We start from the raw sequence: 113999 nt of genomic DNA on the forward strand, positions 1-113999 counted from the left end.
GTTACGGCGGCAACAGCGGTAGGGAAACGCCCGGTCCCATCCCGAACCCGGAAGCTAAGCCTACCAGCGCCAATGATACTGCCCACACGGGTGGAAAAGTAGGACACCGCCGAACACCCATTAAGAATCACCCCCCACGTTCGCGTGGGGGGTGATTCTCATTTGTCGACTTCGTCGAATTGAATTCACGTCGTCGCATGGTGTCGAATGTCGCCGTATCCTCAGTCGGGGCGGTGAATGGAACAGGGAAGGCAGACGTGGCTCAGGACACGCAACGCGGAGGCGACGACAACCGGCCTCGGCGTACTCCCAGCGCCGGCGCACCCCGACGAGGAGCGAATGACTCCCGTCGCGGTTCAGCACCCGGTTCCGGATTCGGAGACCGTCGCGGCGCCCCGCGCACCGGTGGCCCCGATCGTCCGCGGCGACCGGCGTCGCCCTCCGATGACCCCCGCTCGGACAAGAACGCACCACCCATTCCGCCCGACGTCGAGGCCAAGCAACTTGCCCCCGACGTCCGCGGTGAATTGATGACCCTCGACAAGGCCACTGCCGATTACGTCGCCAAGCATCTGGTGGCCGCCGGCGACCTTCTCGACGAGGACCCCGAACTGGCGCTCAAGCACGCCCAGGCAGCGCGGACCCGCTCGGGCCGCATCGCTGCCGTCCGCGAAGCCGTCGGCATCGCCGCCTATCACTGCGGGGATTGGGCGCAGGCGCTCTCGGAGTTTCGGACCGCGCGACGCATGGGCAGCAAGTCTCCACTGCTGGCGCTGATCGCCGACTGCGAGCGTGGGGTAGGCCGACCGCAACGCGCCATCGATCTGTCCCACACCCCGGAGGCCGAGGAGCTCACCGGGGACGATGCCGACGAATTGCGCATCGTCGTCGCGGGCGCCCGGTCGGATCTCCGTCAGCACGAGCAGGCCCTGGCCGTGCTGTCCTCGCCCCCGCTGGACCCGGAGCGCACGGGCCTGACGGCGACCCGACTGTTCTACGCCTACGCCGACACCCTCCTCGCGCTCGGCCGCGCCGACGAGGCGCTGCAGTGGTTCCTCCACGCCGAGGCCGCCGACGTCGACGGTGTCACCGATGCCGACGAGAGAATTACGGAGCTCAGCTGACGTGACGACACTTGTCCAGGAACACGACTGTCTGCTGCTGGACCTCGACGGCACCGTCTTCCGGGGACAACAGCCCACCGAGGGTTCCGTCGAGACGTTGAAGGGCATCGGACCCCGCACGCTGTTCGTGACGAACAACGCGTCGCGCGGCTCCGACGACGTCGCCCAGAATCTCGTGGCGATGGGCTTCGACGCCAAGGCCGAGGATGTCGTCACCAGCGCGCAGAGCGCCGCGCGACTGTTGGCGACCCAAATGGATTCCGGCTCACGGGTTCTCGTCATCGGAACCGAGGCTCTTGCCGACGAGGTCCACAAGGTTGGCCTCGAGCCCGTTCGCAAGTTCGCCGACGAGCCGGCCGCAGTGGTACAGGGCCATTCGCCGCAGACCGGGTGGGCCGACCTCGCCGAGGCCGCGCTCGCCATCCGCGACGGCGCTCTGTGGGTGGCGGCCAACGTGGACCGCACCCTGCCGTCCGAGGTCGGTTTGTTGCCGGGCAACGGGTCGATGGTCGCGGCGCTGGAGACCGCGACCGACCAGCGGCCGCAGGTGGCCGGCAAGCCGCAACCGCCACTGCTGCTCGACGCGCTCGCCCGTGGCGACTTCGAACACCCGTTGGTGATCGGTGACCGGCTCGACACCGACATCGCCGGCGCCAATGCCGCCGGCCTGCCCAGCCTGCTGGTGCTGACCGGCGTCAGCTCGGTCACCGACATGATCTACGCCGACGCCGCCGAGCGACCCAACTACCTGGCGGCAGATCTACGGTCGCTCAACGCCGACAGCGGCACGCTGCGGGTTGCCCCGCATCCGTCGTGGCGCGTCGAGGTCGGCCCGCAGGACGTCACCGTGTACTCGACCGGCCACGATGCGGAGGATCCGCTGAGCATCGTGCGCGCAGTGGCCAGCACCGTGTGGGGGTCGAGCGTCGACGGGGTGCGGTTCGCCATCCTGGGCGGCGACCACACGGCACAGGAGGCGCTGCAGCGCTGCTCGCTGGCGGGACCGTCCGATCAGATAGCGTGAACGGCGAGATGACGACCGATCCCGAACAGATTCGCGCCAGGGTCGCGGCGCTGCTTGCCGAGCTTCCCGATCCGGCTGCCGACGATGCCGAACACGTCGACGTCGACGGCATCGCGGCGCGCCTGGAAGAGGCTCACGACCTGCTGGTTCGGGCGCTGGAATCCGTCGAGAGGTAAGCATCAGGTGACTCGGCGCGCTCGCGTTGATGCCGAGCTGGTCCGGCGTGGCCTGGCACGGTCCCGCCAGCAGGCGGCGGAGATGATCGATGCCGGTCGGGTGCGCATCGACGGCATGCCCGCCGCCAAGCCTGCCACCGCCGTCACCGCCGACGCCAAGTTGACCGTCACCGGAGCCGACGAGCGCACGTGGGTGTCGCGGGGCGCCCACAAGCTCATCGGCGCCCTCGACGCCTTCGGTGTCACGGTGGCCGACCGGCGCTGTCTGGACGCCGGCGCGTCGACCGGCGGCTTCACCCAGGTGCTGCTGGACCGCGGCGCCACCGAGGTGGTCGCCGCCGACGTCGGCTACGGCCAGCTGGCCTGGCCGTTGCGCTCCGATGATCGCGTCGTGGTGATGGAGCGGACGAATGTCCGCACGCTGACTGCCGAGGCCATCGGCGGGCCGGTGGATCTGATCGTCGCCGACCTGTCGTTCATATCCCTGGCGACGGTGCTGCCCGCGCTGGTGTCCTGCGCGTCGGACGGCGCCGATATCGTTCCCATGGTGAAGCCACAATTCGAGGTCGGCAAGGCACGGGTGGGACCCGGCGGTGTCGTGTCGGATCCCGCGATCAGGGCCGACGCGGTCCTCTCGGTCGCCCGGCGGGCCGCCGAGTTGGGGTGGCATGCCGTCGACGTCACGTCGAGCCCGCTCCCCGGGCCGTCGGGCAACGTCGAATTCTTCCTGCGCCTGCGCGCGCAGACCGACCGTCCACTCCTGGGCGAGTACCTGGAGCACGCCGTACGACGAGCGATCGAAGAAGGGCCACAATGACCGGCGAACGCCAGGTGCTGCTCGTCGTCCACACCGGCCGTGACGAGGCCACCGAGACCGCTCGCCGAGTGGAGAAGGTGCTCAGCGAGAACGGGATCGGGCTACGCGTGCTGGCCGCCGAGCAGGTCGACCACCAGCCGTTGCACAGCCCGGCCGAAATCGTGAACACGATCGGTCCCGAGATTCAGGTCGTCGACGCCGACGAGCGCGCGGCGGAGGGCTGCGAGATGGTGCTCGTGCTCGGCGGGGACGGCACGTTCCTGCGCGCCGCCGAACTCGCCCGCAACGTCGAGATCCCGGTGCTCGGGGTCAACCTCGGCCGCATCGGCTTCCTCGCCGAGGCCGAGGCCGGTGCCATCGACACCGTGCTGAATCAGGTGATCACCCGCAACTACAGCGTCGAGAATCGCATGACCCTCGACATCGTCGTGCGCGTCGACGGCAAGATCACGCAGCGCGGATGGGCGCTCAACGAGGCCAGTCTGGAGAAGGGGCCCCGATTGGGCGTTCTCGGCGTCGTCCTGGAGGTCGACGGCAGGCCCGTGTCGACCTTCGGATGCGACGGCGTGCTGGTGTCCACTCCGACCGGGTCGACCGCGTATGCCTTCTCCGCCGGCGGACCCATTCTGTGGCCCGATCTCGAGTCGATCCTGGTCGTCCCCAACAACGCGCATGCGTTGTTCGCCCGGCCCATGGTGACAAGCCCGGACGCGTCGATCGCGATCGAGGTCGAGGCCTCCGGATACGACGCGATGGTGTTCTGCGACGGTCGGCGCAAGATGGAGGTGCCCGCGGGCGGACGCCTGGAGGTGACCCGCTGCGGCACCCCGCTGAAGTGGATTCGGTTGGACAGCGCACCGTTCACCGACCGACTGGTACGCAAGTTCCAGTTACCGGTCACCGGCTGGCGGGGGCACAGTGCTCGCTGAGATCAGAATCACCGAACTCGGCGCCATCAGGGCCGCGACCGCCGAATTCGACCGTGGCCTCACCGTGTTGACGGGGGAGACCGGCGCCGGCAAGACGATGGTCGTCACGGGCCTGCATCTGTTGGGCGGCGCCCGGGCCGACGCCAGTCGCGTCCGGACCGGCTCGGAACGCGCCGTCGTGGAGGGCCGCTTCACGACCACCGAACTGCAGGGCACGGTCGCCGAGCGGATCGACGAGATCTTGGATTCCTCCGGTGCGGACCGCGACGACGACGGCAGCGTCATCGCCGCCCGGTCGGTCAGTCGCGACGGTCCGTCGCGCGCCTATCTGGGCGGTCGCAGCGTGCCGGCCAAGTCGTTGAGCACCTTCACCACCGAAGTCCTTGCGCTGCATGGGCAGAACGACCAGCTGCGACTCATGCGCTCCGACGAGCAGCGTGCGGCGCTCGACCGGTTCGCCGACGTCGACGCCCCCCTGGCGCGGTACCGAGCACATCGCGACGAGTGGCTGACCCTGCGCCGGGATCTGGCCGACCGCCGAGGTCGGGCGCGCGAGCTGGCGTTGGAGGCCGACCGGTTGCAGTTCGGGCTCGGTGAGATCGACGCCGTCGCCCCGCAACTCGGCGAGGACGACGCGCTGGTGGCCGACATCCGCAGGCTTTCGGAGTTGGACGCGTTGCGCGACGCCGCGCAAGTCGCTCGCGTCGCGCTGTCCGGCGAGCTGGACGACCCCACCCAGGGGGTGTCGGCGGTCGACGGGATCGGCCAGGCCAAGTCGGCGCTTCAGGCGACCGACGACGCCGCGTTGCGCGCGCTCGGCGACCGGCTCGGCGAGGCGCTGGCCGTCGTCGGTGACGTCGCGGGGGAGCTCGGTGACTATCTTGCCGAATTACCCAGCGATGCAAGTACTTTGGAAGGCAAGCTGGCCCGTCAGGGTGAGCTGCGCAACCTCACCCGCAAGTACGCCGCCGACGTCGACGGCGTGCTGGCCTGGGCGGAGGACGCGCGCGGCCGGCTGGCTCAGCTCGACGTGTCCGAGGAGGGGCTGGCCGCGCTGCAGCAGCGTGTGGACGCTCTGGAGGCCAAGGTCGTGGCCGCGTCCGCCGAGGTCACCAAGGTGCGAACCAAGGCTGCCAAGGCGATGGCCAAGGCGGTGACCGCCGAGCTGGCCGGGCTGGCGATGTCGGGGGCGGGATTCAGCATCGCGCTCGGCCCGCTGCTGGCCAGGGCCGACGACTCGGCGCCCCTGACGCTGCCGACCGGCGAGGTGGTCCACGCGGGCCACGACGGCGTCGACGCCGTCGAGTTCGGCTTCATGCCGCATTCCGGATCCGACGCGTTGCCGTTGGCCAAGAGCGCCTCAGGTGGCGAGCTGTCTCGCGTCATGCTGGCCCTCGAAGTGGTGCTGGCCGCATCGGCCGAGGGCACCACCATGGTGTTCGACGAGGTCGACGCCGGCGTCGGCGGCCGGGCGGCGGTGCAGATCGGGCGGCGGTTGGCCAAACTGGCCCGCACGCACCAGGTCATCGTGGTGACCCACCTGCCACAGGTGGCCGCGTACGCCGACGTCCACCTCGTCGTCGACAGCGGTTCCGGCAAGGGCAAGTCGAGCGAGGTGCGCCGGCTGGAGGACGACGACCGGGTTGGCGAGCTGGCCCGAATGCTGGCCGGTTTGGGGGAGTCCGACAGTGGCCGCGCGCACGCGCGCGAGCTGCTGGAGGGGGCGCAGAAGGAAGCAGCGGCGGCGGAGTGACCCGAGGGGGCGATGCTCGATCGTGTTGCAGATGTGACAGAACGTAACTTCTGAGGCTGGTGGTACGGCGCGCCTCCACCTCAACTTGAGGGTTCGCCGACAGAATCCCCCCATGAAGATGTCAGCGCTCCTCTCCCGTAATGCCGGCTCACGACCCGGCGTGACCGGCACGGCCCGCGTCGACCGCGACATCGACCGCTTGCTCCGACGCGTCGGCCCCGGCGACGTCGTCGTCATGGACGCCCTCGACCTCGACCGCATCACCGCCGACGCCCTCGTCCACGCCAACATCGCCGGCGTGGTCAACGCGTCGCCGTCGATCTCCGGCCGCTACCCCAATCTCGGCCCGGAGGTGCTCGTCGCCAACGGGGTCGTCCTGATCGACGAGGCGGGCCCGGAGATCTTCAAGAAGATCAAGGACGGCAGCAAGGTCCGGTTGCACAACGGCGGGGTCTACTCCGGCGACCGACGCCTCGCGCTGGGCACCGAGCGCACCGACGAAGAGATCCACGACCTCATGCACGAGGCCAAGAGCGGTCTGGTCTCGCACCTCGAAGCCTTCGCCGGCAACACCATCGAATTCATCCGCAGCGAGAGCCCGTTGCTGATCGACGGCATGGGCATCCCCGACATCGACGTCGACCTGCACCGCAGGCACGTCGTCATCGTCGCCGACGAGGCCGACGCCGCCGACGACCTCAAGGCGCTCAAGCCGTTCATCAAGGAATACCAACCCGTTCTGGTCGGCGTGGGCTCCGGCGCCGACGTGCTACGCCGGGCCGGACACCGGCCCGCGTTGATCGTCGGCGATCCCGAGGAGATGAGCGTCGAGGTGCTGCGGTCCGGCGCACAGGTAGTGCTGCCCGCCGACGCCGACGGACACGCCAAGGGGCTCGAGCGCATCCAGGATCTGGGCGTTGGGGCCATGACGTTCCCCGCCGCCGGGTCGGCCGCCGACCTCGCCATGCTGCTGTGCGACCACCACGGCGCCTCGCTGATCGTGACCGCAGGCCACAACGCCAGCATCGAGGAGTTCTTCGACCGCTCGCGGCAGCAGAGCAACCCCTCGATGTTCCTGACCCGCCTCAAGGTTGGCGAGAAGCTGGTCGACGCCAAGGCCGTCGCGACGCTCTACCGCAGCCGTGTCTCCGGCGGTGCCATCGCCCTGCTGGTGCTCGCCATGCTGATCGCCGTCATCGCCGCCCTGTGGGTGTCGCGCGCCGACACCGTCGTCATCGAATGGGTCACCCAGTACTGGAACCAGTTCTCCCTGTGGGTGCAGGGCCTGGTCACCTGACCCACCGGTTAGCCACTTCTCGGAGGTTTCGTGATTTCCCTGCGCTCGCACGCCATCTCGCTCGCGGCGGTCTTCCTCGCGTTGGCGATCGGCGTGGCCCTGGGGTCGGGCTTGTTGTCCAACACGCTGCTGGCGGGCCTCAAGGACGACAAGGCCCAGATGCAGAACCAGATCAACGGGCTCACCGATGAGAAGAACGCTCTCAACCAAAAGCTTGGTGCGGCTAATGACTTCGACGCCCAAATGTCACCGCGGATCATCCGGGACGCCTTGAAGGGCAAGTCGGTGATGGTGTTCCGGACCCCCGATGCCGTCGACGACGACGTCACCGCACTCTCGCGGCTGGTGGGAGAAGCCGGCGGCGTGGTCGCCGGGACGATCGGTCTGACCCAGGAGTTCGTCGACGCCAACTCCTCGGAGAAGTTGCTGTCGGTGGTCAATTCGCCGATCGTGCCCGCCGGCCGCCAGCTCAGCACCACGTCGATCGACCAGGGGTCGCAGGCCGGAGACCTGCTCGGCATCGCGCTGCTGACCGGGAAGGACCCCGCCGCACCTGCCGTCGACGACGCGCAGCGCGACGCCGTGCTGACCGCCCTTCGCGACACCGGCTTCCTGACCTACGGCACCGAGCGCATCGGCCCCGCGGACACCGCCCTGATCGTCACCGGTGGCGGGCTGGCCGACGACGCAGGCAACCAGGGCTCGACGGTCGCCCGCTTCGCGGCCGGTCTGGCTCCCCACGGGGTCGGCACGCTGCTGGCCGGCCGGGACGGCTCGGCCACCGGAACGGGCGCCGTCTCGGTCGTCCGATCCGACACCGGTCTCGCCGCAGCGATCGCCACCGTCGACGACGTCGAGCGGTCCTCGGGCCGCATCACCGCGGTCCTGGGACTACAGGAGATGGCCAACGGCGGCCGCCCCGGGCAGTACGGCACGGGCCGTGGCGCGTCGTCGCTGACCCTGGCCCAGTAGCAGGGGTGTGACCGGCGCGTCCGTCCCCACTCGTCGCCGTCGGTGTTAGGGTGAGTTTCCGTGGGTCGGCAGGCCCCAAGCCACTCGCCACGGAGGTCGCCACTTGCTCAGCCGAACGAATTCGCCACGTAGGCACCCACAGACCACGACCAAGCATCTCTTCGTCAGCGGCGGGGTCGCGTCGTCGCTCGGCAAGGGTCTCACCGCCAGTAGCCTCGGCCAGTTGCTCACCGCGCGTGGCATCCAGGTGACGATGCAGAAGCTCGACCCGTACCTCAACGTCGACCCCGGCACGATGAACCCGTTCCAGCACGGTGAGGTCTTCGTCACCGAGGACGGTGCCGAGACCGACCTCGACGTCGGGCACTACGAGCGGTTCCTGGATCGCAACCTGTCGGGATCGGCGAATGTGACCACCGGGCAGGTGTATTCGACGGTGATCGCCAAGGAGCGGCGCGGTGAATACCTCGGCGACACCGTGCAGGTCATTCCGCACATCACCGACGAGATCAAGCGCCGCATCCTCGCGATGGCCGAACCCGACGAAGACGGTGACCGTCCCGACGTCGTCATCACCGAGATCGGTGGCACGGTCGGGGACATCGAGTCGCTGCCGTTCCTCGAGGCCGCCCGGCAGGTCCGCCACGAAGTGGGTCGCGAGAACGTGTTCTTCCTGCACGTGTCGCTGGTGCCGTACCTCGCGCCGTCGGGTGAGCTCAAGACCAAGCCGACGCAGCACTCGGTGGCCGCGCTGCGCAGCATCGGCATCAGCCCCGACGCCCTGATCCTGCGCTGCGACCGCGACGTGCCCGAGCCGTTGAAGAACAAGATCGCGCTGATGTGCGACGTCGACGTGGACGGCGTCATCTCCACCCCCGACGCGCCCTCGATCTACGACATCCCCAAGGTCCTACACCGTGAGGAACTCGACGCCTACGTGGTGCGTCGGCTCAACCTGCCGTTCCGAGACGTCGACTGGACCGAGTGGGACGATCTGCTGCGGCGCGTGCACGAGCCCCAGGAAACCGTGCGAATCGCTTTGGTGGGCAAGTACATCGACCTCTCCGACGCCTACCTGTCGGTCGCGGAGGCACTCCGGGCCGGAGGGTTCCGCCATCATGCCAAGGTCGAGATCCAGTGGGTCGCCTCCGACGACTGCGAGACCGACCCCAGCGCCGCGCTCGCGCTGGGCGACGTCCACGGGGTGCTGATCCCCGGCGGCTTCGGCATCCGCGGCATCGAGGGCAAGCTGGGGGCGATCAAGTTCGCCCGCAAGCACGGCATCCCGGTGCTGGGTCTGTGCCTCGGGCTGCAGTGCATCGTGATCGAGGCGGCCCGCTCGGTCGGCATCGACGACGCCAACTCCGCGGAGTTCGACCCCGAGACGCCAGACCCGGTGGTCTCCACGATGGCCGACCAGCAGGACATCGTGGCGGGGGAGGCCGACCTGGGCGGCACCATGCGCCTCGGCGCCTATCCCGCGGTGCTGCAGGAGGATTCGATCGTCGCCAGGGCCTACGAGTCGACGAAGGTCTCCGAGCGGCACCGGCACCGCTACGAGGTCAACAACGCCTACCGCGACCGCATCGCCGAGAGTGGGCTGCGGTTCTCGGGCACCTCGCCGGACGGCCACCTCGTCGAGTTCGTCGAGTACGACTCGGCCGTGCACCCGTTCATCGTCGGCACCCAGGCACACCCCGAGCTCAAGAGCCGGCCCACCCGCCCGCACCCGTTGTTCGTGGCCTTCGTCGGCGCGGCACTGGAGTACAAGGCCGCCGAACGCCTGCCGGTGGAACTGGCCACCCAGCGGGCCAACGGCGCCGAGCTGTCCGAGCCCGCCCGCCGTGGCTGACCACGAGTTCACCACCGTCGAGTCCGAGACGCTGTACGTCGGCAAGATCTTCGCGCTGCGCGCCGACGAGGTCGCCATGCCCGGTGGGCGGACGGCCCGGCGCGAGGTGGTCGAACACTTCGGCGCCGTCGGCATCGTCGCACTGGACGACGGCGGCAACGTCGCGCTCATCCACCAGTACCGGCACCCCGTTGGGCGACGGCTCTGGGAGCTGCCCGCCGGGCTCCTCGACATCGGGGGCGAAGCGCCGCACCTCACCGCGGCCCGCGAACTCGAGGAGGAGGCGGGCCTGGCGGCCACGGAGTGGGCCGTCCTCGTCGACGTCATCTCGGCGGCGGGCTTCAGTGACGAATCCGTCCGCCTCTACCTCGCCACCGGTCTGACCGACGTCGGCCGTCCCGAGGCGCACGACGAGGAAGCCGACTTGGAGCTGCGGTGGTTCTCGCTCGCCGACGCCGTCGACATGGTGCTCACTGGTGAGATCGTCAATTCCCTTGCGGTGGCTGGCATCCTGGCCGCCAGCACCGTCACCCGCGACGGTCGCCAGCCGCGCCCGGTCGACGCGCCGTGGCCTGACAGGCCGACCCGCTTCGCCGCCCGGCGGGCCAACGGGTGACCACCGCGGTAGGGGCCCTCGACGGTCAGCTGCAGGGGTACCTCGACCACCTGACCATCGAACGCGGGGTGGCCGCCAACACGCTGAGCTCCTACCGGCGAGATCTGCGCCGCTATCTGGCCCACCTCACCGCGCGGGGCGTCGACGATCTGGCCGACGTGACCGAGGAACACGTCACCGACTTCCTGGTGTCGCTGCGCGTGGGTGACGCCGACCTGGGCATCACGCCGCTGTCGGCGGTGTCGGCCGCCCGCACCCTCATCGCCGTGCGCGGCTTTCACCGCTTCGCCGTCGCCGAGGGGCTGACCACCGACGACGTCGCCCGCGGGGTGAAGCCGCCGACCCCCACCCGTCGCCTGCCCAAGAGCATCAGCGTCGACGACGTCGTCGCGCTGCTCGAGGGTGCGGGCGGCGACGGTGAGACCGACGGGCCGCTGGCGCTGCGCAACCGCGCCCTGCTCGAGGTGCTGTACTCCACCGGAGCCCGCATCTCCGAGGCCGTCGGTCTCGACGTGGACGACGTGGACGTCCAGTCGCGATCGGTGCTGCTGCGCGGCAAGGGCGGCAAACAGCGGTTGGTGCCCATCGGCAGGCCCGCCGTCAGCGCCCTCGACGCCTACTTGGTGCGCGGCCGCCCCGACCTGGCACGGCGCGGTAAGGGCGCCGCGGGCGCCATCTTCCTCAACTCCCGCGGCGGTCGCCTGTCCCGCCAAAGCGCCTGGCAGGTGTTGCAGGACGCCGCGGAACGGGCCGGCATCTCCGCGTCGGTGTCGCCCCACACGCTGCGGCACTCCTTCGCCACGCATCTGCTGGAGGGCGGCGCCGACGTCCGCGTCGTGCAGGAGTTGCTCGGCCACGCCTCGGTCACCACGACGCAGATCTACACGCTCGTCACGGTGTCCGCGCTGCGGGAGGTCTGGGCCGGCGCGCACCCCCGAGCCCGCTGACCGTGGCTCGACACGGTCGTCGGTATTCGCATCTGCCGAGGCGTCGCACGACAAGCTCGTCTAGCCGGCCGCGCGGGTCTGACGTACGCAGCGTTCCCATCCCGTTAAACTCCAAGCGATGTTCGCCAAGCCCGAGGGATGCCTGACCGGCGGCGGTCCCGCGTGACCGACGACGCTGGTACCACCGACGGCGCGGGCGTCTCGGAGGCGACGGTTGGCACCGAGACGGTCGGACTGACGGGCCGCCCGCCCCGGCCGATCCCCGAGCCCAAGCCGCGGAGCATGCACGGCCCGGCCAAGGTCATCGCGATGTGCAACCAGAAGGGCGGCGTCGGCAAGACGACGTCGACCATCAACCTGGGGGCCAGCCTCGCCGAATACGGCCGTCGGGTGTTGCTGGTCGACCTCGATCCGCAGGGTGCGCTCTCGGCAGGTCTCGGCGTGCCGCACTACGAACTGGACCAGACCGTCCACAACCTGCTGATCGAGCCGCGGGTGTCGGTGGAGGACGTCCTGATCAAGACCCGCGTCAAGGGTCTGGACCTGCTGCCAAGCAACATCGACCTGTCCGCGGCGGAGATCCAGCTGGTCAACGAGGTGGGCCGGGAGCACTCCCTGTCCCGGGCGCTGCATCCGGTGCTGGACCGCTACGACTACGTGCTGATCGACTGCCAGCCGTCGCTGGGCCTGCTGACCGTCAACGGGTTGGCCTGCGCGGACAGCGTCATCATCCCCACCGAGTGCGAGTACTTCTCGCTGCGCGGACTGGCGTTGCTCACCGACACGGTGACCAAGGTCAAGGAACGCCTCAACCCGAAGCTGGACATCGGCGGCATCCTGATCACTCGGTATGACCCGCGCACCGTCAACTCCCGTGAGGTGATGGCGAGGGTGCTGCAGCAGTTCGGCGATTTGGTGTTCGACACCGTCATCACCAGGACCGTCCGCTTCCCGGAAACCAGCGTCGCCGGTGAGCCCATCACCACCTGGGCGCCCAAATCGACTGGCGCACAGTCCTACCGGTCGCTGGCGCGTGAGGTCATCGACCGGTTCGGCGCGTGAGCTCGCCGGTTCCGGAGGAGTCACCGCAGGCAGGATTTCAGGTCCGGCTGAGCAACTTCGAGGGACCGTTCGACCTGCTGTTGCAGCTGATCTTCGCCCACCGGATGGACGTGACGGAGGTCGCGCTGCACCGGGTGACCGACGACTTCATCGCCTACACCAAGCACGTCGGCCCCCAACTGGAGCTCGACGAGACCACGGCGTTCCTCGTGATTGCCGCCACCCTCCTCGACCTCAAGGCAGCCCGGCTACTGCCCGCCGGCGAGGTGGACGACGAGGAGGACTTGGCGCTGCTCGAAGTCCGCGACCTGCTGTTCGCGCGGTTGCTGCAGTACCGGGCATTCAAGCACGTGGCGGTGATGTTCGGCGAGCTCGAAGCCGCGGCGCTGCGCAGCTACCCACGACTGGTGTCGCTGGAAGATCGGTTCTCCGACCTGTTGCCCGAGGTCATGCTGGGTGTGGATGCCGAGAGCTTCGCCCACATCGCCGCGACGGCCTTCACGCCGCGCCCCGTGCCGACGGTCGGCCTCAGCCACCTGCACGTCCAGGGTGTGTCGGTACCCGAGCAGGCTCGATTGTTGCTGGGGATGCTCGAAGAACGCGGTATCGGCGCGTGGGCGTCGTTCACCGACCTCGTCGCCGACTGCGGCGCAACCATCGAGATCGTCGGGCGGTTCATGGCGCTGTTGGAGTTGTTCCGGGCCAACGCGGTAACATTCGACCAGCCAGAACCGCTTGGAGTGCTGCAGATTTCGTGGACCGGGGATCGCCCGACCAGCGAATACCTGTCGACGGCGGTGGAAGAGTGAGAAAACGCAGATGACCGACGACCACCCCAAACCCGACCATGCCTCCGATCTGGGGGTCGACCTCGCGCTGGAACCTCAGCTCCAGGACGCCGAATTGGGTGCCGTCCTCGAGGCGTTGTTGCTCGTGGTCGACGCGCCGGTCACCGTCGACGCGCTGGCCACGGCCGTCGAGCAGCCCGCCGACCGGGTGGCGGCGGCGCTGCGCGCGATGGCCGACGAGCTGACCGCGCGCGAGAGTGGCATCGACCTTCGCGAGGCCGGTGGCGGCTGGCGGATGTACACCCGGGCGCAGTACGCGCCGTTCGTCGAGCGGCTGCTGTTGGACGGCACCCGGTCGAAGCTGACCCGCGCCGCGCTGGAGACGCTGGCCGTGGTGGCCTACCGCCAACCGGTCAGTCGGGTGCGGGTGAGCGCCGTGCGCGGCGTCAACTGCGACGCGGTGATGCGCACGCTGTTGGCCCGCGGGCTGATCACCGAATCCGGCACCGACTCCGACACCGGCGCAACCACTTTCGCGACCACCGAGCTCTTCCTCGAGCGGTTGGGACTCTCGACGCTGGCCGAGCTGCCCGACATCGCTCCGCTCCTGCCCGACGTCGACGTCATCGACGACATCACCGAGTCCTTGGCCGACGAACCCCGGTTCGTGAAACTCGGTGTGGTGCCCTCCAATCAATCGGTGGCCTTCGACGTGGACAAGGACTGACATGAGCGAGGAAGACGAAGGCACGCGACTGCAGAAGGTGCTGTCTCAGGCGGGAGTTGCCTCTCGCCGCGTCGCCGAACGCATGATCCGCGACGGCCGGGTGGAGGTCGACGGTCACATCGTGACCGAGATGGGCACCCGGGTCGACGCCGACAACGCCGACATCCGCGTCGACGGCGTGAAGATCCGGCGCGACGACACCATGGTCTACCTCGCGATCAACAAGGAACGCGGGATGCATTCGACGATGTCGGACGACCAGGGCAGGCCCTGCGTCGGCGACCTGGTCGAGTACCGGGTGCGCGGCCACAAGAAGCTCTTCCACGTCGGCCGCCTCGACGCCGACACCGAGGGGCTGCTGATCCTGACCAACGACGGGGAACTGGCGCACCGGCTGATGCACCCGTCCTACGAAGTGCCCAAGACCTACCTGGCCACCGTCGTCGGGTCGGTGCCGCGCGGTCTGGGCAAGAAGCTCAAGGAGGGCATCGAGCTCGACGACGGCCCCATCCACGTGGACGACTTCGCGATGGTGGACGCGGTGCCCGGCAAGTCGCTGGTCTCGGTGACGTTGCACGAGGGGCGAAAGCGCATCGTGCGACGAATGTTGGCCGCGGTCGGCTTTCCCGTCACCGACCTGGTGCGCACCGACATCGGCACGGTCAGCCTCGGCGAGCAGAAGCCGGGCAGCATCCGGGTTCTCACCAGCAAAGAGGTCGGCGAACTCTACAAGGCGGTGGGAATGTGAGTGCCCCTTTGACCATCGCAGTCGACGGTCCGGCCGGCACCGGAAAGTCTTCAGTGTCACGGGGTTTGGCGAGGGCCCTTGGCGCGCGCTACCTCAACACCGGTGCGATGTACCGGATCGTGACGCTGGCCGTGTTGCGCGCGGGAGTGGCTCCCGACGACGCCGTGGCCGTGGCCGAGTTGGCCGCTGGTGTCGACCTGGCCGTCGGTTTCGACCCCGATGAAGACCTGTACTTCCTTGGCGGAGAAGACGTCTCGCTCGAGATTCGCGGCGACGCGGTGACCAAGGCCGTCTCGGCGGTCTCCGCCGTCCCCGAGGTGCGCACTCGGCTCGTCGAGCGGCAACGCGAACTGGCCGACGGCACCGTCGCCGTGGTGGTCGAGGGCCGCGACATCGGCACCGTGGTCCTGCCGGACGCCGATCTCAAGGTCTACCTGACGGCGTCGCCGGAGGAGCGGGCCCGCCGCCGCAACGACCAGAACGTCGAATCCGGTCAGCCCGGCGACTACGACGCCGTGCTGGCCGACGTCTTGCGTCGCGACCACCTCGACTCGACCCGCGCCGTGTCGCCCTTGCGGGCGGCCGACGACGCGATCGTCGTCGACAGCAGTGACATGTCCCAATCCGAAACCGTGGCAAGGCTTCTCGACCTGGTCGAGCATCTCGACGAGCGCATGCGCGAAGAACAGAAGGCCCGACGATGAGCGACGACGACGTAGCGGACGGCACCTGGTCCGACGAGAGTGACTGGGAGCTGCCCCCCGAGGGTGTCGAGTTCGGGGACTTGGAGGCCGAGTTCGCCCCACCGCCGGTCGTCGCGGTCGTCGGACGGCCCAACGTCGGCAAGTCCACGTTGGTCAACCGCATCCTGGGTCGGCGCGAGGCCGTGGTGCAGGACATCCCCGGCGTCACCCGCGACCGGGTGTCCTATGACGCGAACTGGTTGGGTCGCCGATTCATGGTGCAGGACACGGGCGGCTGGGAACCCGACGCCAAGGGTCTGCAGCAGCTGGTGGCCGAGCAGGCCACGGTCGCCATGCGCACCGCCGACGCCATCATTCTGGTGGTCGACGCGGTGACCGGCGCGACCAGTGCCGACGAGGCCGCGGCCAAGCGCCTGCAGAAGTCGGGCAAACCGGTGTTCCTGGCTGCGAACAAGGTCGACAACGAGAAGATGGAGTCCGAGGCGGCGCTGCTGTGGTCCCTCGGACTGGGGCAGCCGCACCCGGTCAGCGCGATGCACGGCCGCGGTGTGGCCGACCTGCTCGACGCCGTATTCGAGGTGCTGCCCGAGGTCTCCGAGATGGGCTCGACCACCGGTGGCCCACGCCGCGTGGCACTGGTCGGCAAGCCGAATGTCGGCAAGAGCTCACTGATCAACCGGCTCGCCAACGAGGAGCGGTCGGTGGTGCACGACGTCGCGGGCACCACCGTCGACCCCGTCGACTCGCTGATCGAGCTGGGCGGCAAGCTCTGGCGCTTCGTCGACACGGCGGGTCTGCGGCGCAAGGTCGGCCAAGCCAGCGGGCACGAGTTCTACGCCTCGGTGCGCACTCACGGTGCGATCGACTCGGCCGAGGTCGTCATCGTCCTCATCGACTCCTCGCAGCCGTTGACCGAGCAGGACCAACGGGTGCTCTCGATGGTCATCGAGGCCGGTCGCGCGGTGGTGCTGGCGTTCAACAAGTGGGACTTGATGGACGAGGACCGGCGTTTCCTTCTCGATCGCGAGATCGACCTGTCCTTGGAGCAGGTGCAGTGGGCGCAGCGGGTCAACATCTCCGCCAAGACCGGCCGTGCGGTGCAGAAGCTCGTGCCGGCCCTGGAGAGCGCGCTCGCGTCGTGGGACAAGCGCATCACCACCGGACAGCTCAACACGTTCCTCAAGGAGCTCGTCGCCGCGACGCCGCCGCCCGTGCGAGGTGGCAAGCAGCCCAAGATCCTCTTCGCCACCCAGGCGACGGCCCGGCCCCCGACCTTCGTGCTGTTCACTTCGGGCTTCCTGGAGGCGGGCTATCGCCGTTTCATCGAGCGCAAGCTGCGCGAGAAGTTTGGCTTCGAGGGCAGCCCCATCAAGATCAACGTGCGGGTTCGGGAGAAGCGGTCGGCAGGCGGCAAGAAGCGCTGACGGGCGGCCGTTCTCGGCCCGATAGGGTTTGACCGGTGTCCGTCGCCCACATGATTCTGATCGCTCTGGCAGGGGTGGGAGCTGGCGCGATCAACGCGGTCGTCGGCTCGGGCACCCTGATCACGTTCCCGACGTTGGTGGCGCTGGGCTTTCCGCCCGTCACGGCGACGATGTCGAACGCAGTCGGTCTGGTGGCCGGCGGTGTCTCGGGGACCTGGGGTTACCGTCGCGAGCTCCGCGGACAGTGGAAGCGGCTGCGGTGGCAGATCCCGGGATCCCTCCTGGGGGCGATCCTGGGGTCGTGGCTGCTGCTGCACCTACCGGAGAAGGTGTTCGTCGCGGTCGTGCCCGTGCTGCTCATCGGCGCCCTGCTGCTGGTGGTGTTTGGCCCGAAGATTCAGGCCTGGGCCAATAAGCGGTCCGGGGAGGAAGGCGCACCGATATCCAGGGGCCGAATGGTTCTGTTGGTGTTGGGGACGTTTGCCGTCGGCGTCTACGGCGGATACTTCACCGCCGCCCAGGGCATCTTGCTCATCGGCATCATGGGGGCGCTGCTGCCCGAGTCGATGCAGCGGATGAACGCGGCGAAGAACCTGCTGTCGCTGTTGGTCAACGTGGTGGCCGCCGCGGCGTACACCCTGGTGGCATTCGACCGAATCAGCTGGGTGGCGGCGGGGCTCATCGCCGTCGGCTCCTTGGCGGGCGGCTTCCTCGGGGCGCACTACGGGCGGCGTCTGTCGCCCCTCGCCTTGCGAATCATCATCGTGATCGTCGGGCTGATTGGGTTGTGGCGCCTGCTGGCGGTCTAGACGTCCGAGCTCTCGCGCCAGAGGTCGATGCCGGAGTCCGACGCGTACTCGTCGATCTTGGCGAGCTCGTCGTCGGTGAAGTCCAGGTTGTCCAGGGCCCCGAGGTTCTCGTCGAGCTGTTCGACGCTGGAGGCGCCGATCAGCGTCGACGCGACCGCGGGGTCGCGCAGCACCCAGGCCAGTGCGAGCTGCGCCAGGGACTGACCGCGGTCCTTGGCAATGGCCGCGAGCCCACGCAGCTGTCCGAGGACCTCGTCGGTGACCAGGTCGTCGTCGAAGGTGGGACGCGCCGTGGCACGGTCGACGTCGGCTGCGGCCCGCTCGAGGTAGCGATCGGTCAGCAGGCCCTGGCCGAGCGCGGTGAACGCGATGGCGCCCATGCCCGCCTTGGTCAACTCGTCGGTCAGGCCGCCCTCGATCCACCGGTTCAACAGAGAATAGGAGGGCTGGTGGATGACCAGGGGGGTGCCGAGGCGCTGCGCGATGGCCGACGCCTCGGCGGTCTTGGCCGCCGAGTAGGACGAAATGCCAACGTAGCGAGCCTTACCCGCGCGCACCGCCGTGTCGAGGGCGCCGATCGTCTCCTCCAGCGGCGTCACCGGGTCGATGCGGTGGGAGTAGAAGACGTCGACGTAGTCCAGGCTCATCCGCTCGAGCGATTCGTCGAGGCTGGCCAATAGATAGGCGCGGCTGCCGAGCTGACCGTACGGGCCGGGCCACATGTCCCAGCCGGCCTTGGTGGAGATGATCATCTCGTTGCGATACGGCTTGAAGTCGCGGCGCATCATCCGGCCGAAGTTCTCCTCGGCGGACCCATAGGGCGGGCCATAGTTGTTGGCCAGGTCGAAGTGGGTGATCCCGCGGTCGAAGGCGTGACGCAGTACCTCGCGGATGACGTCGAAGGGCCGGTTGTCCCCGAAGTTGTACCAGAGGCCCAGCGAGATGGCCGGGAGCAGCAGGCCCGACGTCCCGACGCGGCGGTAGGGCATGGAGTCGTAGCGACTCTTGGCCGCCACCCATGGGTCATGGGTGAAGGGAACATCGGTGATGGCGAGGTCGTCGGACATGACTCGATCCTAGGCGCGTCGGATCAGAATTCTTCGCGATGTGCCTCTTGTTCGAGGACGGCGTCGAGGTCCTTGAGCCGGTCCATGTTCGCCACCACCCGCTGCGTGCGGTTGTTCTTCGCGAGCATGTCGCGGTGCTCGTTGACGAAGTTCCAATAGCCAGCGGTGAAGGGGCACGCGTCGTCGCCGAGGCGCTTCTTGGGGTCGTAGGCGCAGTCGCCGCAATGGTTGCTCATCTTGTTGATGTAGGCCCCGCCGGAGGCGTACGGCTTGGTGGCCAGGAGGCCGCCGTCGGCGTGTTGACTCATGCCGACGACGTTGGTCGGCATGACCCAGCGGAAGCCGTCGACGTAGGCGGTGGCGAACCACTCGGTGAGTTCGGCCGGCTGGTACCCACGCTGCAGGGCGTGATTGCCCAGGATCATCAGACGTTGGATGTGGTGGTTCCACCCGCGGTCTCGAACGCCCATCAACGCGTGCCGCAGGCACTCCGCGGTGACGGCGTCGGCGTCGAGGTTCGCCCACCAGTCGGGCAGTTTCCGTTGTGCGCCAAGGGCATTGTTCTTGGTGTACTTCGGACCGAAGTGCCAATACAGGTGCCACATGTACTCACGCCAGCCCAGGATCTGGCGGATGAAGCCCTCGACGGCAGCCAGTGGCGCCTGACCGTCGCGGTAGGCCTTTTCGGCCGCCTCGACCGCTTCGAGCGGATGCAAGACGCCGAGGTTGAGCGGCACCGACAGCAGCGAGTGCGACATCGCCCAGTCGTCGCCCATCATGGCGTCCTCGTAGCGGCCGAACTCCGGGAGTCGGTGTTCGAGGAACCGCTGCAGGGCGCGCTTGGCCTCGGTGGGGGTGACCGCGAACAGTCGAGGGCCGTCGACGCCGACGGTGTCGAGGTCCATCGCGTCGAGGTCGTGACGCACGCGCTCGTCGATGTCGTCTTCGCGGGGTTGGTATGGCTTGGGCAGGCCGAGGGTCTTCTGCTTCTTGGGTGGGGATTCGCGGTTGTCCTCGTCGTAGTTCCATCGGCTGCCCACGGGCTCGCGCCCGTCCATCAGGACGTCGAACCGGCGGCGCTGATCGCGGTAGAAGTCCTCCATGCGAAAGCGGGTACGGTCACCTGCCCACTGCTGAAAGTCCTTGCGAGGCAGGGCAAATGTCGGGGTGGGCAAGACCTCGGTGACGAGTCCCTGCTTCTGCAGGCGATGCACGAACCGCTCGGCGGCGTGCGAGGTCGGTTCGTGGACGAGCACCGGGCGGCCGTACTGCTCGAGCGCGTCGGTGTAGGTGTCGGACGTGACGAGGGTTGCCCGGTCGCCGAGGTCGCGCTCGGCGTGCCGAAGCCCCGAGACGACCAGGTGCAGCTTCTGCCGGTGGTAGCGGCGCTTGCGCAGTGCGGCGGTGGCCTCGACCAGAAGCACCTCGCGATGTGCGTGCTCACCGCCGTGCACCGCCGGGCCCAGTTGGTCGGCGAAGAGCCATAGGGGAGTGTCGTCACGCGTCGTCGGAGCCACGGGGATCAAGTACCCGCGGGGGGCCTGGGTGATGCGGTTGGGAGTCCACCGCCCTGCTCCTGTAACATTTCGTCGGCTGCCGGTGATCCCGGCAGCGTCGCGGGCTGTGGCGCAGCTTGGTAGCGCACTTGACTGGGGGTCAAGGGGTCGCAGGTTCAAATCCTGTCAGCCCGACCGCGTGAACCCGCTCCGACTGGTGTCGGGGCGGGTTTCGTTCACAGGCGTTTAAGTGCGTGGACGTTGGACGACAAGACTTCGTCGGACAGTTGGGGGTCGACTTCGGCTACGGCGCGAGCGATGAGCTGGGCTCCCACCATCTGGCTGAAGAGCGCGATGGCCAGCTCGCGGGCCTTGCGTGAGTCGAGCTTCGTCCCCCTCTGGCGTGCGCTGGTCTTGAGCAGATCGGTGAATGCGTCGATGTAGCCCTGCAGCCCACGTCGATACTCCTGTTGGGCCTTGACTCCATGACGCCCGGCGTCGGCGGCCAGGGCAGCCGACGCGCATCCGTGTTCGGGATGGTCGCGGTGGTCGGTGCTGAGATAGGCATCGACGATGGCGTGGAGGGCAGCGCGAGCGGAGCGGGCGTGATCGTCGACCAGTGCGGCGACGGTGTCGAGCGAATCGGTGAACCCCTGGTGGAGAACCTCCAAAGCGAGATCCTCCTTGGAGGTGAAGTGGTTGTAGAAGCCGCCGTGGGTCATGCCGGCGGCCTTCATCAGGTCGTCGATGCCCACGCCGTCGATACCACGCGCCTTGAATCCTTCCCCGGCGGCCGCGACGATGCGTCCGCGGTTGCGCTCCTTCTGTTCACGTGAGATACGAGGCATCGATTCTCCCTTCGCCGGCGGCCCCCGGGGCCCGCCGGGGAATGCCCGACGTTCGATGGCGGCCATCATCAAAATAGCGCACGCCTTCTCCTTGACATCTATTGATGACGTATGACATTTTAAGATCATCAATGACGTTCGTCATTGATGCGACGGATGGAAGATCGTGAACTTTGGAACCATCGGTGCCGGGACCATCGCCCAGGCCGTTGCCCGTCACCTGGTAGCGGCCGGTCACCGGGTGGTGGTGAGCAACAGCCGTGGGCCGTCCACCCTGAACGAGGTGGTCTCGACCCTGGGGCCACTGGCGTCGGCGGGAACGGTCGCCCAGGCAGCGCGCGCCGACATGGTGTTCCTCACGGTGCCGTGGTGGAACGTCGAGGCGGCTTTGGGCGGATTGCCGTCCTGGGACGGCCGCATACTCGTCGACGCCACCAACCAGTTCGCAAAGGCGGATCCCCTCGAGGTCGCCGATCTCGGCGAGTCGACCGGTAGCGAGTGGGTCGCCTCGCTTGCTCCGGGTGCCCGAATCGTGAAGGGGTTCAACACCTTGCATGCCCGCTACATCATCCCCGATCCACGGCACGAGGCCGGTCGTCAACTCTTGTTCTACGCGGGTGACGACGCCCCGGCCAAGGCAACCTTCCAGCAGGTGTTCGAGGGGTTGGGTTTCGCACCGGTTGACGTCGGGCCGCTCCGTGACGGCGGTCGGCTCATGCAGGTCGGTGGCGGCCCCCTCTCCGCACTCCACGCCCTCAGGCAGGACTGATCGCCTGTGGTGACCAACGAGCCCACTCGGAACGGAGAATCATCGTGAAAGCTCTCGCCTATGAGCGCGCACACCCCCTGGAGGAGTTCGCCATCGAACTCGTCGAGGTCGCAGAACCCCTGGTGCGCGACACCGACGTGCTGGTCGAGGTTCGCGCGATCGGGGTGAACCCCGGTGAGGCGTCGATCCGCTCAGCACGCAGCGCCGAGCCAGGCGGTCGCGTCATCCTTGGCTGGGAGTTCTCCGGGGTGATCGTCGAAACCGGCTCCGCGACAACCGGGTTCGCCGTCGGCGACCGGGTGATGGGCACCGGTGACGTCATGCGCGACGGCTGTTGGACGCAACGGCTGGCCGTAGACAACCGGATCATCGCTACGATCCCCGACGGGTTGTCCTTCACCGACGCGGCGTCGCTGCCCATCGGAGCGCTGACCGCCTGGGAGGCCATCTTCCGCGACCGGTCGGCCCTTCCGCCCGATGTGGATCGGGTGATGATCATCGGGGGTGCCGGGGGAGTGGGTTCGCTGGCAACCCAACTTCTCAAGACCAAGACCGATGCGTTCGTCATCAGCACCGCCTCACGTCAGGAATCGCGCGATTGGTGCCGCACCATGGGCGCGGACCTGGTGATCGACCACACCGCAGATCTGGGCGACCAACTACGGCAAGCCGGCATCGCACAGGTCGACATGGTGTTCTCCACCGCCGCCACGGCCGACAACCTGAACCAGATCGCCTCGGTGATCCGCCCTTTCGGCCACGTGTCGACCGTCGACGTCGGAACGCCGGTCGACCTGGCTCCCCTAATCGGAAAGTCTGCGTCCCTTCACACCGAGATGGTCTTCAACCAACTCGTCAACGGCGCCGACCCCACCAGTCAGGGCGACATCCTCGAGACCGTCAGCAACTTCGCAGGCAGCGGTCGGGTGCGACCCATCGTGACGACTCTGCTCGCCGGTCTGACGGCCGACTCCATGAAGACCGCCCACACCTTGCTCGAGAGCCACCGCACCGTCGGCAAGATCGTCATCGAAGTCTGACGACTACCGAGGGCCGCGACCGTCTGGGTTCGCGATGAGTGTTCGGACGTCGCCTGGCACGTGCACACCCCGCGTTCGAAGGTCGCCGTCGCGTGGGCGGTGTCCGACGGCCAACAGGTTCCCTCGGCGGTTTGCGAATGCGAACTCCACACCCCACCGCTCGCGGCCCCTGAAGCTAGGGGCGCCGGTAGGTACCGGTGAGTGTGCCGCATGCGGTGGCTGTCGCGCGAAGGTCTCGTAGGAGTTCAGTGCGGCCGGTCGTGTCTGGCCGCAGTGGCGTCGACAGCCCGAAGACGTGAAAGCGGTAGTGGTGCACGCCATGTCCTGGAATGGGTCTCGGTCCGGAGTAGCGCCGCCCGAGCGGGGTCTTGAGGAAGACGACGTCCGAGGCATCCGGGCCGAGCGCCCCCTCGTCGAGGTGGACGACGCTGCCGCCGAGCACGGCGACGGTGTGCCACAGCGGACGGGGAAGCGGTACGTCGTCGTCCTCGATGATCAACACCACCGTGCTCGTGGCGTCGGGTAGGCCGGTCCACGCCAGCGCGGGCGACACGTCGTCACCAACGCCGCGGCCCGCATGCCGTCGGGGGATGGGCGCGCCGTCGGCGAACGAGGGACTGGTCACGACCAGACCCAGGGGGGTCTCGATCTGCGCGAGACGACTCCGCTGGGCCGAAGACCTGACGGGACGCATCAGGCGACCCAAGAGCTCAGGCACCGTTGCCCGTCCCGATGGCGGCGATCGTCGGTGAACGCAGTTGATCGGCCATTTCGGCTGGGAGATAGCCGTTCTCGGCCAGTCGGGGAAGGACACCTCCAGAAGAGAGGATCTCGAGGATGAGATCGGGCAGCACGGGTACGTCGCCTCCGGCGCCGGTGGTGTCGTTGCGCCATCTTCCGGTGCGGATGTCGAAGGTGCCGGTGTCGCCGTCGTCGAACGCGGCCGTGACGTCGGGGATCGTCATCGCCGGCAGGCCGGTGTTGACGGCGTTGCGGAAGAACAGGGAGTTGAATTCCTCGGCGACCAACGCGGCGACGCCAAGTTCGGCGAACAGCGCTGCGACAGGCCGTGACGATCCGACGCCGAAATTCCGTCCTGCGATGACGACGTCCCCGGGTCGGACCTGATCGGTCCAACCGGGCCGGACTTGGTAGAAGACCATCTTGGCCGCCTCGGGGAGATCCAGTTTCATGGCGTCGGGTGGGTACATTGCGTCGGTGTTGAGGTCGTCGCCGAATACCCACACCCGACCGGTGACTTCGAGATTCGTCATGATGCCGTTGCCGTTCGCGCGTCGGTGATGTAGCCGGCCACGGCCGAGGCGGCGACCGTGGCGGGGGACGCCATGTAGATCTCCGCATCGGTCGACCCCATCCGGCCGGTGAAGTTCCTGGTGCTCGACGTCAGGCAGACCTCACCCGGACCCACGACGCCCATATGATAGCCGAAGCAGGCTCCGCAGGTGGCGTTGGTGACCACTGCTCCGGCGTCGGCGATGTCTTGCAGATAGCCCAGGCGCATCGCGTCGCGGTAGACCTGCTGGCTGGCTGGTGTGACGATTAGTCGGACTCCGGTGGCCACGCGTCGGCCCCGCAGGACCTCGGCGGCGATGCGAAGGTCGTCGAGTTGGCCGTTCGCACACGACCCGATGAAGGCCTGGTCGATGTTGCGCGGCTCCACGTCGGTGACGGGAACACCGTTGCGCGACACGGTGCCCGGGCGGGCGACGTAGGGCACCAACGTCGAGAGGTCGACGTGGCGGACCGCGACGTAGGTGGCGTCGGGGTCGGCGTAGGTGGGTTCGTAGTCGGTGACACCGAGCGTCTCGAAGTGCTCGGTCAGGACGTCGTCGCATGCGAAGGTGGAGAAGTCCGCGGATACCTCGGCGCCCTGGGTGGCGATCGTGCGCCGGTCGTGCAGCGGAATCGACGCCAGACCTGGGCCGCCGTATTCGAGGTTCTGATTGGTGGCGTCGCCGTAGGCGTTGGCGATGTGCAAGAAGACGTCCTTGCCGCTGACTCCGGGTGGCATCGACCCGCCGAACTCATACCGGATCGTCGGAGCGGCCTGGAACCAGGTGGATCCGGTGCACAGGATGGAGTAGACCTCCGCGGGGCCAAGACCCCGCGCGGCGGTGTTGTACGCGCCGCCGGCGCAGGTGTGACTGTCGGTGCAGGCCAGTACTTCTCCGGGTCGGGCAAGACCGTTCTCGGCGATCACCTGGTGGCAGATGCCGTGCCTGCCGACGTCGTAGAACCGCTCGATGCCGAACTCGGCCGCGAATTGCCGAGCCTTGGGACCACCGGCCGCATCCTTGATGGTCGGAGCCGGAACCGCGTGGTCCATGACGATCGCGACCTTCGCCGGATCGTGTATCCGCAAGGGACGCAGCCACATCGTGGCGAACTGCAGATCGATGAGGACCGTCATGTCCACGTCGACGGTGACGGTGTCACCAACCTTCACTTCGCTCGTGCCCGCCTTGCGGGCCAGTATCCGTTCGATCATCGTCATGCCCATGGTGTGGTCTCCTGGTCGGGTGTGGGGAGTCGAAATCGCTCGCCGAGGGCGAACCACTCGGCCATGCCCACCAGGTCGAAGAAGCCCTCGGGGGTGGTCGGCACGAAGTCCTCGGCGCTCGCCCCGTTCACACCACACAGGCCGGTGAGCGCGCCGAGGGCCGCCGGTGCGAGCGCGGCCGACGGGTGGATGGCCACCGCGTATCCGAGGCGTTCCAGCCGCTCGGCAGACTGATGCGGCGTCAGACCGCCGATCACCAGGTTGAGCAGCAGCGGTGCCTGGACCTCGGCGGCGATTCGCTCGATCTCCTGGTCGCCCAGCGGGGCTTCGACGAAGATCAGGTCGGCGCCCTCTGCGGCGTAGCGGTTGGCCCGCCGAATGGCCTCGTTTAGCCCCAGCGGGCCGCGAGCGTCGGTTCGGGCGATCAGCAGCATCGCGTCGTCGCGACGGGCTTCCAGCGCGGCTGACAGGGTGCGGGCGAACTCGTCGGCGGTGACGAGTTCCTTGTCGGGTAAGTGGCCGCATCGCTTGGGGAAGGCCTGATCCTCGAGTTGCAGCGCGGCCACGCCGGCGTCCTCGTAGTCCCGAACCGTGCGGATCACGTTGATCGGTGCGCCGTAACCGGTGTCGGCGTCGGCGAGCAACGGCACGTCGCCGAGCACGCGGACGACCATTCGCGCACGGTCGACCATCTCCGTCTGGGTCACCAGCCCGATGTCGGGTAATCCATAGCCCGAGGCCGCGACCCCGGCGCCGGTGAGGTAGGCCGCGGTGTGTCCGGTCCGCTTGGCCAGGTGTGCCGAGATGCCGTCGTACACACCGGGGGCCACGATCAGCCGGTGTTGATCGAGCAGATCGCGTAGCCGCTGGCGCGCCGTCGTCGTCATCGGTCCAGTGCCCCGTCGACGGGGTCGCCGAGCAGCTCGATCAACGATGCCACGTCGTCGGCGTCGGGAAGGTCGAGGACTGCCCGCTCGATCTCGGCAGCCCGTGCGTGCGGCATCACCCGCGTGGTGAGGCTGCGGAACTTCTGCACGACTTCGTCATTGGTCACCGGGTCGAGGGGGTTGCCGTGCGGGGCGATCACCGAGGCGCTGAGCCGGGTGCCGTCGGCGAGGGTCAGGACGAGGTGGGTCTGGAACCGTTCCGTCATGGGCAGGGCGTCGATGGCGGGGTCGAGTTCGACGTGGGTGCGCTCGACCAATTCCCACACGTCGTCGGCGTCGAGCCGTGCGGGTGTGAACTGCTCGGGTAGCGCGACGCCGTCGAGAAGGGTGACTGCCGCTACGTAACCGATGTTCATCTGGGCGCCGACGGCGGTCAGAGGGCGCTGCGGAGTCCACCAGCCGTGGTGGTAGACCACGTCGCCGACCCGGACGTCGACGCGATCGACGGCGTGTCCGTCGAGGCGCTCGCGCAACGTTCGCGCTGCTTCCACCACGCCGTGGAGGCCTCCCATGACTGCCCAGGACTTGACCATGATCTGCGTTGTCTCCCAGCGGGTTCCGAGGTCTCGGCTCGGAGCGTCGACGTCAGGGTGGTGGCCTTCACCGAAGACCGAGAGGTATCCCCCATAGGGGCGCTCGAGCACCTGGTCGATTCCGGTGAATCCGGCGTCGGCGAGTGCGGCGGAGTAGAAGCCGTTGCGGGCGGCGAATCCATGTTGCATCCGCTTGCCCATGGACTCGTACTGAGCGGACATCAGACCCGATGCCTGAGTGGCCGCGAATCCGATGGCGTCCTCGACGACCGCCGGGCTCGAGCCGCGAAGCCGCCCGCACGCCACCGCCGCGGCGATGCCGCCGAAGACGGCTCCGGAATGCCAGCCGCGGGAGAGCATCGCCGCACCGCCGAGGGCGAGACCAATTCGTGGGCCGGTCTCGAATCCAGTGACCGCGGCCAGCAGGAGGTCGTGGCCGTTCACGGGGTGGCCGAGGTGGGCGACGGTGGCCAACATCGAGGGGACGACGACCGCCGCGGAGTGCAGCGGCGCCAGCGGATGGAAGTCGTCCAGTTCGAAGCCCTGGATGAAAGTGCTGTTGAGTAGCGCTGCGCCGGCCGGTGTGGTGGTGCGGCCGGTACCGATCACCGGCGCGTCGCCGTGACCCTCGATGCCCAGCACGGCGGAGGTGGCGATGCGGGACCACGGCAGTTGGGCGCCCACCAATGCACATCCGATGCCGTCCAGCAGGAGGTGGACTGCCCGCTGGTACACCGGGTCGGGAATGTCGTCCCGGCTCACGGCGTGCGCCCAGGTGGCGAGTCGGCCGGTCGGTCCGTCGGGTGCGCTCGGTGCCGCCACCACGACGGGTGCCGCGCCAGTGTCGGCGAATGTGCTCATGCCACATTGCAGCCCGCATTCGCGAACCACCGCCAGTCAACTTGCGGATTCGGCAAGTACTCTGTCGGTGTGGCCACGACGGCGCTGCGCGGACTGCACCTGCTGGAGATGCTTGCCGGCATGAAGCAGCCGGCGACGTTGCGTGACATCGCCACTCGCGCTGGACTTTCCGAGTCCTATGCGTTCCGACTGCTGAGCGCACTGGAAGCCGACGGGTTCCTGCATCACCTTGGTCGGTCCGGTTATCGACTGGGCAGTCGATCGATCGCGCTGGCCACCGTCATCGGTCCACGACCGGCGATGATGCGCCTGATGTACCCGGTGCTGGCACGCCTGGTGGCCGACGGCGGCGAGGCGGCCGTCGTGCATCTGCGCGCCGGCGACTTCCGTGTGCTCGTGCTCGGGGTGCCGTCGCCCACGGGTCCCGTCGTCGATCCGGCAGGCATGCTGGGGGAGAGGTCACCACTCACCGCGGGCGCCAGCGGCCGCGTGATCCTGGCGCATCTGTCCGAAGCGGAGCGAGCCGGGTTCACGGGGGTCGACCCCGACGCCATGACCGTCATCCGCGAGCAGGGCTACGAGATGTCGTTTGGGGAGAACCACGTCGGCGTCAACGGCATCTCGGTGCCGATGCAGGCCGATCTCGACGACCCTGCCGCACCGGGGGCGGTGCTGGGCGCCCTCACCGTCGCCGGTCCGGCATCGCGCATGACCCCGGAGGCCATGTCCCGGCTACTGGGGCCGCTGCGTCGCGCGAGCCGGGACCTCAGTCCTCGGCTGGCGGCCCTGCTCGGACCCAACCCGGGGGCGACCGTGGGCGCGCTCGACCTGTAGCGGGGATCGTCGCGCCGAGCCGCTGGCCGGACTACGACGGCGTCGCCGGCGCATTTCGCGGGCTGAGGATCATCACCGGTATCGCGCGATCCGTGCGGGCTTGGTACGTGGCGTAGCCACCGTAATGTCGGTTGGCGGCGTCCCACGCGCGATGGCGCTCGGGCCCGGTGGTTTCGCGCGCGACGCAGTCGATTCGCCCGCGGTGCGGCACGAGCAACGAACAGTGGGGGTTGGCCTTGAGGTTGTGGTACCACGCCGGGTTGCGCGCTTGGCCGGTGGCCGACGCTATGAGGATCCAGTCGTCGCCATCCGGAGTGGCGACCAAGGGAACCTCGCGCAGATGCCCGGTCTTGGCCCCGGTCGAGCGCAACAAGACCGCGTGTGGGCCGAACTTCGAGCCGAAGGCGGTGCTCAATCGGCCTCCGGTCCAGCGCATCAGCCGGGCGTCGACGGGGGTCATCACGTGCAGGTTGGTCCATCCGCCTACGCGGGTGCGAAGGAAGGAGTCCACGATTCGGTCGTATGCGGCTGCGAGCACGGACCCCTTGGTCAGCACGTCGTGGCGGCTTCGAACTCGGGTGGCACTGCCGCGCCGAGGAGTGTGATCAGCTCGGCCACCAGCCCGTCGAGACGATCGCCAACGGCGCTGACGTCGGCATTGGCGTAGCTGTCGAACAGTGTGCTGGGTTGGTCGATTGCGAGGTTGGTGGTGCCTGCGGGGTCGTCGTAGATGAGCACGCGTAACGGTGCGTGCAACATGACCGAGGGATCGCTGCGGAACATCTGTTCGGCGATGGTGTGGTTGCCCATCGTGTATTGGGTTGCCTTCCAGAACGATTGGGAACCGGCCATCAGCGCGGTGAGGTCCAGGCGGTGATAGACCATGAACCCACGAGGGGCGTTGACCTCCGCGAGCTCGAGCGAGGCCTGCCAGGTGGCCAACTGGTAGAAGCGGGCGAGATCTGCTGCTGGAACCAGGGTTTCGAAGAGATGCCGTGCCGCGTCGTAGGAATGGGGCAGAGGTACCACGATTCTGCGCACGGTATGTTCGACGGCGGAGGGGTGCGTCACGGGTGTCGGTCCTGTCGGTCGGTGGTGACTAGGTCGACGTGGTGGACGTCGAGGGTGATCGCGGGCATGTTCAGGTTGACCGTGTCGTCGGGGTTGCGACGGAACACCCTGCGGCGGGTGGGCAGGCGCAGGCCGTCGAACGTGGCGTGGCGGCTGCTGTACTGCCCGACCAGGGTGCTGCCGTTGACCTCGGTGACGTAGTCCATGCGACGCTGCTCGCCGAAGGCGTCGAAGTAGAACACCTGGTGTGGGCTGTGGGTGGCGACCGAGGACGGGAAGTCCACGGCCAGCCGTCGCCAGGTCTGGCCGGCCTCGTGCCAGGGCGAGAGTTCTGTGGTGCGAAACCCGGGTTGGGTGAACAGGAAGGGTGCGGTGAAGTAGTTCCAGCAGGCATATCCCAGGAAGTAGCCGAGATGTGCTGCGTCCCAGACGCTGTTGCGCAGCATTCCGTGGAAGCTGGACCGTGCGGGGCGCAGCGCGTCGACGAGGCGCCCGTCCTCGGCGCTGATGGTAACGGTGTCGGTCGCGCCGTCGAAGGTGAGGTGGTGGTCGGGATGCGTGAACGGGTCGAAGCTGATGTGTTGGCGGCGGGTGTCCACGGTGACGATCTGATGAAACGAGCTCGCAGCCGGCCAGCCCTTGACGCCCCAGATCGGTCCGCCGACGGTGAGGTCGACGCGCAAGGCGTGCACGGTGTTCCACAGTTCGCGACCGCCGGCGGCGTCCACGGCGAGGTCGAGGAGGTCGTCGCTCATGGCGCAGCCTTCGGCGCCGTGGTGTCCCAGAACGGCCCGGTCAGACCGACGGAGGCGAAGTAGGACGCGGCGGCGGCGGGCTCGCGACGCTGGTATCCGCGGTCCAGTCGGCCCTCGTACCAGTGACCTGCCAGGCGCCACAGCGTGGGGACGTCGAAGCGGAAGCCGGGCTCGTCGGGGTAGTGGTCGACGAGGTAGGCGTCCAGGCAGGCGTCGTCGCAGAAGATGCGCTGACGTCGACATGCGTGCACGACGTCCTGCCAGACACGGGCCATGGGGGTGGCGAAATGCACGACCTGGTCGCCGGTGGGCGGTGCCACGCGAGTGACGTTCCAGGCGTGGGGGGTTCGACACCGAGGACACCGGGTGGCGACGAGCGTCTCGGGTTCGGCGGGGACCAGGTGTGGGATGGCGAACGCGTCCCAGGCGCATCCACCCCACCAGATGGTGGCCCGGCCCATGACCGAGAAGCCGAAGTCGACGGTGGCGAAGGGGTGGGCCAGCACGATGTGGTCGGCGTCGTCCAGGACGAGGTCTCGGCTGGCGTGCAGGGCGCGGAGCCCGGCGGCGGTCTGAGAAGCGGTGAGGTGCAGGGTGCTGGCGAGCTGCTCGGCGGTCTCGACGCGGCCAAGGGTGGCCAGTTGATCGAACACGAGCAACCTGAGGTCTTCTACTTGCTCGGCGGACGGGTCGGTTGGCATGTCAGATCCTAGGGGTGGCGTTGGTGGCTGCGTCACCGATCAGTACGGGCGCGTCGACGTCGATGCGAAGGTCGAATGCGTCCTGCAGGGTCATCGAGCGAGCCTTTCGCGTGCGGTGGTCTCCAACACCGCCTCCACGGTCGCCCGTAGCGGCGTCGTGGGGCGACCCAGAAGCCGACTGAGGGTGTGATCGGTGAAATCCAATGCGCCGTGGGCGATGTCGCGGTCGATGTCGGCTGCCGCGGTGACCTCGGCGGCGGTGTGACCGGCGGTGATCAGTTGGGCGCGGCGATCTGCGGTGCTGAGATCACGATAGGCGACGGGTCTGCCGAGAATTTGCCCGATGAGTTCGGCCAGTTCGCTGTACGTCCAGCTCGTGTCGCCGGCGAGTTCGTAGGTGCGGTCGTGGTGGTCGGTCGGGTTGACCAGGATGCCGGCGGTGGCCTCGGCGTAGTCCTCGAGGGCGGCACTGGCGACGCGACCGTTCGCGGCATTGCCGGTGAAGGACCCGGTGGCGGCCGCTTCGGCGACCGTCGGGGCGTAGTTTTCGTGGTACCAGTTGTTGCGCAGTAGCGCATGGCGCAACCCGGAGGTGCGGACGAGTCGTTCGGTCTCCAAATGCTCTGGGCCGAAGGCTAACTCGGTGCTGTCCACCCGTGGCGCACTGGTGTAGGCGAGGAAGTCGACTCCACTTCGCTGTGCGGCATCGACGACGGTGCGGTGCTGGGCGACTCGCTGCCCAAAGGCAGTGCCGGAGACAAGCAGAACCGTCATGGCGCCGCTGAGGGCCGACAGCACGGTGTCGGGGCGGTCGTAGTCGGCATAGCGGACGTCGTCGAAGACGTCGGCTGCCGCGGCGGCAGGTCGCCGCGCGGCACCGACGATCCGTTGCCCCGGATCGAGGCGACGGATGTGACCGGCCACCGCGGTGGCCAGTCGACCGGTGGCACCGGTGATGACGATCATGGGCTTTCCTCTCCGGGCCGAAGGCGACCGGGCAGCCCGCCTCGACATCGTCACTTTGTAGCACGCTAAGACATATGTCAATAATCTACGAATATGTCTCAAGCGTCCATCCTACGCGCGAAGATCCGGGTTGACAGGGTTGTGCCGCCGTCGGTAAGACATATATGTACTAGTTATGGTTACGTCGCAATTGCGGCCAAGAGATGCGGGGTTACGCGGTGAAGTCCATTCAATTCAGTGCCTACGGAGACCCTGGTTCGGTGTCGTTGGTCGACGCCGAACCACGAGCGGTCACCTCCAACGAGCTGCGCGTCGAGATAGAAGCGGCCCCGCTCAACCCGTCGGACTTCCTCGTGCTGGACGGCCACTACGGCATCCGGCCCGAATTGCCCTCCCCGGTCGGCGCCGAAGGCGTTGGCATCGTGCGCGAAGTTGGTGGCGGGGTGACACGCGCCGCGGTGGGACAGCGCGTTTTGGTGCTGCCGTCGGACACGATGGGGACCTGGCAGGACGAGATCGTGGTCGACGAGCGGCACGTGGTGGCCGTGCATCGCGACGCAGATCCGCTCCAACTGGCCACCGTCCCGATCAACGCGGCCACCGCGTACCTGCTCGTCGACTTCGCCGAAGCCGAACCGTCCGGGTCGTGGGTCGTTCAGACCGCGGCCAACTCCGGGCTCGGTGCCTTCGTGCGAACGCTGGCAGCCCGCGCGGGCCTCCGACTGATCGACGTCGTCCGCAGCAGCGCTGCAGCGGACGCGCTGCGGGCGGCCGGAGCGCAGTACGTCGTGGTTGCCGACGACACCCTCGGTGTTCAGCTCTACGGCGTTCTCGGAGAGGAACAGGTCGCGGTGATACTCGACGGAGTCGGTGGCCCACTCGTCGACGCCTTGCTGCCCCACATCGCCGACGACGGCCAGATCGTCAGCTTCGCTGCGCTCAGCGGCAAGCCCGTCGTCGTTCCCGCCGGTGTACTCAACTTCAAAGGACTTCACATTCACGGCTTTTGGTTGAACCACTGGCTGCGCACCGCCCCCGCCGAAGAAATCGACCGGGTCTACACCGAGCTCGTCGACCTGGTTGCCGACGGTGAGCTGAGCACCCCGGTGGAAGCAGCCTACGCATTGAGCGATCACGTCGCCGCCATGGAGCGTGCACGCACCTACGGGCGTGCGGGCAAAGTGCTCTTCGCCGCAACCGCAGACGAAGTGACGCGATGAGAGCGGTAGTCGTACAGCGCCCAGGCACCACCAATCCACTCGAGGTCGTGGACGTCCCCGATCCCGGGGACCCCCAACCAGGGGAGGTCAGGGTTCGCCTGCACGGCAGCTCACTGAACTTCCACGACGGTCTGGTGATCGGGGACCCCAATACCGCGGTGGGGCACGTGCCGCTGGCGGACGGCGGCGGCGTCGTCGAGGCAGTCGGTGCCGGCGTCACCGACCTGGCCGAAGGTGACGCCGTGTTCGCCGCCTTCACCCCGGAGTGGGCCGACGGTGCCCCCACCCGCGACGCCTTCGCCGCCACCCCGGGCATCGGACCGCCGGGGTATGCCCAGGACGTCGTCGTCGTCCCGGCCAGTCACTTCACCCTTGCGCCCCATGGCTGGTCAGCCCACGAAGCTGCCACGCTCACGGTGGCCGGTCTGACGGCGTGGCGATCCGTGATCGTCGAGGGACGGGTCAAGCCGGGTGACGTGGTGTTGGTCCTCGGAACCGGCGGGGTGGCCACGTTCGCCGTGCAGTTCGCGAAGATGGCCGGCGCCACGGTCGTCACCACGTCCTCCTCGGAGGCAAAGCTGGAACGTGCCAAGGCGCTCGGCGCCGACCACCTCGTCAACTACCGGGAGGTAACCGACTGGGGACGTCACGTCGCCGATCTCACGGGCGGCGCGGACCTCGTGGTGGAACTCGGGGGATCGGGGACGTTGCCGCAGTCCATCGATGCTGCCCGGGTGGGTGCGCAGATCTCGTTGATCGGCGTGTTGGACGGCGCCTCGGGTGCCATTCACACCGGGTCGCTGACCATGAAACAACTCCGGTTGCACGGCATCGTGGTGGGCAGTCGGCGCCACCAGCAGGACATGGTGCGCGCACTGCAGGACAACGACATCCGTCCGGTGGTGGACCGCACCTTCGGGCTCGGCGACTTGCCGACTGCCCTGGAATACTTCCGGACGGCACGACACGTCGGCAAGGTGACGCTGTCGTGGTAAGCGTCGTCGTCGTCGGGACACTCGACACCAAGGGCGTGGAACACCGGCATCTCGCCGAGCAGATTCGCCGACTCGGGGCTCGAGCGATTCTCGTCGACGTCGGAGTCGGCGAGCCGGCAGTCGACGCCGACGTCGACAACCTCACCGTCGCCGCGGCAGCAGGTACCACTGTCGAGGAGTTGTCGGCGCGCGGCGACCGGGGTGACGCCGTGGACACGATGGCCCGCGGCGCGGGGATCGTCCTTCGGTCGCTGCACGACCAAAAACGCCTCGACGGCGTCGTCGCCCTCGGCGGGGGTGGCGGGACCACCCTGGCCGGAGCCGCCTTCGCCGTTCTGCCCGTAGGCGTTCCGAAGCTGATCGTCTCCACCGTCGCCGCGGGTGACATGCGGCCCCACGTCCACGGCCAAGACATCACCTTCACCTATGCCGTCCTCGACATCGCCGGCCTCAACCCCGTCACCCGGTCCATCGTCGACAACGCCGCTGGAGCCATCGTGGGGATGGCCGGCATCGCTGCGGCCCGCGACGACGAACCGCGTGGCCCCGGCGCGGGCGGTCGACCCATGATCGCCATCACGTCCTTCGGTGTGACCACCCACGCCGTGGAAAGCGCACGGGCTGCTGTCGAAACGGCCGGGTACGAACCGCTGGTCTTTCACGCCGTCGGCTCTGGTGGCGAGTCGCTCGAGGCTCTGATCCGCGCCGGATCCCTCGCGGGCGTCCTGGATCTCACGACCACCGAGCTCGCCGACGACCTCGTCGGCGGCGTGATGTCGGCGGGCCCCAGCCGCCTGACCGCCGCTGCGGACACCGCGACACCGCAGGTCGTCTCCGTGGGGGCGCTCGACATCGTCAACCTCGGTCCGTTGGATCGCATCGCTCCCGAGCATCGCGGTCGCCGTCTCGTAGCCCACAACGCTCAGATGACCCTGATGCGCACCAACACCGGTGAGGCCGCCGAACTGGGACGACGACTGGCTGCCAAACTCAACCGCGGCCGTGGCCCGACGGCACTCTTCTTGCCTCTGGCCGGAACGTCGGCACTGTCGACCGCCGACGGGCCCCTGTACGACGCCGATGCCGACGAGGCGCTCTTCGACGCAATCCGCACCCACCTCGACGACTCCGTCGCCCTGGTCGAACTGGCCGTCGACGTCAACGACGACCGCTTCGCCAACGCCATGGTCGAAGAACTGCTCTCCTACCTGACGTTCACCCCGGAGGAAACCTCGTGAGCCACAACGCCGACGAAGTGCTTGCCTCATTCCGCCAGCAGAACCGCGACGGACGTCAGCTGATCGGCGCCGGGGCGGGCACCGGGCTGTCCGCGCGCTCGGCACACGCCGGTGGGGTGGACTTCCTGGTGGTGTACAACTCCGGGCGGTACCGCATGGCGGGACGCGGCTCGCTGGCCGGCTTCCTGGCATATGGCGACGCAAACGCGATCGTCCTGGACATGGCCGGTGAGGTCATCCCGGTCGCGGCGGGCCTGCCGGTGTTCGCCGGCGTCAACGGCACCGACCCATTCCGCCGGATGCCGACATTCCTCGACGAGGTGAAGGCAGCCGGTTACGTTGGGGTGCAGAACTTTCCAACGGTTGGCGCCTTCGACGGCAGCTTTCGGGCCAACCTCGAAGCCACCGGCATGGGATATGACGTCGAGGTGGCGATGATGCGCGCGGCCGCCGAGCGCGACCTCGTCACCGCGCCCTATGTCTTCAGCGAGGAAGAAGCCGAGGCGATGGTCACCGACGGCCACGCCCACATCGTCGTCGCCCACATGGGACTGACGACCTCCGGCTCGGTCGGCGCCTCGGTCGCCGCGTCGCTCGAGGACACCGCAGCGGCATGCCAACGAATCCTCGACACGGCGCGGCGCCTCAACCCCGACGTCCTGGTCCTGGCCCACGGCGGCCCCATCGCCACCAGCACCGACTGGAAATACGTCAAGGAACACACCGAGGGACTGAACGGATTCCTGGGGGCCTCGAGCATGGAACGACTTCCCGTCGAACGGGGCATCGCCGACACCGTCGCCGCGTTCAAGGCAATCTGAGCCCCAAATGACCTATACGAGAAAACCTTTCATGGCCGATCTTCCCCCGGGTCTCCCTTCAGGGCACGCTTCCGGCCGAGGACAGGATCACCGCAGTCGACTTCGTCAACCGCGTCAACTGGCTCTTCGAAGTGTGGGACGTCGACGCCATGGTGGAGTCGTTCCTGCCCGTTTCGACGACCTATCACTTCGAGGGAACGGTGCACGGTCACGACGGACTGCGCGCCTTCTTCCGCGACGACTATCCCTACCTCGTCCCGGAGTCGCCCGCCATGCCACCAATCACATCGTGGACGCCGACGGACCCGACGGGGTCGTGGTCCGCTACCAGAACCTGCTCGTGCGCTACGGAAGCCCTCACGGCGAGCCAGGGGTGCTACCCGAACCGGGTGTCGTGAACGGCGAAACCGGGTTGCCGGGCATCTGGATCTACTCGCCCATGCTGGACCGCCTGCGCCGGACGGCGCGGGGCTGGCGGATCTTCGAGCGGTACGTGGGGCATTCGGTCGTCGACGCGCGGCTCTCGGGGTCGACGTCGCAGTAGCGATTGACCCTTCCGCCACACAAGCTGGGTATGGTGAACTGTATCCAACCCGTCGAGAGGAGAACGCCGTGGTCTGCGGCCAGCGTGAGTTCCTGAGTCTCAAACGGTCTGTCCGACTGGATATTCGGAATGAGTGAGTCTGGTACGCCGCCCCTGGATGGCGCCATCGACGTGCACGCACACTTCGTGACGCCGTCGCTGCGGACGGCGATGATCGACGCAGGCCACGACCGTCCCGACGGTATGCCGTCAGTGCCGGAGTGGGACCCCGCCACTGCGCTGACGGTGATGGACCGCATCGGCATCCGCGCCGCGGTGCTGTCGGTGTCCTCGCCCGGTGTGCTGCTCGACGATGACGTCGACCGTGCCGTGCGGCTGGCGCGTACGGTCAACGACGAGGGTGCGGCCCTCGTCGCGGCGCACCCGGGCCGGTTCGGACTGTTTGCCTCGTTGCCTCTGCCCGACGTCGATGCGGCGGTCGTCGAGGCCCGCAGGGCGTTCGACCGCCTCGGGGTCGAAGGCATCGCCTTGCACACGAACTATGCGGGAATCTATCTGGGAGATCCGGACTTCGAGCCGTTGATGGCAGAACTGGACGAGCGATCCGCGGTGGTGCACATACACCCCACCTCGCCCGCCTGTTGGCAGCAGACCTCCCTGAACCGACCTCGACCGATGCTCGAGTTCCTGTTCGAGTCCACGAGGGCAGTCGCCGCACTCATCCTCAACGGGGTTCTCGACCGATATCCGCGAGTCAGGTTCATCGTGTCCCACGCCGGCGCGGCGCTGCCGGTGGTGGCCGACCGTATCGCGGGTTTCGCAGTCATGGAGTCTCCGTCGGCACCCGTGGACGTGCTGGGCGCTTTGCAGCGACTGCACTACGACGTGGCAGGGTTTGCCCTGCCACGGGCACTCCCGGCGTTGCTCAATCTCGTTGGTGCAGAACGGCTGTTGTACGGCAGCGACTATCCGTTCACCGCAGACTGGGTCGTCGAGGGCCTGGCGGGGGCGCTGCGCGGCACCGACGTCCTCACCGACGGGCAGCGCGACTCGCTGACCAATCGTCGAGCCGACGAACTGTTCCCCCGTCTACGCCGCGCCGACTGAGTGTGGCGAGCCCCACCGACCACACCGCACTTCGGGTGACTAGCCGCAAGACAGCAAGATGACGATCGACGCGTGGCGCCCGCCACGTGACTGACAAGGAGTAAACCCATGCGGTACAAAACCTTCGGAACGCACACCGGACTTCGTGTCTCGGAGTTGGCGCTCGGCACGGCCAATTTCGGCACCGGTTGGGGATCGGGAGCCGAGTTCGACGACGCAAAGACGATGTACGCCGACTACGTCGACGCCGGCGGCGTCTTCCTCGACACGGCCGACGTCTACCAGTTCGGCCAGTCCGAGACCTTCCTGGCCGATTTGATCGGAGCCGACCGCGACCAATTCGTCCTGGCCAGCAAGTTCACCCAGGGCGCTACTGCCGCGCCCGGTGTGTCCCGTACCGGCAACAGCCGCAAGGTGATGACCAGGGCGCTCGAAGACACACTGCGCCGGCTGCGCACCGACTACCTCGACCTCTACTGGGTGCACTGGCCCGACTTCGTCACCCCCGTCGACGAAATCGTCGAGACCATAGCCATTCTGGTCAACTCCGGGAAGATCCTGCACGCCGGACTGTCCAACTTTCCCGCGTGGCGCAGCGCGTATGCCGCCGGTCTGGCCGCCGAACGCGGCCAGTCGGCCAACATCATCGGCGTCCAGACCGAGTACAGCCTGGTCGAACGTAGCGCCGACCGGGAGATCCTTCCAATGGCCGAGGGACTTGGCCTTGGTGCCGTGCTGTACTCCCCGCTGGGAGGGGGCCTGCTCACCGGCAAGTACCGCAGCAGCGACGAAGGACGCCTCACCAGCCTGGGCGTGGTCATCCAGCGGGAGGACAGCGACCAGAAGACCGCGGTCGTCGACGCGGTGCTCAAGGTGGCGGCCGAGATCGGTTCCACCCCAGCACGGGTGGCCATGGCATGGGAACTCGAGCGCAGTCGCCGGTTCGCCACCACGGTGATACCCATCATCGGACCGCGGACGCCAGCACAGCTCGACGAGTACCTCAGCGCACTGGACGTCACCCTCGAGGATAGCCACTACCAACTCCTCACCGATGTCAGCGCCCCGGTGCTTGGCGCGCCCCATGACGACGCGGCAGGTCAGGCCGATGCGAGCCGGGGCCGAGTGGGTGCCGACTTCGTCCTCGGTTCACCGGTGGCCTAAGGAGTCATCGGCGTCAACGGGCGGTGTCGGTCAAGGAGACGGTCTCGTTGGGCCGCAACGGGGTGCGCCACGCCGTGTCGTGAACGGTCAGCGGGGAGGCCACGTGGTGCACCGGTCGGCGTGGGATGACTCTTCGCCGCAGAACGTGCATTGGATCGCCATCCGATTGGCACGCGTGCGGTAGGCGTTGCCCCAGCGCAATGGCATGGCCCCTCCTTGGCGTACTTGGACGCGGATGCGACCCCGCGACTGTTGCGGGACGACTTTCTCGAGGATGGTCGCCCGTGGGAGCGAAGCCGTTGACCGGCGCTTTCGCGCCGCGAGGTGCACGTCGTGGGGTGGTGCCATGCGGTCCGATGGTGTAAGAAGTAAACATGATTAGCCTCAGTCAAGAGCTGCAGCTCATGGAGGACGCCGACCGCCGTGCCCGGAGCTACACCGCGGGCATCGGCACGCGGCCGGTGTTCCCGACGGCCGACGCGCTGGCACACCTCGTCACGTTCGACGAGGACCTGCCGGACCACGGTCGTGATGCAGCCGAGACGCTCAAACTGCTCGACGATTACGGCAGCCCGGCGACGGTGGAGACGAACGGGGGCCGGTACTTCGGCTTCGTCACCGGCGCTGCGCTTCCCGCCGCAGCGGCGGCGGATCGACTGGTACTCGCCTGGGACAACGCCGGATTGGCCCACGTGACCTCGCCGACGGCGGCCAAGGTCGAAGCCGTCGCGTCGCGGTGGGTACTCGACGCGCTCGAGTTGCCCGATACGGCGGCCGTCGGATTCACCACCAGTGCCGGAGCCGGCACGCTGATCGCCCTGGCGTCGGCGCGACGCGCACTCCTGCAGCGCCACGGCTGGGACGTCGACGAGCACGGGCTGGCCGGGGCTCCCGTCATCCGTGTGGTCGCCTCGGAGCTGGCGCACGTCGTCGTCACCAAGGCGCTGCGAGTCCTCGGCTTCGGCACGGCGCAGGTCGTGCTCGCGCCCACCGACGTGTTCGGACGCGTCGACCCCGCCCGGCTGCCGCCCCTGGACGACAAGACCATCGTCGTGCTGCAGGCCGGTGAGGTGAACACGGGCGAATTCGACCCGTTCGACGAGATCATTCCGGCCGCCCGAGCCGCTGGCGCGTGGGTGCACGTCGACGGTGCCTTCGGGCTATGGGCGCGCGCCTCTGCCGTGCACAGGCATCTGACCGACGGCGTGGAGGGGGCCGACAGTTGGACCGTCGACGGTCACAAGTGGCTCAACACCCCCTATGACAGCGCCATGGTGATCCTGGCCGACCGCGACCAGTTGGCCGAGACGATGACCAGTGACGCGGCGTACTCCAGCACGTCGGCGGATTCGCAGAAGAACGTGACCCTGGAGTTCTCCCGGCGACCTCGAGGCATCGCCATCTGGGCGGCGTTGCGCACTCTGGGGCGCGACGGCGTCGCGGACCTGGTCGAGCGGACCGTGGCGATGGCAGCCGACATCTCGCGCAAGTTGCAGGAGTCGGGCTTCACGGTGGTCAACCGGGGCGTGATCAACCAGGTCATCGCCCGCGCCGACACCCCCGAGCAGACGGCACGCATCGTGGCCGCGGCGCAGGCCTCGGGCCGGACCTGGTTCGGCACCAGCGTCTGGCGGGGCGAGCCCGTCATGCGCATCTCGGTGTCGTCCTGGCGCACCACGGCCGCCGACGTCGACGACCTGGTCGACCTGCTGAGCAAGCTACGAATCGACCATGCATAGTTGCGACATAGCCAAAGAAGTTACGGGTAGGCTGTCACCATGAATGCAGTCTCGTGGCGGGCGACGTCCGACTTCGCGATGGACGCGGCGCCCGGGGAATTGGGTTTGGTGCACGACCTGATGAACACGGTGTCGGGTGGAAAGCCCAACCGGGTCGACCTCCTCGCCGACCTCGATTCGGCACGGGCCTGGCTCGAGACCAGCCTGAACAGCCTCGCCGCGGCGACCAAAAGCCCGCGCGTCGAGATCGAGCTTCTCGCAGACGACCTCGACGGCCTTCGCGCCCTTCGCGCCGATCTGCGGCATGTCGCGGCGATGAATCATGACGGTGCCGATCCCCATTCCGACGGACCGCTGCAGTCGGCCACCGCGGGGCTCCAACTCAACGGTGACGGAACCGTGGTGCTGCGACCGCGCGGCAGTGGTGCCCGTCAGTTGACGTCACTGGTTCTCTCGGTGATCTTGCGTGCCCAGCTTGCCGACACCTGGAGACGCGTCAAGGTGTGTCGAAATCCCAAGTGCGCAGCGGTCTTCTACGACCGGTCACGCAACAACAGCGGAGTCTGGCACGACGTACGCGTGTGCGGGAACGCGGCCAACCTGCGCGCTTCCCGCGCACGCCGCCAAGCGATGACCAAGAAGCCGTGATCGATCACCGAAGAGATGTGAGATCAGCCGCAAGGATCGGTGGTGACGCGTCCACGTCATCAGACGAGCCGGTGACATCCCGACGCGCGGACCCGTCGAAAGGGGCTGGTCGCGGCCTTGCGGACCTCCGTCACGGAGCGATGTCGGTGGGTCGGTGTAGACAAGCGGGTGGAAGCCCCGCCGCGCGCTCTTGGCTGAACGCAACTACGCGGCGGGGCTTCACTCTGGGGTGCACCCCATCGAGCGATCGTGCGCCGATGAAGTAGCGGGACCCACCAATTGTTGTGCCCGCCCCACGCCGATCCGAACCCTGCCGGGACCAGATACCGCACGACGAGCCGATTGGGGCTTGACGTCGCATAATCTGTTCATGGTCGACCGTGTGACATCCCGAACGGGTACGACGTCGGTCACCGTCTCCGCCACCTTGTCGCAGGACGCGTTGCGAGACGCCGTGAGGGACACCGTGAGCGCCGAGCTGGCGTCCACCGGCGAATACCTGGCCACCTTCGACTTCGGACCGCCACGCCGCTCCCACACCGAAGGCATGCGCTCATACGACGTCATGTTCCGCACCGGACCCAACGGCACTGCTGCCACCGGCCCCCACCTACCTGACGAGCCGCCACAAATCAGCGCCTAGCGGCGTCATGAGCGAAATGCGTTGCCCGCCAGTGGTGATATCCGCCGCGGCAACCTGTCGTCCCAGCCCATGACGCTCCGATTTGGCACCGTCCCCCGCAGCTAGGTGCACCGTTACCTCCCTAGGGGTGTAGTGAACTACCCCCCGGCGGTGGTCGACTGAGCCCCTGGCCGACCGGGAAGGAGCGTCACGCACCGACATTCAGCGACACAGGCCCCTCCGAAGGGTTTCGGCCCCCCGAGAGACGGCCATGAGTCACCAAGCGTCGCAACGTTTCCGAGCCCTCACAGTCTCGGTCGTGGACGACTCGTCGTGTCGACAACTTGCGGGGTACGCCCCGTGCAGCACGGGAGGTAAGCCGAAATGCCCAGTTGGATATGGATAGTGATTGCGATCGTCGTCGTAATCCTCCTCGTGACGGTGTTCGTCGTCGCCACTCGAGGTCGACGAGATTCCGACCGGCTCAAACAGCGATTCGGACCCGAGTACGACCGGACGGTCTACGAGGCCGGCGACGAGAAGCTCGCCGAGAAGGAACTCATGTCCCGCGAGCGCAAGCGGGACAAGCTCGACATCCGGCCCCTGAGCCCCGCGGCGTTGGACGGCTTCGCCCACCGGTGGCGGGCGGTGCAGACCGCGTTCGTGGACCATCCGTCGAGCGCGGTGGGGGAAGCCGATCTGCTCGTCACGGAGGTGATGCGGGAGCGTGGCTACCCGGTGGACGACTTCGACCGCCAGGCCGCCGACATCTCGGTCGACCATCCCACGGTGGTGGCGAACTATCGCGCGGCACACGACATCCATCTTGCCCAGCAGAAGCGGGACGTCGGCACCGAGCAACAGCGCCAGGCGTTCGTGCACTACCGCGCACTGTTCACGAAGTTGCTCGAATCGGAGAATGACAAGTCACAGGAGGCACGCGCATGACCACCCACGATGAACACATCGAACACGATCAGAACGCCCGTTTCGCCGATCAGACTGCGAGACATGACGATTGGTCGACGTCGGAACCGTCGTCGACGGAGACGGTGGCTCAGCCGGGCGACGAGCGTCTCGTCAGACCGTCGGACGAGCGTCTCGGGCACGTGGCGGACGACCGGGTCGACAAGCAGGCGGGGGGCGAGGTCACACAGCACGGATCGGCGACCGAACCGGCAGTCGGGGACGACCTCTTCGCCGACGACGAGATGGTCGGGCTCCGTGCCCGGTGGGACAGCGTTCAGGCCGGCTTCGTCGACGATCCACAGGAGTGCGTGCAGAAGGCCGACGGGTTGGTCTCCGACCTCGTCGACCAGCTGACGTCCAGCTTTGCCCATGCCCGGTCGCGACTCGAGGAGCAGTGGGCTCGCGGCGAGGAGGCGTCGACCGAGGATCTGCGGATCGCACTCAAGCGCTACCGCGAGTTCTTCGATCGCCTGCTCGCCGTCTGACGCTCCACCGCTGCGACACCGGCCCCTGCCCGACGGCGGGGGCCGGTGCTCGTGCGTCCGAAGAGACCCTGAGACAGCCGCCCCGGCAAGTCATCAGTCGCGGTAGTCCGGCTGCGTGCGATCGATCATTCGGAGCATTGCCGCCCAGGCCAGGTCGTAGCCCACGTCGTCGGTGAAGTCGTCCCCGGCAGCCTCACCGGTGAGCTGCTGCGCGGTGTGCTCGCTGATGCTGGGGTCCGGAACCACCAGCTCGCCGAGTCGGGATGCCGCGACTTGGATCTCGCATGCCTTGTTCAAGTAGTACATCCGCAGGAAGGCCCGCGCCGGAGTCGCGCCCACCGTCAGCAGGCCGTGGTTGCGCAGAATCAGTGCGTCGTGCTCACCCAGATCGTGGACGAGCCGCTTCTGCTCGTCGAGATTCAGCGCCACGCCTTCGTAATCGTGGTAGCCAACGCGGTCGAAGAACTCCATCGAGATTTGGTTCACCGGAAGGAGTCCCGACGCCGACGCCGCCACTGCGCATCCCGCGAGCGTATGCGTGTGCAGCACGCACATCGCGTCCTGGCGCGCAGCGTGGATCGCACCGTGGATGACGAACCCGGCCGGGTTCACGGGATGAGTCGTGTCGCCAATGACTAAGCCGTCGAGGTCGATTCGCACCAGGCTCGAAGCAGTAATCTCGTCGAAGAACAACCCGTAGGTGTTGATGAGGAAGTGGTCCTCCTCGCCGGGCAAGCGCACCGAGATGTGGGTGAACACGAGGTCGGTCATCCGGTAGTGGGCGACCAGTCTGTACACCGCGGCCAGTTCTCGACGCAATTCGGCCTCGGTGGCCGCGGGGTCGCGGCGCTCGATGCTCATGCTCGGCTGTCCCCGGCGTTTGGGCCGCCGACCCGGTCGGCGACCAGCTGCTGGAACATCGCGGTCACTTGATCCCAGTGCGGCACCAGACTAGTTCGGTCGGACGCCGGCGAGTGGCGTCCCGCCTGCAGCTTCTCCAGGATCGGCAGGTCCTGTTCGTTGACCCCGAACAGGACCTCGGCCAGGCGCTTGCGGTTGACCGAGTGATCCTCGGATGTCCCGTCCTGGTCGACGAAGATCGCCATGTGTTCGACGGTGCGATCGGCGCTCACCGCGTCGAAACCGATCACCTGGAACCAGTCCGCCTCCAGGAACAGCAGCGCGTTGGGGAACACGCAGAAGATGTCTTGACTCTCGGTCTTCTCTGGAGGGACTGCGCCAAGGAACGGCAGGGCGTCGGACGTCTTCGCCGCCTTTCCCGTCGCCCCCCGCGGATAGCAGCCGCCGATGATCTCCGGCGCCAGTGCCTCGTCGTCGACGTCGAGTGAGGAGTTCACCGGCCCGACCTGAGGATGAATGAAGGGCAGGTGATAGAAGTCGAGGAAGTTCTCGACGACCAGCTTCCAGTTGGCGGCGATGTCGAAGACTCGCTCGTCGGCCAGCCGGATCCGGTCGAAGTCGATGTGCGACCACCGCTGGGCCAGCGGCGCGACGAACCGGTCGAAGGACGCCGTGGCCGCGTCCATGTCGCGTTCGCCAAGGTCGACGAACACCATCCCGGCCCACACCCGGCTGGCCACTGGCAGCAGGCCCAGCGCCCGCGGGTCGGCAGGCCCGCCACGGCCCTGCCGTTCGCGCTGGAAGTACGGGGTGACCGCGAGGCTGCCGTCGAGGTCGTAGGACCAGCAGTGATAAGCGCATTGCAGGCGGCGCTTGACCCTGACCGGCTCCTCCGTCAGTGCCATCCCGCGGTGCCGGCACGAGTTGTGGAAGACGCGAAGCTCGTCGTCCTCACCCCGGATCATCAGAAGTGGTCGTCCCGCAACGGTGATCGGCTTGACCTGTCCCGTTTCGGCCACCCAGTGGGCGTATCCGGCCCATACCCAGCCGGCGGCGAAGATCCGCTCGCGTTCGACCTCGTGGGCTGCGGCGGTGGTGTACGCGCGCGCAGGAATCAGTGCGCGCTGGGAGCTGTCGCTGGTCAGTGGTCCCGTCGCCACGCGGTTGCCCGTCGAGGTGATTCTGAAGTCGACCTCGTGCATCGTGTGCCGTCCAATCCTCGTGGTGCCGTCGCCGGTCATGTGCCGCGTGCCGAATCGAAGGCCGCTGCAGCCCAATCCATCAACGTCGTCGACTCCGCCCAACGGTCTGAGACCTGCACTCCGTGGGCGTCGGTGATCGCATACGGCGTGGTCCCTAGCTCGGTGACGAAGCGCACCGGCCGGTCCGGGTGCCGGCGCAGCAGCGATGCGAACCCCGTGGCCCACCAGTCCCGGAACCGGGCCTCCCACGGCTGCGCCATGGGATGACCGAGCGGCACCTGGATTTGGGCCCGCGTGGCGATCCGCCCCTGCAGGGAGCCCGATCGGTCGAGGACGGTGGCGACGAGGGAGTCGTAGTCCGGATCGGGTGCCTCGGGGATCTCGTGCGCGCAGACGTAGTGCGACAAGTCGGCGGCGAGCTCGATCGACTCGTCGAGGCCCTCGAGCAGCATGCAGGTGAACCGCAGGTCGTTGGTGACCGTGTTGCGATGCGTCTCCAGCTGCATCTCGATGCCGGCGTCCGCGCACATCTGGCTCCACGTGCCGAGAAGGTCTGCCAGTCGGGGCACGTCGAATCCGAATACCCGTGCACAGCAGATGATCCAGTCCGCGTCGATCGTCCTCGCGTAGCCAATCGCCTCGCGCATGTCGTCGTCGGAGGAGGCGAACACCAGAACGCATCCGCGCAGGCCGTGCGCGGCCAGCATCGGGGCGATGTCGGTCGCCGCGGGAGTCTGCCGGGCGCCCAAGTCGACTCCGACGCCCGCGTAGCCTGCCTCGGCGATCCGTGTCACCTGCTCGGACAGCGTCCACGGTGTGCCCCGCCACGGCAGGTCTTCCATCGCCCACATCGATTGATAGAGCTGCAGTTCCGTCATGGCCGCACCTCGTTGATGGCGCGATTCGGACGGCCGTTGGTACGCCAGGACACCACCGCGTCGGCTTGGCGTCGCACGTATTCGGCGTCGGTCTTGTCGGACAGAAAGCCGACGTGCGGTGTCGTGAACACCCTGGGATGGGCGAGCAGCGGGTGTGAAGCGGGCAGGGGTTCTTGGGTGAAGACGTCCAGTGCGGCGCCCGCCAGCTGGCCCGACTCGACGGCGGCGAGTAGTGCGTCGGCGTCGACGACCGCACCTCGGGAGACGTTGACGACATGTGAACCCCGGGGCATCTGCGCGAAGGCGGCGGCGTCGAGCAACCCACGGGTGTCGTCGGTCAAGGGCAGGAACACGGCAAGCACGTCGCTGACGGCGAGCAGTTCCGCGTAGGGCACGCCGTCCACCCCCGGTACGACCGCGGCGCCGGGACGTTCGACGGCCACCACGCGTCGCGCCGCCCCGCGGGCGAACTCGGCGTAGCGACGGCCGATGGAGCCGAGACCCAGGATGCCCACCACGAGGTCGGACAACCGCCGCGGGGCCTCAGCGGGTCGGGCGTCCCACGGGTGCTCGACGCCGGAGCGCATGAAGAACGGAAGCCGGCGGATCAGCGCGAGGGTGAGCGCCCAGGCGTGGGTCGCGACCTCCTCGCTGGCGACCGGCCCCACCGTCGCCACCCACACCCCGCGGCGCGAGGCGGCCTCGACGTCCACGTTGTCCGAGCCGTTCGACAGCAGCGAGATGACGCGCAGCTTGGGCAACCGCTCGAGCAGGGCGTCGTCGACTGGCGCATAACCAACCAGCAGCGCCTCGGCGTTCCTGGCCGCGGCGGCGAGGACGTCGGGGTCGCGGGACTGCGCGTAGTCCACCTCGAAACCGTTGGCACGCAACAGTTCCATTCCCGGCGTGGGATCGTCACCGTCGTCGAGGTCGGTGTAGACCGCGAGGGGTGCGCGCATCAGTGGCCCACCCCACGCAGATGGGAGAGGAACTGGCGGGTGCGGTCGTGGCCGGGGTCGTCGAAGAACTGGTCAGGAGGAGCCTGTTCGACGATTACGCCGCCGTCGAAGAGCATGACCTCGTCGGCCACCCGTCGCGCGAACCGGGTCTCGTGGGTCACCACCACCATGGTCATGCCGGCGTCGGCGAGACTCTCCATCACCTCGAGCACCTCGCCGACCAACTCGGGGTCCAGTGCGGAGGTGGGTTCGTCGAAGAGCATCACCGAGGGGTTGGTGACCAGGGCGCGGGCTATCGCCACCCGTTGTTGTTGACCGCCGGACAATTCGCTCGGGTAGTGCCGCAACCGGTCGGCCATGCCCACCCGTTGCAGCATCGCCTCGGCCTTGGTGACGGCGTCGGCCTTGCTCAGGCCGACCACCTCGGTGAGCGCAAGCGTCACGTTGCGCAGGACGTCGAGATGGGCGAAGAGGTTGAAACGCTGGAACACCATGCCGATGTCGCGGCGTTGCACGGCCAAGTGGCGCTCGGGGAGTCGGCGCGTCGAACCGTTGGACGAGGTGCTGACGCCAACCTGCTTGCCGTTCAACAGAATCTCACCGGCATCGGGATGCTCCAGGAGCGCCATCAGTCGCAAGATCGTCGACTTGCCCGAGCCCGACGGACCCAGGAGCGCCTTGACTTCGCCTCGCGCGACCGTGAAGTCGACGCCCTTGAGGACCTCGGTGTCTCCGTAACGGCGATGCAGGTCGACCGCCTGCAGGACGGGCGCGCTCATGCGGGCACCGCGGTGGTGACCGTGGGGTTGGCACCCTGGCCGACCCGCCCCGCCGAGATCCAGCGGTAGCGGCGCTCGACGACGTGTTGCACGGCCATCAGCGCCGAGACGATCACCAGGTAGTAGATCAGCGCGGCCGAGTAGTACTCGGCGTAGCGGAAGGTGACCGACACCTGCGACTGGGCGGTGGTCAGGAGCTCACGCAGCGAGATCACCGATGCCAGCGACGTGTACTTCAACATCGCGATCAGCTCGTTGCCCGACGGGGGGATTGCGACCTTGATGGCTTGCGGCAGAACCACTTTGAACAACACTTTGTGCGGTGGGAGGCCGAGGGCGCGGGCCGCAAGGTGCTGTCCGTCGTCGACGGAGAGCAGCGCCGATCGGAGGATCTCCGCCATGTACGCGGCCTCGACGATCGAGAAGCCGATCAGCGCCGCGAGGAAGGGCGTGAACCAGTCATCCCGCAACGCAGGCAGCAGCTGCGGCCCGGCGTTCCAGATCAGCAGCAGGACCAGCAACGTCGGAATGGCCCGGAAGAACCAGACGTAGGCGCCTCCGATGGCGGTGGCGATCCGGTTGGACGAGATCCGCAGCAGTGCGACACCGAAACCCACGATCGACGCCAGCACCATGGCGCACACCGCGAGCGCGACCGACAACATGGCGCCGTGAAGGAACGCGCTCGACGTCAGGGCAGCGGTGAACATGTCCCATTCGAAGTCCATCGCGGTCAGGGGCTGACGAGGCGAGAAGGATCGAGTCCGTATTTCTTGGCCAGGTCCGGCAGCGTTCCGTCGGAGATCAGTTGCTTGATCCCGGCGGTGACGGGCTGCGTGAGCTCCGAGCCCTTGCGGGTGAACACCCCGAACTGGGTCTCCGCAGGAAAGATCCCGGGCTTGGAGACGAGCTTGCCGCCCGACTTGCCGACCATGTCGACGACGGCGACGTCGGTTTCGATCAGCCCGTCGGCCTTGCCGTTGGTCACTGCGGCGACCGTCTCCGCGGTCTTCGGGTAGGGCTGAATCGTGATGCCCGGCTTGCCCGCGGCGGCGAACTTCTCCGAGAGGTCCTTGAGTGTCAGCTCATTCGATCCGCCGCCTTGCACGGCCACGGTCTTGCCGGAGAGGTCGTCGGCCGTGCGGATGGAATCGTCTCCACTGCGGACGATCAACCCGGGGCCGGTCTTCATGAACGGGACACCGTCGGCGACCTTCTGGCGCTCGGGGCTGACGTACAGCGCAGACCAGGTGATGTCGCAACGCTTGGCGTTCAACGCGGGGATGAGACCGTCGAACGAGGTGTTCTGAAAGACCACCTTGACGTCCCAGAGCTTGCCGAGCGCACGGGCACCGTCGGAGTCGAACCCCGTCGGGTTGGCCGTGTCCCCATTCTCCAGGTACTCCATCGGCGGGTACTCCGGGTCCGTGCACACCGAGAATTGGCCCGCTTGAAGCAGTCCGGCGGGGGACTTGCCTGACGCCGCACTCGGCGTGCTGCCGCCGCCACACGCGCTGAGCAGGACGGCGCTCAGTGCCGCACCGACGATGGTGGCGACGTACGCAGGCTGGCTCCGCCGGTTCATGAGTACTCCTGTGGGTGGGCTGCAGGGTGCAGTGAAACCGTAAGAGCGACGGTGCGAACCATCAACACCAGATATGCACCGGTATCGCGTGTATTCGATGATTTGCATTCATTGCTGGTCGATAACGCACGAATATGCTTCCGCATGCTGTCAGACTGCAGATCTGTGCGGTGAAGGCGAGGTGTTCGACGATTGTTAAGTTCAGATGACCTGCGCGCCGGTGCTCGACTCGACGACCTCGACGACCACATCCTCGCGGCGTTGCGCCTCGACGGGCGGATTGGCCCGGGGGAGTTGGCAACGCGCCTCGGGGTGTCCCGTACGACGGCCTCGAAGCGGCTCGCGGCACTGCTGCACACGACCGACGTGCGCGTGGTCGGGATGGTGCATCCGGAGACCGTCGGCGTGCGCTCCCTGGCGCACGTGTCCATAGCCACCGACGCCCCGGCCGTCGAGGTCGGCAGCCGCCTCGCCACCCGCCCCGAGGTGCCATTCGTGTCGCTGGCCAGCGGTGCCTATCCGTTGATCGCCGAGGTCCGCGCCCACGATGACGTCGAACTCTCCGAACTGCTCGACGTCATTCGCTCCATGGACGGCGTCGAGTCGACCGAGACGCTCGTCTACACCGATCTCGTGCGCGACGTCCTCGGACCGACGAAGGTCTCGGCGGCGTGGCTCGACGCCGTGGACCGGCGGCTGCTGTCGTTGTTGCAGCTCGACGGCCGGATGCCCTACACCGCGCTGGCCGCCGGATCGGGGGTCTCGGTGGGAACGGCTCGTGCGCGCACCCTGCGCATGATCGAGGCCGAGGTGGTCCGCATCGGTGCGATCGCAGCGCCGGGCAGGGAGGGACGCAAGGTGGACGTCGGGCTCGGGGTCCGCATGCGGGGACGAGCGGGCGACGGCGTCGAACAGCTTCGTCAGTTGGCCGAGATCCGATTCCTGGCCACGACGATCGGGCGGTACGACGTGGTTGCGACGCTGCACGCCGACACCCTGGCCGACGTGGTGACCGCCCTGGAACGGGTTCGGGACCTGACGGCGGTGACGCAGCTGCACAGTTGGGTGCACCTGCACACTCTCAAGGAGAGCTACCGCTACCCGATCGAGACGGGACGATGACGCGCTCGCGGACGACCATGTCTCGGTAGATCGGGGCCTGGCGCCTCAATCGTCGTACGGCGGCGGTCGGTCGTCGACGAACGCGGCCACGGCGGTCTTCGTGGCCCACAGCAGTGCCGCATGACGGTCATACTCGCCGTGGCATTCGAACCCGTCGTTCGTCATCGTCGTCAAACCTCTTGTGTCAGTAGTCTCTTGCTGCAATTCAGCGATGAGACGACTATGTCCTGGCGGTCACCGCGAGTCTGTCCGTCGAGTGGTGGAAAGGACGGAGGAATCTGGTGTCCGCCGATCGGGGGACGGAGGGCGCAAGTCACCCATAGTCGATGCTAAGTCCGCCGGCAGTGGTGCCCGTGCACCAATTTCTTCGATCGCCCGATCGGGCCAGACGGGGCGGTCCTGCGTGCCCGAGGGTCAGTCAGCGCACGCGGGCGACGACGTCGAGTTCGACACCGCGCGCCTTTGCCATGTGGACGGGATGCCGCGCGGACCCCCGGTGCAGGTCGACCGCTCCGTGAGGCGAGTCCCATCCCCATTTGTGGAAGGCGCGTCGTGCATCCTCGACCGTCGGCATCGAGGTGCCGGCGATTCCCGCGAGCAGATGGACCCCGGAGTACGTGGTCTCGGCCATGGTGCCCGGGGGCGGGGCGGCTGACTCGTCGGCCGGTCCGATCCCGTTCACGAGGTCGAAGGCGCGCCCAAAGCCGGCCGTGAAATCGGCGGCCGAGGCGGAGTCGAGACCGGCGAACCATCCCGCAGAGATGAAGAGGTTCGCGGTCGCTCGGGCACCACTGGCGAGGATCACGGTCTCGTCGGTGAACGGGCTGAAGCGGGTGATCGTCGCGTCCAAGCCCTTCTCGCCAAATGCTCGGTTGAAGCGCACTGCGTCCGACCCCACCAGCAGCGAGATCACGCCCTGCGCGCCGCTGTGGACGATGGCGTTCAGCACGCGGTCCCAGCTCTCGGGATCGTGGGTGCCGAGGGGCACGAACCTCTCGCCGAGTATCTCGACACCGGTGTCGCGCAACCCGACTCGCGTCGCGGCGGCTGTTCCGCGGGGCCACACGTAGTCGTTGCCGACGATGAACCACGTACGCAGCCGCTCCTCGGCGCGCAACCAGTGCAGTGAGGCCACGATTTGGTCGCCGGGAACTTCCCCGCTGCACAGCACGCCGTCGCTACGCTCGCCACCCTCGTACGCCGCGGCGTAGACGTAGGGCACGTGGCCGCCGACGACCTTGGCGATGGCCTGGCGCGCATTCGACAGGTGCCACCCGGTGACGGCGTCGATCGAGCCGGTCTCCAAGAGTGCCCCGATCGTGGTGGCCACTGCCGCCGGGTCGCCGCTGCCGTCGACGTGGACGAACTGCACGCTGCGACCGGCGACGCCGCCCGCTGCGTCGATTTCGGCGGCCGCCAGTTCCGCTGCGGCATGGCACTCCAAACCGAACATGCCCGCCGGACCCCGCCGAGGCAGCACGAGGGCGACTCGATAGTCCGTGGGGTTGCACGCGTGAGATTCCAGAACCGGCGCGCCATCTGGCATGCTGGCTCGGGCTGCGGTCTGGCCGCGGGTGGAGTCGTTTGCAGAAGGCAGGTCATGGAAGCTGTCGCGGATACCCTCGAATTGCTCCGGCGGGCGGCCGTCGTGACCGCACGTCTCGAGGCCGCGCTGTCGAGTAGCGATCTCACGGTGGATCGCTGGCGCGCCCTGGCTCACATCGAATCCAATCCGGGCTGCTCGATGTCCGACCTCGTCGACGCCGTGGTCGTCCCGTCGACGTCGGCGACTCGCATCGTCGACTTCCTCGTGGAGCTTGGCGCAGTGTTCCGCACGCTGTCCCCGCGTGACCGTCGCAGGACGACGTTGCGCTTGTCCTCCCATGGTCAAGGGCTCCTCCGTGACGTCGAGCCGACGATCGCGCGGATCTGTTCGTCTCTGGTGACGGAGACCTCCCTACCGTAGAGCTCGCTGCGAACTGGCGCAGACCGTGCGCTTGCGCTTGACGTTCCGCAGCGGGGGTGTAGGTTCAGCGATATTGATCCCATTTGGGAGCAATGCCGTCGGTCAGCGGGAGGCGCGCCATGGCTGGTCACCAATATCGCTGTCTCGCACATGGTTTCACGCGAGTGTCCTTTCCGATCGGTACCGCTCCCGCCTGCGTAGTCACCAGGCCGGCCGCGGCCCTAGTTCCACCGAAGAGTCCCGTTCGTTCCCGAGGTTGATTGAGGAGACCGCCGTGCCAGACGTCATATTCCCCGTCGATCAAGCCAAGCCGTTTCGCGAGCAGGAGCTGGTCGGCCACAACCGTTGGCACCCAGACATTCCCGCCGTCGCCACCGTCAAGTCGGGTGACACGTTCCGCGTCGAATCGAAGGAGTGGTTCGACGGAACGATCGTGAACTCCGACGACGCGAACGACATCCGCGATTGCGACTTGTCGATGGTGCACCAGCTTTCCGGACCGTTCGCCGTCGAAGGAGCGCAGCCGGGCGACCTACTGGTGGTCGACATCCTGGACGTCGGACCCGTTCCGCAGGAGACCGGTCCGGTGGCCGGCCAGGGCTGGGGCTACACGGGACTGTTCGCCAAGGACAACGGCGGCGGCTTCCTCACCGACTGGTTTCCGCAGGCCTACAAGGCCGTATGGGACTTCGCCGGGCAGACGGCGACCAGCCGGCACATCCCGGGTGTCGAATTCACCGGGCTCATCCATCCGGGTTTGATGGGTACCGCGCCGAGTGCGGATCTGCTCGCCACCTGGAACGCCAGAGAAGCGGCGCTGATCGCGACGGATCCCGAACGCGTTCCGCCACTGGCGTTGCCGCCACTGCCGCCGAACGCGGTCCTCGGTAGCCTCACCGGCGCCGAGTACGAGCGCGTCGCTGCCGAGGCGGCCAGGACCGCGCCGCCACGCGAGAACGGTGGCAACCAGGACATCAAGAACCTCTCCAAGGGCAGCCGAATCTTCTACCCGGTGTTCGTCGACGGCGCCAACCTGTCGCTGGGTGATCTGCACTTCTCTCAGGGCGACGGTGAGATCACGTTCTGTGGCGCCATCGAAATGGGTGGATACATCGACCTCCGAGTCGAGATCATCAAGGGCGGAATGGAGACCTACCGCGTCACCACCAACCCAATCTTCATGCCAGGCAACGTCGAACCGCGATACTCCGAATTCCTCACCTTCGTCGGCTTCTCCGTCGACCGCAAGGGCACCCAGCACTTCCTGGACAGCACTCTGGCCTACCAGAACGCCTGCCTGAACGCGATCGAGTACCTGTCCACATTTGGCTGGACGCGCGAACAGGTCTACCTGATGCTGGGCGCGGCGCCCGTCGAAGGACGCCTGTCGGGGGTCGTGGACGTCCCGAATTCCTGTGCCACGCTCTATGTTCCGACGGCGATCTTCGACATCGACGTCCGGCCGTCGGCGCAGGGTCCACAACGCGTCGACCGCGGACAGTGTGCGGTCAGCACCTAGAGTCAAGGAATCCTTCATGCCTGCACCCACCGATGCCGAGTACTTCGAACTCGGCGACTTCACACTCCAGGGCGGCGCCACGCTGCGAGGCGCGACGCTGGCCTACAAGACCTACGGCACGCTCAACGCCGACAAGACCAACGTCATCGTCTACCCCACGTGGTACTCGGGGTGGCACACCGACAACGAGTGGTTGATCGGCACCGACAAGGCCCTCAACCCCGACGAGTGGTTCATCGTCGTGCCCAACATGCTGGGCAACGGACTCTCCTCGTCGCCGTCGAACACCCCGTCGCCCTACGATCGGGCCCGCTTTCCGGCCGTCACCTTCTACGACCAGGTAGAGGCGCAACACGCACTGGTCACCGAGAAGTTCGGGGCGTCGACGATCGCGCTGGTGACCGGATGGTCGATGGGTGCCGGCCAGACCTACCAATGGGCGGTGAGTCACCCGGAGATGGTCCAACGCGCCGCACCGTTCTGCGGGTCGAGCAAGACCGCGCCGCACAACCAGGTCTTCCTCGAGTCCCTGATCGCCGCACTCACCGCCGACGCGGCGTGGGCTGACGGCGACTACTCTCCGGACGCGTTGCCCGTCAAGGGATTGCGCGCCTTCGCCCGGGTGTATTCGGGGTGGGGATTCTCCCAAGCGTTCTACTGGGACGAGGCGTGGCGTGAGATGGGGTTCACCTCCCTCGACGACTTCCTCTACGGCTTCTGGGAGAACTTCTTCCGCGACGGGCGCGATCCCAACAACCTGATCACCATGCTCCGCACCTGGCACAGCGGAAACGTCGGCAACACACCGAGTTTCGGTGGTGACGTCGAGAAGGCGCTCGCCTCCATTCGCTGCCCGCTGCTGGCGATGCCCGCCGAGAAGGATCTCTACTTCCCTCCCGAAGACGAGCAGTGGGCGACGCAGTTCATCGCCCACGGCGAGGTGCGCGTCATTCCCGGTGTCTGGGGTCACTTCGCCGGGGGAGGGCCAAACCCCGTGGACACCGCGTTCATCGACGCCGGCATCCGAGACCTGCTCGCCAGACCGGGTTACTCACCGCAGGGCTGAGCCTGGGCCTAGACCTGTGGTGAGGATCACGGTCCGAAAGCCTCGCTCGCAACGATACTTTTAGTATCTTTTTCGTAGACGCCGGCCGAGGATGTCTACCAAGTTCATCTCGATGAAGCTGTTCGCGGATGCCCATTGGGGGCATGTACCAACTCGCGGCGACACATCCTCAGCTGGCGTCTTTTGGACTCCAGGCAGCAGCCGAGTCCCGGGAAACCATGCGACGAGCCGGACGTGATTCCTACGATGGGTCCTTCCCCCATCAAAGGATTCTCGAGTGACGTTGCGTGGATGTCTGCTAGTCGTCATGGTGACCGTCGGCGCACTGCTGTGCCCCGCCACGGCCTCGGCCCAGAGGGCGACGAGTTTGGCCGTCCTCCGCGGGCTGGTGCCCGTCACCACGCTCGGCGGCACCGATGCCGGCCGGGCCGCCCTGGCCGCCAATCTGACCGTCACCGGGGCCATCCAGGACGGGACGTCCGCCCAGCCGACGCTCCTTCCCTTCGCCGATCAGCAGCAGCAGGCGTTGCGAGACGCCTTCATCACCGACGGCAACGCCTATCAGCTCGCCGACGGCCTGGGGACCTCGCTGGGCAACGCCTATCAACGGTTGACGTCGGTCACCCGTGACGCCGACGGCAACGAGGACTTCACCAACGTCTCTCCGAGCGTCGCGAATGTCATCGCCTTCGCGTCGAACACGACCAAGGCCGACTCCAACGCGGGAAAGTACTTCTTCGCCAACGCCACCACCGACGGCAAGGAGCCGGTGTCGGCTGAGGCGTCGTCGATCCTGCGTCAGGCGGGCGGGGTCACCGACGTCTTCGGCAAGGCATACGCCCGACCCGCGGGAAGCGAGGGCGCCGACGCCTACGGCAACTCCCGACCGTTCCAGACCGAGCCGCACCTGGTGACCTACGACGGGCCCGACTTCTTCGGCGCCCCGTCCGACAGTTCGTCCTGGTTGCGCGGGCCGGCCCAAGATCTCGTCGACAGCCCGTCGTTCCCCAGCGGCCACACCACCTACGGTTACACCGAATCGCTCGTGCTGGCCCTGTTGGTGCCCGATCGCTACCCGGAGATGATGGCGCGAGCCGCCGAGTACGGAAACGACCGCATCATCATCGGCGCGCACTTCGCCATGGACGTGCTCGGCGGACGAACGCTGGCGACCTACGACATGGCGCATCTGCTGGCGAACACGTCGCAGTACGTGGGCGTCGACCGGGGTGGGGTGCGAATCGACGACTTCCGCCAGGCGCTGGCCGCGGCTCGCAACGATCTGTCCGCGGCGCTCGCCACGGCGTGCGGGAACGCCGTCGCCGCGTGCGCGAGGGACGACCAAAGCCGTTTCTCTCAACCCGAGGCCAACGCCGTCTTCGTCGACACCACTCAAACCTATGGCCTGCCAAGCGTATTCGGGCAGAACGCGGTTGACGTCGGCAAGGTCGCGCCGGAAGCCGGCTACCTGCTGACCGCGGCCTATCCCTACCTGTCACTCGACCAGGCCAACGCCATCCTCACGCAGACCCTGGGGCCGGGCGGTGGTTTCCTCGACGACGGAAGTTCCTTCGGGGTGTACTCGCGACTCGATCTTCACCGCGCGGCACAGCGGGCCGTCGAGGTGGCGCCGAGGTAGGCGTCTGCACGCTCACGCGCCGACGTGACGTCGCCGACACCTTGCATGCAAGCTTGCATGCAAGGTGTTAGCGTGGCGTCGTGACCGAGACCTCGAGCGCCCAGCGCGCCTACGACATCGCCAAGGAGCAGATCCTCTCCGGCGGCGTTCGCGGCGGTCAGCTGCTCAGCGAAGTGGAGATGGCGGCGCAGCTGGGGATCAGCCGCACCCCCGTGCACGAAGCATTCCTGCGCTTGGCCGCCGAAGATCTACTCGAACTGATGCCCCGCCGTGGCGCAGTCGTCGTCCCGATCTCTGCCCATGACGCGACCGACGTGCTGGAGATGCGCCTCGCGCTCGAAACCGCGGCCGTCCGCCGCCTGTGCCGATCCGCTGATGCCGTCGACGCACTCTTCACCGATCTGACCGCATTGATCACCCAGCAGCGCGACACCGCCTCCGCCGGTGACGTACACCAGTTCGCGGCTGCCGACGACGCCTTCCACCGCCGCATCGTCGAGGTGGCGGGAAATGCCATTGCGCACCGCTTCTACTGCTCCATCAGCGAGCGGCAGCGACGCATGATGGCCGACGCCGCCCGTTCCGAGTCCTCGCGGCTGGCCGCCCTGGTCGACGAGCACGACGAGCTCGCCGCCGCAATCGGCGCACGCGATCTGGCCCGCTTCGAAGCTGCCCTCGTCGGGCACTTGGAGGCGACCTACCGGGTGACGATCCGATGACCAGCACGATGCGGTCCGTCGCGGCCACCACGACGCGACGGGCCTGGCTGGCCGTCGCCTTCGCCGCCTTCTGCATCGGTTGGGGCGGAAACGAATTCACCCCGTTGCTGATTGCCTACGCCCAGCAGGCGGGCTACTCCCGCGTCGACGTCGACGTCCTGCTTGGTGCCTACGTGTTGGGGTTGGTGCCCGGCTTGCTGCTCGCATCCACGTTGTCCGACCGGCACGGTCGCCGTCCGGTCATGGCCGTCGGGGTAGTCGCGTCGGCCATCGGCAGCCTGACCCTCGCCGTTGGCGACGTCGCCGGGTTCTCGGCGCTGTTCGGCGGACGTCTGCTCAGCGGTCTGGCCGTGGGCATTGCGATGGCGGTCGGGTCGGCGTGGATCACCGAGCTGTCGAAGCCGCCGTTCGACGACGCCGACCCGGGCACCGGCGCTCGCCGCGCCTCGATCTGCCTGTCGATGGGTCTGGGTGCAGGCCCGCTGTGCGCGGGTCTGCTCGCCGCCTTCGCGCCCCTGCCGCTGGTGCTCACCTACGTCGTCCACGTCGTGCTGTGCGCGCCCGCGCTGTGGGCAGTGCTGACCCGATCCGTCGAAACCCGCACCGAAGGCTCGACGCGGAGCCTGCTGCAAGGTCTCCGCGTGCCCGCCGCTACACATCGTCGCTTCACCCACGTCGTGATTCCCATGGCGCCGTGGATCTTTGGCTCCGCGGCCATCGCCTACGCCATCGTGCCCGCGCTCGTCGCCGACGAGCTCGGGCAGTGGGCGCTGCTGTACACCGCCGGGCTCACCGTGCTGACCCTGGCTTGCGGCGTGCTGGTGCAACCGATCGCTCGGCGCCTCGACGACGTGTCGAGCGCCCGAGCCGTGGTCGTGTCGATGGTGCTGATGATCGCGGGCATCCTCGCCGCGGTGTTCACCGCGCTGACCCGGTCGCCCGTGCTGGCCGTGCTCGTCGCGATGCTGCTCGGTAGCGCCTACGGAATCGCCATCGTCTCGGGACTCCTCGAGATCCAGCGCATCGCCGCGCCCGACGAGCTCGCGGGCATCACCGGGGTGTACTACTCACTGGCCTATGTCGGTTTCTTGTTGCCGGCAGCGCTCGCGGCCCTGGCTCGTTACGTCACGTACCCGGTGATGCTGACCGGCGTCGCGGTGGTCGCAGCGGCGTGTGCGGTGCGATGCGCGTCGGGCTGGTCCAAGCACCTCGACACGGCCCGCCCCTTCGAGATGCCGAACCGGTGACGGGCAGGTAAGTTCCGTTTCGCGGGGCTGCGGTGACGTTGCCTGCGGCCCCGCCCCCAAACTTCGCCAGGTCAGAGCGCTGCGCGCCCATGGTTCGCCGGTGGCAAAGGCGGGCTGGACCATGTCACATTTCCTGGTGGTTTGCTGAAACGTCAATTGGTCTACTCGTCTCGTGCGAAGGCGGACCGGGCAGATTGCGTCCGACCGGCTGTTGTCGCAAGGCATGGGGTGAGGCAATCCGACACGCCCGTAGGGGGAGGACGGGCTCATCGCTCCCCCCTGCCACTTGAGCCCACCCGCGCGCGGGAGCGTATACGCTTCGTCGGTCGAGGACCGCTGAGTAGCACGCGGTGTCCCTCGCCACGAGCGGATTCAAGGGGACGCCATGGGGCGACACAGCAGGTCCACCCATTCACCACGCCACGCGGCGGCTGACGGCACCGGTGCGGCGATCCTCGTTGGCCGGGTCGGCGCGCTGGCGGTGGCGCTGGGCATCGGCGCCGCCGTCGCCGGCGGCACCGCGGTCGCGTACGCCGACACCACCAGCGGCGATGGGGCCGCAGCCGGAAGTCGCCCGGCGTCGTCGAGCACCACCGCGGCCGACACCGCCTCGGCCGGCGGTCGCGAGGCCGAGGGCCCGGCGCATTCGCCCGGACCCGACACCGGCGCGCCGGGCCCGACGAGCCCGAAGCCGTCCAAGCATTCGTCACCCGTCTCCGTCGTCGGCGCCACCAAGGTCACTGCCACCGGCAACGACGCCGTCGCCACCGCATCCGACGAGCCGTCGACCACGACCACCGCGCCGCACGCCACCGGGCGCGTCAACGGCGCGGACGACGGGTCCCAGTCCGTCACCACGTCCGCCGAGTCCGCCCCGGCTACCACGACCGTCACCGGTTCGGCCCCCGTCGCCAAGGCCTCCTCGTCCACCCGCACCGGCGACGCGCCTGTAGCTCCGGCGCCCGTCGCGCTCGGGGCCCTGCAACTGATCCGCCGTGAGACCGAAACCGTCGGCCTCGCCAAGCCCGCCGCCGCAGTCACCGAGCTGGTCACACCGGTCACGTCGGTCGACGCACCCCAGGCTGCCGTCGTCGCGGCGCCCAGCCCCACCGACGTCGCGCACACTCCCTACGGGGACGTCGGCACCTGGCTGCTTGCGCCCAACGGTCAGATCGCGAACTACGGTGGCGTCCCCCATGACGCCAAGACCGTCCTGGAACCCGTCAACGTCATCATCCTGGACCCGAGCTCCACCAGCACGGCGGAATCGCTGGCACGTCTGGACGCGGCCATGACGCGCGCCGGCTTCCCGGCCCAGCCGATCCACAGCACCGGTTTTCAGGGCGTGATCGACGGCACGACCTACGGACAGCAGCCCGCCGGATTCCTGCAGGCGTTCTCCGACGACTTCTTCCTGTTCCCCAACGACCACGGTCGCGTGTTCGGACCGGCCCCCGCCACGACCGGCACGGGGTACGTGTACACGGGAGCCTTCAGCACCGAGCAGCTCAACCCGGCCAATCCGTTCACCCACGAATACGTCTCCTCGACGATGGCGCGCGACGAACTCGCACGCCGCCTCGTCGCGAGCGGCGCGGCGACGGTGGTGGGCGTCGTCCCCCTCGGAAACGCCTACGACGACGGCAGCTTCACCACCGGCGACCACGACGGCTACGCGGTGGTACTACAGCTGACCCCGGGCGTGGTGGCGGTGTTGCCGACGGGCGGGGTGCTCGGTGCCGCATGCGGTCACGTCGACGACCTGCCAGGGCCGGTGGCCCGCCAGTTCGCCACGGGGCTCTGCGTGTTCGCGGCGTCGGTGTCGAATGCGCTGGGATTGCGCTCGATTATTTGACGAAGCAGTCATAATTGCCAGGCGGACGGCTCGCGTCTGCGCGACTGGGGGACGCTGCCCGTGATCTGGCTGCTGCAAATGCCTGCTCCGCTACTCGGGTTCCTCGCCGTCGGCCTCGTCGTCGGGCTGTCGGTGGGCGGGCTGTTGATCTTCCGAAAGCTGGTGTCGCACACCAGGCTCGAGAACTCGAACGTGGTCTCGGGGCAGGTGTTCCAACTCGCCGGCGTGCTGTACGCGGTGCTCGTCGCGTTCGTGGTGGTCGTCGTGTGGGAGCAGTTCGGCGACGCCGAGGACGCGACGCAGGCCGAGGCCAGCGCCATCGCGGAGTTGCTACGCGACTCCACCGCAATCCCTGCCGTGTCGCGGGACGTCGTGCGGCAGAGCCTGATCGCCTACACCCGCGACGTGATCGACGACGAGCTGCCACGCATGCGGCGTGGTGAGACCGTCGAAGAGGAGTCCGGCCCCATGAGCGAGGTGTGGTCGGCGTATCTGAGCGTTCAGCCGCAGAGCCGCAACGAGATTGCGTTCTTCGACCACGACATCGTCAAGCTCAACGACCTGAGTGCCAACCGCAAGATGCGCGTGTCGGCCGGTGACGCCGCGGTGCCGGGAGAGCTGTGGGTGCTGCTCATCGGCGGCGGCATGGTGGTCATGGCGTTCACGTTCCTGTTCGGCACCCGCGACGTGGTGCTCCACGCATGCGCGGTGGGGTTGACCGCGGGACTGATGGGTTTCGTCATCTATCTGATCTTCGCCCTGGAGCATCCGTTCGTCGGAGCCCTGTCGGTCAGTCCCAGCCCGTACGTCAACGTCCTGCAGACCTGGGCACACCAGCACCCCACGCCGTGAGCGGTCACGCGCCGTAGGTCGACACTCCCGACGGCGTCACCTCGAAGGCGTGCACCGCACCGTCGACGCTGCCCGTGCAGGCCACGCCACCGGGAATCGCCATGCAGACCGCGCCGATGCCGTGGACGCGGTGGCCGACGGGGAGTTGCTTCACCGGGCCGGGGTAGGCCGGTGTGGCGAACCTCGGGGCGTCGGTGCGGCGGATGCCCGAGGGTCCCGGCAGTTGGGCGTACACCTCGTTCTCACCCCCCAGGACGCGTGGAAGTGGTCCGTCGCAACCGATTTCGCCACCGCTAAACGTCACGATCGAGCACGTGAGACCGCCCTCGACGTGGAACACCGGGAACAGGTTCTTGGCGCCTTGGCCGACGATGTAGGTGTCGTCGCCCAGGATGAAGTCGTTGGGGTCGGGGAAGCCGGGTGGCAGGCCCGCCGTGGCGGGTCCGATGCCGGTGCCCTTGGGGGACACGACCATCCATTGCGCGACGGGCTGACCCTTGGTGCAGGCGGTGTAGGAATCGGCACCCACCGCGCATTCGAAGTCGCCGAAGACGATCTTCTGCCCCTCGCGCAGCAGCGGGGCCGCGTTCCCGGTCGACTTCACGAAGCGATGGTTCGCGGTGGTGGACAACCCGCGGGTACTGGCGTCGGGGCTCAGACCGATCTCGTTCACCTCGGGCGCCGTGCCCGGCAACCGGCCGTCGCACCCGACGACGTTGCGGTCGGGAAGCATCGCGCACAGCAGCCCGTCGGGGGTCTGGAAGTACAGCTCGTTGCCCATCACGTACGGGTAGGTGGACACCGTGGTGAAACCGCTCAAATCGGGCTGTGGCGTCGCATCGGCGTTCGCCGGTGCCGCGGGCGCGGCCATGACGCCGAAGAGGATGGTCAGGACGATCAGTGCAAGGCGCATCACCGAGCAATGTAGGCGAATGCGGCCCCGCGACCCAAAGTCGCGTAGTCCTACTCAGCCGCCACGGCCGGTCGGCCGTCATGCTGGTGACATGGAACTGACCCGGTCGTCGTCGCAGGCACCCACGGTGGCCGACGACTCCGCACCCGTCCGCGACCGCGCCGTCGACGTGGCCCGCCTCGCCGCCCTGGTGGTGGTGATGTTCGGGCACTGCGCGCTGCTGCTGGCCACCATCGACACCGGTGGACTGCGCATCGGCAACCTGCTGGGCACACTGCCCGTGATTCAGCCGGTGACGTGGATCGTGCAGGTCATGCCGCTGTTCTTCCTGGCCGGCGGCGCGGCAGGTGCGTACGGCTGGCGGCCGGGGACGGCGTGGGGCACGTGGCTTTTCACCCGCTCGCAGCGGCTGTGTCGACCGGTGTTCTGGTATCTCGCGGCGTGGGTTCTTGGCTTGTTGGTGACGCGCGCGGTGCTGGGCGCCGAATCGGCCGCCGACTTGGGGCGCGAATCAGTCGCGTTGCTGTGGTTCCTGGGTGTGTATCTGGTCGTGCTGGCCTTCGTGCCGATGCTGACGCGATTGCGCACGGGGGGTGCGGTCGCGCTCGTCGTGGTGGGCCTGCTGGCCGCCTCGGCCGCGACGGACGCCGTTCGCATCGCCGTCGGGACCCCGGAGGCCGGCGTGGCCAACTTCGTGTTCGTGTGGCTCATCCCGGTGGTGATCGGCGTGGCATACGCCCGCAACCTGCTGAACACGTGGGCAACGCTCGCCGCGGCGGTCGTTGCGTTCGCCGGTGCGGTACTGGCGGTCGCCGTCGGCCCCTACGAGGTGTCCCTGGTGGTGACCGGTGTCGAGCGGCTGTCCAACGTGTCATCGCCCACGCTGCTGCTCGGGTTGCACTGCACGTGGATGTCGTGCCTGTTCGTGCTGGTCGCCGGACCGATCCGCCGCTGGGCGGCGCGGCCCCGGGTGTGGCGCGCAGTGGCTCTCGGCAACGGCGGGACGATGACGCTCTACCTCTGGCACATCCCCGCGATTGCGGTCGCCACCTTCGCGCTGCACGCCGTCGGGGTCGACGCCTTCGACGTGCACGCTCCCGGGTTCTGGGGCCGCCTCGCGCTGCGGGCCGCCGTGTTCGCCGTCGTGATGACGCTGGCCTTCCTGCTGCTGTCCCCGCTGGAGCATCGTCGGCTGCCGTGGTGGGACGCCTCGGCGCGCGCGGGTGGGACCCGTTCGGCAGCCGCGGGGGCGTTCACGTGCGTTGCGGGTGTGGCGGTGCTGCTGATGGCGAAGTACGGGCTCAGCGGAGTTCAGGGGTGGTCGGCGCTCGGAGGCTTCCTCGTCGCGGTCACCGTTGCCAGGGTCTGCGCGGTCACCAGTCGAAGCTCGACCACATCAGCCGTCCAGGGTCGTAGCGCTGCCTGAGCGTGCGCAGACGCACGAGGTTGGAGTCGAAGTAGCGCTGTGCCGGGCTCGACTGTTCGAGGTAGTTGACGTAGCCGCCCGCTGAGTGGTCGCCCAGTGTGCCGTGGGCGGCGGTGAGCCAGCCCGCGGCGGCGTCGACGAGGGGAGTCGTCGGGGTCTCCACGTACCACTGCACGCTCGCCGCATGGCGCCGCCACGGGAACGCGGTGGCGTCCGGGGCGACGTCTTGGATTGCGCCGCCGAGTGATTCGACCACCATCGTCGCAGGGACCAGGTCGCGCGGCCAGGCCGACGTGGCGGCCACCAGCGCGGCCGCGGTCACCGGGGTCATCTGGCTGACCACGTCGGTGCCGGCGACGAAGGCGCGCGGTCGCACGGCGTCGGGGCCACCGCCGAAGTAGGCGACGAAGGCCGGGCGGTCGAAGGTTCGGATCGTCCTGCTGATCTCCGGCGCGCCGATCGCGGCGACGACGTCGTCGGCGAGGCTCGGGCCGGCCCCCGGCGGGGTGGCCAACACGACCGAACAGCGCGTGGGATCGGGGCCGACGGTGACGTTGACCATGCCCCACACCCCGTGGTCGGCCGCGGTGAGCCAACGGTGCCAGCCGACGAGGACCTCGGCCGTCGCGTCCCCGTCGAAGGCCAGTGTGACGACGTCGCGGTCAGTAGTCGGGTACGTGGTGAACGTGAACGACGTCACGACGCCCCAGTTCGCACCGCCGCCGCGCAGTGCCCAGAACAGGTCGGCGTCCTCGGCGGCCGAGGCCGTCACGACCTCGCCGCCGGGGAGGACCACCGTCGCCGAGGTCATCGCGTCACACGTCAGGCCGTGGCTGCGGGCGTCGGCGCCGAGGCCGCCGCCCAGCGCGAGGCCCGCCAGACCGACCGACGGGCAGCTGCCGGTGGGGATCGACCGCCCCAGAGGGCTCAGGGTCCGCTGCACCGAGTCGATGTCGGCGGCCGCAGGAACGGTCGCCGTGGCGGCAGCGGCGTCGTAGGTGATCGGGCCGCCCAGGCGGCGCAGGTCGAGGACCATCGTGCCGCTCGCCGTGGACGCACCGACGTAGGAATGACCGCCACTGCGCGAGGTGACCTGCACGTCGTTGGCAGCGGCGAAGGCGAGCGCCCGCTGCACGTCGGCCACCGACCTGCAGATGACGACGGCGACCGGCGTGGACCCCGAGAAGCGGGTGTTGAACACGGTCTTGGCGGAGCCATACGTGGGGTCCGACGGCAGCACGGCGAGGTCGCCCAGGTCGGCCCAGCGCGGTGGGCCCGACCCCGACGGGGACGGAGAGGGTGTCGGTGTCCCGGAACCTGGCGCCGCAGGGGGAGAGGCGCACGACCCGAGGACCGCCGCCGCGGCCACGCCGAGCGCGCCGCGTACGAAGGCCTGCCGGGAGAGCTCAGCTGTCATGGCTCGATGATTCGACCACACGGGGCTGACGGACAGGGGGCGTCGGCGGCATTGGGTAGGGTCTCGGCGTGACTCAGAGCCTGACCGTCAAGTCCGTAAACGCCCGCCTTGCTGACGAACTGGCCGTTCGGGAAGCCCAGGTGGCCGCGACCGTGCGGTTGCTCGACGAAGGCGCGACGGTGCCGTTCATCGCTCGCTACCGCAAGGAGATCACCGGCAGCCTCGACGACGGGCAGCTGCGGCTGCTGGAGGAACGGCTGGGTTACCTGCGCGAGCTCGACGCCCGCCGCACCGCGGTGATCGCCTCCATCAAAGAGCAGGGCAAGCTGACCGACGAGCTGCGGGCGGCGTTGCTGGCGGCCGACACCAAGTCCCGCGTCGAGGACATCTACCTGCCCTACAAGCCGAAGCGGCGCACGAAGGCGCAGATCGCCCGCGAGGCCGGCTTGGAACCGTTGGCCGACCGGCTGCTCGCCGATCCCACGCTGGTGCCGGACGCCGAGGCCGCGGGATTCCTCGGTGACGACGTGCCCGACGCCGCGGCGGCGTTGGACGGGGCGCGGCACATCATCATCGAGCGCGCCGCCGAGGATGCCGAACTCGTCGGCGCCGTGCGCGCCAAGTTCTGGGCCGACGGCACTCTGCGGACGTCGCTGTCGACCTCCGATGCCGCCAAGACGCCTGCGGCACAGAAGTTCCGGGATTACTTCGACTTCTCCGAGCCACTGGAGAAGATGCCCTCCCACCGCGTGCTCGCGGTGATGCGCGGTGAGAAGGAGCAGATCCTCTCGCTGAACCTCGACGGCGGTGACGAGGAGATCTACCACGCGATGGTCGCCCAGACCCTGGGGGTGGACCTGTCCGCGCAGGCTCCCGCCACCGCGTGGCTGGCGACGACGGTCAAGCTGGCGTGGCGGGTCAAGCTGATGGTGTCGGCCGCGGTCGACGCGCGCGTCAAGCTCAAGCAGCGCGCCGAGCTGGACGCGGTGTCGGTGTTCGCCAAGAACCTCAAGGACTTACTGCTCGCGGCGCCGGCGGGCACCCGCACCACGTTGGGTCTCGATCCCGGCTTTCGGACCGGTGTCAAGGTGGCGGTGGTGGACGCGACGGGCAAGGTGCTCGACCACACGGCGATCTTCCCGCACCAGCCGCAGCAGAAGTGGGACGAGTCCAAGGCCGTCCTGGGTGCGCTGATCGCGCGTCACGGCGTCGACCTGATCGCCATCGGCAACGGCACCGCGTCACGCGAAACCGACGCCTTGGCAAGCGAACTCATCAAGGACATCGCGGCCTCGGGAGCAAAGGCGCCCGTGAAGGCGATGGTCAGCGAGGCTGGCGCATCGGTGTATTCGGCGTCGGCGTATGCCGCACACGAACTTCCCAACCTCGACGTGACGATCCGGGGTGCGGTGTCGATCGCGCGACGGTTGCAGGATCCCTTGGCCGAATTGGTGAAGATCGACCCGAAGTCGATCGGGGTGGGCCAGTACCAGCACGACATCACTCCCGGGACGCTGGCGCGCAGCTTGGACGCGGTCGTCGAAGACGCCGTGAACGCCGTCGGGGTGGACCTCAACACCGCGTCGGTACCGCTGCTGGCACGGGTGTCCGGGGTGACCGACACAATGGCCGAGGCAATCGTCGCCCACCGCGAGTCGACGGGCCCCTTCCGCAACCGCTCGGCGCTGCTGAAGGTTCCCCGGTTGGGTCCCAAGGCCTTTGAGCAGTGTGCCGGTTTCCTGCGGATCACCGACGGTGACGACCCACTCGACGGATCGGGTGTGCACCCCGAGTCCTATCCGGTGGTGCGGCGCATTCTGGACCGCGCGGGCGTCACGCTGGCCGAGCTGATTGGCGACTCCCGGACGTTGAAGTCGTTGCGGCCGGCAGACTTCGCCGACGATCGGTTCGGCATCCCTACGGTCTCCGACATCCTCGCAGAGTTGGAGAAGCCGGGCCGTGACCCGCGGCCGGCGTTCTCCACGGCCACCTTCGCCGCCGGGGTGGAGAAGGTGGCGGATCTGAAGGTCGGCATGGTGCTCGAAGGCGTGGTGACCAACGTGGCCGCGTTCGGGGCATTCGTCGACGTCGGCGTGCACCAGGACGGGCTCGTCCACGTCTCGGCGATGTCGGACCGCTACGTCTCCGACCCGCACGAAGTGGTCAAGTCGGGACAGGTGGTCAAGGTCAGGGTGCTCGAGGTGGACGTGGACCGGCAGCGCATCGGATTGACGTTGCGGTTGAACGACACTCCGCAGCAGAAGGGGCCGGGGAAGTCTTCGCCGCCGAAGGCCAAGGGCGGCAAGCCGACTCAGAGCCGACCCCGGGACTCCGGGCGACGCGAGACGCCAGCGCCGTCGGGCTCGATGGCCGACGCGCTGCGCAACGCCGGATTCGGCCGCTAGGCGGACGCCAGACTGACCGCCGAACCGAGGTTTGCCGGCGCCGGGCGTGGAAACACCGCCCGCCATGACCGAGGTGTGGGAGTGTGCCGTCGTCGGTGGCGGCGCGGCAGGGTTGAGTGCAGCGCTGGTCCTCGGCAGGGCTCGGCGGCGGACCATCGTGGTCGACGCCAACGAGCAGAGCAACCTCGCCGCACCCGTCGTCGGCGGTCTGCTGGGATACGACCAGGGTGCACCGTCCGAGTTGTACGCCTTTGGCCGAGCGGAACTGTCGGCCTATCCGAGCGTCGAGTACCGCCGCGGGCAGGTCGACGGCGGTCGTCGCGTCGAGGGTGGTTTCGAGCTCGACCTGGACGACGGGTCGACTGTCGTCACTCGCCGGGTGCTGCTGGCGACGGGCATGCGGTACGGCCAGCCGGAGATCCCCGGAGCGGCCGAGCTCTGGGGCACGTCGGTGTTCCAATGCCCCTTCTGTCACGGCTGGGAAATGCGCGGCAAGCGGCTGGCCGCACTCGCCGCGGGAGAGCGGGCCGTGCACGCCGCCGTGATGCTGCGCGGATGGACCGACGACGTCGTCCTGGTGACCGACGGACGACCGGGATTGTCGGAGGCCGACGAGCGTGCACTGGGCAAGGCCGACGTCACCGTCGAGCATCGTCGGATCGTCGAGTTGACCAGCGAGAGGGGTGAACTCACCGGGATCGCCTTCGCCGACGGGACGCGGCTGGCCCGCGACGGGCTGCTCGTGGAAGCACCGCTGAAGCAGCGGTCGTCGCTGGCTGAACAACTCGAGACCTGCTGCGCGCCTGCCGAATTCGAGGCGCAACCGGTGGACGTCGACGCCATCTTCCGGACCAAGGTGGAGTCGGTGTTCGCCGCAGGTGACGCGTGTACCCGGGAGCCGCATCTCTCGAGCGCGATCGACTCCGGCTGCCGGGCGGCGATGACCATCGTGCAGAGCCTGTTGGCCGACGAGTTCGGTCTGCCGTATCCGCCGACGTGAACGACCGGCGCTCAGCGCACCACGATCGCGTGCTCGCCCCGCGGGACCAGTTCCCCGATCACCGGCGCGCCAGGGATCTCCCCGGCGATCAGAAGACCACCGGAGGTCTGGGCGTCGGCGAGCAGCAGCGCTTCGTCCTCGTTGACTGCGGCGAGGTCGACGTGCGGCGCCACCCAGTCGAGGTTGCGCCGCGTCCCGCCGCTGACGTAGCCCGCGGCAAGAGCGTCCCGGGCACCGTCGAGGTAGGGCACCGCCGAACTGTTCAGTACGGCGGTCACGCCGCTGGCCCGGGTCAGCTTGAACAGATGGCCGAGCAACCCGAAACCGGTGACGTCGGTGGCACATTCGACGCCCGCTGCCAGCGCGGCGACCGAGGCGTCGCGGTTGAGCGCCGTCATGGTCTCGATCGCCTGCTCGAAGCGTTCGCCGGTCGACTTGTGCCTGCTGTTGAGCACGCCGATGCCCAGCGGCTTGGTCAGCGACAGTGGCACGCCCGGTCGACCGGCGTCGTTGCGCAGCAGACGCCGAGGATCGGCGACGCCGGTGACGGCCAACCCGTACTTCGGCTCGGGATCGTCCACGCTGTGCCCGCCCGCGAGGTGACAGCCCGCCTCGTTGCACACGTCGAGTCCGCCGCGCAGCGTCTCGGCGGCCAGCTCGTAGGGCAACACGTCCCGCGGCCAGCCCAGCAGATTCAGCGCGACCACCGGCTTCCCGCCCATCGCGTAGACGTCGGAGAGCGCGTTGGCCGCCGCGATACGGCCCCAGTCGTAGGGGTCGTCGACCACTGGCGTGAAGAAGTCCGTCGTGGCGATCACGGCGGTGTCGCCGACGAGGACGGCCGCTGCGTCGTCACCGTCGTCGAGTCCGACGAGCAGCTCCCCGGCGGGATCGTGCGGGGCGGCCTTGGTGAGCCCGCGGACGACGTCCTCGAGCTCGCCGGGCGGGATCTTGCAGGCGCAACCGCCACCGTGGGCGTACTGGGTCAGTCGGTATGTCTGTCCTGTGGCCATGGCCTCCATCGTGCCTGTCATGATGGGGCGATGGGCCTGGGAGGCGTATCTGGTCTGGTGACCGGCACGATCTTCAAAATCGCTGAGCGGCAGTCGCTGCCGCTGGCGGGTTCGATTCCCGTCCGCCTCCGCCATGAACCACGCCATGGACTTCGTCATGACTGACCCCCGCCGCCGGGTTCCCCGCACCGACGCGCTGCTTGCCGACCCGCGGCTCGTCGACGCGCAGCGACTGCTCGGCCGCACGCTGGTCAAGGCGGTGATCGCCGACGCGCAACAGCTCGCCCGCGCCGGTGACATCGCGCCCGACGACGTCGCCGACCACGCCGTCGCCGCGCTGCCCGTCAGCGCCGCCAGTCTCAAGCCGGTGATCAACGCAACGGGTGTCATCGTGCACACCAACCTCGGGCGCGCCCCCCTGTCCCGGGCCGCGGTCGACGCGGTCGTCACCGCCAGCGGCGCCACCGACGTCGAGTTCGACCTGGCCACCGGTCGTCGCGCCCGCCGCGGTCGCGGTGCACTCGCGGCGCTTGGCGACGCCGTCCCCACGGCGCAGGGCGTGCACGTCGTCAACAACAACGCCGCGGCGCTCCTGCTCGCCGCGATGACGCTGGCGCCCGGCCGGGAGATCGTGGTCAGCCGCGGTGAGCTGATCGAGATCGGCGACGGGTTCCGGCTGCCTGAGCTGATGCAGTCGACGGGCTCCCGGTTCCGGGAGGTGGGCACCACCAACCGCACGCACCTGCGCGACTACGCCGACGCGCTCGGTCCCGACACCGGCTTCATCCTGAAGGTGCATCCGTCGAACTACGTGGTCAGCGGGTTCACGGCCGGGGTGTCGGTCGCGGAGCTCGTGACGCTGGACGCGACCGTCGTCGTCGACGTCGGCTCGGGCCTCTTGACGCCGCACCCGCTGCTGCCGGAGGAACCCGACGCGACGACGGCCCTGCGTGACGGCGCCGACCTGGTCACCGCGAGCGGCGACAAGCTGCTCGGCGGGCCGCAGGCCGGTCTGCTGTTCGGCTCCGCCGACCTCGTCGAGCGGTTGCGGCGCCATCCTGCCGCGCGGGCGTTGCGCGTCGACAAGCTGACGTTGGCCGCGCTGGAGGCGACACTGGTCGGACCGCCGACTCCGGTGGCCTCGGCACTGGACGCGGACGTCGCGTCACTGAAGGCTCGCGCGGTCGAGTTGGCGGGGCGGTTGCCCGGTGCCGAGGCCGTCGACTGCGTCGCCGCAGTCGGTGGCGGCGGCGCACCGGGGATCGAATTGCCAAGCGCGGCAATCAGTTTGTCGGCGTCCTACGCGGTCGCCCTGCGCGCCGCCAGGCCGGCGGTGGTCGGCCGCGTGCAGGACGGTCGATGCCTCCTCGACCTGCGGACCGTCGCGCCCGAGGACGACGAGGCGCTGGTGGCAGCGGTCCTGGCGTGTACGTAGTCGCGACCGCCGGGCACGTCGACCACGGCAAGTCGACGCTGGTGCAACGGCTCACCGGGAGGTGGCCCGACCGCCTCGCCGAAGAGCAGCGCAGGGGCCTGACCATCGACCTCGGATTCGCGTGGACCACGGTGGACGGGCGCGAGCTGGCGTTCGTCGACGTGCCAGGGCACGAACGGTTCGTGGGAAACATGCTCGCCGGGTGCGGCGCGCTGCCCCGAGAAAGCGCGGTGATGTTCGTCGTCGCCGCGACCGAGGGCTGGATGCCGCAGTCCGACGAACACCTCGCCGCGCTCGACGCGCTCGGCGTGCGCCACGCGCTGGTGGTGATCAGCAAGACGGACCTCGCCGATCCGGCGGACGCCGTCGAGCAGGTGCGACAACGCTTTTCGTTGACGTCCCTGGCCGATCCGCCGGTGGCGCTGGGCACCGACCTCGACGCGGTGCGGGCGGAGCTCGTGGGTCTGGTCGACCGGCTGCCGGCACCGGACCTGGACGCCGACGTGCGGCTGTGGGTCGACCGGTCGTTCACCATCCGCGGTGCGGGAACCGTCGTCACCGGCACCCTGGCCGCGGGGGTGCTGCGCGTCGGCGACGAACTGGAACTCGACGGCCGTCGCGTCACCGTCCGCGGACTCCAGTCCCTCGAGGCGGACCACGACGAGGTGGGCGCCGTCGCGCGCGTCGCGGTGAACCTACGGCGGGTCGACCGTCAGCAGGTCGGCCGCGGCGACACGCTGCGGACGCCAGGAGCGTGGCTCGACACCGCGGAGGTCGACGTCGCGCTGCGCTCGGCGGGCAAGCTGCACGATCAGTTGGTGCTGCACGTCGGCTCGGCGGCGGTGCCGGTGCACGTCCGCCCGCTCGGGGAGGCCGCCCGACTGCGGCTCGCACGGCCGCTGCCACTGCGCGTGGGCGACGTCGGCCTGCTCCGCGACCCGGGGGAGCACCGGATCGTCGCGGGCGTCGAGGTGCTCGATCCCCGCCCACCAGGGTTGCGCCGCCGCGGGGCGGCCCGCGCACGGGCCGGGGAACTGGCTGGCGGCTGCGCCCCGCCTCCGGTTTGTGCCCGGTCAGATGATCTGCGCGCCATGGGATTTCGCGCCACGGGTCTACGGATCGGGCAGTGGGTCGTCGACCCGTCGTGGTGGGCGCAGCGCCGCGACGACGCGTCGAGGGCCGTGACCTCGTGGTCGGCGCAACACAGCGTCGCCGCGGGCATGCCCCTGGAAGCCGTGCGGCAGCAGGCCGGGCTGCCCGCCGCCGATCTGGTGCCGGCACTGCTCGAGGGCACGGGCCTGGTCGTCGCAGACGGCTACGTCCGACCGCCCAACGCCACGCTGCCGCCGCGGGTCGAGCAGGCGGTGCGCACCGTCGAGGAGTGGCTCGCCGCCGAGCCGTTCCGTGCGCCGGAGGCCGACGAATTGGCCGAGTTGAAGCTGGGACCGGCAGAACTGGCCGCGGCCGTGCGGGCGGGCCGGTTGACGAAGATCGCCGACGGCGTCGTCCTCGGAGCGGATGCGCTGGGCAAAGCTACGGAGCTCCTGAAGGCGCTTCCGCAGCCGTTCACCGTGAGTGACGCCAAGCGCGCCATGGGCACGACCCGCCGGGTGGCCGTGCCCCTTCTCGAAGTCCTTGACGGACGACGGATTACGCGTCGCGGCGTCGATCACACGCGGACGGTGGTTTGATTGACCGGACGGCGGGTAACTGCCGTCCGTCCGAGAGGAGACTGCCGTGGACGTCAAGAAGCTCTTCGAGTCGTGGCCGGTGTATCAGCAGCTCACCGGTGACGACAAGCTCGGCCGCGGCAAGGCGGCCCAGTCCAAGCGCTCCCTCGGTCTGACCCCACGCACCGCCGAGGCCGACCACGTCGCACACTCGGTGTGCCCGTTCTGCGCCGTCGGTTGTGCGCAGAAGGTGTATGTCAAGGACGAGAAGGTCGTCCAGATCGAGGGCAACCCGGACAGCCCCATCTCGCGAGGCCGGTTGTGCCCCAAGGGGTCCGCGAGCAAGCAGCTGGTCACCGGGCCGCAGCGCCTGACCAAGATCCGCTACCGCCCGCCGTATGCCACCGAATGGCAAGACCTCGAGCTCGACACGGCGATGAACATGGTCGCCGACCGCATCCTCGACGCGCGCGAGCGTGGCTGGCAGCAGTTCGACGCCGACCGCAACACGCTGCGCCGCACGATGGGCGTCGCCAGCCTCGGTGGCGCGACGCTCGACAATGAAGAGAACTACCTGATCAAGAAGTTGTTCACCGCGATGGGTGCGTTACAGATCGAGAACCAAGCGCGTATTTGACACAGCGCCACGGTTCCCGGTCTGGGAGCCTCCTTCGGGCGCGGCGGGGCGTCGGACTACCAGCAGGATCTCGTCAACGCAGACTTCATCGTCATCATGGGGTCCAACATGGCCGAGGCTCATCCCGTGGGCTTTCAGTGGGTGATGGAGGCCAAGTCGCGCGGCACCGAGGTGGTGCACGTCGACCCCCGCTTCACCCGCACCAGCGCGCTGGCGGATCAGTACGTCTCGCTGCGCGCGGGCAGTGACATTGCCTTCCTCGGCGGGGTGATCAACTACATCCTGTCCAACGGGCTCGACTTCCGGGAGTACGTCACCGCGTACACCAACGCCTCGTTCCTGGTCGACGAGAGCTATCAGGACGCCGAGGATCTCGACGGTTTGTTCAGCGGCTACGACGACGCGACCGCGTCGTACGACCCGTCGACGTGGCAGTACGAGAACACCGGCGCCAAGGGCGGCGGCTCGGGAGCCAAGGAGCAAAGCTTGGCCTACCAGGCCGGATCGGGCGGCCCACCGGTGGAGGGCGGCGCGAGGGACATTCCGCGCGACGAGACGTTGGAGCACCCGCGGTCGGTCTACCAAATCCTCAAGCGGCACTACGCCCGCTACACCCCGGAGATGGTCGAGCGGGTGTGTGGCGTGCCCGCCGAGCAGTTCCTCGAGGTGGCCCGCAAGTGGACGGAGAACTCGGGCCGGGAGAAGACCGCCGCGCTGGTGTACAGCGTGGGGTGGACGCAGCACACGCTTGGTTCGCAGTTCATCCGCGCCGGAGCGATCATCCAGCTGCTGCTGGGCAACATCGGCCGGCCCGGGGGTGGGGTGTTCGCGTTGCGCGGGCACGCCAGCATCCAGGGGTCGACCGACGTGCCGACGTTGTTCAACCTGCTGCCCGGCTACCTGGCGATGCCCAATCAAACGCATGCCACGCTCGCCGACTACCTCGACGACATCGTGGGCAAGAATCAGAAGGGCTTCTGGCACAACGCCGACACGTACATGGTGTCGCTGCTCAAGGAGTACTGGGGCGAGCACGCGACCGCCGAGAACGACTTCTGCTTCGACTACCTGCCACGCATCAACGGGGACCACGGCACCTACCGCACGGTGATGGACATGGTCGACGGCAAGGTCTTCGGCTACTTCCTGCTTGGCCAGAACCCGGCGGTCGGGTCGGCGCACGGGCGGCTGCAACGCCTCGGCATGGCGAACCTGGACTGGCTGGTGGTGCGCGACCTCGTCGAGATCGAGAGCGCGACGTTCTGGAAGGACGGACCGGAGATCGAGACCGGCGAGATCTCCCCGGAGACGTGCCGGACCGAGGTCTTCTTGTTCCCGGCGGCATCGCACGTGGAGAAGGCGGGCACGTTCACCCAGACGCAACGAATGCTGCAATGGCGCGAGAAGGCCGTCGAGCCGCCGGGTGACGCGCGGTCGGAGCTGTGGTTCTTCTACCACCTGGGCCGGATCCTGCGGGAGAAGCTGGCCGCCTCGACAGACGAGCGGGACAGGCCGCTGCTGGATCTGTCGTGGGATTACGCCATGGAGGGCGACGAGCCGTCGGGTGAGGACGTGCTGCGTCGCATCAGCGGCGTCGACCTGACGACGGGCCGGGCGGTAGAAAACTATCTGTCGCTGAAGGCCGACGGGTCGACGATGAGCGGCTGCTGGATCTACAGCGGCGTGTACGCCGACGAGGTGAACCAGGCGGCACGGCGCAAGCCGCACACCGAGCAGGGACCCTACGACAACGAGTGGGGTTGGACGTGGCCGATGAATCGACGTGTGCTCTACAACCGGGCGTCGGCGGATCCGCAGGGCCGGCCGTGGAGTGAGCGCAAGAAGCTCGTCTGGTGGGATCCCGAGGCACGGGAGTGGACGGGCTATGACATCCCGGACTTCGAGAAGGGCAAGCCACCGGACTACCGGCCCTCGCCGGACGCGGTGGGCGTGGCGGCGCTGCACGGCGACGACGCGTTCATCATGCAGGCCGACGGCAAGGCGTGGTTGTTCGCGCCGAACGGCGTGGTCGACGGCCCACTGCCGACGCACTACGAGCCGCACGAGTCCCCGGTGCGCAACGCGATCTATGCCCAGCAGGGAAACCCGGCCCGAAAGGTCTACGGGCGCAACGACAATCCGTCGAACCCGTCACCGCCGGAAGCGCACGGCGAGGTGTTCCCCTTCGTGTTCACCGCGGCGCGTCTCACCGAGCACCACACGGCCGGCGGAATGAGCAGACAACTGCCGTACCTCTCGGAGTTGCAGCCCGGTTTGTTCGTCGAGGTGTCGCCGGCGTTGGCCGCCGAACGCGGACTGACGCACATGGGGTGGGCGCACGTGGTGACGAGCCGGGCGGCGGTGGACGCGCGGGTGTTCGTCACGGAGCGGATGCGACCGTTGCGCGTCGACGACCACGTGGTGCACCAGGTTTGGATGCCCTATCACTGGGGCGGCAAGGGACTGGTCGACGGTGACGTCGTCAACGATCTGCTCGGCGTGGTCGTGGACCCCAACGTGTTCATCCAGGAAAGCAAGGTCGCGACGTGCGACATCCAGCCCGGACGCCGCCCGCGCGGACCGCTGCTGCTGGAGTATCTCGCGCTGTACCGGGAGCGGGCCGGCATCACGGTCAAGACGGGCACCGACCTGGACACGACGAAGCGCTCGACCGACCACACGGAGGACTCGTGAGCGACGAACAAGTTGGGCCGCACGGCAACAGCTTTCACGGACCGCTCGCGGATCCGGCGGCCAACGCCGGATACGAGGAGCATCCGCCGCGGGTGGGGTTCTTCACCGACACGTCGGTGTGCATCGGTTGCAAGGCGTGCGAGGTGGCGTGCAAGGAGTGGAACGACGTACCCGTCTCAGGTGACGGGGACGGGTTCGACCTGTTGGGGATGTCGTTCGACAACACCGGAAATCTCGGCGCGAACTCGTGGCGGCACGTGGCGTTCATCGAGCAACCCGGCAAACCGCCGGTCGACCTCGGCATGCCGGAGATCACGAAGCAAGCAGCCGAGATGGTGGGCGAACTGCCCGACTTCCGGTGGCTGATGGCCTCGGACGTGTGCAAGCACTGCACGCACGCCGGCTGTCTGGACGTCTGCCCGACCGGCGCGCTCTTTCGCACGGAGTTCGGCACGGTGGTCGTGCAGCAAGACATTTGCAACGGCTGCGGATACTGCGTGTCCGGCTGCCCGTACGGGGTGATCGAGCGGCGAGAGACCGACGGCCGGGCGTGGAAGTGCACGCTGTGCTACGACCGACTGCACGACGGGCTGGAGCCGGCGTGCGCGAAGGCGTGCCCGACCGACTCGATCCAGTTCGGAGTGCTCGACGAGTTGCGCGAGCGCGCGGCGCAGCGCGTCGAGGCCTTGCACGACCGCGGCGTCACCGAGGCGCGGCTCTACGGTGAGGATCCGGACGACGGCGTCGGTGGCGACGGAGCGTTCTTCCTGTTGCTCGACGAGCCGGAGGTCTACGGGCTGCCGCCGGACCCGGTGGTGCCGACGCGCGACGCCGGCGCCATGTGGCGGTACGCGGGCGTCGCGGCGTCGGCGTTGGTGGGCATCGCGGTGTCGGCGTTCATCGGGCGTTCCTGATGCGCGAATTGAGTAGCGAGGCAGGCGCTTCGGACCGCAACGCCCAGACGCGACATCGTCGCCGGGGCCGCGACGACATGGCCGTCCCGTCGGCGGAGTTCCGCTCCTACTACGGGCGGCAGATCCTCAAGTCGCCGGTGTGGAATTGGATGATCGCGGCGTACCTGTTCTCTGGTGGGCTGTCGGCGGGGTCGGCGATGCTGGCGGCCGGGGCCGACCTGACGGGCCGCACCGAGTTGCGCCGGGTGTCGCGGATCGGCGCTCTGGTGAGTCTGCTTGCCAGCATGTACTTCCTCGTCGGCGACCTGGGACGGCCGGAGCGCTTTCACCACATGCTGCGGGTGGCCAAGCCGAGCTCGCCGATGAGCATGGGCACGTGGATCCTCACCTCCTACGGGCCGGGCGCAGGTCTGGCCGGAGTGGCCGAGCTGATGCCCGCCCGGGTGCGGCGGACCTGGGTGGGCAGGCTGCTCGGATGGGCAGCCCGGCCCGCTGGCCTGGAGGCGGCGGCGGTCGCGCCGGGGTTGGCGTCGTACACCGCAGTCCTGTTGTCTCAGACGGCCGTTCCCGCCTGGAACGAGGCGCACCCGTATCTGCCGTTCGTCTTCACCGGTTCCGCGGCGGCCAGCGGCGGCGGACTGGGCATGCTGTTGGCGCCGGCGGGGGAGTCGGGACCCGCGCGGCGGATGGCCGTCGCGGGTGCGGCGCTGGAGGTCGCGGCGTCGCGCACGATGGAGCGCCGGCTGGGTCTGGTCGCCGAGGCATATCAGACGGGGCGTCCGCACCGCCTGCGGCAAGCCTCGGAGTGGCTGACCGTCGCCGGGGCAGTCGGCGCCGTCGTGGGGCGCCGCCGTCCGGCGCTGGTGGCGTCGGGTGCGGCTCTGCTTGCGGGCAGTGCACTGCAACGGTTCGGCGTGTTCGAAGCGGGCGTCGCGTCGACGAAGGACCCGAAGTACGTGGTGGTGCCGCAGCGGGAGCGGCTGGCGGAACGGGCCGCGGGTCAGTAGTCGGATGGGGCTCGGCCGCACCGGCGGACTAGGCGGCGCACGCCGCCCGTCACAATCACCGGTATGAGCGATGACGCGCGGCCGCCCCGGGGCTTCTTGCAGTCCGTCCGCAAGGAGGTCCCCAGGGCGCTGACGGGTGGGCCGGTCGGCGACGACGCCGAGGTTGCCGCCATGCTGCGGGAGCTCGGGATCGCGCTGATCGAATGCGAGCAGCCGACGCATCAGGTGGAGGCGCGCCTGCGGTCGATCGCCAAGAACTACACCGACCAAACCGTCCGTGTGGTCGTGTTGCCGACGGCCTTGGTGGTGCAGGTGGGCACGGTCGCCTACGAGGTGGAGACGGTGGTCAACCCGACCACGCAACTCAATCTGGCCGGCCGGGTCGACGCGATCGCCGAGCTCGCCGAGTTCGGCGCGATCACCGCCGCCGACGCGGCGAGGGAAACGGCCGCCGCTCGCGCGATGCGGCCACGATTCGGCCCGGTGATCACCGTGATCGGCTACACGATCACCACACTGGGCTTCGGCATGGTGATCAACCCGACGTGGGCGTCGTTGTGGGGCTACGTCTTCCTGGGCGCGGTCGTCGGTGCGATCGTCATGCTTGGCCGGCCGTTCCCCACCCTGAACGCCGTATTGCCGACATTGGCGGCAGCGGTGGTGACGCTGTTGGCGACGTGGTTCGTCGCGGATGCGGCCAACGACGGTCTGCTCCGGGTCATCAGCCCGCCGCTGGTGGCCCTGCTGCCGGGACTTGCCTTGACGATCGGCGCAATGGAGTTGGCCAGCGCGCAGATGGTCAGCGGCGCCACCCGGTTGATCTACGGAGTCATGCAGTTGATGTTGCTGGTGTTCGGCGTGGGCTTGGGCATCCACCTCGGTGCGAGTCTGGTCCCGCAGCAGCCCTCGGCGCAGATGGGTAGCTGGTCCCTCTACGTGGCGGTGGTGGTGATCGCGATCGGGTTGTACGTCTACCTCTCGGCGCCCAAGGGCTCGTTGGCGTGGCTGGTGCTGATCGTCGGGGTCGCCCTGGTCGGGCAGAAGGTTGGCGGAATGTTCCTCTCGCCAACGCATTCCGGTGCGGTAGGAGCCTTTCTGGTGGTGCCCGTCGCGATGCTCGGCGCGCGTATCAAGACCTCGCCCCCGGCCATCGTGATGATGCTGGCGGCCTTCTGGGCGATGGTGCCTGGCGCGCTGAGCTTCGAGACGCTCGGCGAGGCCGTGGCTGGCGAGGGCGACGTCATGACGCTCGGCAGCACGGTAGCGGCGATCTTCTCCATCGCCCTCGGCACGCTGGTGGGGTGGAGCGTGTTCGCGACGATCAACGCGCGGTTGCGGCGGTGACGGGCCGGAACACACGACGACCACCGCTCGTTGAGGGCACCATGAAGAACATCGGCTTCTTGTCGTTTGGACACTGGTCGGACAGCCCGTACTCCCAGGTCCGCTCCGCGGCGGACTCTCTGCTGCAGTCGATCGAGCTGGCGGTGGCGGCGGAGGAAGTGGGAGCCGATGGGGCGTACTTTCGCGTGCACCACTTCGCCAGGCAGCTCGCCTCGCCGTTCCCGCTGCTCGCCGCGGCGGCCGCCCGCACGAGCCGCATCGAGCTCGGCACGGGCATCATCGACATGCGTTACGAGAACCCGCTCTACATGGCCGAGGATGCCGGCGCCGCGGATTTGATCTCCGGTGGCAGGCTGCAGCTCGGCATCAGCCGCGGTTCGCCAGAGCAGGTGATCCAGGGTTACCGCTACTTCGGTCATACGCCCGACGAGGGCGACCCCGACGGTGGTGACATGGCCCGTGAGCACACCCGAGTCTTCCTCGAGACGTTGAAGGGCGAGGGGTTCGCGCAGCCCAATCCACGCCCCATGTTCGCCAACCCGCCAGGTCTGCTGCGAATCGAGCCGCATTCACCTGGGCTGCGCGACCGGATCTGGTGGGGTGCCGGTACCCGGGCCACCGCTGAATGGACCGCTCGGCAGGGCATGAACTTGATGAGCTCGACACTGTTGAGCGAGGACACCGGTGTGCCCTTCCACCAGCTGCAGGCCGAGCAGATCCAGCGATTTCGCGACGCCTGGAAGGCGGCCGGACACGAGCGTGAACCGCGCGTCTCGGTGAGCCGCAGCATCTTTCCGATCGTCGACGAGCAGGACAAGCAATTCTTCTGGCGCGACCGTCACAGCACCGATCAGGTCGGCGCCCTCGACGGCGTCAACGCTCGCTTCGGCAAGACCTACGCGGCGGAGCCAGACAAGTTGGCCGCTGAACTTGCCGAGGACGAGGCGATTGCCGCGGCCGACACCCTGCTGCTGACCGTCCCCAACCAGCTCGGCGTCGACTACAGCACGCACGTGATCGAGAGCCTGCTCACCCACGTTGCGCCGGAGCTGGGCTGGCGCTGAACTAGGCGCACTATTCTCGGTCCCATGCGCATTGCCATTCTGGGCCTGGGAATCGTCGTCGCCTGCTTCGGCGCACTCTGGGCTCTCCAGGGGTTCGGCGTCGTCGGCGGCAGCCCGATGTCGAACACCACCACGTGGTCGATCATCGGGCCCATCACCGTCGTGATCGGCGTCGCCATCGCCGCGTGGGGAGCCCGACGCCGGAAGTAGTCGCGCCGCGTCAGGACGTTTCGAGCTCGCCGACGAACGAGGCCAGGTCGGCCATCGCCTTCTCGAGCCTCTCCCTGACGAAGTCCGGGCCGAAGCTGACCTCGGGATCGCTGGCGGCGACGTCGACGCAGGCGGTGACGATGACGGTCGCGAACGTCGCCACCGCCAGTTCCAGGCGTTTGTCGTCGGGTGCGACCCCCATGCGTTCGGCGAGCACTGCCATCGCCACCGGGCTGCGATACTCCACGGCTGCTTGGCGCAACGTGTGACACGACGACACGATTTGCAGCATCATCGCGATGCGTTCGGCGGTCAGGCCGGCGATCGGTCGACGCTCGGCCACCCGTGTCAGCACCGCCACGTGGGCAGCTCTCAACGACTCCAAGGGCCCAAGGTCCGTCGGCTGTCGCAGGATTTCGTCGGTGACCTCGGCGGAGAGGTCGTCGATGACGGCGATGAAGACGGCCTCCTTCGAGGCGAAGTACCGGCTGAACGTCCGCGGTGACACCTCGACGGCGTGGGTGATCTGTTCCACGGTGGTGTTCTCGTAGCCCTGCTTGAGACACAGCTCGACGGCCGCGTCGATCAGCAGGCGACGGGTCTGCGCCTTCTTGCGCTCACGTAGTCCCAACGGTTGCAGGACGGGGGCATCGGCCACGCGCCGATGATAGCCCGAGTGGCAAATCGACTACGACGAAAGTGACCGGCCCTACCGTCGGCGTCTCGATTCCGTCACGAGCTCTCCGACCGGGGATTTGGCCTCACCGGAGTTGTGGTATTCGGCAGTCGACTGCTGTCTGACGGGGATTGCGATTGCAACACCGCAAATCTCTTGAACGAGACCAATCAGATGGTCGTCGGCGGCAGCTCCTGGCCCGGGGGCGGCAGCTCGGGCCCGGGGGGCGGGGGCGGCGGCAGTTCGTTGACGGCGCCGTCGACCGCGGGGATGTCCGCGGGGCCGGGGAGCGGGGGTGGGGGTGGTGCGAAGGGGTCGGCCGGGGGAGGTGGCGCCATCGGATCCTGGGCCGGGCCGTCCTGGGCGACCGGGAGGTACATGTGCCGGGTGAACTGCGGTTGGAAGGCGCCACCACCGCCAATGCGTACTCCGCCACCGCCCTCGCCGGACGACACCGGGGTGCCGTCGGGCAGTGTGACCGCGGTGTGTCCGGAGTTCCAGCCGATGTTGAGGGCACCCGGCTGGGTGCCGTACTGGAAACCGCGCGCCAACAGAGCCTGCTCTTCGTTGCCCGTGTGGAAGCGGTCGCCGTAGATCGGGCGGCCGGTGGCGGCGTTGGCCACCCACGACGCCAGTCCCGAGCAGTCGGTACCCGAGGGCGAGTCGCCTCCCGTGCGGTACGGCGTGCCTGAAACCTGGTTGACCAACGTCAAGATGGCCGTGGTCGCAATAGCATCGATCATGACGTCGGACCGTAGCAACGGCGTTTTGACCTCACCAAAATCTGTGGCTGCCATCACGTTTCGCTCACGTGGCGACCGACCTCTCAAAAATATTGTGGCAGAGCCGCTCTCGCGTACCTCGTTGCGTCGTCATCGGTTTGAGGTCCGCGCGCTGGTTTTCGTGAAAGGCCATGTCAAAGGCCATTCTTCGACCACCGAGCGTGACCAGTCACGCGATGGCAGACCGCGGACCGGTCGGGCGAGAACTTGATCGGTCAAGCGGTCGACTGCGTTCCATGTCTGGCAGTTTCACGAGCGTCGTCTGCGATCAGCGGAAGACGCCCGTACCGCCGTCGACCATGATGGTTTGACCCGTGATGTAGCCGGCGTCCTCGCCCACCAGGAACGCCACGACGGCCCCGATGTCCTCGTGGATCCGACCCACGCGCCTCAGTGGCACCTGTCGCACCGCCCGTTCGTAGTCCTTGGGGGCGATCTCCTGCCAGGACTGAACCCCGGGTGAGTCGGCGAACGGGCAGATCACGTTGACCCTGACGTTGTCGCGGCCCCATTCCAGGGCGGCGGCCTTGGACATCCCCCGAATGGCCTCCTTGGCACCCGCGTAGGCCGCGAATTGGGATTGGCCGCCCGTGCCCGAGGCCGACCCCAGGTTCACGATCACTCCCGCGCCGGCCGCCTTCATCACCGGGTACACCGCCTGCATCAAGAAGAACGTGGCACGCGGACCCACGTCGAACACCAGGTCGTAATCGTCGGGGGTGATGTCCGCCAACGCCTTTGGCTCGTTGGTGGCGATCGCATCGTTGACCAACGCGTCGATCCCGCCCAGCCGCGTCACCGCCGCGTCGACGATGGCGCCAGGGCTGACCGGATCACGCAGATCTGCCACCAGGAACTCCGAAGGCCAACCCTCCCTGGCGAATTCGCCCACCGTGCGGGCCAGCAGATCGGGCTCGCGGTCGACCAGCAACACCGACGCGCCGCGCTCCAGTAGGGCGCCCGCAATGCCCTTGCCCACACCTCGGGCCGCGCCGGTGACGATCGCCGAGCGGCCAGCCAGTGCACGCGGGTGTGAGTACGTGCTCGGAATCATGTGTCTCCCAACGCATTGAACACGCCAAGCGGCCTGCCGACGCGCGGCCTGCCATACCGTGCGTCAATTTACCGACCTGCGCGGCCCGAGGGGCGGGATTGGCCTTCCACGGGTGGGCCCCATGTTTGCCGCCACGCGCGAGTGGGCATCGTTTGCTGGAACCCCGCGGGCGACCCGCGTAGCCTTGCTGCGGGGCAAAGGAGGAAGCACCGTGGCCAACAGGCGCATCAGGTCGGACATGACACCGGCCTTCGAGGACATTCAGGCGCACTACGACCTGTCCGACGAGTTCTTTCGGTTGTTCCTCGACGAGACGCAGACCTACAGCTGCGCCTACTTCGAACGCGACGACATGACGCTGTACGAGGCGCAGCTGGCCAAGATCGACCTGTCGCTGGGCAAGCTGGGGCTCGAGCCCGGTATGACGCTGCTCGACATCGGCTGTGGGTGGGGCGCCACCATCAAGCGCGCCATCGAGAAGTACGACGTCAACGTCATCGGCCTGACCCTGAGCCGCAACCAGGCCGCTCACGTCGAGAACGTCCTGGCCGGCGTCGACACCAATCGCAGCCACCGCGTCGAACTGCGCGGGTGGGAGGAATTCGACGGCAAGGTCGACCGCATCGTCTCCATCGGCGCGTTCGAGCACTTCGGCTTCGACCGCTACGCCCGCTTCTTCGAGATGGCGTACGGGGCGCTGCCCGACGACGGCGTCATGTTGTTGCACACCATCACGCGGTGCAGTCCCGAGGAGCGCGTGGCCAAGAACCTGCCGGTCACCATGACGCTGCTCAAGTTCACCAAGTTCATCGCCGACGAGATCTTCCCCGGCGGGCAGATTCCGATCGTCCCCGAGGTCGAGAAGTTCAGCACGGAGGCCGGCTTCACGATCGATCGCATTCACCGTCTGGGCGAGCACTACGCCAAGACCCTGGACATTTGGTCGGCGACGCTGGAGTCCAAGCACGACGAGGCCGTCGCGCTGCAGGGCGAGGAGATGTACGAGCGGTACATGAAGTATCTGACGGGGTGCGCCAACTTCTTCCACAAGGGCTACACCGACCTGTGTCAGTTCACGCTCAAGAAGTAGCGATCTCCTTGGCCCACCGGTAATCCGCCTTGCCTGCGGGGGACCGCACGACCTTCGGCACCCGGACGAAGGCCTTGGGGATCTTGTAGCGGGCGATCGCCGTTCGGCACACGTCGACGAGTTCTTCGTCGGTGGCGTCGGCCCCGTCGGCGAACTGCACGACGGCGACGACTTCACTGCCCCAACGTTCCGACGGCCGACCGACCACCACCACGTCGTACACGCTGGGATGTGCGGCGATTGCCCGCTCCACCTCTTCGACGAAGATCTTCTCTCCGCCGGAGTTGATGGTCACCGAGTCGCGGCCCAACAGCTGAATTCGGCCGTCGGGCAATACGTTCGCCCTGTCGCCCGGCACCGACCACCGCACCCCGTCGATCGTCGGAAACGTCTTGGCGGTCTTGGCCTCGTCACCCAGGTACCCCAGCGGAATGAGATCGCGGCGCGCCAGCCAGCCTTGGCCTTCGCCGGGGGCCAGTACCCGATCCAGCTCGGCCGAGACGACCGCCGTGTCGTACTGCGGGGTGAACGTCGCCGGCTGCGCCTCGGCCCCGGCAGTCGTCGAGGTGCTCATCTGGGCACCCGACTCCGAGGCGCCGACCGCATCGAGCAGCATCAGGTGCGGGAGCGCGGCCAGGAGGCGTTCCCGAACCGTGGGGGACAGCGGCGCACCGCCGTTGGTGATGGTGAACAGCCCCGACAGGTCGTAGTCGCCTGCCTCGATCTCGTCGAGCAGCGGGCGGGCAATGGCGTCGCCGACCACGGGCATGCTCAACACCCTCTCCTCGGCGGCCAGCCGCAGCACCTCGGCGGGGCGCATGCGCTCGACGTCGTCGGGGATGACGATTCGGCCGCCCATGGTCACGGCGTTGAACGCCGCCCACTGGGCGGCGCCGTGCATGAAGGGCGGAATCATCATCATCGACACCGCTCCCGCGGACGCCCTGGCCTTGTCCGCGAGCTCCTCGTGGGACGCCAACGGCTGGTCGCTGCCCCAGGGGCGCCCACCCATCGAGGACAGGAAGATGTCGTGCTGGCGCCACAGCACGCCCTTGGGCATGCCGGTGGTTCCGCCGGTGTAGAGGACGTACAAGTCGTCGCCCGACGGCGTGGGCAAACCTCCGGCGGGTGCGGGCGTGTCGAGGATGGCCTCGAAGTCCACGGCACCCGGCAACAGCTCGTGGCCGGAATGGTCGGCCACCTGGATGAGCACTCGCAGATGAGGCAACCGGTCGCGGATCTCGGCCACCCGCGGCGCGAACTCCGCGGGGTAGACCAGCGCCTTGGCCGTGGAATCGGTGAGCAGGTAGAGCAGTTCGTCCTCGACGTAGCGGTAGCTGACGTTGAACGGAGCCACCCGGGAGCGGAACGCCCCGATCATCGACTCGAGGTACTCGTTGCCGTTGCGGAGGTAGATGCCGAGATGGTCTTGGCCGGACTCGTGGCCCGCCAGCCCGTCGCGCTCGGTGTGGCAGCCCAGTCCCGTCGACGTCAGGTAGTTGGCGAACCCGTCCACCCGGCGGTCGACCTCTGCGTAGGACAGCCGCCTGCCTCGCCACACCAGGAACGTCTGGTCGGGAATCGCCGCGGCGACCGTGCCGAACACGTCGGACAAGTTGAAGTTAGTCCCACTAGCCATGAGAGCCGACCATACAGGTGTGTGCCTTCCGTATGGTCGGCTTGGGCGTCTAGCCGGGGAAGAAGCCGGCGCCGGTCAGGGTGCCCGGCTGCCAGCCCTGGTCACCGAGGCACACCATGGGACGGCCGTCGGGAGCCTGAGCCGCACCCTTGGGTCCGTCGCACGGAGCACCGATCTGCTGCACGCCCTTCAGCGGGTACGACGAGACCCAGAAGCCCGTGTACACCGGCGGCCACTGGTTGGGGATGTAATGGCACACCACCGTCGACCCGCCGCGACTACGCCCGAAGGTGAACAGCTGGTAGTTGTCGCAGGGCGCTCCGAGTGAGGCCTGGTAGTTCATCCCGGGCACATCGGTGGCCGACGTGTCGTAGTGGCTCGGATCGTCGGGGAACATCGGACCCGGATCGGCGGCTGCCGACGGCGCCATCGTGACGGCGGCTCCTGCGATCGCTGCGGCGACCGTCAGTTCACGGATCATGGTGGGGAGCCTCCTGGAGAACACGGCGAACGACGTTGCGAGCAAAGCGTAGCCGGTCTACAGGAGCAAGCGCGTGCTTTCGGCCGAGCCCTACTCGTGGCCGCCGGCGTCCAGCACGCTGACCGCGATGCCATACGGCAGGAAACGGACCTTGCGACCCGGATCGGTGTTGTTCTTGTTGGCGCGCAAGGCGTCCAGCTCGGTCGGGTACACCTCTTCGATGTGGGCACCCCCGGACTCGTCGACGGTGTAGATCGACCAGACGCCGTCACCCGTGTCACCGGTGGTCTCGGGTTCGGTCTTCGGTCGCGTGCCCTTGGTGAACTCGTCGAGCAGCGTCGCCCACCCTGCCTGCCTACCCATGCGACCCAGTGCGTCGCGCAGACCGTCACCGGCCTCCCGCATCACGCGGTCGAGATCCTCGGGGTCGATTCCGAACGGATTCTGGCTCATGACGGACTCCTCATCCGCGTCGACCGGAACGGCGTGACGCTTCCACCAGTGTGCAGGTCTACGACCAAGTTCGCCACGACGTTCGACCTCGAGACCCGACCGACGCGCATCCGTGCCGTGCGGGTGTTCACCGACGACCAATGGGCGTGACAAGGTAGTCGGACCATGCCTGACTACGACTCCATGACGTATGAGGAATTCGGCCGCCGGTTCTTCGAGATCGCCGTCACCGAGGAACGCGTCGCCGCAGCGATCGGTCAGATCGCCGGCGACGAGTTCACCATGGGGCCCATGGCTCAGGGGCCCGGCAAGTTCGCCAAGGTCACCGCGAAGGTCCACGTGCAAGATCCGGCGGTGACGCGCCATCTAGGCGAGCAGCTGACCTTCGACATCCAGATCCCGCTGGAGATCGAGCTGACCATCGATCTGCGCATCGACAAGCCCCGCTTCAAGGTCTTCGGGGAGATCGCCCTGCGCGCCACCGCCATCGCCGCGCACCCGCTGGCGTTGATCCTCGACGTCGGCAAGCCCCGTCCCACCGACATCTCCATCCACATCACCTCCACGACGCTGCGCGCGGAGCTGGTGCGCATCGTCGGCGGCGTCGACGCCGAGATCAAGCGATTCATCTCCCAACACGTAGCCGGCGAAATCGACAGCCCCGAATCGGCGAAGGCCAAGGTCATCGACATCGGCGGCCAAATCGCCGAGGTGTGGACCGGCATCTGATTGGGCCGATCGCGCCGATCGGCCGTACGCTTCGAGCGTGCACAAGACTCCGAAGACCGCCCGGCTCGCGCTCCTGACCGGCGGAGCCATCTGCGCCGCCCTGGTCGCGGCCGCCCCCGCCTCGGCGGACCCGACCTCGGACTTCATCAACTCCGTCGACGACGCCGGCATCGGCAGCGTCGACCCCGCCCAGGCCGCGGACCTCGGTCGCTCGGTGTGCCCCATGCTGTCTCAGCCCGGCCAGGACATGGCCGACACCGCGGCCCGGGTGGCCGACGCCGGCGGCATGTCGCTGGGCCCGGCGACCATGTTCACCGGACTCGCCATCTCCGCGTTCTGCCCCGGCGCGATGAGCTCGCTGGCCAACGGCGAGTCGCCGATCCCGCTGGGTCTACTCGGCGGCCTCGGCGGCTTCGGCAACTAGCGCGACCGGCGTCAGCACGGGGCGCTTGGCCGCCCGGCCGTTGCCGCTGGACAGCCCCCGCAGGTGACGCCAGATCCATGGCATCAGCAGGTTCTGCGTCCACAACACCTGCGAGTACATCCGCGACTGGAAGCTAGGTCTGATGACCTCGGTCTTGGAGACGGCCCAATCATGGCTGCTGCCAGGCAGACCGAGCGCCTCCGCCGCCGCCGCGGCGAACAATGCGTGGCCCGTCGGGGAGCCGTGCACACGATCTGCGCTCCACGTGCCGGGATCACCCATCGACTCTGCCTCGTAGAGGTCGACGAGCCGGAAGCCGTGCCGGTCCGCCGCCGCCCGCACCACCGCGTTCATCTGCCTGACCCGTGTCCCCAGAAACCGTCCCACCGGCAAGATGCGCTCGAGGTCGGGGAACGTCGTGGTGACCACCGTGGCGCCGGTCTCGGCCAGCCGGTCGTGCAGCAGGTCGACGTCGGCCAGCGCGGTGGCGAAGGACTTCCCGGGCCGGGTGACGTCGTTCATCCCGATACAGCTGGTGATCAGGTCGGGCTTCATCGCCACGGCCGCGGGCAGCTGACGGTCGAGCACGTCGCGGACACGGCGCCCGCGCACGGCGAGGTTGGCGTACTGCACGCCGGGCGTCAACTCCTCGAGACGGGCCGCGAGGCGGTCGGCGAAGCCCGCGACCCCCGTGTCGTCGTCGCCGTCCCAGAGGCCCTCGGTCTGGCTGTCGCCGAGCGCGACGTACCGCTGATATGACTGATTCGCCACGAGGGCACTCTAGCGGCGTCCCCGCTCGGCGGCAGGACATGCTCGTGAAAGGCTAGGGCATGCCTGACGCACCTCGCCCCGACTCTGTCGCGGGTTTTCTTGACGCACAGCGATTTACACGCGAGCAGGTGTTCGCCGAGCCCAGCCCGGTCCCCAAGGCTCCCGGTGCCTACGGCTGGTGGTTCCGGACGTTGCCCGCCGCGGTCGACGCCGAGGGGTGCGAGGTACGCGACGGCCTGACCCTGCTCCACGTCGGCATCAGCCCGACGCCCCCGCCACCGAGTGGCAAGCGTCCCGCCAGCCAGGATCTGCACAAGCGAATCCGGTATCACTTCGGGGGCGCCCGCGGCACCGCCGACGGCTCGTCGCTGCGCAAGTCCCTCGGGGTGCTGCTGGCCGGGGAACTCGGCCTGGAACTGCGCCGCGTCGGCGCCGGAAAGCAGATCACCCTCGCCGGCGGTGAGGCCGTCCTCAACCAGTGGATGGCCGAGCACACGCAGGTGTCGTGGGTGGTCCGCCCCGAGCCGTGGGTGTTCGAGGAGGAGCTGACCTCGCACCTGGTGTTGCCGCTGAACCTGCAGGGCGACACCGAGTTTCAGCAGGAACTCAAACGCCTGCGGCGCGAGGCCATGGTCAAGGCCAACAAGCTGCGCATCCTCAAGGAGTGGTAGCGACATGGCCAAGATGAGCGCGGGGCTGCTGCTCTACCGGCGCGGCGGCGAGGGGTACGAGGTGCTGATCGGGCACCCGGGCGGGCCGTTTTGGGCGCGCAAGGACGAGGCGGCGTGGTCGATTCCCAAGGGTGAGTACACCGACGAGGAGGACCCCTGGGTCGCCGCCCAACGCGAATTCGTCGAGGAACTCGGCCTTCCCGTACCCGACGGACCGCGGGTGGCCCTGCCGCCGGTCAAACAATCTGGCGGCAAGATCGTCACCGCGTTCGCCGTCGAGGCCAACCTCGACGTCACCGACGCCGTCAGCAACACCTTCGAGATGGAGTGGCCCAAGGGATCCGGTGTCGTCAAGGAGTTCCCGGAGCTGGACCGGGTGGCGTGGTTCCCCGTCGAGCAGGCTCAGGTGAAGCTACTCAAGGGGCAGCGGCCGCTGCTGGGACATCTGGTCGCCCACCTCGAGGGCGCCTGACCGTCACAGGTCAAGGATCAGGCCCGTCTCCGCGGCCGCCCGAGACACGCACACCAGCATCATCCCGGCCTCGCGCTCTGGCCCGGTGAGGAGCGTGTCCCGGTGCTCCACCTCGCCGCCGAGCACGCGCACCCGACACGTCCCGCAGAACCCCTGCTGACACGAGTACGACGCGTGCACGCCTTCCCGTCGCAGCGCCGTCAGCAGTGTCTCGTCGGCACCGACGCGAATGGCGTCCTCCCGGGAGCTCACCGCCACGGAGAACTCGGCGCCGTCGACGACCGGGGGAGCGGCGAAGCGCTCGAAGTGCAGTTCGACGTCGTCGCGGCCGGCCAGTGTCGTCCGCAGGCCGGTCAGCACCGGGGCGGGTCCGCAGGCGTACACCGTGGTGCCGCCCGGGCAGTCGCCGAGGAGCTCCGCGGGCGTGGGCAGGCCCGCCTGGTCGTCGGTGCGGATCTCGATGCGCTCACCGAAGCGGGCGAGCTCCTCGAGGAACGGCAGGGTGTCTCGGCGCCGGCCGGTGTAGACCATCGACCACTCCACCCCGAGGCTCTCCGCCTGCGCGAGCATCGGCAGAATCGGAGTGATGCCGATACCCCCGGCGATGAACCGAAACCGTTGCGCCGGTGAGCCGTATCCCGGCACGGTCAGTGGGAACGCGTTGCGGGGTCCGCTGGTGGTGATCGTCGACCCGACGGTCAGTTCGTCGTGTACCTCCACCGACCCGCCGCCGCCGTTGGGGATGCGGCGCACCGCGATTCGGTAGGACGAGGTGACGCCGGGATCGCCGCACAGCGAGTACTGCCGGACCCGGCCGCTGGGCAGGTGCACGTCGAGGTGGGCACCGGGATGCCAGCGCGGCAGGTCGCCGCCACCCGGCGCGGCGAGCGTCAGGGCGATCACGTCCTGATCGTGCGCGACCACCCGACGCTCGGACACCTGAAGCGGAAAGTCGCGCGCGACGTCGGGGAGGGGGGCCGGATTCCGTACGGCCGCAGACAAATTGAAGAACCCGGTCAACACGCTCGCTGCCAAACCCAACGGCAGGTCGTGACGGGAGCGACCCGACGCGCTCGGCGGTACGTCCCGCAGACGCGCGAACATCAGAGGTGAGCGGCCCGGGCCGCGGGGGAGCTCGCCAGGTAGGCGACGGCTTGCGCGGTGGACCCCATGTCGTCTGGCGTGAAACCCGGCCGGAAGTAGGTGAAGGTGTTGGATCCGAACAGCTTCCGGTACTTCGGCAGCAGTCCGAGCTTGGAGTCGCGCATCCGCAGACGCTGCATCTCGAACCAGCCGAGTTCGACGCCGGGGTCGTTCTTGGACAGGTACCACGCGCCCCGCTGGAAGAACGTCGCCATCAGGATGACGGCAATCGACATGGCGCGGATGCGGTCGAGATAGCTGTCGTGGAAGTAGTGGGCGACGTCGTGGGCCACCATGCGGTGCTCGACCTCCTCGCTGCCGTGCCAGCGGAACAGGTCCACCATGGTCGGGTCCGCATCGTGGTCGTCCCACGTGCAGTTCAGCGAGAAGTCGCCGAGGACGGCGGTGTAGTGCTCGATGGCGGCGATCAGCCACAGCCGATCGCACAGGTGGTTGAGCTTGCGCTTGGGGTCGGTGATCGAGGGATCCGGGGCCAGCACCCTCTCGAAGACGTACTCGACCTGGTCGAGGATCGGCGTGACGTCGACCCCGTGGCCGACCATGTACTCGTGGAGCACCTTGTCGTGCACGTCGGCGTGGGTGGCCTCCTGGCCGATGAACCCGCGCATGTCCTCGGCCAGCTTCGGATCCTTGACCAACGGCAGCGCCTCGTCGTACGCGGCGACGAACCAGCGTTCCGCGGCGGGGAGTATCACGTTGAGCAGGCTGATCATGTTCGACGCGACCGGGTGGCCGGGGATCCAGTGCAGTGGCACGTCGTCGACCCCGAAGTGCACCCGCCGGGCCTGAATTTGGACGGGACCAGGATCGATCACCGTGTTGAAGCGCCGTGGTCGCAGCATCGCGTGCCCCTTCGTCGTCGTGTGACGGGAAGCGAGTCTACGCGGGTGGGACCGTTATCTGGGAACGCGGGTACCGGGTCGTTCGAGGGTCAGCCGACGGGGACGGGGACGCCGATGGGTCCGCCATAGGTGCCCTGGCCGCTGCCCGGGGTGCCTGCGGCCGGGGCCGACGGCGCCGGCGCGTCGCCGGCTGCGTCCTTACCTGCCGCGGCGGTGCAGTCCAGCATCAGGATCATCCGGCTCTTCAAGGCCTTCTGCTGGCTGACGATGCACTGCGACTGCGGAAGATCGCTGCCGAAGGAGCCGCCGAAGGACGCCCGCAACCCCTGACTCTTCAGGATGCTGACGGCCTTGAAGTAGGGCTCGCCGACGACGTTGGCCGAGGCGCCGGTGGCCGGGGCGGCACCGGCGACGGCCGGCGCGAAGAGGGCGACCGACGCGAGGGCCGTCGACGCGATGGCTGCCGGAACGACGAGCCCGATGGCTCCCAGCCCGATGATCTTCTTCACGTGCCCTCCGAATGTCGCGGTGCGGCTGCGAACATATCGCAGTTCAGCCTCTTGAGAAACTTCGGTCACTCGCGTGCCGGTGTTACCTGAGCGCGCATGACCTCGGCCAGCCCGGCCGCCCGCGCGCTGGTGAACACGTCCTCCACCAGCAGCTCCCGACCGTCGGGACCAGCGAGTTTGACTCGCCAGTTGGGATATTCGTCGGTGGTACCCGGCTGATTCTGCGCGCGTACGTCCCCCACGGCGTCCGGAAGTGCCAGCGCCAGCAGGCGCGACGGCGTCCGCCCCAAGTATGCGTACAACGCGCTGACGATCTCCTGGACGCTGGGGTCCTCGCCCAGCAGACCTATGGCGCGCAATTCGGCGAGCCAGGCAGCCTGCTCGGCCTGGTCGTCGGCCAGCTCCTCGGCCGCCGGACGGGTGAGCAACCCCAGCTCCTGGCGAATGCGGACGTGCTCGCCCGCCAGGTAACCCGCCGTCGGCGGGAGATCGTGCGTCGTCACCGACGACAAGCAGAACTCCCGCCATCGCCTTGGCGGAAGCGGGCCGCCACCGGAGTCGCGGTCCAGTTCGAACCACAGGATCGACGTGCCGAGCAGACCGCGCTCGGACAGGTAGTCCCGGACCCACGGTTCGACGGTCCCCAGGTCCTCGCCGACGACGACGGCACCGGCGCGCTGAGCCTCCAGGGCGACGATGCCGATCAACGCCTCGTGGTCGTAGCGCACGTAGGTGCCCTCGGTCGGATCGGCGCCCTGGGGAATCCACCACAACCGGAACAAGCCGATGACGTGGTCGATGCGAATGCCGCCCGCATGGCGCAACAGCGCGTTGACCAGCGCCCGGAACGGTTCGTACCCCTGCTCGGTCAACCGGTCCGGGCGCCACGGCGGCTGCGACCAGTCCTGCCCCAGCTGGTTGTACTCGTCGGGCGGGGCGCCGACGCTGACCCCGAGCGCCAGGGTGTCCTGCAACGCCCACGCGTCCGCGCCGTTCGGGTCCACCCCGACCGCCAGATCGTGCATCACGCCCAACGCCATCCCGGATCGGACGGCCGTCGCCTGGGCCACGGTGAGCTGATCGTCGAGCTGCCACTGCAACCAGCGGTGGAAGTCGACGGCCTCGGCGCGCTTGGCCGCGAACGCCGTCACCGCGGGACTGCCGGGGTGCCGCAGCTCTTCGGGCCACCGATGCCAGTCCCCGCCGTGCTTCTCGGCAAGGGCGCACCAGACGGCGAAGTCGTCGAGGCTGCGGCCCTCCCGCGCCCGGTAGGCCACGTAGGCCAGTTCACGGCCCGCGGAGCGCTTGACCCGGTACACCGCCCGCAGGGCTGCGCGCTTGATCTTCCACGTCGAGTCACGGTCAATCAGTCGGGACTTCTTGGCCCGGCCCTGCGCGACCGACCGCGCCTTGCGCAGATCCCCGCGGTCGGCGACGAACGCGAACTCGGGAATGGCCTCGACCCGCAGATAGATCGGATTGACGAAGCGCCGCGACGTCGGCAGGTACGGCGACGGTTCCATGGGCGCCACCGGAGCGGCGGCGTGCAGCGGGTTGACCAAGATGAACCCGGCCCCGTGCTGGGAGGCCGACCACACGGCGAGATCGGTCAGGTCCGTCAGGTCGCCAATGCCCCACGATTGCTCCGAGCGCACGCTGTAGAGCTGGGTGGCCAGACCCCAGGTGCGGCCGCCGCCGAGGGACGCAGGGAACGTCGCCGCCTCGGGGACGACGATCAGCGCGGCGTCGCCCTCGACGCCGCCCGCGTCGACGTGCAACCGGTGGTAGCCGGTCGGCAGGTCGGCAGGCAGCTCGAAGCTGGCCTCACCGACCAACCGGCCGTCGAGGTCGTGGGGCGGGGTGTCGTTGACCAGCTGACGAAGCCCGGTGCGGACGGTCCCGTCCTCCAGCCGGAGCCACGCGCCGACGGGCTGGCCGTGGGTGACGTGCACCCAGAACGACCCTGCTCGGCCGGCCCGGGTGACGACGGTCGGCGGGAGGACGCGTCGCCAGTGCCGTTCGTCGAGCGCACCGAGCGCATGCTGCCGGTCGTCCTCGGTGTCCGCGGGGACGCCGAGCGCGGCCAGAACCGAGACCAGGGTCGACTCCGAGACCACGCGGTGCCCGCCCGTCCAGTCGTCGTAGGTGACCGCGACGCCGTAGCGGCTGGCGAGTTCGGCCAGGGAGGCGGCCAGTTCAGTCATGGGGGTGATCTTGCCGGTTCGGGCGTGACTGCGCGTACCCGTATCGTCGTGGCAGTGGTGACAGTCGACCTCGAGCGTCGCACCAGCCGCGCCCGGATCGCCGTGTCGGCGATGTTCCTCACCAACGGCGCCATCTTCGCCAACCTGGTGCCACGCTTCCCGGAACTCAAGACCGAGCTGGCCCTGTCAAACACCGCCTACGGCGTCGTGGTCGCCGCGTTTCCCGTCGGCGCGCTGGTGGCCGGGCTGACCGCCGGCGCGGTGATCCGTACGCTCACCTCGGCGCGCACCGCGGTGCTGTGCACCGTCGGCATCGCCGTGCTGGTCTTCGCGGCCGGGTCGTCGACGACACCGATCCTGTTGGCGGCCTTGCTGTTCGGCGGCGGGGCGTGCGACGCGATCACCGACGTCGCGCAGAACACTCACGGCCTGCGGGTGCAGCGCGCCTACGGCCGGTCGATCATCAACTCGATGCACGCGGTCTGGTCGGTCGGTGCGGTGATCGGGGCGGGCATGGCCGCAGCGGCCATCGCCCTGCACGTCCCCATCGGCGTGCACCTTGGCGTCAGCGCCGTGGTGTTCGCAAGCGTGGCGCTGGCCGCCTACCCGTTCCTGCTCAAGGGCAAGGACCAGGCCGACGCCGCCACCGCCGACGCGGGTACCGCGGGGCGGCCCGGCTGGCGGATCGCAGGCGCACTGCTGCTGCTGGTGCTGATCGCCATCGGCGGCGCCGTCGTCGAGGACGCGGGAAGCTCGTGGGCGGCGCTCTACCTCGGCGGCCTCGGCGCGCCGGGCGCGATCGCCGCGCTGGGTTACGTCGGGCTGCTTGGTGCCCAGACCGTCGGACGGGTGGCGGGGGACCGCATGGTCGACCGCTTCGGCGAGCGCGCCGTCGTGCGCGGCGGCGGCCTGCTGGTCGCGGTGGGCATGGGCCTTGCGCTGGCCGTCCCGACGGTGCCGGGCACCATCGCAGGGTTCGCCGCCGCCGGCATCGGCGCCGCGACCTCGATACCCGCAGCCATGCACGCCGCCGACCGACTGCCGGGGCTTCGGCCGGGTGCCGGGCTGACGGCGCTGGCGTGGCTGATGCGCCTCGGCTTCGTGGGCGCACCGCCGCTGGTCGGCATCGTCTCCGACGCGGCCGGTCTGCGCGTGGGGCTGCTCATCGTGCCCATTGCCGGACTGGCCATCGCCGCCGCGGCGGGGGCGCTCAGCCCACGGCGCCAGCCAGTTCGATGACCAGCACCCCGGCGATGATGAACGCGATGCCGATCAGCATCTTCACGGTCAAGGGATCGCCGAAGACGTAGCGCGCAATCACCGCGACCAGCGCGACGCCGCACGCGGTCCACACGCCGTAGGCCACGCCGACGGGCATGCCGAGCCGCAACGTCAGCCACAGCAGGTAGAACGACGCCAGGTACCCCACGACGATCGGTGCGATCCAGCCCCGCTTGCGGAAGCCGTCGGACGCACGCAGTCCCAGCGTCGCGAACACCTCCACGCCGATCGCCGCTGCCAACACCAGCCACGTCATGGCGTCGGCCCCGTGGGACGTGAGCCAAACTCGACGAACAGCACACCGACGATGATGAGCCCGATGCCGGCGACGATCGGCCAGGTGAACGGGTCCCCGAAGACCAGGGCCGCCAGCACCGCGGTCAGCGCCGTGCCGCACGCCCCCCAGATGCCGTAGGTCACGCCGACGGGCACGCCCTCGCGCAGCACGAGGGTCAGCATCGTGAACGCGCACGCGTAGCCCACGACGACTGCAGCCAGCCACGCCCCGTGGTCCTGCATGGCGCGCAGCGACAGCGTCGCGGCGACCTCGCTCGCGATTGCCGCGCCGAGCAGCATCCACTTGCGCACGGAAACAACTTAGCCGGGCACGATATCGTCGCCTTCATGACCGACTCGGTAAGCGCTCCCACCGTCGAGACCGCGTACGGGCCAGTACGCGGCGTCGACGACGGAGTGGTCAAGTCATGGCGGGGCGTTCGCTACGCCGCGCCACCGGTGGGCGAGCTGCGCTGGCGCGCCCCCCGGCCACCCGAGCGCTGGACCGATGTGGCCGACGCGTCACGCGTCGGCCCGGCCTGCCACCAGCCGACCGATCCGCGCATCCCGCTGGACCTGGGGGCCCCGCAGGGCGACGACTCCCTGACGGTGAACGTCTGGGCGACCTCCGACACCGAGGCCGGCGCAGGCAAACCCGTGCTGGTGTGGGTGCACGGCGGTGCGTACGTGCTGGGGTCGGCCGCGCAGACCCTCTACCGCGGGCGCGCTCTCGCCGGTAGCGGCGCCGTCGTCGTCACCGTCAACTACCGGCTCGGCGCGTTCGGATTCCTCGACCTGTCGACGTTCAGCACCGAACGCACCCGCTTCGAGAGCAACCTGGGCCTGCGCGACGTCCTGTTCGCCCTGGAATGGGTGCGCGACAACATCGCCGCCTTCGGCGGTGACCCCAACCGCGTCACCCTGTTCGGCGAGTCCGCAGGCGGCGGCATCGTCACCACCCTGCTGGCCAGCCCCGCCGCGCGCGGGCTGTTCGGCGGCGCCATCGCCCAGAGCTCCCCGGTCACCTCGGTCTACGACGCCAGCCGCTCCCGTGGTGTCGCCCAACAGTTCCTGCAGACCCTCGGCATCGGCGCCGACGAGGTGGACCGGTTGCCCGAGGCCCCCATGAGCGAGGTGCTGCTTGCCTCCAAGCGGCTCTTCGACGAGGTGCCCGTGCGTTCGCCAGGCACGCTGGCCTACGCGCCGATCGTCGACGGGGACCTGGTGCCCGACTATCCCGTCGAGGTGGCCCGCGCCGGCGGCACGCACCCGGTGCCGCTGATCATCGGCACCAACAAGAACGAAGCGGCCCTGTTCCGGTTCATGAAGTCGCCGCTGATGCCGATCACCCCTGCGGCGATCAAGTCGATGTTCGACGGCATCGCCTCCGAACAGCCAAGCCTGCAGCTGCCCAGCGAGGCCGATCTGATGTCGGCCTATCCCGGCCGGGGCAAGACGCCCGGCATGGGCGTCGCCCGTGACATCGGCTTCCGGATGCCGACCATCTGGTTCGCCGAGGGCCACGCCAAGGTGGCCCCGGTGTTCACCTACCGCTTCGACTGGTCGACCCCGATGCTGCGGTTGCTGCGCCTGGGCGCCGCGCACGCCACCGAGTTGCCCTACGTATGGGGCAATCTCGTTGCGGGAAGCAAGGATCCGACGTTCAAGCTGGGCGGCCTCAAGACGGGCACCGCGCTGTCGGAGCGCATTCGCACCCGCTGGGTGAACTTCGCAGCCACCGGCGACCCGGTCGGCCCGGCCGGGCAGCCGAGATGGCGGCCCTACCGCGACTCCGACCGTGCGACCTTGCTGCTCGACAAGAACGACGTCGTGGTCGAAGACCCCGACCGTCCGCTGCGGGTGGCCTGGGGCAACGACGTGCTGAGCTTTCGTTAATCCCGTTCCAGCAGTAGGCGTATCGCGATCTCGTCGAGCATCGCCACGGTGTTGGCCAGGATGACCACCGCGGCGGCCCGGTCGCGGTCCAGCGCGATCATGCTCGAGAAGCCGCCCGTGGTGCCGTTGTGCCACGTGACGGTGGCGCCGTCGATGCGATCGACGAACCAGGCGTAACCCACCCGCCGCCCGTCGCCGGCATCCCACCGCGGCTCGAGGGCGTCGACGCCCGGCGCGGCACCGTCGAGGAGGGCCGCGGCGTAGCGCGCCATGTCGTCGAGGGTCGAGCGCACCCCGCCGGCCGGGGCGTAGGCATTCATGGACCAGGCCTCTTCGCCGTGGCCGCTCGCGCTCCACCCCGTCAGGGCGCCGGGCGGCTGGTCACGGGCCGTCAGGGGAGTCGTCGACCGGCTCATGCTGAGGCGGCCGAAGAGACGTCGATCCAGCAGATCGGGGTATTCGGTGCCACCACGTCGGGCGAGAGCCTGGCCCAGCAGTGCCATGCCCAGGTTGGAGTAGGAGAAGGTGCCCCTGTCAACGAGTTTGGCGTCACCGGCAGCGGCGAGGAGCGCCCTTACGTCGGCGACGTAGGGGTTGCGATGCCGTAGTGCGGCGACGACGGCCCGTGCGAGATCCCGGCGGCGACCGGTGACCCGGGGCAACCCAGACCGGTGGCTGACGAGTTCCTCCATCGTCACCGCGTCCGCCTGGCCGGTGACGGCGAACACGCTCCCCAGCGTGGTGTCCGTGTCGATCTCGCCGGCGGTCACCGCGTCGGCGAACAGCGATGCCGTCATGGTCTTGGTGACCGACCCGATCTCGTAGACCGTGTTCGCCTGCGCGCCGAAGTGCGCGACGGTCAGGTCGCCCCGGCGAAGATGCGCGACGCCGACGCGATCGGTCAGGCTGGCGCTGCGCAGGAGGGGTTCGATTCGCGCGACGAGGGCGAAGTCGCCGGTGGCCGGTCCGAGCCCGGGCGGCCGCGCTGCGGGGCTCATCGGGTGGGTTGATGCTCGGGGGACACCCGACGAGGATGTCATCCCCCTCGGTAGGGTTGGCCCGTGGAAACCGTGTTCGATGGATACGTCGACCCCGCACTGGTGGAGCGGTCGCTCGCCGGCAGCGCGTTCGGGTCGATGTGGCTGGATGTCGATCGTCCCGACCGCCCGGCGCTGACCACGTCGGTGTCGTGCGACCTCCTGGTCGTCGGCGCAGGCTACGTCGGGCTGTGGACGGCACTGCACGCCGCACAGCGCGATCCGGATCGGCGCATCGTCGTCGTCGACGCCGGTCGTGTCGGATGGGCGGCCTCGGGCCGCAACGGCGGCTTCGTCGAGGCCAGCCTCACTCATGGGCACGAGAACGGAAAGACGAGGTGGCCCAACGAAATCGACGCACTCGAGGCGATGGGTGTGGAGAACCTCGACGGCATGCAGGCCGAGATCGAACGACTCGGACTCGACGTCGAATGGCAGCGCAGCGGAATGCTCGCGGTGGCGACCGAACCGCATCAGGTGCCCTGGCTTGAGGAATCGGCCGCAGGCGGAGACGGAGAGTTCCTCGACGGCGAGGCAATCCGCACCGAGGTGCACTCGCCGACGTTCCTGGCCGGGTTGCTGCAGCCCGACACCTGCGCGATCGTGCACCCCGCCAAGCTGGCCCTCGAACTGGCCCGTGCGTGCACCGAGGCGGGTGTCACCATCTACGAACGCACCAACGCCACGGCGCTGAACTCGGGGACGGCCTCGATTCAGGTCACCGCGGGCGGGTCGGTCATCACTGCCAAGCAGGTGGTCCTCGCCACCAACGCCTTTCCACATCTGTTGCGCCGCAACAGGTTTCACACCGTGCCGGTATACGACTACGTGCTGTCCACCGAGCCGCTGACCGACGCCCAAGTCCAGAGCATTGGCTGGCAGAACCGGCAGGGCATCGGCGACTCGGCCAACCAATTCCACTACTACCGGATGACGAAGGACAATCGCATCGTCTTCGGCGGGTACGACGCGGTCTACCACTTCGGCCGCAAGGTCGACGCCAAGTACGAGGACCGGCAGGAGAGCTACCGCAAGCTCGCCGCGCACTTCTTCATCACCTTCCCGCAGCTCGAGGACGTCCGCTTCAGCCACCGGTGGGCGGGTGCGATCGACACCAACACCCGCTTCTGTGCGCATTGGGGCTTGGCGCGCGACGACCGGGTCGCCTACGTCAACGGGTTCACCGGACTCGGCGTCGGCGCGGCCCGGTTCGCCGCCGACGTCTGCCTTGATCTGCTGGGCGGGGTGCCGACCCCGCGAACGGAGCTGCAGATGGTGCGCCAAAAGCCCCTGCCGTTTCCGCCCGAACCGCTCGCCAGCGTCGGCATCCAGGCAACCCGATGGTCGCTGGACCGGGCCGACCACTCGGCGGGGCGGCGCAACGTCCTGTTGCGCACGCTGGATGCCCTCGGGCTGGGCTTCGACTCCTAATCGACCGGACGTCGGTACGCTAACCACCCATCGACCCCTAGCGAGCGGAGACGACGTGCGCCGAAGGCGTTTGCGTGCGGCCATGGTGGCAACCGCCTCGGCAGTGTCGCTGGTGTCGCTCGCCGGTCCCGCCGCGGCCGATCCCGGTGTGCTGGTGTACCCCGGCATGGAGATCCGGCAGGGCAACAACCTGTGCACCCTCGGGTTCGTCGACGTCGCGACGCGGAGTGCCTACACCGCCGGTCACTGCCGCGGCGACGGTGCCGTGACCGACCGCGGCGGCAACGTCATCGGCCATCAGACGACGTTCCGCGACGACACCCCCAACGGTGCGGTGGTGGCCACCGATCACATGATCTCCGACTGGGAGATCATCGCGCTGGCGCCGGACGTCGCGGTCAACGACATCCTGCCGGGCGGCCGGACGCTGGCATTCGACCCGGCTGTCACACCGCAGCGGGACCAGCCGGTCTGCCACTTCGGCGTGGTGACCGGCGAGAGCTGCGGCACGGTGGACTCGGTCAACAACGGCTGGTTCACGATGGCCAACGGGGTGGTGAGCAAGAAGGGTGACTCCGGGGGTCCGGTGTACGTCCTCGCCGACGACGGACGGGCCGTCATCGTCGGAATGTTCAACAGCACCTGGGGCGATCATCCCGCCGCGGTGTCGTGGACGGTCACGGATCAGCAGATCCGCCAGGACGTGATCACGTCCGCGGCCGACACCGTACCCGGCCCGCCGGCGGCCTAGGTGCCGATGAGGTACCGGCTGTTCTCGTGGTTTTCCTCCGGGGAGAAGTGGACGGCAAAGCGAGTTGCGACAGCGGTGCTGGCGTCGGTAGGCATCCTCGCCGTGGTCAGCACCATCGTCGTCGGTGCCGCCATGGCGTTCATGACCAAGGATCAAGGTCCAAGTGCCCAGCGCCCCACCACGATTCCGACCAGGCCTGCGCCTCCGGTGATCGGCATCCCGCTGGCGGTGCGGCCGGTGCTGTCGCCACCGCTGGTGGCCAATCCGCAGGATTGCCCGCCCGTTCCGCCGCCGACGCCAGCCGACGCGCCCATCGAGGTGTGCGACGTCGACCGCGCGGCGGTCTACCGGCTCGGCCCCGTCGGGTTGGCGCTCGACCTGACCGGGGCCAGTGAGACGAAGCTGCCCGACAGCGAGTTCCACACCGTGCAGCTGTCGATGACCCTGGCGTCCAGCACGGCGTTCACGCAATACACGACGGCCAACGTCGGCAAGCAGCTGGCCTTCGTCCGCAACGGGATCGTGTTGGCGGCCCCGGTCATCGGTCAGCCCATCGACGGACAGTCGATTCAAATCTCGGGAGACCTGCGTGCCGAGACGGCGGCCACCATCGCGCGGATGCTGCGCGAGGGCACCTGAGGAGTCACCGGAGCTCGAAGATCGGGATGGACGGCGCGACGGCGCGGATCTGCTCGTCCGACGAGTCGGGGGTCAGCCCGCCGACGTGGCCCTTGACCTCCCAGAACCAGCGATCGAGGTAACGCCGGAGCAACTCGGGCTTGGCGTCGTCGCCGATCTCGGTGATGCGGACCGTTCGGCGACGCCACCGGGGCCCCATCTCCACCTCGCCGGCGGCCCTGGCATTGCGGGCCCATTGGGTGTTGCCGCGCGGTGACACCACGAAGTCGTGGCCGTCCACGGTCATCAGGTTGATTACGACGACACGGAGTTTGCCGGTGGTGCGACCGCGGACGCGAAGGGCGTGGGTGCCGGCCACGCTGACGCCGGCCTCGGCCAGCCAGCGGAACAGGGCGTTGGTGGCGCGGGCGACGCGATTGGGTTCGTCGTAGCGGACGGTCATGTCGATCTCCTCAGCGGTGAATGGGAAAAGAGAGCGGTGCTCTCTTTCTAAGAATGGCACGACGTCTGGCCAAAATCAAGAGCATTGCTCTCGAATTGTGCGAGACTCGACGGATGGGAAAGCGTCAGCAGGCCCGCGAACGCATCGAGCGCGAGATCGTCGAGGTGGGCCGTCGGCACCTCGTCACCGACGGGGCAGCCGGGTTGTCCCTTCGGGCCGTGGCGCGCGATCTCGGGATGGTCTCCTCGGCGGTGTACCGCTACGTGGCCAGCCGTGACGACCTGTTGACGCTGCTGATCGTCGACGCCTACACCGACCTCGCAGACACCGTCGACCGGGCCGCGGCGGACTGCCACGGATCGTGGCAGGACCGGCTGCTGGAGATGGCCCGCGCCGCCCGCACCTGGGCGCTGCGCCAGCCCGCGAGCTGGGCGCTGATCTACGGCAGTCCCGTGCCGGGGTATCACGCCCCCGCCGACGTGACCGTCGGACCTGGCACCCGCGTCGTGGGCGCGCTGCTGGCCGTCGTCTCCGACGGAGTCGCCGCCGGCGAAGTGCCTGCCACCGGCCCCCGCCCGTCGGCCGCGACGTCGGCGGACTTCGACGCCATTCGCGAGGAATTCCCCTTCACCGGGGACGACGCCGCGATGCTGAAGGGGTTCCTGCTGTGGGCCGCGCTCGTCGGGGCGATAAGCCTGGAGGCCTTCGGGCAGTACGGGGCTGACACGCTCTCGGACCCCGCCGACGTGTTCGACGGGCAGATTCGTCTGGCGATTGCCGCCACGACGGGCGCCCATGCGCCGGACTAGAACACGTTCTAGCCACCGGGGGTCCCCGGGGATATCCTCGATGCGATGCCCGACCAGACACCTGTCCAGATCGCCTGGGTGACGCGAGACCTCGGGGCCACCGAGGCCGCGCTGACCCAGCTGATGGGCGCCAAGAAGTGGGTCCGAATGCCCGACGTGCACTTCGGCCCGGACACCTGCACGCACCGCGGCCATCCCGCCGACTACGTGGCCCACGTGTCGTTGTCCTACGCGGGGGACACCCAACTCGAGCTCATCGAACCCGTGCGCGGCGACAGCATCTACACCGACTTCCTCGACGCCGCCGGGCCAGGGCTGCACCACGTCGCGATCGAGGCCGACGACCGGGATGACTTCGACGCCAGGCTGGTCGACGCCGAGCGACACGGTGCGTCGGTCGTCAGCCGCGGCACCATGCCCGGCGGGATGAGTTTCGCCTACCTCTCGGCCGCCGGGGCCGGTGTGCCCTACCTCGAGATCGCGCACGTTCCGTCCGAGATCCGAGCCTTCTTCGACTACGTCAAACAGGAGCAAGCGTGAGCATGGAGATTCCCGACACCGTCGACGCCGCGACCGTGACGGACTGGTCCGACGAGGTCGACGTCGTCGTGGTCGGCTTCGGCATCGCCGGGGGTTGTGCGGCGGTCAGCGCGGCCGCGACCGGCGCGCGGGTGGTGCTGCTGGAGCGCGCGGCCGTCGCGGGCGGCACCACGTCGATGGCCGGCGGGCACTTCTACCTCGGCGGCGGTACCGCGGTGCAGAAGGCGACCGGTCACCACGACACCCCCGACGCCATGTATGACTACCTGGTCGCCACCGCCCGCGATCCCGAACTCGACAAGATCCGCGCCTACTGCGACGGCAGCGTCGAGCACTTCGACTGGCTCGAGGACCTGGGCTTCGAATTCGAACGCAGCTACTACCCGGGCAAGGTCGTGGTGCCACCCGGTACCGAGGGGCTGTCCTACACCGGCAACGAGAAGGTGTGGCCCTTCTTCGAGCAGGCGCCCCCAGCACCCCGCGGCCACTCCGTGCCCATGCCCGGCGAACTGGGTGGTGCGGCGATGGTGATCGAGCTGCTGGTCAAGCGAGCCGCCGAACTGGGCGTCGACGTTCGTTACGAGACGGGTGCCACCGCACTGGTCGTCGAGGACGACGCCGTGGTTGGGTTGTCCTGGAAGCGCTTCGAGGACACCGGGTCGATTCGCGCCAAGGGCGTCGTCATCGCGGCGGGCGGGTTCGTGATGAACCCCGAGATGGTGGCGACGTTCACCCCGAAGCTCGCCGAGAAGCCGTTCGTCCTCGGCAGCACCTACGACGACGGGCTCGGCATCCGACTCGGCGAGTCGGTCGGCGGGGCCACCAAGCACATGGATCAGATCTTCGTCACCGCGCCGCCGTATCCGCCGGAGATCCTGCTCACCGGGATCATCGTCAACAAGGACGGCGAGCGGTTCGTCGCCGAGGACTCCTACCACTCACGGACGTCGGCGTTCGTGATGGAGCAACCCGACAGCGCGGCGTACCTCATCGTCGACGAGGCCCATCTGGAACGCCCCGAGGTGCCCCTCATCCCGCTGATCGACGGGTGGGAGACGGTCGAGGAGATGGAGGCGGCACTTGGCATCCCGACCGGCAACCTGGTGCGAACGCTCAACCGATACAACGAGTTTGCGGCCGCGGGGGAGGATCCCGACTTCCACAAGCAGCCGGAGTTCCTGGCCGCCCAGGACACGGCGCCGTGGGGCGCGTTCGACCTCTCGCTGGGCAAGGCGATGTACGCCGGGTTCACCATGGGCGGCCTCGCCACGTCGCTCGACGGTGAGGTGCTCCGTGAGGACGGCAGCGTGGTGACCGGCCTCTATGCCGCCGGTGCCTGCGCGTCGAACATCGCCCAGGACGGCAAGGGCTATTGCAGCGGAACGCAATTGGGAGAAGGCTCGTTCTTCGGACGTCGCGCGGGCGAGCACGCGGCCGCACTAGCCGTCCGGGTCGCACGAACGTAGGTTCCATTCCCGTTCGCGTGTGACGCGGTCGGCGCGATCCCTGGCGCGGGTGGTGCTGCGCCGCGGCATGGTGAGCCCGGCCGTGTGCGGCGTGGGTCGTCCGGTCGTCGTGACCGTGGCGGTGAGTCTGCACAGTTCTGGGAAGAGCAGTCGGCTGCCCGGTGTGGTGACGAACTCTCGTCCGTCGGGTGCGGTCCAGATGACGGTGCCGTCGTCGAGTTGCCTGTCGCGCCAACCGTTCTCGCCACCCCAGAAGGTCTTGAGCAGGTGGTGTTTTCGGCAGACGCATTTGAGGTTGGATGCCGCGGTCGGTCCGTGTGGCCACGGAATCGTGTGGTCGACATCGCAATTCGTCGCAGGCACGCGGCAGCCCGGGAAGCGGCACGTCATGTCGCGGCAGCGCACGAAGTCGGCCAGTTTCTTCGACGGTCGGTACCGATTCTCCGGTGGGGCTTGTCCGGGGTGCACGATCCGGGTGATGGTCGCTCCGACGGCGGCGCGGCAGGCGACGGCACCGGGAAGGAATTGGCCGCCCATCAACGCCGCGGGGCGCAGTGAGGCCAGCCTGCCGGGAGTGGGGGTCATCGCTTCGGTGAGGGTGAGGTCGCGCAGCGGTCTGTCGAACAGATGTGGTTCGTCGCCGTCGAGTGCGGCGCGCTCGTCGGTGGGAGTGGCAGGATGCGCTGGCCGTGTTTCACACTGCGACGCTGCGTCATCAGACCACGACGCGGAATCGGCTTCACCCTCGACGTCCACGCCGGCGGGGTCTTCCGATGGCGCCGGCGTCTCGGGCCTCGGCGCTGGCGGCTCGGAGTCGGGCGTCGTGGTCGGGTCGGCCAGGGTGTCTTCGCTGGCGATGACGTAGACCACCCCGGTGGCGGGCGGGTTTTGGGCGGCCGCGCAGTCGTCGTTGCCGCACAGGCAGGCCATGCGGTCGGTCCCGATGGCGCCGATGGCGTCGGCGCGGAGTTGGTCGGCGGTCCGGGGATCGGCCGGGCAGACGGTGGCGGCCAGGTTCTTCAGTCGTGCCTGGAACGCCTTGGCGTCGTGGGCGAAGAGGGTGGCCAAGATGGTGGCCATTCCGCTGCCGTCCTCCTCGATGTGCACTTCCACCGACCGGCCTCGGGCCTTGGTCTCGCTGCGGCGCACCGCGTGCGGGTCGACCTGGTGAACGAAGTAGTCGATGGCCTTCTCGGTCTTGTCGACCGACCGCGGTTCCCAGTCGCCGAATGCCTCGGCGAGCAGGGCGTCCAGCGCCCGTAGGGCGTCGGGGTCGACGACCAGGGCCCCGCGGTGCACCACGGTCTTCACCAACGCATACGTGATGAGGCCCTCGGCGAACACCGCGGCCACCTTGGGGAATCGTTCGTGCAGGGCGACGGCGATCAACAGTTGGTGGGTGGCGGTGCCGGGGGTGATGTTTTGTGCGGCGCCGATGTGGGCGGCGACGGCGTCGAGGTTGTCCAGGCACCATTGGTCTCGATCGGCGGACCCGGACAGCGCATGTGCCTCGTCGAGCATGGCGGCCATCGTCGCCACCCGTTGGGCGCAGGCTGCGTTCTCCACTCGCGCCCACGACGACAGCGCCCCGGCACCACGGGTGCCGTTCGTCGCGTCCACCAGATCGTCGAACATGAACCCAGCTTAGGCCTCACCACCGACGAAAACCGTTCTGTAACAGACGTTCTTTGGATAAAGGCCGCACTGTGGACAACCCCGCCCGAGCGTTCAAGAATGTCGGTGGGTAGTGCTAGGTGCCGCCGCGGCGTCAGCCTTCGTGCCGCTGAGCGCTTCCGCATATCCTGGCTGATAGCGAATTGTGAGGTCATGCCGACGAAAGTGGTTCTGCTACACGCATTCTGTGAATAGAACCCGCCCTGTGGACAACCCCGACCAAGCCGCCAAAGATGTCGGCGGGTAGTGCTAGTGCGACGTCGTGGCGGCCAGTCGCCACCGGCCGGATCCGAGAAGCTCGAGCCGGCCGTCATGATGCTGTTCGACCGTGCTGCGGTGGCTCGTGCTGATGACGACGCACTGCGGAAGTCGTTCGCGCAGTAAACGATACAGCGCGAACTCCTGCCCCTCGTCGAGTGCGGACGTCGACTCGTCGAGGAACACCGCGCTCGGCGCGTTCAGCAGCACCCGGACGAACGCCACCCGCTGTTGCTCGCCGGGGGAGAGGACCTTCGACCAGTCGGAGACCTCGTCGAGGCGCGCCCCCAGATGTCCCAGGGCCACCCGATCCAGCTCGGCGCGAATGTCGTCATCGGCGAACGACTCCGCGGCCGACGGATAGCACAGCACGGTGCGCAGATCGCCCAAGGGGGCGTAGGGCAGCTGCGGCAGGAACATCGCGCCCTCGCTGCTGGGATAGCGCACGGTGCCCGAGGTGTAGGGCCACAGCTGGGCGAGGCTCCGCAGCAGAGTGGTCTTCCCCGTGCCCGACGGTCCCGTGATGACCAGCGAACCACCCGCAGCCAGTCGCACCGCGAGCCCGTCGACCAGTGACTCACCTGCCGGTGAACGCACGTCGACCGCGTCGATCTCCACCCCTCCGTCGGTGCTGGTTTCCACGGCCAAACTTCCGAGCGCCCTTGCTCGTTCATTCGCCGTCAGGAGTCCGTCGAGGCGGATGATGACGGCCCGGTAGCTGGCGAAGGAGTCGTACACCGCGCGAAAGAACGACAGCGACGCCTGCACCGACCGGAAGGCGCTCGAGGATTGGCTGACGTCGCCAAGGTTGATCTCACCGGCGAAGAGTCGCGGGGCCTGCACGATCAACGGCAACGGGTCCACGATCTGGGACATCGCCTTGTTCCAGCCGAGGAACGCCACCCCGCGCCACACCAACCTCCGATAATTCGCCACGACCCTGCCGAACCGCTCGGACAGGCCGCGCCGTTCGACCTGTTCTCCGCGCGAGAAGCCAATCGCCTCCGCGGCGTCACGCACCCGCACCAGGGCGTAACGGAATGCCGCGTTGGTCATCTCGTTGCGAAAGCTCAAACCGATGATGGGTCGACCGATCCAGAACGACACCACCGTCGCGGCCGCCACGAACAGCAGCACGATCCAGAACAGCGCCTTGGGCACCGTCACCCCGAAGAAGGTCAAGGGCCCGGCCAGATTCCACAGGATCGGCGTGAACGCCACCACCGACACCGTCGAATACACCGCGCCGAACAACAACGTGGTGGACGTGCCCACGGTCGGGGTGTTGGTCTCCGGGCCCGTGCCGGTGGTGAACACGTCGACGTCCTGCTGGATGCGCTGATCGGGATTGTCCACCGCGTCCTCGCCCAAGAACCGGCCCCGGTAGTAGGCCCGGCCGTCGAGCCAATCGCCGGTCAACCGGTCGGTGAGCCAGACCCGCCACCGAATGATGAAGAACTGCATCAGATACAGGTCCAGCAGGGTCTGCGCCAAGTACGCGACGACGAGCAGGGCGAACACCACGATCGAGAACCAGAAGCCACGGATCCCTGAGTCCCGGACGGCGTCGTCACCCGCGCTGGCGCCCTCGAACGCGACCTGCAGCGCGGAGTACTGGTCGTTGCCGTAATAGCTGAACAGGACGTCCATCCGCACCGACACCATCACCGACAACAGCAGGACACCGACCATCGCCCAGACCGGAATGCTCTGGCGGCCAATGAAGTACGGCCCGGTGATGCGCCAATACTGGCGACCCCACGTGGTGAAGCGTGAAAGCAGGGCCAATATCGCCAGCATCGCCACGGCGCTGATCGCCCACGCCTTGGCCACCCAGATCAGCGACGCGACGACCTCATTGCCCCAGTCCAGCGACGGAGTGAACGGCTCCATGGAGGGAAGCTACTCCGGCCCACGGGAGCATCAGACCGGAACGGGTTCGGGCTCCTCGCCGACGTCGGTGATCTCCCACTCGCCGTCACCGAGCAGGCGCAGTTCCTTGTCGTGGTGCTGCTCGACGGTCTTGCGGTGACTGACGCTGACCAGGATCATCTCGGGCAGTTCGGTGCGGACGAGCTGATACAACGTCATCTCCAGGCCCTCGTCGAGGGCGGAGGTCGACTCGTCGAGGAAGACGGCCTTCGGCTTGGTCAGCAGGATGCGCGCAAACGCGATGCGCTGCTGCTCGCCGGGGGAGAGCACCTTGGCCCAGTCCTGCACCTCGTCGAGACGGTCGTTGAGGTGGGGCAGCGCCACCCGCGTCAGGACGGCCTGCAACTCCGAATCCGAGATCGAGCCTTCCTCGCCGGGGTAGGTGACGACGGCCCGCAGATCACCGAGCGGCACGTACGGCATCTGCGACAGGAACATCGTCTCGTTCGGCCCGCAGGGGCGGGTCAGCGTGCCGGAGGTGAAGGGCCACAGTTCGCCCAGACTGCGCAGCAGCGTGGTCTTTCCGCTACCCGATTTGCCGGTGATCACCATGGTGTCGCCGACTTCCAGCCGCAGGTCTAGCGGATTGATGAGCTGCCTGCCGTCGGGGGTGCGAACCTCGACCTTCTCCAGCTCGACGGTTCCGTCGACGCAGGCTGCCGTCGTCACGGTCTGCAGTTCCCGACCCTCCTCGTTGGCGACGACGAGGCCTTCGAGACGGATGATCGCCGCACGGTAGCCGGCGAACTGGTCGTAGGCGTTGCGGAAGAAGGACAACCCGTCCTGGATGCTGCCGAACGCCGACGCCGACTGGGTCATGTCGCCCAGCTGGATCTCACCGGCGAAGAAGCGTGGGAACTGCAAGACGTAGGGCAGCGGCTGAATGACCTGGCTCAGCGACAGGTTCCATCCGTAGAACCCGATCATCCGGTTGATGTAGCGCTTGTAGTTGGCGACCACCTTGGCGAATCGTTGCCGCAGTCCCGTGCGCTCGGCGATCTCGCCACGGTAGAAGGCCACCGCCTCGGACGCGTCGCGCAACCGCACCAACGCGTAGCGGAACGCGGCGTTGAACTTCTCGTTGTCGAAGGCGAACCAGATGATCGGCTTGCCGATCCAGAAGGCGATCACCGAGGCGAAGACCACGTAGGCCAACCCGATCCAAAACATCGCCTTGGGCAAGGTGAAGCCGAACAGCGTCAGCGGCCCGGACAGGCTCCACAGGATCGCGGTGAACGAGATCATCGACGCGACGGCGTTGATGGCACCGAAGATCAGGGTCGAGCCGGTGGTGATGTTCGGGGTGTTGGGCGTCGGGCCGACACCGGTAGTGAAGATGTCGATGTCGGTCTGGATGCGCTGATCCGGGTTGTCGATCGTGTCGTCGATGAAGCGGGCGCGGTAATAGGCCTTGCCGTCGAGCCAGTCCCCGGTGAGCCGGTCGGTCAGCCACGCGCGCCAGCGCAGGATGAACCGCTGCATCAGGAACAGATCCAGCATGACCCGCGCGACGTAGATGGTTGCCAGTACGCAGAAGACGGCAATGGAGAACCAGAAGCCGTGCTTACCGGACTGCTTGACCGCCTCGTCGCCGCTCGCCAATCCGGCGGCCACGACTTGGAAGCTGGTCGACAGGTCGTTGCCGTAATAGCTGAGCAGAACCGACAGCCGAACCCCGAGGATGACCGACAGCAGCAGGCCCGCCAACCACAGCCACACCACGATGCTCGAACGGCCGGTGAAGTACGCGCCGGTGACGCGCCAGAACTGGCGACCCCAGGTGGTGAAGCGGCCGATCAGCGTCAAGATGATCAGTGTGGACGCCGCGGCGATCGCCCACGCCTTGACGATCCACCACACGGACGTGAGCCACTCGTTGCTCCAATCCAGCGTCGGAGTCCACATGTCCATTCCGGTCATCGGGAGAACGTACCTTGGCGAGCTGGTGGCAGCCGGTCAGAGGGGTCAAGTCGAGGTGGAGACCGGATCGAGCCGCCAGCCACCGGCGCCGAGCAACTCCAGTTGACGGTCGTGATGCTGCTCGACGGTCTCGCGGTGGCTCACGCTGACCAGGATCGTCGAGGGCAACTCGTCCCGAAGTAGCCGGTAGAGCATCACTTCCAGGCCCTCGTCCATCGCCGAGGTCGACTCGTCGAGGAAGACCACCCGCGGCCGGTGCAGGAGGATCCGCGCGAACGCGACGCGCTGTTGTTCACCGACCGAGAGGATCCGCGCCCAGTCCTTGTTCTCGGTGATCCGAATGACCAGATGCGGTAGCGCCACCTTCACCAAGGCCTGCTGGACGGCCGCCGCGTCGACCTCCTCGGGCGGGCGGGGGTAGGACACCACTGCGCGCAGATCGCCCAGTGGGATGTAGGGCAGTTGGGAGACGAACATGACCTCGCGCTCGGCGACGGGGAACTCGACCCGGCCCGACGCGTGGGGCCACAGTCCCGCGAGGCTCTCCAGCAGGGTGGTCTTGCCGCTGCCCGAGGGGCCGGTGACCACCACGCTCTCGCCGGGGTCGAGGCGGGCGTCGAGTGCCTCGACCAGGAGTTGCCCGTCGGGCGTGCGCACGTCGACGCCCTCGAGGCGCAGACCGTCGCCCCCGGAGCGACCGACGGTCAGTCGGGGGAGACCCCGGGTGGCCTCGTTGGCGGTCTGCAGACCGTCGAGGCGGATCAGCGCGGCGCGGTAGCTGGCGAACGCGTCGTAGGCGTTGCGAAAGAACGACAGCGCGTCGTGGATGGCATGGAACGCCGTCGCCGATTGCATGACGTCACCGAAGGAGATGCGGCCGGCGAAGAGGCGCTGTGCCTGCACGATGTACGGCAGCGGGTTGATGGCCTGGCTCACCGAGAGGTTGAAGCCGAGGAACGCCACCATCCGGTTGAGCCAGTGCCGGTAGTTGACGACGACGGCGTCCAGGCGCGTAGTCAACAGCCGACGTTCGGCGTCTTCGCCGCGGTAGAGGCCAACGGCGCTGGCGGCCTCCTTCATCCGCACCATCGCATATCGCAGACTGGCGTTGCGGAACTCGTTGAGGAAGCTCAGCCGGATCAACGGCCGGCCGATCCAGAACGCCAGCACCGTGGCCACCAGCACGTAGACGATCACGATCCAGAACAGTGCCCGCGGCAGCGTCACGTCGGCGACGGTCAGCGGGCCCGACAGCCTCCACAGGATCACGCCGAAGGACGCGACGCTCAGCACCGATTCGACGGCGCCGAAGAGCAAGGTGTTCCCCGACCCGTGGGAGGGCACATTCGGTTCCCCGGTGCCGTTGGTGACGACGTCGACGTCCTGCTGGATGCGTTGGTCGGGGTTGTCGATCGGGGTGCTGATCAGTTGCCCCCGGTAGTAGGCGTACCCGCCGAGCCAGTCGTCGACCAGCCGCCGCGTCAGCCACACCCGCCACCGAATCGCGAAGCGCTGCATCAGATAGAGGTCGACCAGCGACCGCACGGTCGCGACGGTCGCCAGCACCGCGAAGATCCGCATCGATTGCCAGAACCCGTCTACCCCGGATTCCCTGCGTGCCGCGCCCGGATCACCGGATCCCTCGAACGCGACCTGCAACGACGAGAACAGGTCGTTGGCGTAATAGCTCAACAACACCGCGATCCGCACCGACAACACCGCAGATAGCAGCAGACCGGCCAGCATCAGCCACACCGTGACCCGCGCGGAGGAGGTGGTGAAGTAGGGGCCGTTGAGTCGCCAGAACTGCCGGCCCCACTCGGTGTGGCGGCCGACGAGGACCAGGATCACCGCCAGGCACACCGCCGCGACGACGAATGCCTCGAGGACCCACAGCGCCGAGGCGAACAGTTCGTCACCCCAGTCGACGGAGGGAGCGAATCCGTTCGAATTCATCGCCACTCCTTCGCGGCCTCGGGCGAGGACGCTGTGTGCGGCAAGTTACCGCGTACCGTGAACGCGTGCCAAAGATCGCCCCGAAGACGAAGGACCGCACCTCCGGTCGGTTGAGCAACCGATTCTGGAAGCTGCTGGGTGCCAGTACGGACAAGAATCAGGCTCAGTCGATGGACCTGGTGCGCGCGTCGTCCGAGTTCGACGAGAAGGCCGCCGGCCTCGACGACGACAAGCTGAAGCAAGCCGCCAAACTGCTCGACCTCAAGGCGCTCGCCGACTCCTCGGACATCCCGCAGTTCCTCGCCATCGCCCGGGAGGCCTCCGAGCGCGCGACGACGTTGCGGCCCTTCGACGTTCAGCTCCTCGGCGCGTTGCGCATGCTGGCCGGCGACGTCGTCGAGATGGCGACCGGCGAAGGCAAGACCCTGGCCGGTGCGATCGCGGCCGCCGGATACGCGATCGCCGGGCGCAGCGTGCACGTCATCTCGGTCAACGACTACCTGGCCCGACGCGACGCGGAGTGGATGGGACCCCTTCTGGAGGCGATGGGTCTGACCGTCGGCTGGATCACCGCCGAGTCCACCCCCGACGAGCGGCGCGCC

General features: G+C 68.3%; 110 protein-coding genes, 2 tRNA genes and 1 rRNA gene (1 of these 113 running past the window's edge). 70 read left to right on the forward strand and 43 right to left on the reverse strand.

Annotated features, from left to right (window positions below; translation table 11 throughout):
• The first annotated feature begins 2 nt into the window (after positions 1-2).
• From rrf to H7K45_RS05465, 19 genes are all read left to right on the forward strand, one after another.
• Positions 3-115 (forward strand): 5S ribosomal RNA (gene rrf, locus H7K45_RS05375).
• An 82-nt stretch (positions 116-197) separates the two neighbouring features.
• The gene (locus tag H7K45_RS05380) at positions 198-1124 is read left to right on the forward strand and encodes a tetratricopeptide repeat protein (RefSeq protein ID WP_263994750.1); all 927 of its coding nucleotides are present in this window, start codon (positions 198-200) and stop codon (positions 1122-1124) included.
• 1 nt (position 1125) lies between these two features.
• The gene (locus tag H7K45_RS05385; protein ID WP_263994751.1) at positions 1126-2148 is read left to right on the forward strand and encodes an HAD-IIA family hydrolase; all 1023 of its coding nucleotides are present in this window, start codon (positions 1126-1128) and stop codon (positions 2146-2148) included.
• Positions 2149-2156: 8 nt separating this feature from the next.
• Positions 2157-2324, forward strand: coding sequence for a hypothetical protein (locus H7K45_RS05390; RefSeq protein WP_263994752.1), 168 nt, complete (start codon positions 2157-2159; stop codon positions 2322-2324).
• A gap of 7 nt (positions 2325-2331) precedes the next feature.
• A complete protein-coding gene (locus tag H7K45_RS05395; protein ID WP_263994753.1) occupies positions 2332-3141 on the forward strand; it encodes a TlyA family RNA methyltransferase in 810 nt (269 codons plus the stop codon).
• Positions 3138-4070: an NAD kinase gene (locus H7K45_RS05400; RefSeq protein WP_263994754.1), complete on the forward strand. Its 933-nt coding sequence runs from the start codon at positions 3138-3140 to the stop codon at positions 4068-4070. The genes H7K45_RS05395 and H7K45_RS05400 overlap by 4 nt, the downstream gene beginning before the upstream one ends.
• Positions 4060-5823 (forward strand): DNA repair protein RecN, encoded by a 1764-nt coding sequence (gene recN, locus H7K45_RS05405; protein WP_263994755.1) that lies wholly within the window; start codon positions 4060-4062, stop codon positions 5821-5823. Before H7K45_RS05400 ends, recN begins: the two co-directional genes overlap by 11 nt.
• A 112-nt stretch (positions 5824-5935) precedes the next feature.
• Positions 5936-7120, forward strand: a complete 1185-nt coding sequence (steA, locus tag H7K45_RS05410) for a putative cytokinetic ring protein SteA (RefSeq protein WP_263994756.1) — start codon at positions 5936-5938, stop codon at positions 7118-7120.
• A gap of 30 nt (positions 7121-7150) precedes the next feature.
• Entirely contained in the window at positions 7151-8092 is a 942-nt protein-coding gene (locus H7K45_RS05415) for a copper transporter (RefSeq protein WP_263994757.1), read from the forward strand.
• Between the two features lie 103 nt (positions 8093-8195).
• A complete protein-coding gene (gene pyrG, locus H7K45_RS05420) occupies positions 8196-9944 on the forward strand; it encodes a CTP synthase (RefSeq protein ID WP_263994758.1) in 1749 nt (582 codons plus the stop codon).
• The gene (locus tag H7K45_RS05425) at positions 9937-10560 is read left to right on the forward strand and encodes an NUDIX domain-containing protein (protein ID WP_263994759.1); all 624 of its coding nucleotides are present in this window, start codon (positions 9937-9939) and stop codon (positions 10558-10560) included. Before pyrG ends, H7K45_RS05425 begins: the two co-directional genes overlap by 8 nt.
• Positions 10557-11507: a site-specific tyrosine recombinase XerD gene (xerD, locus tag H7K45_RS05430; protein WP_263994760.1), complete on the forward strand. Its 951-nt coding sequence runs from the start codon at positions 10557-10559 to the stop codon at positions 11505-11507. The genes H7K45_RS05425 and xerD overlap by 4 nt, the downstream gene beginning before the upstream one ends.
• Positions 11508-11789: 282 nt before the next feature.
• Complete coding sequence (locus H7K45_RS05435; protein ID WP_263995080.1) at positions 11790-12569, forward strand: ParA family protein; 780 nt, start codon at positions 11790-11792, stop codon at positions 12567-12569.
• Positions 12566-13378 (forward strand): segregation/condensation protein A, encoded by an 813-nt coding sequence (locus H7K45_RS05440; RefSeq protein ID WP_263994761.1) that lies wholly within the window; start codon positions 12566-12568, stop codon positions 13376-13378. The genes H7K45_RS05435 and H7K45_RS05440 overlap by 4 nt, the downstream gene beginning before the upstream one ends.
• Positions 13379-13388: 10 nt before the next feature.
• Positions 13389-14084 (forward strand): SMC-Scp complex subunit ScpB, encoded by a 696-nt coding sequence (gene scpB / locus H7K45_RS05445; protein WP_263994762.1) that lies wholly within the window; start codon positions 13389-13391, stop codon positions 14082-14084.
• A 1-nt stretch (position 14085) separates the two neighbouring features.
• Positions 14086-14832 (forward strand): pseudouridine synthase, encoded by a 747-nt coding sequence (locus H7K45_RS05450; protein WP_263994763.1) that lies wholly within the window; start codon positions 14086-14088, stop codon positions 14830-14832.
• Complete coding sequence (gene cmk / locus H7K45_RS05455) at positions 14829-15536, forward strand: (d)CMP kinase (RefSeq protein WP_263994764.1); 708 nt, start codon at positions 14829-14831, stop codon at positions 15534-15536. The genes H7K45_RS05450 and cmk overlap by 4 nt, the downstream gene beginning before the upstream one ends.
• Positions 15533-16960, forward strand: a complete 1428-nt coding sequence (gene der / locus H7K45_RS05460) for a ribosome biogenesis GTPase Der (RefSeq protein WP_263994765.1) — start codon at positions 15533-15535, stop codon at positions 16958-16960. Before cmk ends, der begins: the two co-directional genes overlap by 4 nt.
• A 50-nt stretch (positions 16961-17010) precedes the next feature.
• Complete coding sequence (locus H7K45_RS05465; protein WP_276069636.1) at positions 17011-17769, forward strand: sulfite exporter TauE/SafE family protein; 759 nt, start codon at positions 17011-17013, stop codon at positions 17767-17769.
• Here the strand turns inward: H7K45_RS05465 and H7K45_RS05470 are convergent.
• On the reverse strand, positions 17766-18836 hold the full coding sequence (locus tag H7K45_RS05470; RefSeq protein ID WP_263994767.1) for an aldo/keto reductase: 1071 nt from the start codon (positions 18834-18836) through the stop codon (positions 17766-17768). The genes H7K45_RS05465 and H7K45_RS05470 overlap by 4 nt on opposite strands.
• Before the next feature lie 23 nt (positions 18837-18859).
• Complete coding sequence (locus H7K45_RS05475) at positions 18860-20353, reverse strand: cryptochrome/photolyase family protein (protein WP_263994768.1); 1494 nt, start codon at positions 20351-20353, stop codon at positions 18860-18862.
• Between the two features lie 100 nt (positions 20354-20453).
• Here H7K45_RS05475 and H7K45_RS05480 point away from each other — a divergent pair.
• Positions 20454-20527: transfer RNA gene (locus H7K45_RS05480), tRNA-Pro, on the forward strand.
• A gap of 41 nt (positions 20528-20568) precedes the next feature.
• On the opposite strand, the gene H7K45_RS05485 is transcribed toward H7K45_RS05480, so the two are convergent.
• Positions 20569-21180, reverse strand: coding sequence for a TetR/AcrR family transcriptional regulator (locus tag H7K45_RS05485; protein ID WP_263994769.1), 612 nt, complete (start codon positions 21178-21180; stop codon positions 20569-20571).
• Positions 21181-21346: 166 nt separating this feature from the next.
• Between H7K45_RS05485 and H7K45_RS05490 the strand changes: the two genes are divergently transcribed.
• Both H7K45_RS05490 and H7K45_RS05495 read left to right on the forward strand, forming a co-directional pair.
• The gene (locus H7K45_RS05490; protein ID WP_263994770.1) at positions 21347-21949 is read left to right on the forward strand and encodes an NADPH-dependent F420 reductase; all 603 of its coding nucleotides are present in this window, start codon (positions 21347-21349) and stop codon (positions 21947-21949) included.
• A 44-nt stretch (positions 21950-21993) separates the two neighbouring features.
• Positions 21994-22989: a zinc-binding alcohol dehydrogenase family protein gene (locus tag H7K45_RS05495; protein ID WP_263994771.1), complete on the forward strand. Its 996-nt coding sequence runs from the start codon at positions 21994-21996 to the stop codon at positions 22987-22989.
• 175 nt (positions 22990-23164) lie between these two features.
• Here H7K45_RS05495 and H7K45_RS05500 read toward each other — a convergent pair whose 3' ends face one another.
• The 5 genes from H7K45_RS05500 to H7K45_RS05520 form a co-directional block, all read right to left on the reverse strand.
• A complete protein-coding gene (locus tag H7K45_RS05500; RefSeq protein ID WP_263994772.1) occupies positions 23165-23614 on the reverse strand; it encodes a YbhB/YbcL family Raf kinase inhibitor-like protein in 450 nt (149 codons plus the stop codon).
• 85 nt (positions 23615-23699) lie between these two features.
• On the reverse strand, positions 23700-24263 hold the full coding sequence (locus H7K45_RS05505; RefSeq protein ID WP_263994773.1) for a LeuD/DmdB family oxidoreductase small subunit: 564 nt from the start codon (positions 24261-24263) through the stop codon (positions 23700-23702).
• Positions 24260-25510 (reverse strand): 3-isopropylmalate dehydratase large subunit, encoded by a 1251-nt coding sequence (locus H7K45_RS05510; RefSeq protein ID WP_263994774.1) that lies wholly within the window; start codon positions 25508-25510, stop codon positions 24260-24262. The genes H7K45_RS05505 and H7K45_RS05510 overlap by 4 nt, the downstream gene beginning before the upstream one ends.
• Positions 25501-26397, reverse strand: coding sequence for an isocitrate lyase/PEP mutase family protein (locus H7K45_RS05515; RefSeq protein WP_263994775.1), 897 nt, complete (start codon positions 26395-26397; stop codon positions 25501-25503). Before H7K45_RS05515 ends, H7K45_RS05510 begins: the two co-directional genes overlap by 10 nt.
• Positions 26394-27851, reverse strand: a complete 1458-nt coding sequence (locus H7K45_RS05520) for an MmgE/PrpD family protein (protein ID WP_263994776.1) — start codon at positions 27849-27851, stop codon at positions 26394-26396. Before H7K45_RS05520 ends, H7K45_RS05515 begins: the two co-directional genes overlap by 4 nt.
• Positions 27852-27920: 69 nt before the next feature.
• Between H7K45_RS05520 and H7K45_RS05525 the strand changes: the two genes are divergently transcribed.
• Positions 27921-28685 (forward strand): IclR family transcriptional regulator, encoded by a 765-nt coding sequence (locus tag H7K45_RS05525; protein ID WP_263994777.1) that lies wholly within the window; start codon positions 27921-27923, stop codon positions 28683-28685.
• Positions 28686-28716: 31 nt separating this feature from the next.
• Here H7K45_RS05525 and H7K45_RS05530 read toward each other — a convergent pair whose 3' ends face one another.
• The 5 genes from H7K45_RS05530 to H7K45_RS05550 all read right to left on the reverse strand — a co-directional run bounded on the left by H7K45_RS05530 (position 28717) and on the right by H7K45_RS05550 (position 32178).
• Positions 28717-29223, reverse strand: coding sequence for a nitroreductase/quinone reductase family protein (locus H7K45_RS05530; protein ID WP_263994778.1), 507 nt, complete (start codon positions 29221-29223; stop codon positions 28717-28719).
• A gap of 11 nt (positions 29224-29234) precedes the next feature.
• Positions 29235-29756: a DUF302 domain-containing protein gene (locus H7K45_RS05535; RefSeq protein WP_263994779.1), complete on the reverse strand. Its 522-nt coding sequence runs from the start codon at positions 29754-29756 to the stop codon at positions 29235-29237.
• Positions 29753-30511, reverse strand: a complete 759-nt coding sequence (locus tag H7K45_RS05540) for a hypothetical protein (protein ID WP_263994780.1) — start codon at positions 30509-30511, stop codon at positions 29753-29755. Before H7K45_RS05540 ends, H7K45_RS05535 begins: the two co-directional genes overlap by 4 nt.
• A complete protein-coding gene (merB, locus tag H7K45_RS05545; protein WP_263994781.1) occupies positions 30508-31212 on the reverse strand; it encodes an organomercurial lyase in 705 nt (234 codons plus the stop codon). The genes H7K45_RS05540 and merB overlap by 4 nt, the downstream gene beginning before the upstream one ends.
• A 90-nt stretch (positions 31213-31302) precedes the next feature.
• Positions 31303-32178: an NmrA family NAD(P)-binding protein gene (locus H7K45_RS05550; RefSeq protein ID WP_263994782.1), complete on the reverse strand. Its 876-nt coding sequence runs from the start codon at positions 32176-32178 to the stop codon at positions 31303-31305.
• 218 nt (positions 32179-32396) lie between these two features.
• On the opposite strand from H7K45_RS05550, the gene H7K45_RS05555 reads away from it, so the two are divergent.
• The 12 genes from H7K45_RS05555 (at position 32397) to H7K45_RS05610 (ending at position 43730) form a co-directional block, all read left to right on the forward strand.
• Complete coding sequence (locus H7K45_RS05555) at positions 32397-33398, forward strand: zinc-dependent alcohol dehydrogenase family protein (protein WP_263994783.1); 1002 nt, start codon at positions 32397-32399, stop codon at positions 33396-33398.
• Complete coding sequence (locus H7K45_RS05560) at positions 33395-34393, forward strand: zinc-dependent alcohol dehydrogenase family protein (RefSeq protein WP_263994784.1); 999 nt, start codon at positions 33395-33397, stop codon at positions 34391-34393. The genes H7K45_RS05555 and H7K45_RS05560 overlap by 4 nt, the downstream gene beginning before the upstream one ends.
• A complete protein-coding gene (locus H7K45_RS05565; RefSeq protein ID WP_263994785.1) occupies positions 34387-35631 on the forward strand; it encodes a Tm-1-like ATP-binding domain-containing protein in 1245 nt (414 codons plus the stop codon). Before H7K45_RS05560 ends, H7K45_RS05565 begins: the two co-directional genes overlap by 7 nt.
• A complete protein-coding gene (locus H7K45_RS05570) occupies positions 35628-36452 on the forward strand; it encodes a phosphoenolpyruvate hydrolase family protein (protein ID WP_263994786.1) in 825 nt (274 codons plus the stop codon). Before H7K45_RS05565 ends, H7K45_RS05570 begins: the two co-directional genes overlap by 4 nt.
• 289 nt (positions 36453-36741) lie before the next feature.
• Positions 36742-36996 (forward strand): hypothetical protein, encoded by a 255-nt coding sequence (locus tag H7K45_RS05575; protein WP_263994787.1) that lies wholly within the window; start codon positions 36742-36744, stop codon positions 36994-36996.
• Positions 36997-37125: 129 nt separating this feature from the next.
• A complete protein-coding gene (locus H7K45_RS05580) occupies positions 37126-38103 on the forward strand; it encodes an amidohydrolase family protein (protein WP_263994788.1) in 978 nt (325 codons plus the stop codon).
• Between the two features lie 108 nt (positions 38104-38211).
• Positions 38212-39267 (forward strand): aldo/keto reductase, encoded by a 1056-nt coding sequence (locus H7K45_RS05585; RefSeq protein ID WP_263994789.1) that lies wholly within the window; start codon positions 38212-38214, stop codon positions 39265-39267.
• 374 nt (positions 39268-39641) lie between these two features.
• On the forward strand, positions 39642-41006 hold the full coding sequence (locus H7K45_RS05590) for a pyridoxal phosphate-dependent decarboxylase family protein (protein ID WP_263994790.1): 1365 nt from the start codon (positions 39642-39644) through the stop codon (positions 41004-41006).
• A gap of 39 nt (positions 41007-41045) precedes the next feature.
• Complete coding sequence (locus H7K45_RS05595; protein WP_263994791.1) at positions 41046-41654, forward strand: CGNR zinc finger domain-containing protein; 609 nt, start codon at positions 41046-41048, stop codon at positions 41652-41654.
• A gap of 370 nt (positions 41655-42024) precedes the next feature.
• Positions 42025-42297, forward strand: coding sequence for a hypothetical protein (locus tag H7K45_RS05600; RefSeq protein WP_263994792.1), 273 nt, complete (start codon positions 42025-42027; stop codon positions 42295-42297).
• A 363-nt stretch (positions 42298-42660) separates the two neighbouring features.
• Complete coding sequence (locus H7K45_RS05605; RefSeq protein ID WP_263994793.1) at positions 42661-43224, forward strand: hypothetical protein; 564 nt, start codon at positions 42661-42663, stop codon at positions 43222-43224.
• Positions 43221-43730: a hypothetical protein gene (locus tag H7K45_RS05610; RefSeq protein ID WP_263994794.1), complete on the forward strand. Its 510-nt coding sequence runs from the start codon at positions 43221-43223 to the stop codon at positions 43728-43730. The genes H7K45_RS05605 and H7K45_RS05610 overlap by 4 nt, the downstream gene beginning before the upstream one ends.
• A 93-nt stretch (positions 43731-43823) precedes the next feature.
• Here H7K45_RS05610 and H7K45_RS05615 read toward each other — a convergent pair whose 3' ends face one another.
• Genes H7K45_RS05615 through H7K45_RS05645 form a run of 7 tightly spaced genes read right to left on the reverse strand, consistent with a single transcriptional unit; the run spans position 43824 to position 49994 of the window.
• Positions 43824-44591 carry a class II aldolase/adducin family protein gene (locus H7K45_RS05615; RefSeq protein WP_263994795.1) on the reverse strand — a complete coding sequence of 256 codons (768 nt, stop codon included), beginning with the start codon at positions 44589-44591 and terminating at the stop codon, positions 43824-43826.
• Positions 44588-45793, reverse strand: a complete 1206-nt coding sequence (locus H7K45_RS05620; protein ID WP_263994796.1) for an aromatic ring-hydroxylating oxygenase subunit alpha — start codon at positions 45791-45793, stop codon at positions 44588-44590. The genes H7K45_RS05615 and H7K45_RS05620 overlap by 4 nt, the downstream gene beginning before the upstream one ends.
• A 35-nt stretch (positions 45794-45828) precedes the next feature.
• Complete coding sequence (locus tag H7K45_RS05625; RefSeq protein WP_263994797.1) at positions 45829-46671, reverse strand: sugar phosphate isomerase/epimerase family protein; 843 nt, start codon at positions 46669-46671, stop codon at positions 45829-45831.
• On the reverse strand, positions 46668-47630 hold the full coding sequence (locus H7K45_RS05630) for a C-terminal binding protein (protein WP_263994798.1): 963 nt from the start codon (positions 47628-47630) through the stop codon (positions 46668-46670). Before H7K45_RS05630 ends, H7K45_RS05625 begins: the two co-directional genes overlap by 4 nt.
• Positions 47630-48409 (reverse strand): amino acid ABC transporter ATP-binding protein, encoded by a 780-nt coding sequence (locus H7K45_RS05635; RefSeq protein WP_263994799.1) that lies wholly within the window; start codon positions 48407-48409, stop codon positions 47630-47632. Before H7K45_RS05635 ends, H7K45_RS05630 begins: the two co-directional genes overlap by 1 nt.
• Entirely contained in the window at positions 48406-49137 is a 732-nt protein-coding gene (locus H7K45_RS05640) for an amino acid ABC transporter permease (protein ID WP_263994800.1), read from the reverse strand. Before H7K45_RS05640 ends, H7K45_RS05635 begins: the two co-directional genes overlap by 4 nt.
• Positions 49138-49142: 5 nt before the next feature.
• Positions 49143-49994, reverse strand: coding sequence for an ABC transporter substrate-binding protein (locus H7K45_RS05645; RefSeq protein WP_263994801.1), 852 nt, complete (start codon positions 49992-49994; stop codon positions 49143-49145).
• A 192-nt stretch (positions 49995-50186) separates the two neighbouring features.
• Between H7K45_RS05645 and H7K45_RS05650 the strand changes: the two genes are divergently transcribed.
• The gene (locus tag H7K45_RS05650) at positions 50187-51116 is read left to right on the forward strand and encodes an Lrp/AsnC family transcriptional regulator (protein ID WP_263994802.1); all 930 of its coding nucleotides are present in this window, start codon (positions 50187-50189) and stop codon (positions 51114-51116) included.
• A 418-nt stretch (positions 51117-51534) separates the two neighbouring features.
• Here H7K45_RS05650 and H7K45_RS05655 read toward each other — a convergent pair whose 3' ends face one another.
• Positions 51535-52662 carry a substrate-binding domain-containing protein gene (locus H7K45_RS05655; RefSeq protein ID WP_263994803.1) on the reverse strand — a complete coding sequence of 376 codons (1128 nt, stop codon included), beginning with the start codon at positions 52660-52662 and terminating at the stop codon, positions 51535-51537.
• Between the two features lie 54 nt (positions 52663-52716).
• On the opposite strand from H7K45_RS05655, the gene H7K45_RS05660 reads away from it, so the two are divergent.
• The 8 genes from H7K45_RS05660 (at position 52717) to H7K45_RS05695 (ending at position 61979) form a co-directional block, all read left to right on the forward strand.
• Positions 52717-53082 (forward strand): MarR family winged helix-turn-helix transcriptional regulator, encoded by a 366-nt coding sequence (locus H7K45_RS05660; protein WP_263994804.1) that lies wholly within the window; start codon positions 52717-52719, stop codon positions 53080-53082.
• 274 nt (positions 53083-53356) lie between these two features.
• On the forward strand, positions 53357-54601 hold the full coding sequence (gene fmdA, locus H7K45_RS05665) for a formamidase (RefSeq protein ID WP_263994805.1): 1245 nt from the start codon (positions 53357-53359) through the stop codon (positions 54599-54601).
• A 16-nt stretch (positions 54602-54617) separates the two neighbouring features.
• On the forward strand, positions 54618-55667 hold the full coding sequence (locus H7K45_RS05670) for an alpha/beta fold hydrolase (protein WP_263994806.1): 1050 nt from the start codon (positions 54618-54620) through the stop codon (positions 55665-55667).
• Positions 55668-55944: 277 nt separating this feature from the next.
• Entirely contained in the window at positions 55945-57306 is a 1362-nt protein-coding gene (locus H7K45_RS05675; RefSeq protein WP_263994807.1) for a phosphatase PAP2 family protein, read from the forward strand.
• 80 nt (positions 57307-57386) lie between these two features.
• Positions 57387-58025, forward strand: coding sequence for a GntR family transcriptional regulator (locus H7K45_RS31425; protein ID WP_263994808.1), 639 nt, complete (start codon positions 57387-57389; stop codon positions 58023-58025).
• On the forward strand, positions 58022-59272 hold the full coding sequence (locus H7K45_RS05685) for an MFS transporter (RefSeq protein ID WP_263994809.1): 1251 nt from the start codon (positions 58022-58024) through the stop codon (positions 59270-59272). Before H7K45_RS31425 ends, H7K45_RS05685 begins: the two co-directional genes overlap by 4 nt.
• Positions 59273-59657: 385 nt before the next feature.
• A complete protein-coding gene (locus H7K45_RS05690; RefSeq protein ID WP_263994810.1) occupies positions 59658-61127 on the forward strand; it encodes a hypothetical protein in 1470 nt (489 codons plus the stop codon).
• A 60-nt stretch (positions 61128-61187) separates the two neighbouring features.
• Complete coding sequence (locus H7K45_RS05695; RefSeq protein WP_263994811.1) at positions 61188-61979, forward strand: bestrophin-like domain; 792 nt, start codon at positions 61188-61190, stop codon at positions 61977-61979.
• 4 nt (positions 61980-61983) lie between these two features.
• Here H7K45_RS05695 and H7K45_RS05700 read toward each other — a convergent pair whose 3' ends face one another.
• The gene (locus tag H7K45_RS05700) at positions 61984-62892 is read right to left on the reverse strand and encodes a hypothetical protein (protein WP_263994812.1); all 909 of its coding nucleotides are present in this window, start codon (positions 62890-62892) and stop codon (positions 61984-61986) included.
• 91 nt (positions 62893-62983) lie between these two features.
• On the opposite strand from H7K45_RS05700, the gene H7K45_RS05705 reads away from it, so the two are divergent.
• The gene (locus H7K45_RS05705; RefSeq protein ID WP_263994813.1) at positions 62984-64318 is read left to right on the forward strand and encodes an acyltransferase family protein; all 1335 of its coding nucleotides are present in this window, start codon (positions 62984-62986) and stop codon (positions 64316-64318) included.
• On the opposite strand, the gene H7K45_RS05710 is transcribed toward H7K45_RS05705, so the two are convergent.
• Complete coding sequence (locus tag H7K45_RS05710) at positions 64266-65735, reverse strand: FAD-binding oxidoreductase (protein ID WP_263994814.1); 1470 nt, start codon at positions 65733-65735, stop codon at positions 64266-64268. The two genes, H7K45_RS05705 and H7K45_RS05710, sit on opposite strands and share 53 nt — an antisense overlap.
• A gap of 68 nt (positions 65736-65803) precedes the next feature.
• On the opposite strand from H7K45_RS05710, the gene H7K45_RS05715 reads away from it, so the two are divergent.
• Together H7K45_RS05715 and H7K45_RS05720 are read left to right on the forward strand one after the other, a co-directional pair.
• On the forward strand, positions 65804-68140 hold the full coding sequence (locus tag H7K45_RS05715; RefSeq protein WP_263994815.1) for a Tex family protein: 2337 nt from the start codon (positions 65804-65806) through the stop codon (positions 68138-68140).
• A gap of 64 nt (positions 68141-68204) precedes the next feature.
• The gene (locus H7K45_RS05720) at positions 68205-69140 is read left to right on the forward strand and encodes an NAD(P)/FAD-dependent oxidoreductase (protein ID WP_263995081.1); all 936 of its coding nucleotides are present in this window, start codon (positions 68205-68207) and stop codon (positions 69138-69140) included.
• Between the two features lie 11 nt (positions 69141-69151).
• On the opposite strand, the gene selD is transcribed toward H7K45_RS05720, so the two are convergent.
• Positions 69152-70153 (reverse strand): selenide, water dikinase SelD, encoded by a 1002-nt coding sequence (gene selD, locus H7K45_RS05725; protein ID WP_263994816.1) that lies wholly within the window; start codon positions 70151-70153, stop codon positions 69152-69154.
• A gap of 39 nt (positions 70154-70192) precedes the next feature.
• Here selD and H7K45_RS05730 point away from each other — a divergent pair.
• From H7K45_RS05730 to H7K45_RS05770, 9 genes are all read left to right on the forward strand, one after another.
• Positions 70193-70287 (forward strand) — tRNA-Sec (locus H7K45_RS05730).
• A gap of 23 nt (positions 70288-70310) precedes the next feature.
• The gene (gene selA / locus H7K45_RS05735; RefSeq protein WP_263994817.1) at positions 70311-71588 is read left to right on the forward strand and encodes an L-seryl-tRNA(Sec) selenium transferase; all 1278 of its coding nucleotides are present in this window, start codon (positions 70311-70313) and stop codon (positions 71586-71588) included.
• The gene (locus H7K45_RS05740) at positions 71579-73279 is read left to right on the forward strand and encodes a selenocysteine-specific translation elongation factor (RefSeq protein WP_263994818.1); all 1701 of its coding nucleotides are present in this window, start codon (positions 71579-71581) and stop codon (positions 73277-73279) included. Before selA ends, H7K45_RS05740 begins: the two co-directional genes overlap by 10 nt.
• 46 nt (positions 73280-73325) lie before the next feature.
• Entirely contained in the window at positions 73326-76589 is a 3264-nt protein-coding gene (gene fdh, locus H7K45_RS05745) for a formate dehydrogenase (protein WP_263994819.1), read from the forward strand.
• On the forward strand, positions 76586-77503 hold the full coding sequence (locus H7K45_RS05750; RefSeq protein WP_263994820.1) for a 4Fe-4S dicluster domain-containing protein: 918 nt from the start codon (positions 76586-76588) through the stop codon (positions 77501-77503). Before fdh ends, H7K45_RS05750 begins: the two co-directional genes overlap by 4 nt.
• Entirely contained in the window at positions 77503-78510 is a 1008-nt protein-coding gene (gene nrfD / locus H7K45_RS05755; protein ID WP_263994821.1) for an NrfD/PsrC family molybdoenzyme membrane anchor subunit, read from the forward strand. Before H7K45_RS05750 ends, nrfD begins: the two co-directional genes overlap by 1 nt.
• Before the next feature lie 63 nt (positions 78511-78573).
• Positions 78574-79854, forward strand: a complete 1281-nt coding sequence (locus H7K45_RS05760) for a threonine/serine exporter family protein (protein WP_263994822.1) — start codon at positions 78574-78576, stop codon at positions 79852-79854.
• 41 nt (positions 79855-79895) lie between these two features.
• Positions 79896-80918, forward strand: coding sequence for an LLM class flavin-dependent oxidoreductase (locus H7K45_RS05765; RefSeq protein ID WP_263994823.1), 1023 nt, complete (start codon positions 79896-79898; stop codon positions 80916-80918).
• A 24-nt stretch (positions 80919-80942) separates the two neighbouring features.
• Positions 80943-81128 carry a hypothetical protein gene (locus tag H7K45_RS05770; protein WP_263994824.1) on the forward strand — a complete coding sequence of 62 codons (186 nt, stop codon included), beginning with the start codon at positions 80943-80945 and terminating at the stop codon, positions 81126-81128.
• 10 nt (positions 81129-81138) lie between these two features.
• On the opposite strand, the gene H7K45_RS05775 is transcribed toward H7K45_RS05770, so the two are convergent.
• The 3 genes from H7K45_RS05775 to H7K45_RS05785 form a co-directional block, all read right to left on the reverse strand.
• Positions 81139-81786, reverse strand: coding sequence for a TetR/AcrR family transcriptional regulator (locus H7K45_RS05775; RefSeq protein WP_263994825.1), 648 nt, complete (start codon positions 81784-81786; stop codon positions 81139-81141).
• A 188-nt stretch (positions 81787-81974) separates the two neighbouring features.
• Complete coding sequence (locus tag H7K45_RS05780) at positions 81975-82547, reverse strand: C40 family peptidase (RefSeq protein WP_263994826.1); 573 nt, start codon at positions 82545-82547, stop codon at positions 81975-81977.
• Between the two features lie 307 nt (positions 82548-82854).
• The gene (locus tag H7K45_RS05785; protein WP_263994827.1) at positions 82855-83640 is read right to left on the reverse strand and encodes an SDR family NAD(P)-dependent oxidoreductase; all 786 of its coding nucleotides are present in this window, start codon (positions 83638-83640) and stop codon (positions 82855-82857) included.
• A gap of 238 nt (positions 83641-83878) precedes the next feature.
• Here H7K45_RS05785 and H7K45_RS05790 point away from each other — a divergent pair, with 238 nt between their 5' ends.
• On the forward strand, positions 83879-84730 hold the full coding sequence (locus H7K45_RS05790) for a cyclopropane mycolic acid synthase family methyltransferase (protein ID WP_263995082.1): 852 nt from the start codon (positions 83879-83881) through the stop codon (positions 84728-84730).
• On the opposite strand, the gene H7K45_RS05795 is transcribed toward H7K45_RS05790, so the two are convergent.
• The 3 genes from H7K45_RS05795 to H7K45_RS05805 all read right to left on the reverse strand — a co-directional run bounded on the left by H7K45_RS05795 (position 84720) and on the right by H7K45_RS05805 (position 87303).
• Entirely contained in the window at positions 84720-86369 is a 1650-nt protein-coding gene (locus H7K45_RS05795; RefSeq protein WP_263994828.1) for an acyl-CoA synthetase, read from the reverse strand. The genes H7K45_RS05790 and H7K45_RS05795 overlap by 11 nt on opposite strands.
• 49 nt (positions 86370-86418) lie before the next feature.
• On the reverse strand, positions 86419-86850 hold the full coding sequence (locus tag H7K45_RS05800; RefSeq protein ID WP_263994829.1) for a hypothetical protein: 432 nt from the start codon (positions 86848-86850) through the stop codon (positions 86419-86421).
• A gap of 90 nt (positions 86851-86940) precedes the next feature.
• Positions 86941-87303, reverse strand: a complete 363-nt coding sequence (locus tag H7K45_RS05805) for an Rv0313 family protein (protein ID WP_263994830.1) — start codon at positions 87301-87303, stop codon at positions 86941-86943.
• Positions 87304-87468: 165 nt separating this feature from the next.
• On the opposite strand from H7K45_RS05805, the gene H7K45_RS05810 reads away from it, so the two are divergent.
• Positions 87469-88032, forward strand: coding sequence for a hypothetical protein (locus tag H7K45_RS05810; RefSeq protein WP_263994831.1), 564 nt, complete (start codon positions 87469-87471; stop codon positions 88030-88032).
• Positions 88033-88069: 37 nt separating this feature from the next.
• Positions 88070-88456: a DUF732 domain-containing protein gene (locus tag H7K45_RS05815; protein ID WP_263994832.1), complete on the forward strand. Its 387-nt coding sequence runs from the start codon at positions 88070-88072 to the stop codon at positions 88454-88456.
• Here H7K45_RS05815 and H7K45_RS05820 read toward each other — a convergent pair.
• Complete coding sequence (locus H7K45_RS05820) at positions 88424-89227, reverse strand: SGNH/GDSL hydrolase family protein (RefSeq protein ID WP_263994833.1); 804 nt, start codon at positions 89225-89227, stop codon at positions 88424-88426. The two genes, H7K45_RS05815 and H7K45_RS05820, sit on opposite strands and share 33 nt — an antisense overlap.
• Before the next feature lie 128 nt (positions 89228-89355).
• Here H7K45_RS05820 and H7K45_RS05825 point away from each other — a divergent pair, with 128 nt between their 5' ends.
• Together H7K45_RS05825 and H7K45_RS05830 are read left to right on the forward strand one after the other, a co-directional pair.
• Positions 89356-89898: a GIY-YIG nuclease family protein gene (locus H7K45_RS05825; protein WP_263994834.1), complete on the forward strand. Its 543-nt coding sequence runs from the start codon at positions 89356-89358 to the stop codon at positions 89896-89898.
• Positions 89899-89902: 4 nt separating this feature from the next.
• On the forward strand, positions 89903-90370 hold the full coding sequence (locus tag H7K45_RS05830) for an NUDIX hydrolase (protein WP_263994835.1): 468 nt from the start codon (positions 89903-89905) through the stop codon (positions 90368-90370).
• Positions 90371-90373: 3 nt separating this feature from the next.
• On the opposite strand, the gene H7K45_RS05835 is transcribed toward H7K45_RS05830, so the two are convergent.
• The 4 genes from H7K45_RS05835 to malQ form a co-directional block, all read right to left on the reverse strand.
• Entirely contained in the window at positions 90374-91474 is a 1101-nt protein-coding gene (locus tag H7K45_RS05835) for a PDR/VanB family oxidoreductase (protein WP_263994836.1), read from the reverse strand.
• The gene (locus tag H7K45_RS05840; RefSeq protein WP_263994837.1) at positions 91474-92376 is read right to left on the reverse strand and encodes a metal-dependent hydrolase; all 903 of its coding nucleotides are present in this window, start codon (positions 92374-92376) and stop codon (positions 91474-91476) included. Before H7K45_RS05840 ends, H7K45_RS05835 begins: the two co-directional genes overlap by 1 nt.
• An 89-nt stretch (positions 92377-92465) precedes the next feature.
• A complete protein-coding gene (locus tag H7K45_RS05845; protein WP_263994838.1) occupies positions 92466-92885 on the reverse strand; it encodes a hypothetical protein in 420 nt (139 codons plus the stop codon).
• A gap of 65 nt (positions 92886-92950) precedes the next feature.
• Entirely contained in the window at positions 92951-95089 is a 2139-nt protein-coding gene (gene malQ / locus H7K45_RS05850; protein ID WP_263994839.1) for a 4-alpha-glucanotransferase, read from the reverse strand.
• 111 nt (positions 95090-95200) lie between these two features.
• Here malQ and H7K45_RS05855 point away from each other — a divergent pair, with 111 nt between their 5' ends.
• Positions 95201-96328: an MFS transporter gene (locus tag H7K45_RS05855; RefSeq protein ID WP_263995083.1), complete on the forward strand. Its 1128-nt coding sequence runs from the start codon at positions 95201-95203 to the stop codon at positions 96326-96328.
• On the opposite strand, the gene H7K45_RS05860 is transcribed toward H7K45_RS05855, so the two are convergent.
• Together H7K45_RS05860 and H7K45_RS05865 are read right to left on the reverse strand one after the other, a co-directional pair.
• Positions 96300-96626, reverse strand: a complete 327-nt coding sequence (locus tag H7K45_RS05860; RefSeq protein WP_263994840.1) for a DMT family transporter — start codon at positions 96624-96626, stop codon at positions 96300-96302. The genes H7K45_RS05855 and H7K45_RS05860 overlap by 29 nt on opposite strands.
• Positions 96623-96958 carry a DMT family transporter gene (locus H7K45_RS05865; RefSeq protein WP_263994841.1) on the reverse strand — a complete coding sequence of 112 codons (336 nt, stop codon included), beginning with the start codon at positions 96956-96958 and terminating at the stop codon, positions 96623-96625. Before H7K45_RS05865 ends, H7K45_RS05860 begins: the two co-directional genes overlap by 4 nt.
• A 36-nt stretch (positions 96959-96994) precedes the next feature.
• On the opposite strand from H7K45_RS05865, the gene H7K45_RS05870 reads away from it, so the two are divergent.
• The gene (locus H7K45_RS05870) at positions 96995-98542 is read left to right on the forward strand and encodes a carboxylesterase/lipase family protein (protein ID WP_263994842.1); all 1548 of its coding nucleotides are present in this window, start codon (positions 96995-96997) and stop codon (positions 98540-98542) included.
• Here the strand turns inward: H7K45_RS05870 and H7K45_RS05875 are convergent.
• Positions 98539-99540, reverse strand: coding sequence for a serine hydrolase domain-containing protein (locus tag H7K45_RS05875; protein ID WP_263994843.1), 1002 nt, complete (start codon positions 99538-99540; stop codon positions 98539-98541). The two genes, H7K45_RS05870 and H7K45_RS05875, sit on opposite strands and share 4 nt — an antisense overlap.
• A 63-nt stretch (positions 99541-99603) precedes the next feature.
• On the opposite strand from H7K45_RS05875, the gene H7K45_RS05880 reads away from it, so the two are divergent.
• The 3 genes from H7K45_RS05880 (at position 99604) to H7K45_RS05890 (ending at position 102400) form a co-directional block, all read left to right on the forward strand.
• Positions 99604-101010, forward strand: a complete 1407-nt coding sequence (locus H7K45_RS05880; RefSeq protein WP_263994844.1) for an NAD(P)/FAD-dependent oxidoreductase — start codon at positions 99604-99606, stop codon at positions 101008-101010.
• Between the two features lie 82 nt (positions 101011-101092).
• Positions 101093-101761: an Rv1815 family serine proteinase gene (locus H7K45_RS05885; RefSeq protein ID WP_263994845.1), complete on the forward strand. Its 669-nt coding sequence runs from the start codon at positions 101093-101095 to the stop codon at positions 101759-101761.
• A gap of 6 nt (positions 101762-101767) precedes the next feature.
• Entirely contained in the window at positions 101768-102400 is a 633-nt protein-coding gene (locus H7K45_RS05890; RefSeq protein ID WP_263994846.1) for a SecDF P1 head subdomain-containing protein, read from the forward strand.
• Positions 102401-102404: 4 nt separating this feature from the next.
• Here the strand turns inward: H7K45_RS05890 and H7K45_RS05895 are convergent, their stop codons facing one another.
• Positions 102405-102842 carry a nitroreductase/quinone reductase family protein gene (locus tag H7K45_RS05895; protein WP_263994847.1) on the reverse strand — a complete coding sequence of 146 codons (438 nt, stop codon included), beginning with the start codon at positions 102840-102842 and terminating at the stop codon, positions 102405-102407.
• A gap of 113 nt (positions 102843-102955) precedes the next feature.
• Here H7K45_RS05895 and H7K45_RS05900 point away from each other — a divergent pair, with 113 nt between their 5' ends.
• From H7K45_RS05900 to H7K45_RS05910, 3 genes are read left to right on the forward strand one after another with little or no spacing between them, the layout of a single operon-like run.
• Positions 102956-103651, forward strand: coding sequence for a TetR/AcrR family transcriptional regulator (locus tag H7K45_RS05900; RefSeq protein WP_263994848.1), 696 nt, complete (start codon positions 102956-102958; stop codon positions 103649-103651).
• A gap of 45 nt (positions 103652-103696) precedes the next feature.
• A complete protein-coding gene (locus tag H7K45_RS05905) occupies positions 103697-104191 on the forward strand; it encodes a VOC family protein (RefSeq protein WP_263994849.1) in 495 nt (164 codons plus the stop codon).
• Positions 104188-105657, forward strand: coding sequence for an FAD-binding protein (locus H7K45_RS05910; protein ID WP_263994850.1), 1470 nt, complete (start codon positions 104188-104190; stop codon positions 105655-105657). The genes H7K45_RS05905 and H7K45_RS05910 overlap by 4 nt, the downstream gene beginning before the upstream one ends.
• Here the strand turns inward: H7K45_RS05910 and H7K45_RS05915 are convergent.
• The 4 genes from H7K45_RS05915 to H7K45_RS05930 form a co-directional block, all read right to left on the reverse strand.
• Positions 105631-107292, reverse strand: a complete 1662-nt coding sequence (locus H7K45_RS05915; protein ID WP_263994851.1) for an HNH endonuclease signature motif containing protein — start codon at positions 107290-107292, stop codon at positions 105631-105633. The genes H7K45_RS05910 and H7K45_RS05915 overlap by 27 nt on opposite strands.
• A 288-nt stretch (positions 107293-107580) precedes the next feature.
• On the reverse strand, positions 107581-109482 hold the full coding sequence (locus H7K45_RS05920) for an ABC transporter ATP-binding protein/permease (protein WP_263994852.1): 1902 nt from the start codon (positions 109480-109482) through the stop codon (positions 107581-107583).
• 30 nt (positions 109483-109512) lie between these two features.
• Positions 109513-111432, reverse strand: coding sequence for an ABC transporter ATP-binding protein/permease (locus H7K45_RS05925; RefSeq protein WP_263995084.1), 1920 nt, complete (start codon positions 111430-111432; stop codon positions 109513-109515).
• Between the two features lie 54 nt (positions 111433-111486).
• Positions 111487-113397, reverse strand: coding sequence for an ABC transporter ATP-binding protein/permease (locus tag H7K45_RS05930; protein ID WP_263994853.1), 1911 nt, complete (start codon positions 113395-113397; stop codon positions 111487-111489).
• Between the two features lie 74 nt (positions 113398-113471).
• Here H7K45_RS05930 and secA2 point away from each other — a divergent pair, with 74 nt between their 5' ends.
• Positions 113472-113999, forward strand: partial view of an accessory Sec system translocase SecA2 gene (gene secA2, locus H7K45_RS05935; RefSeq protein WP_263995085.1) — the beginning only. 1821 nt of this gene lie beyond the right edge of the window; 528 of the gene's 2349 nt are visible here — the first part of the coding sequence; it begins with the start codon at positions 113472-113474; its stop codon lies beyond the right edge, outside the window.

This window comes from Mycobacterium yunnanensis (assembly GCF_025823185.1).
Lineage (GTDB): Bacteria > Actinomycetota > Actinomycetes > Mycobacteriales > Mycobacteriaceae > Mycobacterium > Mycobacterium yunnanensis.

Coding starts and splice junctions, on each gene's coding strand:
- H7K45_RS05380 (WP_263994750.1), top strand. CDS start 198: ATGGTGTCGAATGTCGCCGTATCCTCAGTCGGGGCGGTGAATGGAACA.
- H7K45_RS05390 (WP_263994752.1), top strand. CDS start 2,157: ATGACGACCGATCCCGAACAGATTCGCGCCAGGGTCGCGGCGCTGCTT.
- H7K45_RS05400 (WP_263994754.1), top strand. CDS start 3,138: ATGACCGGCGAACGCCAGGTGCTGCTCGTCGTCCACACCGGCCGTGAC.
- steA (WP_263994756.1), top strand. CDS start 5,936: ATGAAGATGTCAGCGCTCCTCTCCCGTAATGCCGGCTCACGACCCGGC.
- H7K45_RS05435 (WP_263995080.1), top strand. CDS start 11,790: ATGCACGGCCCGGCCAAGGTCATCGCGATGTGCAACCAGAAGGGCGGC.
- scpB (WP_263994762.1), top strand. CDS start 13,389: ATGACCGACGACCACCCCAAACCCGACCATGCCTCCGATCTGGGGGTC.
- H7K45_RS05450 (WP_263994763.1), top strand. CDS start 14,086: ATGAGCGAGGAAGACGAAGGCACGCGACTGCAGAAGGTGCTGTCTCAG.
- der (WP_263994765.1), top strand. CDS start 15,533: ATGAGCGACGACGACGTAGCGGACGGCACCTGGTCCGACGAGAGTGAC.
- H7K45_RS05465 (WP_276069636.1), top strand. CDS start 17,011: ATGATTCTGATCGCTCTGGCAGGGGTGGGAGCTGGCGCGATCAACGCG.
- H7K45_RS05470 (WP_263994767.1), bottom strand. CDS start 18,836: ATGTCCGACGACCTCGCCATCACCGATGTTCCCTTCACCCATGACCCA.
- H7K45_RS05485 (WP_263994769.1), bottom strand. CDS start 21,180: ATGCCTCGTATCTCACGTGAACAGAAGGAGCGCAACCGCGGACGCATC.
- H7K45_RS05505 (WP_263994773.1), bottom strand. CDS start 24,263: ATGACGAATCTCGAAGTCACCGGTCGGGTGTGGGTATTCGGCGACGAC.
- H7K45_RS05510 (WP_263994774.1), bottom strand. CDS start 25,510: ATGGGCATGACGATGATCGAACGGATACTGGCCCGCAAGGCGGGCACG.
- H7K45_RS05515 (WP_263994775.1), bottom strand. CDS start 26,397: ATGACGACGACGGCGCGCCAGCGGCTACGCGATCTGCTCGATCAACAC.
- H7K45_RS05520 (WP_263994776.1), bottom strand. CDS start 27,851: ATGAGCACATTCGCCGACACTGGCGCGGCACCCGTCGTGGTGGCGGCA.
- H7K45_RS05540 (WP_263994780.1), bottom strand. CDS start 30,511: ATGAGCGACGACCTCCTCGACCTCGCCGTGGACGCCGCCGGCGGTCGC.
- merB (WP_263994781.1), bottom strand. CDS start 31,212: ATGCCAACCGACCCGTCCGCCGAGCAAGTAGAAGACCTCAGGTTGCTC.
- H7K45_RS05550 (WP_263994782.1), bottom strand. CDS start 32,178: ATGATCGTCATCACCGGTGCCACCGGTCGACTGGCCACCGCGGTGGCC.
- H7K45_RS05560 (WP_263994784.1), top strand. CDS start 33,395: ATGAGAGCGGTAGTCGTACAGCGCCCAGGCACCACCAATCCACTCGAG.
- H7K45_RS05580 (WP_263994788.1), top strand. CDS start 37,126: ATGAGTGAGTCTGGTACGCCGCCCCTGGATGGCGCCATCGACGTGCAC.
- H7K45_RS05585 (WP_263994789.1), top strand. CDS start 38,212: ATGCGGTACAAAACCTTCGGAACGCACACCGGACTTCGTGTCTCGGAG.
- H7K45_RS05590 (WP_263994790.1), top strand. CDS start 39,642: ATGATTAGCCTCAGTCAAGAGCTGCAGCTCATGGAGGACGCCGACCGC.
- H7K45_RS05595 (WP_263994791.1), top strand. CDS start 41,046: ATGAATGCAGTCTCGTGGCGGGCGACGTCCGACTTCGCGATGGACGCG.
- H7K45_RS05600 (WP_263994792.1), top strand. CDS start 42,025: ATGGTCGACCGTGTGACATCCCGAACGGGTACGACGTCGGTCACCGTC.
- H7K45_RS05605 (WP_263994793.1), top strand. CDS start 42,661: ATGCCCAGTTGGATATGGATAGTGATTGCGATCGTCGTCGTAATCCTC.
- H7K45_RS05610 (WP_263994794.1), top strand. CDS start 43,221: ATGACCACCCACGATGAACACATCGAACACGATCAGAACGCCCGTTTC.
- H7K45_RS05615 (WP_263994795.1), bottom strand. CDS start 44,591: ATGAGCATCGAGCGCCGCGACCCCGCGGCCACCGAGGCCGAATTGCGT.
- H7K45_RS05620 (WP_263994796.1), bottom strand. CDS start 45,793: ATGCACGAGGTCGACTTCAGAATCACCTCGACGGGCAACCGCGTGGCG.
- H7K45_RS05625 (WP_263994797.1), bottom strand. CDS start 46,671: ATGACGGAACTGCAGCTCTATCAATCGATGTGGGCGATGGAAGACCTG.
- H7K45_RS05630 (WP_263994798.1), bottom strand. CDS start 47,630: ATGCGCGCACCCCTCGCGGTCTACACCGACCTCGACGACGGTGACGAT.
- H7K45_RS05635 (WP_263994799.1), bottom strand. CDS start 48,409: ATGAGCGCGCCCGTCCTGCAGGCGGTCGACCTGCATCGCCGTTACGGA.
- H7K45_RS05640 (WP_263994800.1), bottom strand. CDS start 49,137: ATGGACTTCGAATGGGACATGTTCACCGCTGCCCTGACGTCGAGCGCG.
- H7K45_RS05645 (WP_263994801.1), bottom strand. CDS start 49,994: ATGAACCGGCGGAGCCAGCCTGCGTACGTCGCCACCATCGTCGGTGCG.
- H7K45_RS05655 (WP_263994803.1), bottom strand. CDS start 52,662: ATGCCAGATGGCGCGCCGGTTCTGGAATCTCACGCGTGCAACCCCACG.
- H7K45_RS05660 (WP_263994804.1), top strand. CDS start 52,717: ATGGAAGCTGTCGCGGATACCCTCGAATTGCTCCGGCGGGCGGCCGTC.
- H7K45_RS05670 (WP_263994806.1), top strand. CDS start 54,618: ATGCCTGCACCCACCGATGCCGAGTACTTCGAACTCGGCGACTTCACA.
- H7K45_RS05685 (WP_263994809.1), top strand. CDS start 58,022: ATGACCAGCACGATGCGGTCCGTCGCGGCCACCACGACGCGACGGGCC.
- H7K45_RS05690 (WP_263994810.1), top strand. CDS start 59,658: ATGGGGCGACACAGCAGGTCCACCCATTCACCACGCCACGCGGCGGCT.
- H7K45_RS05700 (WP_263994812.1), bottom strand. CDS start 62,892: ATGCGCCTTGCACTGATCGTCCTGACCATCCTCTTCGGCGTCATGGCC.
- H7K45_RS05705 (WP_263994813.1), top strand. CDS start 62,984: ATGGAACTGACCCGGTCGTCGTCGCAGGCACCCACGGTGGCCGACGAC.
- H7K45_RS05710 (WP_263994814.1), bottom strand. CDS start 65,735: ATGACAGCTGAGCTCTCCCGGCAGGCCTTCGTACGCGGCGCGCTCGGC.
- H7K45_RS05720 (WP_263995081.1), top strand. CDS start 68,205: ATGACCGAGGTGTGGGAGTGTGCCGTCGTCGGTGGCGGCGCGGCAGGG.
- selD (WP_263994816.1), bottom strand. CDS start 70,153: ATGGCCACAGGACAGACATACCGACTGACCCAGTACGCCCACGGTGGC.
- selA (WP_263994817.1), top strand. CDS start 70,311: ATGACTGACCCCCGCCGCCGGGTTCCCCGCACCGACGCGCTGCTTGCC.
- nrfD (WP_263994821.1), top strand. CDS start 77,503: ATGCGCGAATTGAGTAGCGAGGCAGGCGCTTCGGACCGCAACGCCCAG.
- H7K45_RS05760 (WP_263994822.1), top strand. CDS start 78,574: ATGAGCGATGACGCGCGGCCGCCCCGGGGCTTCTTGCAGTCCGTCCGC.
- H7K45_RS05765 (WP_263994823.1), top strand. CDS start 79,896: ATGAAGAACATCGGCTTCTTGTCGTTTGGACACTGGTCGGACAGCCCG.
- H7K45_RS05770 (WP_263994824.1), top strand. CDS start 80,943: ATGCGCATTGCCATTCTGGGCCTGGGAATCGTCGTCGCCTGCTTCGGC.
- H7K45_RS05780 (WP_263994826.1), bottom strand. CDS start 82,547: ATGATCGATGCTATTGCGACCACGGCCATCTTGACGTTGGTCAACCAG.
- H7K45_RS05785 (WP_263994827.1), bottom strand. CDS start 83,640: ATGATTCCGAGCACGTACTCACACCCGCGTGCACTGGCTGGCCGCTCG.
- H7K45_RS05790 (WP_263995082.1), top strand. CDS start 83,879: ATGACACCGGCCTTCGAGGACATTCAGGCGCACTACGACCTGTCCGAC.
- H7K45_RS05795 (WP_263994828.1), bottom strand. CDS start 86,369: ATGGCTAGTGGGACTAACTTCAACTTGTCCGACGTGTTCGGCACGGTC.
- H7K45_RS05800 (WP_263994829.1), bottom strand. CDS start 86,850: ATGATCCGTGAACTGACGGTCGCCGCAGCGATCGCAGGAGCCGCCGTC.
- H7K45_RS05805 (WP_263994830.1), bottom strand. CDS start 87,303: ATGAGCCAGAATCCGTTCGGAATCGACCCCGAGGATCTCGACCGCGTG.
- H7K45_RS05810 (WP_263994831.1), top strand. CDS start 87,469: ATGCCTGACTACGACTCCATGACGTATGAGGAATTCGGCCGCCGGTTC.
- H7K45_RS05830 (WP_263994835.1), top strand. CDS start 89,903: ATGGCCAAGATGAGCGCGGGGCTGCTGCTCTACCGGCGCGGCGGCGAG.
- H7K45_RS05835 (WP_263994836.1), bottom strand. CDS start 91,474: ATGTTCGCGCGTCTGCGGGACGTACCGCCGAGCGCGTCGGGTCGCTCC.
- H7K45_RS05840 (WP_263994837.1), bottom strand. CDS start 92,376: ATGCTGCGACCACGGCGCTTCAACACGGTGATCGATCCTGGTCCCGTC.
- malQ (WP_263994839.1), bottom strand. CDS start 95,089: ATGACTGAACTGGCCGCCTCCCTGGCCGAACTCGCCAGCCGCTACGGC.
- H7K45_RS05855 (WP_263995083.1), top strand. CDS start 95,201: ATGTTCCTCACCAACGGCGCCATCTTCGCCAACCTGGTGCCACGCTTC.
- H7K45_RS05860 (WP_263994840.1), bottom strand. CDS start 96,626: ATGACGTGGCTGGTGTTGGCAGCGGCGATCGGCGTGGAGGTGTTCGCG.
- H7K45_RS05870 (WP_263994842.1), top strand. CDS start 96,995: ATGACCGACTCGGTAAGCGCTCCCACCGTCGAGACCGCGTACGGGCCA.
- H7K45_RS05875 (WP_263994843.1), bottom strand. CDS start 99,540: ATGAGCCCCGCAGCGCGGCCGCCCGGGCTCGGACCGGCCACCGGCGAC.
- H7K45_RS05885 (WP_263994845.1), top strand. CDS start 101,093: ATGGTGGCAACCGCCTCGGCAGTGTCGCTGGTGTCGCTCGCCGGTCCC.
- H7K45_RS05890 (WP_263994846.1), top strand. CDS start 101,768: ATGAGGTACCGGCTGTTCTCGTGGTTTTCCTCCGGGGAGAAGTGGACG.
- H7K45_RS05895 (WP_263994847.1), bottom strand. CDS start 102,842: ATGACCGTCCGCTACGACGAACCCAATCGCGTCGCCCGCGCCACCAAC.
- H7K45_RS05900 (WP_263994848.1), top strand. CDS start 102,956: ATGGGAAAGCGTCAGCAGGCCCGCGAACGCATCGAGCGCGAGATCGTC.
- H7K45_RS05905 (WP_263994849.1), top strand. CDS start 103,697: ATGCCCGACCAGACACCTGTCCAGATCGCCTGGGTGACGCGAGACCTC.
- H7K45_RS05915 (WP_263994851.1), bottom strand. CDS start 107,292: ATGTTCGACGATCTGGTGGACGCGACGAACGGCACCCGTGGTGCCGGG.
- H7K45_RS05920 (WP_263994852.1), bottom strand. CDS start 109,482: ATGGAGCCGTTCACTCCGTCGCTGGACTGGGGCAATGAGGTCGTCGCG.
- H7K45_RS05925 (WP_263995084.1), bottom strand. CDS start 111,432: ATGGACATGTGGACTCCGACGCTGGATTGGAGCAACGAGTGGCTCACG.
- H7K45_RS05930 (WP_263994853.1), bottom strand. CDS start 113,397: ATGAATTCGAACGGATTCGCTCCCTCCGTCGACTGGGGTGACGAACTG.